The sequence below is a fragment of the Haematospirillum sp. H4485 genome (assembly GCF_012102745.1).
In the GTDB taxonomy this organism is placed as follows: domain Bacteria; phylum Pseudomonadota; class Alphaproteobacteria; order Rhodospirillales; family Rhodospirillaceae; genus Haematospirillum.
In genome coordinates this window covers 1-115343 of record NZ_JAAVSY010000005.1, presented here as the reverse complement: position 1 = coordinate 115343, position 115343 = coordinate 1, and the positions used below count along the sequence as shown (strand labels likewise).

Annotated in this window: 97 protein-coding genes, 2 tRNA genes, 1 other RNA gene and 2 pseudogenes (1 of these 102 running past the window's edge); 73 read left to right on the top strand and 29 right to left on the bottom strand. The window is 60.9% G+C overall.

The window, feature by feature from the left end:
• The 5 genes from HEQ61_RS05750 to panC form a co-directional block, all read left to right on the top strand.
• Window positions 1-771: the end of a heavy metal translocating P-type ATPase metal-binding domain-containing protein gene (locus tag HEQ61_RS05750; protein ID WP_168020326.1), read on the top strand. The gene continues 1644 nt to the left of window position 1, outside the view; only the last 771 of its 2415 coding nucleotides appear in the window; the start codon falls outside the window, past its left edge; the stop codon is at window positions 769-771.
• A 24-nt stretch (window positions 772-795) separates the two neighbouring features.
• The gene (gene ccoS, locus HEQ61_RS05745) at window positions 796-1008 is read left to right on the top strand and encodes a cbb3-type cytochrome oxidase assembly protein CcoS (protein ID WP_168020325.1); all 213 of its coding nucleotides are present in this window, start codon (window positions 796-798) and stop codon (window positions 1006-1008) included.
• Window positions 1008-1745, top strand: coding sequence for a Crp/Fnr family transcriptional regulator (locus HEQ61_RS05740; protein WP_168020324.1), 738 nt, complete (start codon window positions 1008-1010; stop codon window positions 1743-1745). The genes ccoS and HEQ61_RS05740 overlap by 1 nt, the downstream gene beginning before the upstream one ends.
• A gap of 140 nt (window positions 1746-1885) precedes the next feature.
• On the top strand, window positions 1886-2740 hold the full coding sequence (panB, locus tag HEQ61_RS05735) for a 3-methyl-2-oxobutanoate hydroxymethyltransferase (protein ID WP_168020323.1): 855 nt from the start codon (window positions 1886-1888) through the stop codon (window positions 2738-2740).
• Between the two features lie 23 nt (window positions 2741-2763).
• Window positions 2764-3615, top strand: a complete 852-nt coding sequence (panC, locus tag HEQ61_RS05730; RefSeq protein WP_245183149.1) for a pantoate--beta-alanine ligase — start codon at window positions 2764-2766, stop codon at window positions 3613-3615.
• Window positions 3616-3622: 7 nt separating this feature from the next.
• Here panC and HEQ61_RS05725 read toward each other — a convergent pair whose 3' ends face one another.
• From HEQ61_RS05725 to HEQ61_RS05715, 3 genes are all read right to left on the bottom strand, one after another.
• Window positions 3623-5629 (bottom strand): methyl-accepting chemotaxis protein, encoded by a 2007-nt coding sequence (locus tag HEQ61_RS05725; protein WP_168020321.1) that lies wholly within the window; start codon window positions 5627-5629, stop codon window positions 3623-3625.
• 113 nt (window positions 5630-5742) lie between these two features.
• On the bottom strand, window positions 5743-7104 hold the full coding sequence (locus HEQ61_RS05720) for a glutamate--cysteine ligase (RefSeq protein ID WP_168020365.1): 1362 nt from the start codon (window positions 7102-7104) through the stop codon (window positions 5743-5745).
• Between the two features lie 65 nt (window positions 7105-7169).
• Complete coding sequence (locus tag HEQ61_RS05715; protein ID WP_168020320.1) at window positions 7170-7931, bottom strand: 16S rRNA (uracil(1498)-N(3))-methyltransferase; 762 nt, start codon at window positions 7929-7931, stop codon at window positions 7170-7172.
• A gap of 121 nt (window positions 7932-8052) precedes the next feature.
• Between HEQ61_RS05715 and ubiA the strand changes: the two genes are divergently transcribed.
• The 3 genes from ubiA (at window position 8053) to HEQ61_RS05700 (ending at window position 13409) form a co-directional block, all read left to right on the top strand.
• The gene (ubiA, locus tag HEQ61_RS05710; protein WP_168020319.1) at window positions 8053-9003 is read left to right on the top strand and encodes a 4-hydroxybenzoate octaprenyltransferase; all 951 of its coding nucleotides are present in this window, start codon (window positions 8053-8055) and stop codon (window positions 9001-9003) included.
• A gap of 302 nt (window positions 9004-9305) precedes the next feature.
• Complete coding sequence (locus HEQ61_RS05705) at window positions 9306-11315, top strand: methyl-accepting chemotaxis protein (RefSeq protein WP_168020318.1); 2010 nt, start codon at window positions 9306-9308, stop codon at window positions 11313-11315.
• A gap of 87 nt (window positions 11316-11402) precedes the next feature.
• On the top strand, window positions 11403-13409 hold the full coding sequence (locus HEQ61_RS05700) for a methyl-accepting chemotaxis protein (protein WP_168020317.1): 2007 nt from the start codon (window positions 11403-11405) through the stop codon (window positions 13407-13409).
• A 62-nt stretch (window positions 13410-13471) separates the two neighbouring features.
• Here the strand turns inward: HEQ61_RS05700 and HEQ61_RS05695 are convergent, their stop codons facing one another.
• From HEQ61_RS05695 to HEQ61_RS05685, 3 genes are all read right to left on the bottom strand, one after another.
• A complete protein-coding gene (locus tag HEQ61_RS05695; RefSeq protein ID WP_168020316.1) occupies window positions 13472-14356 on the bottom strand; it encodes a prephenate/arogenate dehydrogenase family protein in 885 nt (294 codons plus the stop codon).
• 233 nt (window positions 14357-14589) lie between these two features.
• The gene (locus HEQ61_RS05690) at window positions 14590-15477 is read right to left on the bottom strand and encodes a chorismate mutase (protein WP_168020315.1); all 888 of its coding nucleotides are present in this window, start codon (window positions 15475-15477) and stop codon (window positions 14590-14592) included.
• Window positions 15478-15570: 93 nt separating this feature from the next.
• On the bottom strand, window positions 15571-16389 hold the full coding sequence (locus tag HEQ61_RS05685; RefSeq protein WP_168020314.1) for a class I SAM-dependent methyltransferase: 819 nt from the start codon (window positions 16387-16389) through the stop codon (window positions 15571-15573).
• A gap of 178 nt (window positions 16390-16567) precedes the next feature.
• Between HEQ61_RS05685 and gloB the strand changes: the two genes are divergently transcribed.
• The 11 genes from gloB to HEQ61_RS05630 all read left to right on the top strand — a co-directional run bounded on the left by gloB (window position 16568) and on the right by HEQ61_RS05630 (window position 30686).
• On the top strand, window positions 16568-17362 hold the full coding sequence (gene gloB, locus HEQ61_RS05680) for a hydroxyacylglutathione hydrolase (RefSeq protein ID WP_168020313.1): 795 nt from the start codon (window positions 16568-16570) through the stop codon (window positions 17360-17362).
• Window positions 17363-17472: 110 nt separating this feature from the next.
• Window positions 17473-18165, top strand: coding sequence for a trimeric intracellular cation channel family protein (locus HEQ61_RS05675; protein WP_168020312.1), 693 nt, complete (start codon window positions 17473-17475; stop codon window positions 18163-18165).
• A gap of 124 nt (window positions 18166-18289) precedes the next feature.
• Entirely contained in the window at window positions 18290-19249 is a 960-nt protein-coding gene (locus HEQ61_RS05670; protein WP_168020311.1) for a bifunctional riboflavin kinase/FAD synthetase, read from the top strand.
• A gap of 41 nt (window positions 19250-19290) precedes the next feature.
• A complete protein-coding gene (gene ileS / locus HEQ61_RS05665; protein ID WP_168020310.1) occupies window positions 19291-22101 on the top strand; it encodes an isoleucine--tRNA ligase in 2811 nt (936 codons plus the stop codon).
• On the top strand, window positions 22101-22598 hold the full coding sequence (gene lspA, locus HEQ61_RS05660) for a signal peptidase II (RefSeq protein ID WP_168020309.1): 498 nt from the start codon (window positions 22101-22103) through the stop codon (window positions 22596-22598). The genes ileS and lspA overlap by 1 nt, the downstream gene beginning before the upstream one ends.
• A 37-nt stretch (window positions 22599-22635) precedes the next feature.
• Complete coding sequence (locus HEQ61_RS05655) at window positions 22636-23193, top strand: DUF3035 domain-containing protein (protein WP_168020308.1); 558 nt, start codon at window positions 22636-22638, stop codon at window positions 23191-23193.
• 208 nt (window positions 23194-23401) lie between these two features.
• The gene (locus HEQ61_RS05650; RefSeq protein WP_168020307.1) at window positions 23402-24811 is read left to right on the top strand and encodes a M16 family metallopeptidase; all 1410 of its coding nucleotides are present in this window, start codon (window positions 23402-23404) and stop codon (window positions 24809-24811) included.
• The gene (locus HEQ61_RS05645) at window positions 24808-26187 is read left to right on the top strand and encodes a M16 family metallopeptidase (RefSeq protein WP_168020306.1); all 1380 of its coding nucleotides are present in this window, start codon (window positions 24808-24810) and stop codon (window positions 26185-26187) included. Before HEQ61_RS05650 ends, HEQ61_RS05645 begins: the two co-directional genes overlap by 4 nt.
• Before the next feature lie 135 nt (window positions 26188-26322).
• Window positions 26323-27969 (top strand): glucose-6-phosphate isomerase, encoded by a 1647-nt coding sequence (gene pgi, locus HEQ61_RS05640; protein ID WP_168020305.1) that lies wholly within the window; start codon window positions 26323-26325, stop codon window positions 27967-27969.
• The gene (mutL, locus tag HEQ61_RS05635; protein ID WP_168020304.1) at window positions 27966-29825 is read left to right on the top strand and encodes a DNA mismatch repair endonuclease MutL; all 1860 of its coding nucleotides are present in this window, start codon (window positions 27966-27968) and stop codon (window positions 29823-29825) included. The genes pgi and mutL overlap by 4 nt, the downstream gene beginning before the upstream one ends.
• Window positions 29826-29846: 21 nt before the next feature.
• Window positions 29847-30686, top strand: coding sequence for a hypothetical protein (locus tag HEQ61_RS05630; RefSeq protein WP_168020303.1), 840 nt, complete (start codon window positions 29847-29849; stop codon window positions 30684-30686).
• On the opposite strand, the gene HEQ61_RS05625 is transcribed toward HEQ61_RS05630, so the two are convergent.
• Window positions 30674-32164, bottom strand: coding sequence for a carboxypeptidase M32 (locus HEQ61_RS05625; protein WP_168020302.1), 1491 nt, complete (start codon window positions 32162-32164; stop codon window positions 30674-30676). The genes HEQ61_RS05630 and HEQ61_RS05625 overlap by 13 nt on opposite strands.
• A gap of 380 nt (window positions 32165-32544) precedes the next feature.
• Between HEQ61_RS05625 and HEQ61_RS05620 the strand changes: the two genes are divergently transcribed.
• On the top strand, window positions 32545-34329 hold the full coding sequence (locus tag HEQ61_RS05620; protein ID WP_168020301.1) for a bifunctional diguanylate cyclase/phosphodiesterase: 1785 nt from the start codon (window positions 32545-32547) through the stop codon (window positions 34327-34329).
• On the opposite strand, the gene HEQ61_RS05615 is transcribed toward HEQ61_RS05620, so the two are convergent.
• From HEQ61_RS05615 to HEQ61_RS05600, 4 genes are read right to left on the bottom strand one after another with little or no spacing between them, the layout of a single operon-like run.
• Entirely contained in the window at window positions 34283-36400 is a 2118-nt protein-coding gene (locus HEQ61_RS05615) for a hypothetical protein (RefSeq protein ID WP_168020300.1), read from the bottom strand. The genes HEQ61_RS05620 and HEQ61_RS05615 overlap by 47 nt on opposite strands.
• Window positions 36397-39126 carry a DUF4159 domain-containing protein gene (locus HEQ61_RS05610; RefSeq protein ID WP_168020298.1) on the bottom strand — a complete coding sequence of 910 codons (2730 nt, stop codon included), beginning with the start codon at window positions 39124-39126 and terminating at the stop codon, window positions 36397-36399. Before HEQ61_RS05610 ends, HEQ61_RS05615 begins: the two co-directional genes overlap by 4 nt.
• Complete coding sequence (locus tag HEQ61_RS05605) at window positions 39120-40025, bottom strand: DUF58 domain-containing protein (RefSeq protein ID WP_168020296.1); 906 nt, start codon at window positions 40023-40025, stop codon at window positions 39120-39122. Before HEQ61_RS05605 ends, HEQ61_RS05610 begins: the two co-directional genes overlap by 7 nt.
• A gap of 13 nt (window positions 40026-40038) precedes the next feature.
• Window positions 40039-41076 (bottom strand): AAA family ATPase, encoded by a 1038-nt coding sequence (locus tag HEQ61_RS05600; RefSeq protein ID WP_168020294.1) that lies wholly within the window; start codon window positions 41074-41076, stop codon window positions 40039-40041.
• A gap of 66 nt (window positions 41077-41142) precedes the next feature.
• Between HEQ61_RS05600 and HEQ61_RS05595 the strand changes: the two genes are divergently transcribed.
• The 4 genes from HEQ61_RS05595 to HEQ61_RS05580 are packed head-to-tail and all read left to right on the top strand — an operon-like array spanning window position 41143 to window position 43959.
• Window positions 41143-41718 carry a DUF1285 domain-containing protein gene (locus tag HEQ61_RS05595; protein ID WP_066134417.1) on the top strand — a complete coding sequence of 192 codons (576 nt, stop codon included), beginning with the start codon at window positions 41143-41145 and terminating at the stop codon, window positions 41716-41718.
• Window positions 41715-42347, top strand: coding sequence for a CoA pyrophosphatase (locus HEQ61_RS05590; protein WP_168020292.1), 633 nt, complete (start codon window positions 41715-41717; stop codon window positions 42345-42347). The genes HEQ61_RS05595 and HEQ61_RS05590 overlap by 4 nt, the downstream gene beginning before the upstream one ends.
• Window positions 42347-42631, top strand: coding sequence for a DUF6111 family protein (locus HEQ61_RS05585; protein WP_168020290.1), 285 nt, complete (start codon window positions 42347-42349; stop codon window positions 42629-42631). The genes HEQ61_RS05590 and HEQ61_RS05585 overlap by 1 nt, the downstream gene beginning before the upstream one ends.
• Window positions 42628-43959 (top strand): CCA tRNA nucleotidyltransferase, encoded by a 1332-nt coding sequence (locus HEQ61_RS05580; protein WP_168020288.1) that lies wholly within the window; start codon window positions 42628-42630, stop codon window positions 43957-43959. Before HEQ61_RS05585 ends, HEQ61_RS05580 begins: the two co-directional genes overlap by 4 nt.
• Window positions 43960-43990: 31 nt before the next feature.
• Here HEQ61_RS05580 and folD read toward each other — a convergent pair whose 3' ends face one another.
• From folD to HEQ61_RS05565, 3 genes are read right to left on the bottom strand one after another with little or no spacing between them, the layout of a single operon-like run.
• The gene (folD, locus tag HEQ61_RS05575) at window positions 43991-44872 is read right to left on the bottom strand and encodes a bifunctional methylenetetrahydrofolate dehydrogenase/methenyltetrahydrofolate cyclohydrolase FolD (RefSeq protein ID WP_168020286.1); all 882 of its coding nucleotides are present in this window, start codon (window positions 44870-44872) and stop codon (window positions 43991-43993) included.
• Complete coding sequence (locus HEQ61_RS05570; RefSeq protein WP_322099201.1) at window positions 44869-45207, bottom strand: DUF167 family protein; 339 nt, start codon at window positions 45205-45207, stop codon at window positions 44869-44871. The genes folD and HEQ61_RS05570 overlap by 4 nt, the downstream gene beginning before the upstream one ends.
• Entirely contained in the window at window positions 45194-45505 is a 312-nt protein-coding gene (locus tag HEQ61_RS05565; protein ID WP_168020285.1) for a YggT family protein, read from the bottom strand. Before HEQ61_RS05565 ends, HEQ61_RS05570 begins: the two co-directional genes overlap by 14 nt.
• A 167-nt stretch (window positions 45506-45672) precedes the next feature.
• Between HEQ61_RS05565 and HEQ61_RS05560 the strand changes: the two genes are divergently transcribed.
• A tRNA-Ala gene (locus HEQ61_RS05560) sits at window positions 45673-45748 on the top strand.
• Window positions 45749-45863: 115 nt separating this feature from the next.
• Here the strand turns inward: HEQ61_RS05560 and HEQ61_RS05555 are convergent.
• Window positions 45864-46697, bottom strand: coding sequence for a LysR family transcriptional regulator ArgP (locus HEQ61_RS05555; RefSeq protein ID WP_245183147.1), 834 nt, complete (start codon window positions 46695-46697; stop codon window positions 45864-45866).
• Between the two features lie 104 nt (window positions 46698-46801).
• Between HEQ61_RS05555 and HEQ61_RS05550 the strand changes: the two genes are divergently transcribed.
• From HEQ61_RS05550 to HEQ61_RS05520, 7 genes are all read left to right on the top strand, one after another.
• On the top strand, window positions 46802-47440 hold the full coding sequence (locus HEQ61_RS05550) for a LysE/ArgO family amino acid transporter (RefSeq protein WP_322099200.1): 639 nt from the start codon (window positions 46802-46804) through the stop codon (window positions 47438-47440).
• Window positions 47441-47642: 202 nt separating this feature from the next.
• Window positions 47643-48431 (top strand): hypothetical protein, encoded by a 789-nt coding sequence (locus HEQ61_RS05545; protein WP_168020284.1) that lies wholly within the window; start codon window positions 47643-47645, stop codon window positions 48429-48431.
• Between the two features lie 100 nt (window positions 48432-48531).
• Window positions 48532-49629 (top strand): DegT/DnrJ/EryC1/StrS family aminotransferase, encoded by a 1098-nt coding sequence (locus HEQ61_RS05540; RefSeq protein ID WP_322099205.1) that lies wholly within the window; start codon window positions 48532-48534, stop codon window positions 49627-49629.
• Window positions 49626-50636 carry a radical SAM/SPASM domain-containing protein gene (locus HEQ61_RS05535; protein WP_209315661.1) on the top strand — a complete coding sequence of 337 codons (1011 nt, stop codon included), beginning with the start codon at window positions 49626-49628 and terminating at the stop codon, window positions 50634-50636. The genes HEQ61_RS05540 and HEQ61_RS05535 overlap by 4 nt, the downstream gene beginning before the upstream one ends.
• Window positions 50633-51352 (top strand): class I SAM-dependent methyltransferase, encoded by a 720-nt coding sequence (locus HEQ61_RS05530; RefSeq protein WP_168020283.1) that lies wholly within the window; start codon window positions 50633-50635, stop codon window positions 51350-51352. The genes HEQ61_RS05535 and HEQ61_RS05530 overlap by 4 nt, the downstream gene beginning before the upstream one ends.
• 44 nt (window positions 51353-51396) lie before the next feature.
• Window positions 51397-52104: a WbqC family protein gene (locus HEQ61_RS05525; protein ID WP_168020282.1), complete on the top strand. Its 708-nt coding sequence runs from the start codon at window positions 51397-51399 to the stop codon at window positions 52102-52104.
• On the top strand, window positions 52101-53312 hold the full coding sequence (locus tag HEQ61_RS05520; protein WP_168020281.1) for a glycosyltransferase family 4 protein: 1212 nt from the start codon (window positions 52101-52103) through the stop codon (window positions 53310-53312). The genes HEQ61_RS05525 and HEQ61_RS05520 overlap by 4 nt, the downstream gene beginning before the upstream one ends.
• A gap of 135 nt (window positions 53313-53447) precedes the next feature.
• Here the strand turns inward: HEQ61_RS05520 and groL are convergent, their stop codons facing one another.
• The 5 genes from groL to HEQ61_RS05495 all read right to left on the bottom strand — a co-directional run bounded on the left by groL (window position 53448) and on the right by HEQ61_RS05495 (window position 58806).
• Window positions 53448-55094: a chaperonin GroEL gene (gene groL, locus HEQ61_RS05515; RefSeq protein ID WP_168020280.1), complete on the bottom strand. Its 1647-nt coding sequence runs from the start codon at window positions 55092-55094 to the stop codon at window positions 53448-53450.
• 57 nt (window positions 55095-55151) lie between these two features.
• Window positions 55152-55442 carry a co-chaperone GroES gene (gene groES, locus HEQ61_RS05510; RefSeq protein WP_066134482.1) on the bottom strand — a complete coding sequence of 97 codons (291 nt, stop codon included), beginning with the start codon at window positions 55440-55442 and terminating at the stop codon, window positions 55152-55154.
• A gap of 174 nt (window positions 55443-55616) precedes the next feature.
• Window positions 55617-56327 carry a TVP38/TMEM64 family protein gene (locus tag HEQ61_RS05505; RefSeq protein WP_168020279.1) on the bottom strand — a complete coding sequence of 237 codons (711 nt, stop codon included), beginning with the start codon at window positions 56325-56327 and terminating at the stop codon, window positions 55617-55619.
• Window positions 56328-56338: 11 nt separating this feature from the next.
• Window positions 56339-57091 (bottom strand): glycosyltransferase family 2 protein, encoded by a 753-nt coding sequence (locus HEQ61_RS05500; protein WP_168020359.1) that lies wholly within the window; start codon window positions 57089-57091, stop codon window positions 56339-56341.
• A 95-nt stretch (window positions 57092-57186) separates the two neighbouring features.
• Window positions 57187-58806, bottom strand: coding sequence for a lysine--tRNA ligase (locus HEQ61_RS05495; protein WP_168020278.1), 1620 nt, complete (start codon window positions 58804-58806; stop codon window positions 57187-57189).
• 200 nt (window positions 58807-59006) lie between these two features.
• Between HEQ61_RS05495 and HEQ61_RS05490 the strand changes: the two genes are divergently transcribed.
• The 5 genes from HEQ61_RS05490 (at window position 59007) to HEQ61_RS05470 (ending at window position 64971) form a co-directional block, all read left to right on the top strand.
• Window positions 59007-61268, top strand: coding sequence for a methyl-accepting chemotaxis protein (locus tag HEQ61_RS05490; RefSeq protein ID WP_168020277.1), 2262 nt, complete (start codon window positions 59007-59009; stop codon window positions 61266-61268).
• Between the two features lie 70 nt (window positions 61269-61338).
• A tRNA-Asn gene (locus HEQ61_RS05485) sits at window positions 61339-61413 on the top strand.
• A 290-nt stretch (window positions 61414-61703) separates the two neighbouring features.
• Window positions 61704-61922 carry a helix-turn-helix domain-containing protein gene (locus HEQ61_RS11235; RefSeq protein WP_168020275.1) on the top strand — a complete coding sequence of 73 codons (219 nt, stop codon included), beginning with the start codon at window positions 61704-61706 and terminating at the stop codon, window positions 61920-61922.
• A gap of 27 nt (window positions 61923-61949) precedes the next feature.
• On the top strand, window positions 61950-62090 hold the full coding sequence (locus HEQ61_RS05475; RefSeq protein WP_168020273.1) for a hypothetical protein: 141 nt from the start codon (window positions 61950-61952) through the stop codon (window positions 62088-62090).
• 61 nt (window positions 62091-62151) lie between these two features.
• Window positions 62152-64971, top strand: coding sequence for an ATP-dependent DNA helicase (locus tag HEQ61_RS05470; protein WP_415877250.1), 2820 nt, complete (start codon window positions 62152-62154; stop codon window positions 64969-64971).
• 23 nt (window positions 64972-64994) lie between these two features.
• Here the strand turns inward: HEQ61_RS05470 and HEQ61_RS05465 are convergent, their stop codons facing one another.
• Window positions 64995-65873, bottom strand: coding sequence for a branched-chain amino acid aminotransferase (locus HEQ61_RS05465; RefSeq protein ID WP_168020271.1), 879 nt, complete (start codon window positions 65871-65873; stop codon window positions 64995-64997).
• A 143-nt stretch (window positions 65874-66016) separates the two neighbouring features.
• On the bottom strand, window positions 66017-66652 hold the full coding sequence (locus tag HEQ61_RS05460; RefSeq protein ID WP_168020270.1) for a S24 family peptidase: 636 nt from the start codon (window positions 66650-66652) through the stop codon (window positions 66017-66019).
• A 117-nt stretch (window positions 66653-66769) separates the two neighbouring features.
• Here HEQ61_RS05460 and HEQ61_RS05455 point away from each other — a divergent pair, with 117 nt between their 5' ends.
• From HEQ61_RS05455 to HEQ61_RS05430, 6 genes are all read left to right on the top strand, one after another.
• Entirely contained in the window at window positions 66770-67135 is a 366-nt protein-coding gene (locus HEQ61_RS05455) for a hypothetical protein (protein WP_168020269.1), read from the top strand.
• Window positions 67135-67530 carry a hypothetical protein gene (locus HEQ61_RS05450; protein ID WP_168020268.1) on the top strand — a complete coding sequence of 132 codons (396 nt, stop codon included), beginning with the start codon at window positions 67135-67137 and terminating at the stop codon, window positions 67528-67530. The genes HEQ61_RS05455 and HEQ61_RS05450 overlap by 1 nt, the downstream gene beginning before the upstream one ends.
• Before the next feature lie 173 nt (window positions 67531-67703).
• Complete coding sequence (locus HEQ61_RS05445) at window positions 67704-68123, top strand: hypothetical protein (RefSeq protein WP_168020267.1); 420 nt, start codon at window positions 67704-67706, stop codon at window positions 68121-68123.
• Window positions 68124-68126: 3 nt separating this feature from the next.
• Window positions 68127-69698: a portal protein gene (locus HEQ61_RS05440; RefSeq protein ID WP_245183145.1), complete on the top strand. Its 1572-nt coding sequence runs from the start codon at window positions 68127-68129 to the stop codon at window positions 69696-69698.
• On the top strand, window positions 69695-70009 hold the full coding sequence (locus HEQ61_RS05435) for a hypothetical protein (RefSeq protein ID WP_209315660.1): 315 nt from the start codon (window positions 69695-69697) through the stop codon (window positions 70007-70009). The genes HEQ61_RS05440 and HEQ61_RS05435 overlap by 4 nt, the downstream gene beginning before the upstream one ends.
• Window positions 70010-70069: 60 nt before the next feature.
• Entirely contained in the window at window positions 70070-70744 is a 675-nt protein-coding gene (locus tag HEQ61_RS05430; RefSeq protein WP_168020266.1) for a capsid assembly protein, read from the top strand.
• Between the two features lie 12 nt (window positions 70745-70756).
• On the opposite strand, the gene HEQ61_RS05425 is transcribed toward HEQ61_RS05430, so the two are convergent.
• Window positions 70757-71449, bottom strand: a complete 693-nt coding sequence (locus tag HEQ61_RS05425; protein WP_168020265.1) for a chemotaxis protein — start codon at window positions 71447-71449, stop codon at window positions 70757-70759.
• A gap of 212 nt (window positions 71450-71661) precedes the next feature.
• On the opposite strand from HEQ61_RS05425, the gene HEQ61_RS05420 reads away from it, so the two are divergent.
• From HEQ61_RS05420 to HEQ61_RS05365, 12 genes are all read left to right on the top strand, one after another.
• Entirely contained in the window at window positions 71662-72483 is an 822-nt protein-coding gene (locus HEQ61_RS05420; protein WP_168020264.1) for a phage capsid protein, read from the top strand.
• 46 nt (window positions 72484-72529) lie between these two features.
• On the top strand, window positions 72530-72766 hold the full coding sequence (locus tag HEQ61_RS05415) for a hypothetical protein (protein WP_168020263.1): 237 nt from the start codon (window positions 72530-72532) through the stop codon (window positions 72764-72766).
• A 47-nt stretch (window positions 72767-72813) separates the two neighbouring features.
• A complete protein-coding gene (locus tag HEQ61_RS05410; RefSeq protein ID WP_168020262.1) occupies window positions 72814-73878 on the top strand; it encodes a DDE-type integrase/transposase/recombinase in 1065 nt (354 codons plus the stop codon).
• A 46-nt stretch (window positions 73879-73924) separates the two neighbouring features.
• Entirely contained in the window at window positions 73925-74494 is a 570-nt protein-coding gene (locus tag HEQ61_RS05405) for a hypothetical protein (protein WP_168020261.1), read from the top strand.
• Window positions 74491-76422: a hypothetical protein gene (locus tag HEQ61_RS05400; RefSeq protein ID WP_168020260.1), complete on the top strand. Its 1932-nt coding sequence runs from the start codon at window positions 74491-74493 to the stop codon at window positions 76420-76422. The genes HEQ61_RS05405 and HEQ61_RS05400 overlap by 4 nt, the downstream gene beginning before the upstream one ends.
• A gap of 45 nt (window positions 76423-76467) precedes the next feature.
• Window positions 76468-76944 (top strand): hypothetical protein, encoded by a 477-nt coding sequence (locus HEQ61_RS05395; RefSeq protein ID WP_168020259.1) that lies wholly within the window; start codon window positions 76468-76470, stop codon window positions 76942-76944.
• Window positions 76945-76983: 39 nt separating this feature from the next.
• On the top strand, window positions 76984-77268 hold the full coding sequence (locus tag HEQ61_RS05390) for a hypothetical protein (protein WP_168020258.1): 285 nt from the start codon (window positions 76984-76986) through the stop codon (window positions 77266-77268).
• 9 nt (window positions 77269-77277) lie between these two features.
• Window positions 77278-78156 carry a hypothetical protein gene (locus HEQ61_RS05385; RefSeq protein ID WP_168020257.1) on the top strand — a complete coding sequence of 293 codons (879 nt, stop codon included), beginning with the start codon at window positions 77278-77280 and terminating at the stop codon, window positions 78154-78156.
• Entirely contained in the window at window positions 78150-78782 is a 633-nt protein-coding gene (locus HEQ61_RS05380; protein ID WP_168020256.1) for a hypothetical protein, read from the top strand. Before HEQ61_RS05385 ends, HEQ61_RS05380 begins: the two co-directional genes overlap by 7 nt.
• Before the next feature lie 63 nt (window positions 78783-78845).
• Window positions 78846-79142 carry a hypothetical protein gene (locus HEQ61_RS05375; protein WP_168020255.1) on the top strand — a complete coding sequence of 99 codons (297 nt, stop codon included), beginning with the start codon at window positions 78846-78848 and terminating at the stop codon, window positions 79140-79142.
• Window positions 79130-79570 carry a cell wall hydrolase gene (locus HEQ61_RS05370; RefSeq protein WP_168020253.1) on the top strand — a complete coding sequence of 147 codons (441 nt, stop codon included), beginning with the start codon at window positions 79130-79132 and terminating at the stop codon, window positions 79568-79570. Before HEQ61_RS05375 ends, HEQ61_RS05370 begins: the two co-directional genes overlap by 13 nt.
• A 17-nt stretch (window positions 79571-79587) precedes the next feature.
• Window positions 79588-79770 (top strand): hypothetical protein, encoded by a 183-nt coding sequence (locus HEQ61_RS05365; protein ID WP_168020252.1) that lies wholly within the window; start codon window positions 79588-79590, stop codon window positions 79768-79770.
• Window positions 79771-79824: 54 nt separating this feature from the next.
• Here HEQ61_RS05365 and HEQ61_RS05360 read toward each other — a convergent pair whose 3' ends face one another.
• Window positions 79825-80793 carry a tRNA dihydrouridine synthase gene (locus tag HEQ61_RS05360; protein WP_168020251.1) on the bottom strand — a complete coding sequence of 323 codons (969 nt, stop codon included), beginning with the start codon at window positions 80791-80793 and terminating at the stop codon, window positions 79825-79827.
• A 264-nt stretch (window positions 80794-81057) separates the two neighbouring features.
• On the opposite strand from HEQ61_RS05360, the gene HEQ61_RS05355 reads away from it, so the two are divergent.
• A complete protein-coding gene (locus HEQ61_RS05355) occupies window positions 81058-81891 on the top strand; it encodes a 3-keto-5-aminohexanoate cleavage protein (RefSeq protein ID WP_168020250.1) in 834 nt (277 codons plus the stop codon).
• Window positions 81892-81906: 15 nt separating this feature from the next.
• On the opposite strand, the gene HEQ61_RS05350 is transcribed toward HEQ61_RS05355, so the two are convergent.
• Both HEQ61_RS05350 and HEQ61_RS05345 read right to left on the bottom strand, forming a co-directional pair.
• A complete protein-coding gene (locus HEQ61_RS05350; protein ID WP_168020249.1) occupies window positions 81907-82461 on the bottom strand; it encodes a dihydrofolate reductase in 555 nt (184 codons plus the stop codon).
• The gene (locus HEQ61_RS05345; protein WP_168020352.1) at window positions 82458-83264 is read right to left on the bottom strand and encodes a thymidylate synthase; all 807 of its coding nucleotides are present in this window, start codon (window positions 83262-83264) and stop codon (window positions 82458-82460) included. Before HEQ61_RS05345 ends, HEQ61_RS05350 begins: the two co-directional genes overlap by 4 nt.
• Before the next feature lie 90 nt (window positions 83265-83354).
• Here HEQ61_RS05345 and ssrA point away from each other — a divergent pair.
• The 6 genes from ssrA (at window position 83355) to HEQ61_RS05315 (ending at window position 87901) form a co-directional block, all read left to right on the top strand.
• Window positions 83355-83682, top strand: a transfer-messenger RNA (tmRNA) gene (gene ssrA, locus HEQ61_RS05340).
• 46 nt (window positions 83683-83728) lie between these two features.
• The gene (locus HEQ61_RS05335) at window positions 83729-84259 is read left to right on the top strand and encodes an SspB family protein (RefSeq protein WP_168020248.1); all 531 of its coding nucleotides are present in this window, start codon (window positions 83729-83731) and stop codon (window positions 84257-84259) included.
• A gap of 269 nt (window positions 84260-84528) precedes the next feature.
• Window positions 84529-86139 carry a fumarate hydratase gene (locus HEQ61_RS05330; RefSeq protein ID WP_168020247.1) on the top strand — a complete coding sequence of 537 codons (1611 nt, stop codon included), beginning with the start codon at window positions 84529-84531 and terminating at the stop codon, window positions 86137-86139.
• A gap of 57 nt (window positions 86140-86196) precedes the next feature.
• A complete protein-coding gene (locus tag HEQ61_RS05325; protein ID WP_168020246.1) occupies window positions 86197-86907 on the top strand; it encodes an alpha/beta family hydrolase in 711 nt (236 codons plus the stop codon).
• A 107-nt stretch (window positions 86908-87014) separates the two neighbouring features.
• Entirely contained in the window at window positions 87015-87338 is a 324-nt protein-coding gene (locus tag HEQ61_RS11230) for a ribbon-helix-helix domain-containing protein (RefSeq protein ID WP_168020245.1), read from the top strand.
• Window positions 87339-87433: 95 nt separating this feature from the next.
• Window positions 87434-87901, top strand: coding sequence for a DNA polymerase III subunit chi (locus HEQ61_RS05315; protein ID WP_168020244.1), 468 nt, complete (start codon window positions 87434-87436; stop codon window positions 87899-87901).
• 33 nt (window positions 87902-87934) lie between these two features.
• On the opposite strand, the gene HEQ61_RS05310 is transcribed toward HEQ61_RS05315, so the two are convergent.
• Window positions 87935-89869: an ABC-F family ATP-binding cassette domain-containing protein gene (locus tag HEQ61_RS05310; protein WP_168020243.1), complete on the bottom strand. Its 1935-nt coding sequence runs from the start codon at window positions 89867-89869 to the stop codon at window positions 87935-87937.
• 226 nt (window positions 89870-90095) lie between these two features.
• Here HEQ61_RS05310 and ndk point away from each other — a divergent pair, with 226 nt between their 5' ends.
• Together ndk and HEQ61_RS05300 are read left to right on the top strand one after the other, a co-directional pair.
• A complete protein-coding gene (gene ndk / locus HEQ61_RS05305; protein WP_066136653.1) occupies window positions 90096-90518 on the top strand; it encodes a nucleoside-diphosphate kinase in 423 nt (140 codons plus the stop codon).
• A gap of 201 nt (window positions 90519-90719) precedes the next feature.
• Window positions 90720-91922 carry a pyridoxal phosphate-dependent aminotransferase gene (locus HEQ61_RS05300; protein ID WP_168020241.1) on the top strand — a complete coding sequence of 401 codons (1203 nt, stop codon included), beginning with the start codon at window positions 90720-90722 and terminating at the stop codon, window positions 91920-91922.
• 52 nt (window positions 91923-91974) lie between these two features.
• Here the strand turns inward: HEQ61_RS05300 and HEQ61_RS05295 are convergent, their stop codons facing one another.
• Together HEQ61_RS05295 and HEQ61_RS05290 are read right to left on the bottom strand one after the other, a co-directional pair.
• Window positions 91975-92439, bottom strand: coding sequence for a hypothetical protein (locus tag HEQ61_RS05295; RefSeq protein WP_168020239.1), 465 nt, complete (start codon window positions 92437-92439; stop codon window positions 91975-91977).
• Window positions 92440-92480: 41 nt separating this feature from the next.
• Window positions 92481-93356, bottom strand: a complete 876-nt coding sequence (locus HEQ61_RS05290) for a universal stress protein (RefSeq protein WP_168020237.1) — start codon at window positions 93354-93356, stop codon at window positions 92481-92483.
• Window positions 93357-93827: 471 nt separating this feature from the next.
• On the opposite strand from HEQ61_RS05290, the gene HEQ61_RS05285 reads away from it, so the two are divergent.
• The 9 genes and pseudogenes from HEQ61_RS05285 to HEQ61_RS05250 form a co-directional block, all read left to right on the top strand.
• Entirely contained in the window at window positions 93828-98681 is a 4854-nt protein-coding gene (locus tag HEQ61_RS05285; RefSeq protein WP_168020235.1) for a beta-ketoacyl synthase N-terminal-like domain-containing protein, read from the top strand.
• Window positions 98682-98735: 54 nt separating this feature from the next.
• On the top strand, window positions 98736-99578 hold the full coding sequence (locus tag HEQ61_RS05280; protein ID WP_168020233.1) for a polyketide synthase dehydratase domain-containing protein: 843 nt from the start codon (window positions 98736-98738) through the stop codon (window positions 99576-99578).
• Between the two features lie 15 nt (window positions 99579-99593).
• Entirely contained in the window at window positions 99594-105224 is a 5631-nt protein-coding gene (locus HEQ61_RS05275; RefSeq protein ID WP_168020231.1) for an SDR family NAD(P)-dependent oxidoreductase, read from the top strand.
• A complete protein-coding gene (locus tag HEQ61_RS05270; RefSeq protein WP_322099204.1) occupies window positions 105172-106167 on the top strand; it encodes an ACP S-malonyltransferase in 996 nt (331 codons plus the stop codon). Before HEQ61_RS05275 ends, HEQ61_RS05270 begins: the two co-directional genes overlap by 53 nt.
• A gap of 16 nt (window positions 106168-106183) precedes the next feature.
• Window positions 106184-107602, top strand: a complete 1419-nt coding sequence (locus HEQ61_RS05265; RefSeq protein ID WP_168020229.1) for an FAD-dependent oxidoreductase — start codon at window positions 106184-106186, stop codon at window positions 107600-107602.
• Between the two features lie 12 nt (window positions 107603-107614).
• The gene (locus HEQ61_RS05260; protein WP_168020227.1) at window positions 107615-108169 is read left to right on the top strand and encodes an isochorismatase family protein; all 555 of its coding nucleotides are present in this window, start codon (window positions 107615-107617) and stop codon (window positions 108167-108169) included.
• Between the two features lie 17 nt (window positions 108170-108186).
• Window positions 108187-114600, top strand: a pseudogene (locus HEQ61_RS05255) (SDR family NAD(P)-dependent oxidoreductase); the annotation flags it as partial.
• A gap of 100 nt (window positions 114601-114700) precedes the next feature.
• Window positions 114701-114937: pseudogene (locus HEQ61_RS11585) on the top strand (ketoacyl-synthetase C-terminal extension domain-containing protein); the annotation flags it as partial.
• Between the two features lie 75 nt (window positions 114938-115012).
• Window positions 115013-115343, top strand: a 331-nt coding sequence (locus tag HEQ61_RS05250) for a hypothetical protein (RefSeq protein WP_168084760.1), incomplete at its 3' end; no start/stop codon positions are given.

Here is a 115343-nt window from a genome sequence, read left to right as displayed (position 1 = left end):
GCCAGCCGTCATTCCTTGGCCCGTGCCCTTGTGCGCCACTGCATGCGGCCTTTTGTGGACGGGGTGGAAGAAATCCCCGGTTCCGGGTTGCGCCGGCTGACCGCCGAGGGTGAGATCCGCATGGGCAGTGCTGTATTCTGTTATGCGCCTGCCGATCGTTCCCCCCATGGTGGACCTGAACTCTGGCTGTCATGTCCGGGGTCTGACCCGGTGTCCTTTCTGTTCACGGATGCGGTGCGTCCCGATGCGGTGGCCGTTGTTTCTGCCCTGCAGGAACAGGGAATGGCGATCGAGCTGTTGTCCGGCGACCGTGCGGAAGCGGTTGCCGTGGTTGCCGCGTCTCTGGGGATAACCCAATGGCAGTCCGGTTGCAGCCCGGCGGCCAAGGTTGCCCGTTTGCAGGAGCTGGCAGCTATGGGACGGCGCGTTATGATGGTTGGTGATGGCCTGAACGATGCCCCGGCATTGGCCGCCGCGGATGTGTCGTTGTCTCCGTCTTCGGCTGCCGATATCAGCCAGAATGCTGCGGATGTTGTCTTCCAGGGGGAACGACTGGAGCCAGTGGTCGAGATTTTGCGTGTTGCGCGTTTTGCTGATACCTTGGTACGCCAGAATTTCATGCTTGCATTTGCCTACAATGTGGTAACTATCCCGCTGGCCGTTGCCGGGTATGTAACACCCTTGGTTGCAGCCGTTGCCATGAGCTCGTCTTCGGTTGTGGTTATCGCCAATGCCCTTCGCCTGTCCCGTTGGCCGGGAAAGGGACGGTAGCGGTCCACAGGAAGGACAGGACCAATGAATTCCCTTTTGCTGTTGATCCCCGCTGCCCTGTTTCTTGGTTTGCTTGGGCTGGCCGCATTCCTGTGGTCGATGCGTTCCGGTCAGTTCGATGATCTGGACGGGGCGGCAAGCCGTATTCTCTTCGATGACGATGAGTCTGCGGATGCTCCTGAATCGCAGCATGACCGGCCCGTGCGGCCCGGCTCCAGTGGTCCGGAGTCCGTTTAATGCCCGTTTCTGCACTTGTTTCTGCTTTTGTGCCCGCCGGTTCGCGGATGGACTGTGCCTGTTGTGACCTGGATGAGCGTGCTTTTTGTGCCGGTTTGGCACAGACATCATCGGCTCTGCGGGCGATCCGGCACGACATGCGAATGGAGGCCCAGGCCACAGTCTTCCGTGAAGGCGACCCAACTGACCATATTTTCACGCTGGTCAGCGGGGCGGTCAAGTTGTCCAAGCTGATGATCGACGGGCGACGGCAGATTGTTGGCTTTCTCTTTCCCGGTGACTTTTTCGGTTTCGGTCACAACGGGTTGTACGGGTATACGGCGGAAACCCTGTCCCCCGTGACCTTGTGCCGGTTTTCCCTTCTGTCACTGGATACAGTCGTTGCCGGCTCGCGCGAGCTGGAGCGGCGTCTTCTGAATCGCATGATTGCAGAATTGTCTTTCGCCCAGGAGCAAATGCTGTTGTTGGGGCGCATGAGTGCCCGTGAGAAAGTGGCCCATTTTCTGCTGATGCTTTCCCGGCGCGCAACGCAGAGGGGGGACGTACCGTCGCCGTTGTCCGTCCCTATGAGCCGCCTGGATATTGCTGATTATCTGGGGCTGACCATTGAAACCGTCAGCCGGACCCTGACCGGGCTGAAGAAAGAGGGATTGATCGCTATCAATGGCAACACGCAGGTTGACCTCCTGGACATGCAAGCCCTGGAGCAAATCGCTGCGGGCGGGTGTTTGTGCTGATTGTGGCCCTTACGACAGCGGTTATCGGGGGGTTTTCGCTTTTCTCTTTTTCCCTGAACCGCTAGAACGGGCTTGTATCCCGGGCCGGGCATCTCATTTTGTTTCGGCCCGTTTTGTTTGCCCCTGTGATGGAGCCAAGGATGAGCGTCCAGGCTGATACCAAGCGTTTGCCCCCCCACGCTGTCATGGCCCGCAAGGGCGGAACCCCGTTGGTGTGCCTGACAGCCTATACGGCCCCGATGGCCCGATACCTGGACCCCCATGTCGATGTTTTGCTGGTGGGCGATTCTGTGGGTATGGTCCTGTATGGCATGGAAACCACCCTGCCGGTCTCGCTTGATATCATGATTGCCCATGGCCGCGCTGTTGCCGGTGCGGCACGCCGTGCCTGCGTGGTTGTGGATCTGCCCTTTGGAACCTATCAGGAAAGCCCGGAGCAGGCTTTCCGGACTGCGGCGCGTGTTCTGGCCGAGACCGGCGCGGCTGCTGTCAAGCTGGAGGGCGGGACCGAAATGGCACCGACTATCCGTTTCCTGGTTCAACGGGGCGTTCCGGTAATGGGGCACGTCGGGCTGACGCCGCAGTCCTGCAATACGCTTGGTGGCTTTCGCGCCCGGGGGCGTACCGGGGAAGAAGCCAGGCAAATCCAGGATGATGCCCTTGCCGTTGCCGAAGCGGGGGCGTTTTCTGTGGTGCTGGAGGCTGCGGTGGAACCACTGGCACGGACCATTGCGGGCCAGGTTCCGGTTCCTGTGATTGGCATCGGGGCTTCGGTGGCGTGTGATGGCCAGATTCTGGTTACCGAAGACATGCTGGGGCTGTTTGATACATTCACACCGCGTTTTGTCCGGCGTTATGCCGAGCTTGGGACCTTGCTTTCCGATGCTGTTGCCGGGTATGCCGCTGATGTTCGGGCGCGTGTCTTCCCGGGGCCTGAGCATTGCTTTGCCGTCGCCGGGAAGGCGCAAGATCATGATAGCAGTGGGCAGCAATGATAATGGACGGGACTGTGCAGGCCATGGTGAACATTGTGCATACTGTTGCCGACCTGCGTGCACAGGTGGCCGACTGGCGGGCTGACGGGTTACGGGTGGGGCTGGTCCCGACGATGGGTGCCCTGCATGCTGGCCACATGGAACTGGTTCGGCTGGCCCGGCGCAAGGCGGACCGGGTAGTCGTTTCGATCTTTGTCAATCCAACCCAGTTCGCCCCGGGAGAGGATTTGACCCGCTATCCCCGCCAGCCCGAGCAGGATTGTGTGCGGGTTGCCGATGCCGGCGGGCACGTTGTGTTCATGCCTTCTGTTGATGACATGTACCGCCCCGGTGCCTCCACTTTTGTCGAGGTATCGGGCGTGTCTTCCGGTCTGTGTGGCGACCGGCGGCCCGGGCATTTTCGCGGCGTGGCAACGGTGGTCACCAAGCTGTTGTTGCAGTGCCTGCCCGATGTCGCCGTGTTCGGAGAGAAGGATTTCCAGCAGCTGCAGGTTATCCGCCGCATGGTGACGGATCTGGATATCCCGGTCACGATCGAAGCCGCACCACTGGTGCGGGATGTTGATGGCCTGGCCCTGTCTTCACGCAATGCTTATCTTGGCCCGGCTGAACGCCAAACAGCGCCCCGTCTTTATGCGATTCTGTGTGAGACAGCCCGGTCTATCCGTGAAGGTGCCGATCCGGTACAGGCCTGTGAGGTTGCAGCAGGTCAGTTGGAGCAGGCGGGCTTTGGCCCGATTGATTACCTGGATGTGCGTGATGAACGCACCTTGCAGCCCCCGGATGGGGAGTCCGGTCCGTTCCTGCGTCTGTTTGCTGCTGTCTTTCTGGGAAAAACGCGCCTGATTGATACGGTGCGTGTGTGGGATGCCTGATCTGGTATCAGGCCCCGCCGGTATTGTCGCTGCGTACCGATGACAGGAACGCAGTGACTGTGCCCGACAGCGCGCGCATGTGCTCCACAAGCTCCGTGCAGTCCTGAAGAACGCGGTTGGCTGCCTCACCGGTGCTGTTGGTTGCATCGGTTACAGCCGTGATGGTGTTGCGTACTGTGGTTGTGCTGTGGGATGCCTGCTGGGTGTTGCGGGCAATTTCGTGGGTTGCGGCCCCTTGTTCCTCGATCGCTGCCGAGATAGCCGATGCGATCTCGCTCATCCGGCGGATAACGTCCGATATCGCCTGTATGGCTTTTGCGGCATCCCGGGTGGCCCCCTGGACCGAGCGGATCTGCTGGCCAATTTCTGCTGTGGCCCGTTCGGTCTGGTTGGCCAGTGTCTTGACCTCGTTGGCGACCACGGCAAACCCTTTGCCCATGTCCCCGGCCCGTGCGGCCTCGATAGTGGCATTCAGGGCCAGAAGGTTTGTTTTCTCTGATATCGCGCTGATCAGGCGCACAACCTCGCCAATGCGTTCGGTGCTGTCCAGCAGGCTGACAACCTGTTCATTGGCATGCTGGGCTTGCTCCACCGCCTGCGATGCAATGGTGGTGGAGCGGGCAACCTGCTGCCCGATTTCCCGGATGGATGTTGACAGCTCTTCGGCGGATGAAGCCACAATTTCCACATTGGTCGCTGTTTCCAGCGTTGTTTCACGTACAACCCCGGCCTGATGTGTGGCATCCCGTGCTGTGGCGGTCATTTCCTCTGCGGCCATATGCATGTTGCCGGCTGCATCCGAGATGGTTTGCACAACCGTTGCCACATTGCGTTCCAGGTCATCAGCCAGGGCCAGCATGGAGGCCCGGCGCCGGGCTTCGGCCTGCTGTGCGCTGGCGGCGCGTTCCTGGTTCAGCCGTTCCACCTCCCGGGCGTTGTCGCGAAAGATCTGCACGGCAGAAGCCATGTCACCAATTTCATCATGCCGGTCGATACCGGGAATCTCGATGTCCTTGTTGCCTTCGGCCAGAAGGCGCATGGTCCGTGTCATGGCCTGAATGGGATTGGCGATGCTGCGCCCGATCATGAACGAGGCCCCGATTCCAACGACAAGGCTGGCCAGGGTCAGGCCAGTGACAAAGACACTGGCACCGTTCAGGCTGTTTGTGATGGCTGCCTGCGTATCCTCCTGGATACGTTTTTCTTCCTGCAGGGACAGCTCCTTGATCCGTTCGGTGGTGGAGGTGATGGCCTCCCCGATTGTGTGAAGCTGCTCTTCCAGAACCAGAAGCTCGCTGACCACGCCGGACAGCTCGTTCAGGCTGTCTTGATATTGTTCATAGGGTTTATTCGCTGCGGTTCGTACCTCGGGGACGGCAGCCATGACTTCCTCGACCACGAACAGCTGTTCCCATGCGGTTCCAAAGCGTTCCACATTGCGTGTCAGGAGATAGTCATCCACAGCCTGCCGGGCCAGAAGGACGTGTTCGGCCATGCGGCCGGCAAGTTCGACGGTTGTGGTATCTCCACGGCGGGCAGCGCGGGTGCGGACATCCCGGGCCTGTTGGAGAATTTGCTCGGACAGGGGGGTCAGTGTGCCGGCGATCAGTGTTACCCGCCGCAGTACCAGATCGAGGGCAGGTGTCAGAACGGCACGATAGGCTTGCAGTGTTGTCGCAAGCTCATCCACAGCACCGGCTGCGGGGGTTTTCTCGGCCTGTATCCACAGCTCGGCCACCTTCTGGTCCAGGACACTGTTCTGGGACAGGATTTCGGCCCGGCCTTTCTCATCCGGATAGCGGGAGTAAGATGTGACCAGGTTGTCGAAGGCCATGATCTGGCGGTCCAGGGCCACGGCGGCCACCGCCTTGGTTGAGGCACCGGATATAATTGTAACGTGGCGCCCGACATCCTTGAACATCCACACTGATCCTGCGGCCACAACCATAAACAGGACCAGCACAACAGCAAACCCGACCATCAGTCGGGCATGGATTTTCAGGACGGCAGGCATTCCCACTCCCCCACGGCGACAGAACAGTGCCCCTGTCGCCGGACATCATAGCCCGTTTGGCCGGGGCTGTCCGCTATCCGTGTCGTTCTGTGGCCAGTGTGTCGGAAATGCCATCAACAGCCGCTGTCTTCAAACATCCAGCCCATGCCTGCCCCGGGATTCCGGGCATAACGCTCCAGCAGGCGTTCGGCCGGTGTTTGTCCGCTTTCGGCAATGGCAAGAAGGGGATCCAGGAAACCTGTCTCATCCTGTCCCTTCTGGTTCATGCGATTCCGTCGCTTCAACCCGTTGTGGGCGATATCCAGAACGATCCGTGCAACTTCTTGCAGGGACTGCCCACCAATCCGGGCCTTCAGAGCTTGGCGCGGGACATCGGCCAGAAGACGCCGCCGGTCCTCTGCGGTCCAGGGGCGTATCAGGTCCAGGGCAGCAGTCAGGCTGTCGCTGTCATACAGCAGGCCGGTCCAGAATGCGGGCAGGGCGCACAGACGTTCCCACGGGCCAACATCCGCACCGCGCATTTCGATGTACTTTTTCAGACGGACATCAGGAAAGGCTGTAGACATATGGTCTGCCCAGTCTGATTCCGTCGGATATTCTCCCGGCAAGGCCGGCAGGCGCCCGGCCATGAAGTCACGGAAGGATTGCCCCGACGCATCGATGTATTGGCCCTTGCGATAGACAAAATACATAGGCACATCAAGCAGGTAATCAGCCCAGCGTTCAAAACTGAAGCCGTCCTCGAACACCAGCTCCGGCATGCCGCAGCGATCGGGATCCGTGTCGGTCCATACATGCGCCCTCCAGCTCAGGAAGCCGTTGGGTTTTCCCTCGGTGAACGGGCTGTTGGCCCACAGGGCGGTGGCCAAAGGCTGCAGGGCGGTGGCAACCCGCATCTTGGCCACCATGTCGGCTTCGGAACCATGGTCCAGGTTGACCTGGACGGTGCAGGTTCTCAGCATCATGTCCAGACCCAGGGATCCCCGTTTGGGCATATAGGCCCGCATGATGCGATACCGGCCCTTTGGCATCCAGTGTACGTCATCCCTGCGGGCTGTCGGGTGGAAACCAAGAGCCAGCAGGCCTGCTCCCAACTCCGAGCATACGACCCGCATCTGTTGCCGGTGCGTGCCAATTTCCGCGCAGGTCTGGTGCAGGGTTTCCAGTTGGGCACCTGACAGCTCCAGCTGTCCGCCCGGTTCCAGGGAAATGGAGGCCCCGTCTGCACGGGTCATGGCAATGACATGCTCCCCCTCCCTGACCGGTTTCCATTCAAACCGTTCCAGTCCCTTCAGGATATCGCGGATTCCGCCGGGTTCATCATAGGACAGCGGCGCATGGGTATCCCGTCGGAAGGCGTGCTTTTCATGCTCGGTTCCGATCTTCCATTCATGTGCGGGGCGGCTTCCGCTTTCCAGATAGCGTACAAGATCATCCCGGCTCAACATGGGTGTAGGGGTGGCAGAATCAGACATAGGCATGAAAAACAGTCTCCGGAGTCCTCGAATGTAGCGGGCACTTTATCAGTGCAATCATGATATCAGTATGGTCGTATCAAGGGGTGGGACCAATCCCCGTTTATGGCTTGCCAGCAGGTCAGGCTGGCCATGGCGGCTGTTTCGGCCCGCAGGATGCGGGGGCCAAGGCTGACGGGGCGGACGAAGGGTGCCTGGTGCAGCAACTCTGTTTCCCGGGGGTCAAAGCCACCCTCGGGGCCGGTCAGAAAGGCCGCCGGCCCGGATGCCTCCCTTGCTAGGACTGTGGCAACAGGGTCCCCGCGTCCGGTTTCGTCGGCAACATACAGGGTCCGTGTGTGTTCCCATCCCGCCAGAAGAGACTCCAGCCGTTCCGGCATACGCATGTCGGGAACTGTACTGCGCTCGCATTGCTCGGCCGCTTCGATCGCGGTTGCCCGCAGACGCTCGACATTGACGCGCTGGCTGTTGGTGCGGCTGGTCAGGACGGGCCAAAGGACCGATGCACCCAGCTCTGTTGCTTTCTGGACAATCATGTCCGTTCCGTCTTTCTTGACCGGGGCAAACAGCAGCCAGACGTCCGGGATACCGGTGTCCGGCTGTGGGCGCAGGCAGGACAGGGCGCGTAATTCCACGCGCTGACGATCAAGGTGCACAATATCGGCCAGCCAGTCTCCGTCCTGCCCGTTGAACAGACACACCCGGTCCGCCGGGCGGGCCCGCAGGACCGACCCCAGATAACGGGCTTGTCCGGCATCAGCCAAGACAGGCGCATTCTCTGCCAGTCGGGCAGAAACAAACAGGCGGCACAGCACACGTGCGGACATGGGATCTCCGGTTGGAACAGGCGGGACATGTCATCCCGTGAAGGAAGACCATTCAGTGGCACGAACCGGGAAGATGCATCAAGCAATTGTTGTTCCGCTGTTTCATTGTTAAACAGGCACCATGAGCAATGCACGACATATGGCTGGCGATATGCCGGTCAACGGGTGGATAGACCGCGCGGTTCCGGTATCCCTGCGCCCGTTCCTGAAGCTGTTGCGGCTGGATCGTCCGGTTGGCAGCTGGCTTTTGCTGTTTCCCTGCTGGTGGTCCCTGGTCCTGGGGGCTGCTGCTGTGGATGTCCGCTTGCAGGACTGCATCCCTTCAGCACTGCTGTTCTGGGTGGGCGCCGTTTTGATGCGTGGGGCAGGGTGTGCGATCAACGATGTTCTTGACCGCGACATTGATCGCCTGGTGGAGCGCACCCGCTCCCGTCCCCTGGCGTCCGGTGCTGTTTCCGTGCGGGCTGCGTTGATCCTGATCGGACTGGTCATGCTGGCCGGCCTGTTGATTCTTGTGTCCTTCAACACGGCCACGATTCTTCTGGGTCTGGCGTCGGTGCCCATGTTTCTTGCCTACCCGCTGATGAAGCGCCTGACCATGTGGCCACAGGTATGGCTGGGCCTGACATTCAGCTGGGGTGCACTTCTCGGGTGGACTGCAGTGACCGGTGCCCCGGGGTGGCCCATGCTTGCCCTGTATGCTGGTGCCTTCTTCTGGGTTCTGGGGTATGACACAATCTACGCCCACCAGGACCGCGAGGAAGATCGCATGGTTGGAATCGGCTCCTCGGCGCTTGCGTTGGGGGAAAGAACAAAGCCGGCCGTTGCCGTGTTCTATGGTATGGCGCTGTTCCTTTTCACCCTGTCTGCCGCCTTTGCCGGGGTATCATGGCTGTTCTATCCTTGTCTTGTTCCGGCCCTGTGGCATGCGGCGCGTCAGGTTCATCAACTCGATATTGATGATCCGTCAGGTTGCTTGGTCGTGTTCCAGTCAAACCGGGAATTCGGGTGGCTTGTTCTGGGGGCTTGTCTTGCCGGCCATCTGTCTATCACAATTCCGGGATCAGGCTGAGTCACACACCGGGTCTTGCCGTTGCGGACATACGGGAGCCCCCTTTGCGGTCAATGCCCCGGCCCTGCAATCTTTTACAGCACAAACAGTAAGAACAGGTGGACACGACTGTTCCCTTCCGTATGTCCACGGGGTGGTGCCGGTGTTACGATCAGGGTCTGTGGTAGGGAATTGATACTATTCCGCCTTGTCCGGATCTGTGGTCTTCTTCCGGGGATGGCGTGGGCAAACTGGCTTTGCGGGCGTTTTTTTGCTTCCCGCTCTCTTTCGTGCGGGTGCCATGTCAGGACAGGAGAACAGGAATGCAGGCCGATCAGGATAGCAAACCCGTAGAGACGGGCGAGAATGCCCCGGTTGCTGCATCGGCCCCCAAGAGCATGATGAGCAAGATCCTGTCGATTGCCATCGGCACGGTTATTGCTGTGTTTGTGGTGTATTCCCTGTACAGCGATTTCTATCAGCGCTCGGCCATCCGCAAGGGTATAGACGCGGATTTGCATCACATGGGCGATATTGCGGCCGAGAATATCAGCAACTGGTTGAATGCCCGCCTGCTGCTGACCCGGTTGGCGGCCGATGGTATTGCCCGCACCGATGCCAGTCCTGCTGCTGTCAGCACCGAACTGGGCCGTGCAACGCTGATGGAAAGCTTCAATGCATCCTATCTGGGTGACATCCATGGAGTCTTTACCCAGCAGCCGCCGGCTACCGATTTGCCAGCCGGGTATGACCCGCGCAAGCGTCCTTGGTACAAACAGGCCGAGACAGAAAAGGGGCCTGTGATTACGCCCCCCTACAAATCAGCCACGACGCCGGATTTGAATATTACCATTGCTATTCCTGTTTATCAGAGCGGCTCTCTTGTGGGGGTTATTGGCAGTGACTTCCTGATTGGTGATCTCTCCAAAATGATCGGGGAAATTACCTTTGGCGGGATGGGGCGTGCGTTTCTGGTCGACAAGGCCGGCACCATCCTGATGCACCCCGATCCCGATGTGGTCACCAAGAAGATGGCCGATATCTATCCGGCCCAGACGCCTTCCATCACATCAGAGGTTGTGACGGCTTCCGATGGTCGTCATACGGAACTGATGACGTTTATCCCTGTTAGCGGCCTCCCCGGGGTGGAATGGTTCCTGGTGGTCAGCGTGGACGAGGACAAGGCCTTTGCCCAGCTGACGGATTTCCGGGTTTCGGCCCTGGTTGCCGCGCTGCTCGGCGCCCTTCTGATGATCGTGATCCTGCGCCAGACCTTGAACGTGCTGGTGGCCCACCCGGTTCTTGAAATGACCGGCGCGATGAAGGATCTGGCATCCGGGAACCTGGAAGTGCAAATCCCCGGCGACGGGCGTGATGACGAAATCGGCGCCATGGCCCACGCGGTTGCCGTGTTCCGCGACAACGCGCTGGAACGTCGCCGTCTGGAGGCCGAGCAGGCCGAAGCCCGCCGTGCTGCCGAAGCCCGTACCATCAAGGTCGACAAGCTGATCTCGGCCTTCAGCGGCGACATGAACACCGTGCTGGGCACGGTCACATCTGCCGCCACGGAGCTGGAAGCCACCGCCGGTGCCCTGTCGGGGACCGCCGACCGTTCCGCCCGCGACGCCACCACGGCTGCAGCGGCTACCGAAGAAGCGTCGGTCAACGTCCAGGGTGTAGCCCATGCCACCGAGGAACTGGCCGCTTCCATCAACGAAATCGCGTCCCGGGTTGAGAATTCACGCCTGATCGCCGAACGGGCCTCGGATTCCGCCCACCGGACAAACCAGACCGTGCAGTCCCTGGTCGAGGCCACCCAGAAGATCAGCCAGATTGTGAACCTGATCAACGACATCGCCAGCCAGACCAACCTGCTGGCCCTGAACGCCACCATCGAAGCCGCCCGCGCCGGTGAAGCCGGAAAAGGCTTTGCCGTGGTCGCCAACGAAGTGAAAAGTCTGGCCGGGCAAACCAGCCGGGCGACCGATGAAATCGGGTCCCAGATCCAGGCCATCCAGACCGTTTCCGATCATGTGGCCGCCGCCATTGCCGATATCGCCAAGGTGATCGAGGAAATCAACAACATCACCGGCGATATTTCCACCGCCATCGATCAGCAGGGCGCCGCAACACGCGAAATCGCCCGTAACGTCGCCGAAGCCGCTGCCGGCACAAACGAAGTCTCCCAAAGCGTCATCAACGTCACAAACGGGGCCCGCGAAACCGGAGACAACGCCAGCCAGGTCCTCGCCGCCGCCGGTGAACTCTCAAGACAATCCGAAATGCTCAAAAACCGAGTCGACGAATTCTTCCACAGCATACGGAATGTGTAGGGCCGACTCGGCAATGCCTTGCTTGTAAATTTGTACCGTATATGCGCCTGACGCCGGGGGGCAGTTGTTTTTAGGGGGAGCCAGTTCATGCAGGCCGATCAGGATACCAAACCCGTAGAGACGGGCGAGAATGCCCCGGTTGCATCGGCCCCCAAGAGCATGATGAGCAAGATCCTGTCAATTGCCATCGGCACGGTCATTGCAGTGTTCGTGGTGTATTCCCTGTACAGCGATTTCTATCAGCGCTCGGCCATCCGCAAGGGTATAGACGCGGATTTGCATCACATGGGCGATATTGCGGCCGAGAATATCAGCAACTGGTTGAATGCCCGCCTGCTGCTGACCCGGTTGGCGGCCGATGGTATTGCCCGCACCGATGCCAGTCCTGCTGCTGTCAGCACCGAACTGGGCCGTGCAACGCTGATGGAAAGCTTCAATGCATCCTATCTGGGTGACATCCATGGAGTCTTTACCCAGCAGCCGCCGGCTACCGATTTGCCAGCCGGGTATGACCCGCGCAAGCGTCCTTGGTACAAACAGGCCGAGACAGAAAAGGGGCCTGTGATTACGCCCCCCTACAAATCAGCCACGACGCCGGATTTGAATATTACCATTGCTATTCCTGTTTATCAGAGCGGCTCTCTTGTGGGGGTTATTGGCAGTGACTTCCTGATTGGTGATCTCTCCAAAATGATCGGGGAAATTACCTTTGGCGGGATGGGGCGTGCGTTTCTGGTCGACAAGGCCGGCACCATCCTGATGCACCCCGATCCCGATGTGGTCACCAAGAAGATGGCCGATATCTATCCGGCCCAGACGCCTTCCATCACATCAGAGGTTGTGACGGCTTCCGATGGTCGTCATACGGAACTGATGACGTTTATCCCTGTTAGCGGCCTCCCCGGGGTGGAATGGTTCCTGGTGGTCAGCGTGGACGAGGACAAGGCCTTTGCCCAGCTGACGGATTTCCGGGTTTCGGCCCTGGTTGCCGCGCTGCTCGGCGCCCTTCTGATGATCGTGATCCTGCGCCAGACCTTGAACGTGCTGGTGGCCCACCCGGTTCTTGAAATGACCGGCGCGATGAAGGATCTGGCATCCGGGAACCTGGAAGTGCAAATCCCCGGCGACGGGCGTGATGACGAAATCGGCGCCATGGCCCACGCGGTTGCCGTGTTCCGCGACAACGCGCTGGAACGTCGCCGTCTGGAGGCCGAGCAGGCCGAAGCCCGCCGTGCTGCCGAAGCCCGTACCATCAAGGTCGACAAGCTGATCTCGGCCTTCAGCGGCGACATGAACACCGTGCTGGGCACGGTCACATCTGCCGCCACGGAGCTGGAAGCCACCGCCGGTGCCCTGTCGGGGACCGCCGACCGTTCCGCCCGCGACGCCACCACGGCTGCAGCGGCTACCGAAGAAGCGTCGGTCAACGTCCAGGGTGTAGCCCATGCCACCGAGGAACTGGCCGCTTCCATCAACGAAATCGCGTCCCGGGTTGAGAATTCACGCCTGATCGCCGAACGGGCCTCGGATTCCGCCCACCGGACAAACCAGACCGTGCAGTCCCTGGTCGAGGCCACCCAGAAGATCAGCCAGATTGTGAACCTGATCAACGACATCGCCAGCCAGACCAACCTGCTGGCCCTGAACGCCACCATCGAAGCCGCCCGCGCCGGTGAAGCCGGAAAAGGCTTTGCCGTGGTCGCCAACGAAGTGAAAAGTCTGGCCGGGCAAACCAGCCGGGCGACCGATGAAATCGGGTCCCAGATCCAGGCCATCCAGACCGTTTCCGATCATGTGGCCGCCGCCATTGCCGATATCGCCAAGGTGATCGAGGAAATCAACAACATCACCGGCGATATTTCCACCGCCATCGATCAGCAGGGCGCCGCAACACGCGAAATCGCCCGTAACGTCGCCGAAGCCGCTGCCGGCACAAACGAAGTCTCCCAAAGCGTCATCAACGTCACAAACGGGGCCCGCGAAACCGGAGACAACGCCAGCCAGGTCCTCGCCGCCGCCGGTGAACTCTCAAGACAATCCGAAATGCTCAAAAACCGAGTCGACGAATTCTTCCACAGCATACGGAATGTGTAGTTGACCACATCCTGTATAGAGAAGCCCCCCGCGTTACCGTCGAGGGGCTTCTCTGCATTCTGTCATGCCTGCCGGGCGTCGATAATGCTGCGCCGTATCGCGCGCGTGCGCGTAAAAAGGCTGTGCAAGGTTTCACCATCGCCACGGCGGATTGCACGCTGCATGGCGGTCAGGTCTTCGGTAAAGCGTTGTAATGTTTCCAGGACAGCGGTTCGGTTCTCCAGGAAGATATCCCGCCACATGGTTGGGTCAGATGCGGCAATACGGGTGAAGTCACGAAAGCCGGATGCTGAATACTGGATTACTTCCCGCTTCAGATCATCCTGCAGGTCATCGGCCGTGCCCACAATGGTATAGGCAATCAGGTGGGGCAGGTGCGATGTAATGGCCAGCACCTGATCATGATGGTGCGCATCCATCACATCCACCCTTGATCCGATGGCTTCCCACAGTGTGCGTACTTTTTGTATTGCCTCTGGATCGGTTTCTGCCGGGGGGGTCAGGATACACCAGCGGTCCCGGAACAGCTCGGCAAAGCCGGCCTCTGGTCCGGAGTGCTCTGTTCCGGCAATGGGATGCCCGGGGACCAGATGCACACCGGCAGGCAGCTGAGGAGCAATGGCATTGACTATCCCCTGTTTGACGGAGCCAACATCACTGAGAATGCAGCCCGGCACCAGAGCAGGGACAAGGGTGCGCGCCAGTTCGCTCATGACACCGGCGGGGACAGCCAGCACAACCAGGTCCGCCCCTTCGGCGGCCTGAACAGCGGTATCGTGGATGCTGTCCACAATACCAAGCCGCAGGGCTGTTTCCATGCTGCCGTCGGGGGCAGAGAAGCAGGCGATATGCCCGGCAAGGGATTTGGCTTTGACAGCACGGGCAAGGGACGAGCCGATCAGGCCAATTCCGATCAGGCACAGGCGGGAGAACAGGGGCGATGGCATGGCAGGCAATGGCAATCCTTGGGAACAGAGCAACAGACAGTGGCACCGTAGCGCCTTCTTCTGGTTCCGGATACCGGTTCCTGCCCGGTATGGCAATGCCCGGAACCGTCGGCCAGAAGTTCAGCAGCGCTCCTTCAACAGAAGCTTGGCAGGAAGCAAGCGTTCCCACCCCCCTCGTACAGTCGAGCGTGGAGCTATTCCTTCGGTACGAGGGGGGCTGTCTTTAACACCCGTTACGCAAGATATCCGGGCGGGAAGGGGACGGCATAACCGCCCACAACGCGGAACTTGCGGACCTGTGAGAGGGTCAGCACACTTTGCAGGCGCAGGTCGTCGGCAAGAATGCAGCCTTCAAGTTCCACAAGATGGATGCGTGTATCCGGGCCCGCATCAATGGAATCAGGGACCTCCACCACGGTCAGCCCTACCTGTGCAACCAGTTCTCCCACGCCCGAGCGGCTCAGGCTGTCATCGGTTTCAAGAGTGACATACGTGCGGTCATCCCCCGTGTTTTCCTGGGGCAGGCGGCAGATGACCAGCCCTTCCAGTCCATCTCCGCGTCCGGTGCCCGGACCGGCAAAGGGAACGCGGGCAACAATGGACGGGGTATCCGGCTGATCGGACAGGAGATGAGGCCACCAGCGCTCCCGGTCATCGGGACCCGGCAGGGGCACAATGCCAACCACGGCATCACCGTCGGCAACCATGCGTACCACGCTGCCCGCACTTTGGGACGGGATGGTGCGGGTATATGTTCCATAGGAGTCACGCCCCAGCTCCAGATAACCTGAACCACGAACAGGCGTGAAAACGGCCATTGACAGGGAACCTTCCAGGGCAACCATGGCCGCGAACAGCTCCCGCCAGATGCGGACAATAACAGAGCGGCGGAATTTGGCACCTTCGGCTCTTTTGACCAGCCGCCGCAGGATTTGCATTTCCCGGCCCGGACGCAGGAAGATCCCGACGCTTTCACCGGCGGCACGCTTGACATCCCCGACGGTGGAGACAATACGGCTGCGTTCCAGCAGAAGATCGATAATCTGGTTGTCGATGGCGTCGATACGCTCGCGCAGTGCGCCCAGTGTTGGCAGGGCCAAGGTGGTGTTGCTCTCCGGCATGCCGTCAATTCCCTGGTTTGAATGTACAGTTGATGGTAGTAGCCGGATCCATTGCAGAAGGCAAAGAAAACATACGACAAACCTGCTTTTCCATCAACCGTGGCGCAAGGATCCTGCGCCGGAAAGGGAGCCTGTTTCCCCGGGCGTATGACCCGCATCACCATAGAACACACCGGATTTGCTACGCGGTCCTAGGTTAAGCCGGTCCGGTACCCCCAGGCCGACCCGCTGACCGGCGGCGTGTTCCTGGCGCGGGGTGGCGTAGATCTTTTTGCCGGCTTCGGCTACCAAGACCCCGGAGAACTGCGGGAACCAGTGTTCCCCTATATTCTCGACACCCTGCGCCCAAGCTGTCGGGATCCGCGACCCAACCGGAGGAAAGAACAGGGCAGGGGATGTGCCAAGGGTGGTGAACAGGGCATCGTCCAGCAGGCGGGACAATTGCCCCGCCGAGCAGGGGCGCCCTGCCCCGAACGGTGTTCGATCCATGCGGGCCCATATGCCTTGGCGGTTGGGTGTAATAACGGCGATCCGCCCGTTGTCGGCCATGACCCGCCACAGTTCCCGCATCAAGGCCCGATTCTGGTCGGTATGTTCGATTGCGTGGCAGACAATGACCCGGTCAAACAAGCAATCGGGAAAGGGCAGGCTGGTGTCTTCGGTCAGGGTGACACGGTTTCCCCCGTGTCCCGGCCATTCCATAACCCCCTGGGGGCCAGGCATGGCGGCAACAACCCGTTCGGCTTCATCCGCGAATGGCCCCAGGAGCGGCGTGGTAAAGCCCATGCCCAGAATCCGGCAGCCACGCACATCGGGCCACAGTTCCCGCAGGCGGCGGCGCAGCAGCATTCCCGCCACCTGTCCCAGGGGACTGGCGTAAAAGGTATGCAGATCTGCCACATCAAGGTACATGTGCACCCACCCACGCCCGGTTTACATCACGTGTTGTCCCGCGATTACAGGGTGAGTATAGCACAGACAGGCCGGTCCGTACCGCGTAAACGGTCCGGGGTATGCCAGCAGCAAAAAAGCCCTTGCTTTCGGGGAGATCAGGGGGATTCACTGGCGCCGCATCTAGGAGGCAGGAACGATGACACCAGAAGGTCTGCAGGCGGAAGAGTTGGAGATCGTGCGAATCCCTGTGCTTCAGGATAACTATGTATGGTTGCTTCATTGCCGGGCAACAGGAATGACAGCGGTTGTGGACCCTGCCGAGGCTGATCCTGTCCTGTCGGTATGTGCCCGGCACGGGTGGTCCTTGTCCCTGATTCTGGTCACCCACCATCACCATGACCATATCGGCGGAATACCGGCCCTGCGCCAGGCCACAGGGTGCAAGGTTGTCGCAAATCCCGCCGATTCCGGGAGGATTCCCGGTATTGACCTGGCCGTTACGGACGGGGATTCGGTATCCGTGGGCCAAGCCCGGGCACAGGTCATGGCCGTACCCGGGCATACCAGCGGGCATATTGCCTTTTATTTTGCCGGCGCGCGTGCCCTGTTCTGTGGCGATACCCTGTTTCTGCTGGGTTGCGGGCGGATGTTCGAGGGCACGCCGGAACAGTTCTGGTCATCCCTGGTGCGCCTGCGGGCCTTGCCGGATGAAACGCGGGTATACTGTGCGCACGAATATACGGCCATGAACCGGCGTTTTGCGGTGGCGGTAGACCCTGAGAACATGGCCCTGAAAGAGCGGGAGTCCGTGCTTGAGGCTTGTATGACCTATGGATGCCCGACGGTTCCCGGGGTATTGGGGCAGGAAAAGGCAACCAACCCCTTCCTGCGGGCCGATGTACCGGCCTTGGCCCGGGCTGTGGGGCTGGAGGCCGGTGCTGACCCTGTTGCGGTGTTTGCAGCGCTGCGTCAGCGCAAGGATACGTTCTGAAACGATTGCCGGAATACAACGGGTTCGTATAGTGTGCAGGTGCATTATGTCCGTGCCCCGTGGCCCGCAGCGGCGCCCGGCCCGCCGGAGACTGGGGAGAACACCGCACCATGTATTCGCACGCCGTACCCTATCCGGTCCGGGAGGCTGTCCTGCTCGATGCCCTTGGCATTGTGGATCTGGCCGCTGTTGCTGTCTTTGCCATTACCGGTGCCCTGGTTGCGGCACGGCGCGAAATGGATCTTCTGGGCTTTATCCTGGTGGGTACCGTGACCGGCATCGGCGGGGGGACCCTGCGCGACCTGGCCTTGGGTGTACAGCCGGTGTTCTGGGTCAGCAGCCCGGGGTATCTGGTCGTCTGTATTGTGGCTGCCGGCATGACCTACTGGATGGCCCGGTTCCTGGATTCCCGCTATAGCGCCCTGTTGTGGGCCGATGCTGTTGGTCTGGCCCTGTATTCCGTTATCGGGGCCTTCAAGGCCGAACTGTTCAATGCCGCGCCGGTGGTGTGCGTGACCATGGGCATGATGACGGCAGCCTTTGGCGGCCTGATGCGTGATATTATCTGCGGGGAACGGTCTCTTCTGTTCAATCCGGAGATCTATGCCACGGCCGCCCTGGCAGGGTCGGTAGCCTTTGTGGCATCTGCCGGGCTTGATATCCCGGTGGAAGCCCGTGCCCTTGCCGGGTTCTTTGTGGCCCTTGCCTTGCGGGCGGGGGCTATCCAGTATGGCTGGACCCTGCCCAAATACGTTCACCCCGAGCCTCCGCCCCGGTCGGGGGAGGGTGTGGACCATGGCTGATCACGGCTTTTTGCATACAGGATGCTGTGTCAGGGCAAGGCAACAGTTGCCATTGTGGCGCGGATGGAATACCTCTGGGCGGCGTTCCTGATGTCTCTGCTGCTGCCCGGATCCCGATGACCCCATGCGTCTGATACGCCACTGTCACGAAGTACCGCCGTCCCTGCGCGGCATGGTCATTGCCCTTGGCAACTTTGACGGTGTGCACAGGGGCCACCGTGCCGTGATCGGTGCGGCACTGGACCAAGCCCGTTCCATGGGCCGTGCGGCGGCCGTCATGACCTTTGATCCGCATCCGCGCCGTTATTTCCGGCCCGATCTGCCGCCCTTTGCCCTCAGTTCCCTGCGCCAGAAAGTACGCCTGATCGGGGAAACCGGGGTTGACCTTCTGTGCGTGTTGCGCTTTGGTCAGGCCCTGGCCGGATTGAAGGCGGAGGATTTTGTGGATACGGTCCTGGTGCGCGACCTGGGTGTATCCGGTGTTGTGGTGGGGGATGATTACGCCTTTGGCAAGGGGCGTGCGGGCGATGTCACCCTGCTGCGTACATTGGCGGCCAGTCGTGGTTTTTCCGTGACCAGTGTGGCCCCGGTCTGTATGCCCGACGGGACGATCTGCTCCTCTACCGCTGTGCGTGAGGCCCTGATGGCCGGTGATGTAGAGGGGGCAACCGCTTTCCTGGGGCGCCCGTGGGAGCTGGAGGGTCGGGTGTGTCGGGGGCAGGCCCGTGGCCGTGTCCTGGGTTTTCCGACCGCCAATGTCGATCCCGGTGCCCGCACCCGTCCGGCCCGGGGGGTGTATGCCGTGCGCGCGGGCCTTGACCACGACGGGGAAACCCGCTGGTATGACGGCGTTGCCAATTACGGGACCCGCCCGACCTTTGGCATGACCGATGATGTTCTGGAGGTTCACCTGCTGGATATGAACAGGGATCTGTACGGCCAGCGCCTGAGGGTGCAGCTCTTGGGGCGCATCCGTCCGGAGCAGGCTTTTTCCGGTCCCGATGCCCTGAAGGCCCGTATTGCCGCTGACATCGATGCCGCGCGAATTATTCTGGCCCGTGGTGCCGTAAACCACACCGCCTGACCCTGTTGCTGTACCCTGTTTGCCGAATACCGGATAAGACCATGACCGCCGATTACAAGAATTCTGTTTTCCTGCCCCGCACGTCCTTTCCCATGCGGGCAGGTCTGCCTGCCCAGGAACCCGGACACCTGGAACGCTGGAACCGGATGGGGCTGTATGCCCGCCAGCGTGAACAGGCCCGCGGGCGTCCCCTGTTCGTGCTGCATGATGGCCCTCCGTATGCCAACGGCCACCTGCACATCGGGCACGCCCTGAACAAGATCCTGAAGGATGTGGTGGTCCGCTCGCGGCAGATGATGGGCTTTGACGTGGACTATGTTCCGGGGTGGGACTGTCACGGCCTGCCGATTGAATGGAAAATCGAGGAAGAGTACCGCGCCCGTGGCCAGAACAAGGACGATGTGCCGGTGGTGGAGTTCCGGCGTGAGTGCCGCGCCTTTGCCGAACGCTGGATCGATATCCAGCGCGAGGAATTCCGCCGGCTGGGCATCGGCGGGGACTGGGACAGGCCCTATACCACCATGGCCTATGCGGCCGAGGCCCGCATTGTGGCCGAGCTGGGCAAATTCCTGCTGGATGGCAGCCTGTACCGCGGTGCCCGTCCGGTGCTGTGGTCGGTGGTCGAGAAGACCGCCCTGGCCGAGGCCGAGGTTGAATACAAGGACCACACCTCCACCACCATCTGGGTCCGCTTCCCGGTGGTGTCGGCCCGCGTGCCGGCCTTGCAGGGGGCGGATATTGTCATCTGGACGACAACCCCCTGGACTATCCCCGGCAACCGGGCGCTGGCCTGCGGGGCGGATCTGGAATACGGCGTGTACCGTGTGACATCCGTTACGGATGGTGCCCTGGTGTCGGTCGGGGACCGGCTGGTCCTGTCCACATCCCTGGCGTCTTCGGTGATGGAAACCGGCCATTTTGAGGCTGTCTGCGAGGCCAACCTGGGCGGGGCTGACCTTGATGGTGTGCTGTGCGCCCATCCGCTGCGGGGGCAGGGGTATGACTTTGACGTACCGGTGATGATTGGTGACTTTGTGACCGCCGATCAGGGAACCGGGATTGTGCACCAGGCTCCCGGCCATGGCGAAGACGATTTCTACCTGTGCCGGTCCAAGGGAATTCATCCGCCGGACATGGTTCTGGATGGCGGGACTTACGCCGATACCATTCCCCTGTTTGCGGGGCAGCATATCTACAAGATCGCGCCGGTGATGGTTGATGCCCTGACGGCTGCCGGCAAGCTGGTGGCGCATGGCAAGCTGGTGCATTCCTACCCCCATTCGTGGCGGTCCAAGGCACCGTTGATCTATCGCGCCACGTCGCAGTGGTTCATTTCCATGGACAAGACCGGCCTGCGTGACAAGGCTCTGGCTGCTGTTGATGCCACCCGCTTTGTGCCGGCCATGGGGCGCAACCGTCTGCGGTCGATGGTGGAACAGCGTCCGGATTGGTGCGTATCCCGCCAGCGCAGCTGGGGCAGCCCGGTCACGGTGTTTGTCAACCGCCATACAGGGGAGCCCCTGCGTGATCCGGCGGTGATGGACCGTATCGTTGCCGCCGTGGCCGAGCGTGGCGCCGATGCCTGGTTCGAGGACAACCCGCAGGATTTCCTGGGTGATGCCTATGACCTGAAAGACTATGAACAGGTGCGCGACGTGCTGGATGTCTGGTTTGATTCCGGCTGCACACATGCCTTTGTCCTGGAGGACCGGGATGGAAGCGCGTGGCCGGCAGACCTGTACCTGGAAGGGTCGGACCAGCATCGCGGCTGGTTCCAGTCATCCCTGCTGCAAAGTTGTGGAACCCGTGGCCGGGCGCCTTACAAGGCGGTGCTGACGCATGGCTTTACCCTGGACGGGCAGGGCCGCAAGATGTCGAAATCGATCGGCAATACGGTGGCGCCACAGGATGTGGTGAAGGAATACGGGGCCGATATCCTGCGTTTGTGGGTTGCGTCCACCGATTACATGAACGACCAGCGTCTGGGGTCGGAGATCCTGAAGCAGACGGCGGAAAGCTATCGCCGCCTGCGCAACACCCTGCGCTATATGCTGGGGGCGCTGGATGGCTTCTCTGCAGCCGAGGCCGTGACCGATGAAGCTTCCATGCCCGAGCTGGAGCGCTGGGTCCTGCATCGTCTGACCGAGATGGATGCAATCGTTCGCCGCTGCTGCGACGATTACGAATTCCAGACCCTGTTTGCCGAGCTGACAGCGTTTTGTACCAACGATCTGTCCGCGTTCTATTTTGATATCCGCAAGGATCTTCTGTACTGCGGCCATCCGCAGGATCCGGAGCGTCGGGCCTGTCGTACGGTGATTGACCGTTTGTTCAACACCCTGGTGCGCTGGATGGCGCCGGTCCTGTGCTTCACGGGCGAGGAAGCGTGGCTGTGCCGTCATCCGGGCGATGACAGTTCGGTCCACCTGACCGGGTTTGAGGCGGTGCCCGGACACTGGCGCGATGATGCCCTGGCCGCGCGCTGGGCTGCCGTGGCACGTGTTCGCCGCGTGGTTCTGGGGGCGCTGGAACAGGCCCGCAATGCCAAGGTCATCGGGGCGTCCCTGCAGGCCCATGCGGTGGTGTATGCACCGGCAGAGGTGCAGGATGGTATCCGTGCCTATCCAATGCACGATATTTGCATCACTTCGGCCCTGACCCTGTCATCCGATCCGGTTCCCGATGCGGCCTATACAGTGCCCGAGGTTCCGGGCGTGGGTGTGGTCATCGAAACAGCAACCGGGGAGAAGTGCCAGCGGTGCTGGAAGGTTCTGCCCGATGTTGGTTCCCACCCCCGTGAAGGGGTGTGCCAGCGTTGTGATGATGTTCTGGCCCGGACGGAACCCGCCTGATGCCTGAAACCCCGTCCCACGTCCCTTTTGCCCGGCCTGGCGCCTGGCGCTGGTTTGTGCTGGTGTCCCTGTGCCTGGTGCTGGATCAGGCCAGCAAGGCGTGGGTGGTGGCGTTCTCGGGCGGGCTTCCGATGTCGGTCGAGGTGCTGCCGTTCCTCAACCTTGTCATGGCCTGGAACCGCGGTGTCAGTTTCGGGCTTCTTGGCGACAGTGGCCTTGGGCCGTGGCCGCTTCTGGTCATGGCTGTCCTGCTGGCCGGGGTGCTGGGTGCATGGATGCTGCGGGCTTCCCATTGGCTTCTGGCCTGTGCGCTGGCGCTGATGACCGGTGGCGCCCTTGGCAACGCAATTGACCGCGTACGCTGGGGTGCTGTGGCTGATTTTTTGGACTTTCATGTTCTGGGCTGGCATTTTTGGGCGTTCAATCTTGCCGATACGTGGATTTCCGTCGGGGCGGCGCTGCTTGTTGCAGACAGCTTGTTTCGACGCGAAAGCTGACGTACAACCAGAAACGTAAAACCCGGAGGTTTAAGTGATGTTGCGTCGGCTTTCCCTGTCCCTTTGTATTGTGGCTCTTGCCGGCGGCGGTTTGTCCGGTTGTGGCAGCGAGACCCGTCGGGCTCTTGGCCTTGACAAACGGTCGCCCGATGAATTTGCCGTGGTGTCGCGCGCACCCCTGACCGTTCCGCCTGACTTCAGGCTGCGTCCGCCCGAACAGGGTGCCCCCCGTCCCCAGGAGATATCAACGTCGGACCAAGCCCGTGATGCTGTCTTTGGTGGTCGCGCCCAAGCACGCCGGGTTGCCACAACCCATGGGGAAGGCGCCTTGCTCAAGCTGGCGGGGGTGGACCAGTCTGTTCCCGGCATTCGTTCGATTGTAGACCGCGAGACATCGGTCTTTGCGCGTGAGGAGAAGACCTTTACCGATCGTCTGGTTTTCTGGCGCGACCCGGAACCAACCGGCACCATGGTTGATGCTGCGGCCGAAGCAAAGCGGCTGCGTCAGAACCAGGCGCTGGGCAAGGCGGTGACCGAGGGGGATACCCCGAAGATTGAACGGCGCCAGCGTGCTCTTCTGGAGGGGCTTCTCTAGGAGCCTCCGGTTCGGGGCCGTGTGGGGATTTTGTGTGCGGCGGCCGGTCTGTTCCGGTCGCCGCATTGCATATGGCCTGACCGGCAAAGGGAAAATCTGCGTATCTTGTGTTCCTGTGACATAGTTCTGCCGGAATGTGTTGTCTGATTCCATGTTCGCCAATCCGGTCGCACAGGGGCGGGGCGGCCAGAGTCAAGGAGTTGACCGTATGGTCCTGAGCAAACTGTTTTTAAAAAGCCTTGTTGTGGCGGCCGTGGCTGTTCTGGTCCTGCCAGCCGGGGGTGTTCAGGCACAAACAGCCCTGCAGACCCAGATCCAGGCATCCCGTATCGGGGTTGAGGCCCCGAAGGTCTATAACGCGTCTACTTTTACGCTGGACAATGGCCTGCAGGTGGTGGTGGTGGAAAATCACCGGATGCCGGTCGTGTCGCACATGGTGTGGTACAAGGTTGGTGCGGCCGATGAACCACCGGGTCAGTCCGGTCTGGCCCATCTTCTTGAACATATGATGTTCAAGGGGACAGAGACCCTGAAGCCCGGCGAATTTTCAGCGCTTGTTGCCCGCAATGGCGGCCGGGTAAATGCCTTTACCAGCTCTGACTATACGGCCTACTTCCAGAATATTGCGGTTGATCGCCTGCCTTTGGTCATGAAGCTGGAAGCGGACCGCATGCGCAATCTGGCCTTTGATGAAAAGGAATTCCTGACCGAACGGGATGTCGTGATCCAGGAACGCCTGATGCGTACAGAGAACGAGCCCGACGCCCAGCTGTATGAACGGGCATCCATGGCCCTGTGGGTCAATCACCCCTACCGCAACCCGATTGTTGGATGGATGGACGAGCTGTCGGCGCTGACGCGTCAGAATGCACTCGACTTTTACAAGAAGTGGTATGCGCCGGATAATGCGATCCTTGTGATCAGTGGTGATGTGACCGTGGATCAGGTGCGCAATCTGGCCGAGACCTATTACGGGTCCCTGTCCCGTGGGCCGGGCGTACAGCGCCTGCGCAACCGTCAAGCGCCTCCCGATGCTGTTGTGCGGGTTGATATGGCTCATCCCAATGTGACCCAGCTGCGCTGGGGGCGTCGGTACAGGGTGCCAAGCATCAATACGGCCCCGGCGCGCCAGGACACACTGGCCCTTTCGGTCCTGTCGGATATTCTGGGTGGCGGCCAGCTTGGCCGGCTGTACCGGGATCTGGTGATCAAGCGCAAGCTGGCCGTTGATGCTGGCGCATCCTATGATTCGTTGGCTGTGGATGATGGTGTGTTTGACATTTATGCCATGCCCCGTCCGGGTGTGTCCGTGGCCGAGCTGGAAAAGGCGGTTGATGAGGTCGTCCAGGGGCTGCTGCGCGATGGCCTGGCCGTGGCCGAGGTTGAAGACGTCAAGACCCGCATGCAGGCCGGGGCGATCTATGCCCGCGACAGCCTGCAAGGACCGGCCTATCGCATCGGCATGGCCTTGAGCGTCGGTGATACGCTGGAATCGGTGGAAACATGGCCTCAGCAAATCGCCGGGGTTGGTCGTGATGATGTGATGAAGGCTGCGCGCACCTGGCTGCGTGACCAGGCTGCCGTGACCGCTGTCCTGAAACCCGGAGGCAGGTCATGAGTGGTTATGCCGGTGTTTTGCACAAGGGAGCTTTTGTGATGGGAATTGTCCGTTCGCACGGTCTTGCCGGCTTGGTTCTTCTTTTCCTGCTGGCTGTGGCCGTTCCGGCACGGGCCTTTACCGTGCAACAGGTTGTCAGTCCCGGCGGGATATCTGCCTGGCTGGTCGAGGATCATACCCTGCCTGTTGTTTCTGTGGCCTTCGGGTTTGCGGGCGGCGCGGCAACCGATCCGGTCGGCAAGGAAGGTCGTGCCTACATGACCGCCGCCATGCTGGGGGAGGGAGCCGGCAAGCTCGACAGCCAGGCTTTCCGCAGGGTGCTGGAAACCCAGGCCATCAATCTGGGCTATGGCAGCAGCATGGACGCAACAACCGGCTTTCTGCTGACCACAACGGGAACGCTGGACGAGGCCTTTGACCTGTTGCGCCTGACGCTCACCGCGCCGCGCTTTGACAAAGCTCCCCTGGAGCGTCTGCGCCACGAGTACACGGCATCCCTGTCCCTGAAGCAGGAAGATCCCGGGGACGCTGCCGGGCGGACCATGACGGCCCTGCTGTTCGGTGATCATCCCTACGCCCGTCCCCTGGAAGGAACGCCGCAGTCCATCCGTTCCATGCGGGTGAAGGACTTGCGGGCCCATATGAAAAGCAGCATGACCCGCGACCGCCTGAAAATTGGCGTGGCCGGGGATCTGACCCCCTCGCAGCTGGGGACTTTGCTGGACCAGACCTTTGGATCTTTGCCGGCAACCGGAACGGCGCCGGCCATTTCCCCTGTTGTTCCAGCCCTGGACGGACGTGTCACGGTGGTGGACATGGATGTGCCCCAGTCTGTGGTCCTGTTCAACGATCAGGGTATTGATCCCCGCGATCCGGATATCTATGCCGCCATGCTGATGGATTATGTTCTGGGGGCAGGGTCCTTTGCGTCCCGCCTGATGAATGAAGTCCGCGAGAAACGTGGCCTGGTATACGGGATCAGCACGTCCTTGCGAGGGCTGGACAAGGCGTCTTTCCTGTCCGGGCATTTTGCCACATCGGGGGACAAGGTGGCCGAGGCCATGGACCTTGTGCGTGCGGAGTGGCGCAAGATGGCCGAGGATGGTGTGACCGAGGACGAGCTGGATGCAGCCAAGGCCAACCTGGCCGGCTCCTGGCCGCTGGGGATGACATCAACCGGCAACATTGCGAACCGCCTGTATGACTGGCAGGCCTATGATCGGTCGCCGGATTACTTCAATGTGCGCAATGCCCGCCTGCAGGCCGTGACCAGGGAGGATATCAAGCGTGTTGCCCGCCGGATCCTGGATGAAAAGCGTCTGACGTTTGTGATTGCCGGGCGTCCACAGGGGGTGGAGTCAACCCCCGCGCCCTGATACGTTTCCGGAACCGGACCTGCAGAAACAGCAGGTCCGGTTTCCGTTTTGCACCGGTGCGGCAGACAAGACAGGGCGGTTATTCCGGCGTATTATGCGCCCGCCATTCTGTTGTCCTGTTCTTCCGGAGCTGTCATGTCCGTTCTCCTCCAGACTGTTTCCCGCGATGCCCTTGGGGTGCATGCCGCAGCATGGGCCGACCTGCACCTGCGGTCGCTGTTCGATACAGATCCGGACCGGGCCGCCCGCTACAGCCTGGAGCTGGACGGTCTGTTGCTTGACTATTCACGGAACTACATCACCGACCAGACCCTGGGGCTGTTGTTCGACCTAGCGCGCGAACGCCGGCTGGAGGCAGCGCGTGACCAGATGTTTGACGGGGTTGCCATCAACCGGACTGAAAACCGTCCCGTCCTGCACACCGCCCTGCGCAATCGGGCATCGGTTCCGGTTCTGGTGGATGGTCAGGATGTGATGCCCGATGTCAACCGGGTCCTGGCCCGGATGAAGACGTTCGTGGGGGCCGTGCGTGACGGGATCTGGCGCGGGGCGACCGGCCTGCCGGTTGAAACTGTTGTCAACATCGGTATCGGCGGGTCCGATCTTGGCCCCCGGATGGTCACACGCGCCCTGTCCCCATGGCAGCGCGATGACCTGAGTGTGCATTTTGTATCCAATATCGATGCAACCGACCTGATGGGGGTCCTGAAGAGCTGTCGGCCGGAAACAACCCTGTTCATCGTGGCCTCCAAAACCTTCACGACGGAAGAAACGCTGACCAATGCCCACACGGCGCGGGCTTGGCTGGTATCTGTTCTGGGGGAAGCAGCGGTAGACCGCCACTTTGTGGCCGTGTCCACCAACACAGAGGCCGTTCGCGCCTTTGGCATCAACCCGGCCAACATGTTCGGGTTCTGGGACTGGGTTGGCGGGCGTTACTCCCTGTGGTCCGCCATTGGCCTGCCGGTGGCCCTGGCCATCGGGTTTGACCGTTTTGAACAGTTGCTGGACGGGGCAGCGGCCATGGACACCCACTTCCGGACCGCGCCACTGGAACGGAACATGCCGGTGATTCTCGGCCTTCTGGGGGTGTGGTATACAACATGGTTCGGAGCCCCGGCACACGCGGTGCTGCCCTATGACCAGTACCTTGAGCATCTGCCGTCGTACCTGCAGCAGCTGGACATGGAATCCAACGGCAAGACCGTTACGCTGGAGGGTATGCCGGTCGGGGGACACACCGGCCCCATTGTGTTCGGGCAGGCCGGAACCAACGGCCAGCACAGCTTCTATCAGTTGCTGCACCAGGGCAGCTGGCTGATCCCGTGCGACTTTATTGCGGCGGCCACATCGTACAATGCGGTTGGCGATCATCACCTCAGGCTGTTGAGCAATTTCTTCGCCCAGCCCGAGGCCTTGATGCGGGGCAAGACGGAAGAGGAGGTGCGCGCTGAACTCAGGGACAGCGGCCTGTCGGCCCCTGCCGTGGACAGTCTGGCGCCGCATCGCGTGTTTTCCGGCAACCGGCCCAGTAACTCGATCCTGCTGCGCAGCCTCGATCCCCGTACCCTGGGGATGCTGATCGCCCTTTATGAGCACAAGGTGTTTGTCCAGGGGGTGATGTGGCAGGTCAACAGCTTTGACCAGTGGGGGGTGGAGCTTGGCAAGCAGCTGGCCCGCGCCATTGTGCCGGAGCTGGTGGGACAGGAGCGTGTGGACAGCCACGATGCATCCACCAACGCCCTGATCAACCGCTACAAGGCTTGGCGCGTCCCGTCATGAGCATCCGCCTTCTGCCATCGGTCCTGGTCAACCGGATTGCAGCCGGCGAGGTGGTCGAGCGGCCGGCCTCTGCCGTCAAGGAACTGGTGGAGAACGCCATCGATGCCGGGGCGCGCCGGATTGATGTGACCATGACCGACGGCGGCCGGGCGGTGATTGCCGTGGTGGACGACGGGCGCGGCATGACGCCGGAGGAACTGCCCCTGGCGGTGGAGCGTCACGCCACATCCAAGCTGCCCGGCGATGATCTGCTGGACATTGCCTTCCTGGGCTTCCGGGGAGAGGCTCTGCCATCGGTTGGATCTGTGGCCCGCCTGACCCTGACCAGCCGTCCGCCGGGCCAGGACAGCGCTTGGTCGTTGACTGTTGATGGCGGATGCAAGGGCGAGCCGGTGCCCGCTGCCCATCCTCCCGGCACCCGGGTGGAGGTGCGCGACCTGTTTTATGCCACCCCGGCCCGGCTGAAGTTCCTGAAAGCACCCCGCACGGAATTCCTGCATGCCCAGGACGTGATCCAGCGTTTGGCCATGGCCCATCCCGGGATTGCGTTTTCCCTGACCGGCGACGGGCGCACGGTTCTGCGGCTGCATGCCGGGGCTGGCCTGGATCCAGAAGCTGACCGCCTCAAACGGCTGGCGGCGGTGTTGGGGCAGGATTTTGCCGACAACGCCCTGCCGGTGCAGGCGGTGCGGGAAGGGGTCCGCCTTGGCGGGTATGTCGGTCTGCCGACCTTCAATCGTGGCAATGCAACGTACCAGTATATGTTCGTCAACGGGCGCCCGGTGCGGGATCGTTTGTTGTCCGGCGCGGTGCGTGGCGCCTACCGGGATTTTCTGGCCCACGACCGGCACCCGGTCCTGGCCCTGTATCTGGATCTTCCGGCAGAGGAAGTGGACGTCAACGTCCATCCGGCCAAGGCCGAGGTGCGGTTCCGTGATCCGGCACTGGTGCGCGGGTTGATTGTCGGGGCCATCCGCCATGCCCTGAACGGGGCCGGTCACCGGGCTTCCACCACGGTGGCGGAGCAGGCCCTGGCCGCCATGACCCGGCCTTCGGCAGGGGGGCATCATCCGTCTTCTTTCCTGCCCGGGCGTTCGGTGGTGTCAGCCCGGGCGATGCATCCGGATCCTGCCTTGTCTGGCCTGGCCCTGGCGGCACAGGCTCCGGCAGCGCTGCCGGGTATGGCCGACAGTGTCGGGCTGCCGCACCTGGATGACAGGCCGTCGGCCCGGCCGGTTCCGGTATCCGACCCCGGCGATGCGACCGTGGCGGCATCCTGTCCGCTGGGCGTGGCACGGGGGCAGGTGCACAACACCTATATTGTTGCCCAGACCGCCGATGGCCTGGTGATTGTGGATCAGCATGCCGCCCATGAACGCCTGGTCTATGAACGCATGAAGCAGGTTCTGGACCGGGAAGGGGTTCGTCGCCAGATGCTGCTGATCCCCGAAGTGGTGGATCTGGACGAGGCATCGGCCACCCGCCTGTGTGCCCGGGCCGACGAACTGCGTGAGCTTGGCCTGGTGCTGGAACCCTTCGGGTCCGGCGCCGTGGTGGTGCGTGAAATCCCGGCACTGCTGGGGGATACGGATGTCCAGGGACTGGTGCGGGATCTGGCCGATGACTTGGCTGATCTGGGCGAGGCTCTGGCCCTGAAGGAGCGTCTGGCCCACGTGTGCGGGACCATGGCCTGCCACGGCAGTGTCCGGGCCGGGCGTGCCCTGCGGGCCGAGGAAATGAATGCCTTGCTGCGGCAGATGGAGCAGACCCCCCATTCCGGGCAATGCAACCATGGCCGCCCGACCTATGTGGAATTGAAACTGCGCGATATTGAAAAGCTGTTTGGCCGCCGCTAGGGGAAAAGGGGAGGAGGCCCGATGCTGCTGGAAGCCCTGCGTCATGCCCTGATCCGCTGTCCACCGCCGCTGAAGGCGATGGGCGTTCTGTATGACCTTCTGGCCCTGGAAAGCCGGTACCGTCGTTGCCGTGCCGCGTGGGAACCTCACCTGCAGCAGGCCCGCGACGGTATGCTGGATCTTCTGGGATCGCCGACCGGCGGAGGGTGTGTGGCCGTTCTGGGGTCGGGCCTGTTATTGGATATTCCGCTTGATGAACTGTGCCGGCGTTTTGACCGGGTTGTCCTGGTGGATTTATTCCACATGCCTGCCGTGCGGCGGCGCTGTGCCAGCCTGCCCGGAGTGGAGCTGGTCGAGACCGACCTGACCGGGGTGATGGCGCACTGGGGTGCCGTCCAGTCCGGACAGGAGCTGCCGGTTCCGGTTCCGGTGTTGCCGCAGGCTGATGCGGTCATCAGCGCCAATATTCTCAGCCAGCTGTCTTTTCGTCTGGCCGGGCATGCCTTTGCCACCGGATTGTGGACCCCCGATGCCCTGTCCCGTTGGGAATGTGCGCTGAAGCAGGCCCATGTCGATGCCCTGTCCCGGCATCAGGGTGGGCCTGCGATCCTGCTGACCGATCACACCCGTATCCTGCGTTCCGTTGTCAGCGGAGAGGATCTGACCCGCTCCCCCCTGCTGTCGGGCGTTATCTTGCCGGAGGCCGTGTGTCAACGCACATGGGCGTGGACCATCGCTCCGGCCCCGGAAGAAAGCCGTCGCCACGATGTGGTGCATCAGGTGTGCATCGGTCGTGTTGATGCTGCACCCCCGCCCCCTGTGCAGGACAGCGGGGTTGCAGCGTCTGTTCAGACCAGGTAACGCCGGGTCAGGTGGGCCTTGAACACGCCGCTATCCAGCGGTTTTCCGGTTGCCTGGACCAGCAGTTCGCGGGTGGACAGGCTGGATGCCTTCTCGTGCACGTTCGGGCGCAGCCAGGCCAGCAGTGGCGCAAAGTCCCCCTCCGCAAGGGAGCGGGGAATGTCCGGGTTGTGCAAAACGGCGGCAGCATAAAGCTGGGCGGCGGTCATGGCCCCCAGGGTATAGGTTGGGAAGTAACCGATCAGCCCGTCAAACCAGTGCACGTCCTGCATTACCCCGTGGCAGTGGTCGGGAACCGGAATGCCCAGAAGACGTTCGAACCCTTCGTTCCACGCGCCGGGCAGGTCGGCAACCTCCAGCGTGCCTTCTACCATCGCCCGCTCCAGGCGATAGCGCAGGATAACGTGCAGCGGATAGGTAACTTCATCCGCATTGACCCGGATATACCCGCGCCTGACCCGGATGGCGCGGCGGTGCTGGGCTTCGTCCGTCCAGTTGTCACCGTTGACGCCAAAGCGTTCACGCACCAGCGGGCCGAGGAAACTGAAAAAATCCCGCGATCGTCCGGCCTGCATTTCCATCAGCAGTGACTGGCTCTCGTGCACACTCATGCCACGGGCCAGCCCCACCGGCTGCCGCCGCCATGCTGCCGGCAGGCCCCGTTCATACAGACCATGCCCGGTTTCATGAATCACCCCCATCAGGGCGCTGGAATAGTCTCCGGTATCGTAACGGGTGGTAATGCGCACATCCCCCGGGGTTCCACCACAGAAGGGATGTGCCGATACGTCCAGCCGTCCGTGCCGGAAATCAAACCCCATGGCCTGCATGATCGTTCGTCCCAGCGTTTCCTGGGCTGTCCGGTCATAGGGGCCGGGCGGGATGTCCGCAACGTCTCCCTGATGATCCAGCACCGCATCCAGGAAGGGAGGCAGGAACGATTCAAGATCGGCAAACAGCGGGTCGATTGCGGCGCAGGACCCGCCGGGTTCAAACTGGTCAAGCAGCGCATCATAAACGGTGCAGCCCATTGCCTCGGCCTTGGCCTGTGCGCTGTGCCGGGTCAGGGCCACAACCTGTTCCAGCGCCGGGCGAACCGCTGCAAAATCAGACTTCGCCCGCGCCTGGCGCCAGATTCCCTCGCAGGATGAAACGGCACGGCTGGTGGCTTCGACCAGATCACCGGGGACCGCGGTGGCATGCGCCCGGGTCCGGCGCATTTCCCGCAGGTTTGCGGCCTGCCAAGGGTTCAGGTCAGCTTCTGCCGCCTGTTCGATCAGATCTCCCACATGCGGGGCCGTGATCATGTCGTGTGCCAGGGCGGCCAGGGTTGCCAGCTGTTCGCCACGGTCTGCCCCGCCCCCCTCGGGCATCATGACCGATGAATCCCAGTGCAGAAGCCCTTCGGCTTCCTGCAGGGCGGCAAGGCGGGCAAACTGTTTTTCCAGGGAATGATAGGCATCCATGGCCCGGGTCATCGTGGCGGGTATCCTGTTCGGCAAGGGTGGAAACATTCGTGTCCACAGGGTAGTCTGCTTCCCCCGTCTTGAGAACCCCACGCAGAATAAGGATATTATGCTATGTCTGCTCCCGGTGTTGCGGTTGTCCTGTCCGGTTATGGTGTGCGTGACGGGGTTGGAACCCACGAGCCGGTGCGGGCCTGAGAGACAGGGTGCGGTGGACAAAACATCTTGCATTTGTGGCGCGTTGCTGGTGAACTGCCTCTTCCGCGTATAGCTGTTGCATATTAACGCATAATGGTTGTGCTCTCCGGTCACCCCGGAACAGAAAAATAAAAAGGGATCTGTCTGTTTTGCTATCCAGTACCAGTGAACAGGTGATCAGGCAGGTGCAGGGCATGCGCGTGGCCCTGCTGCCGGTTGTCAGCTTGCACAGCGCGCGCTGTATCGGGTACGAGGCTGTCCTGGTTGATGGCAGCGACGACACAGGATCTGCACAAGGTCTCCAGCCGCTTTTCGTGCAGGCTGCTGCTGCCGGGGTTCTGTCCGATGTTACGGCCGAGGTATTCCGGTTGGCCCTGCATGCGTTTGTGCAGTGTCCCCGGTGGGAAGAAAACCAGCTTTTTGTCAGCATGGATGTGCGTGTACTGGGGTGTTCGGATCGTCTGGCTCCACAGCTGGGTGCGTTGATGGAATCCTGTGGGGTCGATCGCGGTCGTGTGGTTCTGGCACTGGAAGCCCATGGACCGGTTCGGGTTTGCGATGAGGCTATGGAAGGCCTGAATGCTCTGCGGGCTGTGGCCGGCCGGGTTGCCATCAGCCATTTCGGCACCGGGTCGTCCGGTCTCCTGCTTCTGTTCTTGGCCAATCCGGATTATATCCAGCTTGACCGTTTCTTTATTACAGGCGGCCTGAGCAGCAGCCGTCGCCGCATTTTCCTGGGGCACATGGTTAACCTGGCCCATCTTCTTGGGGTTCGAGTCATGGCCCGGGGTGTCGAGACCGAGCAGGAGTATCTGGCTTGCCGCGAGGCCGGTCTTGATTTGGTTCAGGGCCCCCTGTTCGGTGCGGAGTCCGATCGCTGTTGTCCTGATATGGAGCAGGTGCTTGCCCGTGCGCGGGATATCAACGCCCGTGACCGCCGGCGTGCGGAAACGGACCAGGATCTGGTCCAGGCCCGCATCACCCGTATTCCCCCTATCCCGGAAGATGCGCAGCTGGCCGATGTGCTGGAGCGGTTCCGTCTTGACAGCACCCACACGTTTTTCCCGGTTGTATCCTGCGACGGGGAACCGCTGGGCCTGGTGCGCGAACAGACGCTGAAGAATTATGTGTACGCGCCGTATGGCAAGGAGCTGTTGTCGAACAAGGGCTATGCCCGTCAACTGCGGGATTTTCTCTGGCCCTGTCCAGTAGCCGATATCCGGACCAGTGCGGAGAAGATCCTGGAGATTTTTTCGGCTGACGAGGATTCCGAGGGTATCATCATTACTGCCGACGGATGCTATGCCGGCTTTTTGTCTGCCCGTTCCCTGCTGCGGCTTCTGAATGAAAAGAACCTGGCCGTGGCGCGGGACCAGAATCCGCTGACCCGCTTGCCGGGCAATACGATGATCAACGCATACATGGCCCGGGTGATGGAGGACAGCCAGTCATCCTGGTGTATTGTTTACTTTGATTTTGATGGATTCAAGCCGTTCAACGACACCTATGGATTCCGGCAGGGGGACCGGGCGATTGTCCTGTTTGCCAATCTTCTGGTGCGCGATCTGCGTCGTGATGATGTGTTTATTGGCCACATCGGTGGTGATGATTTTGTTGCCGGGTTCCGCAACATCAGCCCTGAAATGGTCCTGGAGCGCGTGCGCGACCTGACCGCGTGTTTTCGTCGAGATGTTGAAAGTTTTTATGATCCGGATGCCCGCCGCAACGGCTACATTGTGGCTTCTGACAGAAACGGGACCCGGCAGTATTTTCCGCTTCTGTCCGCTTCGGCGGCGGTTGTGCACATTCCACAAGGGGCCGGGGGGCGTTGCTGTGATCATCTGGCCGAGACCATGGCCCGGCTGAAGTCGGAAGCCAAGGCTGCGCCAGACCGGATTGTTGTGGCCTGTCTGGGGGAACCGGTCCGCAGGGCTAGCGCCCCTCCCGCCACCATGCCAGAACCAGTGTTCCCAGAATAAGTATTGCGGCCACGCCAGCGGGTAGCAACGGTGTCGTGTGCACGCCGCTGCTGATGTGGGCTTCGTTGCGGCGCATGCCGATCCAGGACGGACCGCCATGGCGTCTTGCGTCGGGGTCGATGCTGCGCAGCTGTGGCACGCCGTCCTGTGCCAGCCAGATGATGCTGCCTCCGGCTGCCTGACTCAAGGGGGCCAGCATGCGGTCGGTGGTGATCAGGGAGGCACGCTCCGGGCTGGTGCCAGTTCCCGATGCGGTGACAATGCGGCGGCTTCCATCATCAACAGACCAGATTCCCGGCTTGGTTGCTTCTGTCTGCACCTGTTCCCGTCCCGGCGCGACCGTGTGCAAGGTGGCGGTGACCTGGTTTCCGTCCGGGTCGGTGATGGTAACTCCGTGCCGGTTTGCCGGCGGGTCGGACAGGCTGCGCCGGGTTATTGTCATGATGCCGGTATCGGCGGCGATGGCCGCATGCAGGGATTCTTCTTCCAGCGCGGGTTCGGCCAGCAGCCAGTTGACCAGCCGACGCAGCAGCTCGGCCTGTGGTCCGCCACCGTCCCAGCCCCGGGCCCACAGCCACAGGGTATCAGACAGAATGACTGCGCTGCGGCCTTTTTCGACACGTTCCAGAACCAGCAGGGGGGCTTCTCGCGGGGCCCGCATCAGGGTTGTTCCCCGGGTCGGGCTGGCTTCAACATATTGCAGCCAGGCCCCCCACGATGGAGCCTGGCCCTGCGTTCCGGAATCCGGCAGGCCGGCTGTAACCGGGTGGCGGAACCCGACCGGGTCCAGACCTGGTACAAAGCGCGAGCGCACCGTGCGCCCGGTTGGCTGGGCCGGAATAACGCTGGTCAGGGGTGACTCCGCCAGACTGCCGGCACCGGCGAATTCGGGACCGGCGGACAACAGCAAGGCCCCGCCATTGCGGACATAGGCCGACAGGCGTTCCAGAAACAGTCCCGGTACTAGGGATCGACGGGTGTAGCGATCAAAAATAACCAGATCGAAGTCGGCCAGCCGTTCCTCGAACAGCTCCCGGACCGGGAATGTGATCAGCGCCAGCTCGTGCAGGGGGGTGCCGTCGTCCTTGGCCGGGGGACGCAGGATGGTAAAGTGCACCAGGTCAATACCGGGGTCGGCCTTCAGCAGCCGGCGCCAGGCGCGTTCCCCGATTGCCGGCTCGCCCGAGACCAGCAGGATGCGGACACGATCGCGGATGCCGTTGATCGCCAGGGCGGTCCGGTTGTTGGTGGTGTCGGGTTCGCCTTCAAGGGGCGGAACAGACAGGCCGACAACGGTCTGTCCTGCATGGGTCAGCGGAATGGCAAGATCCTGTTTACGCCCGGGGATCACCATCCGCACCTGTGGCGGGTCGTTGTTGATGCGTACCGTCAGGGGAATGGGCGAGGACCGTTCTGCAACGCCGGTGTCGTATTCTGAAATGGTAATGCTGATGGTGGCTTCCCGTCCGATCAGGCCGAAGTCCGGGGCGGAGTCGATGTGGATCCGCCGGTCCTTCTCCCCCGGGGCCCCGGTCAGAAGGGTGTGAACCGGGGCCTTGATCCGGCTTGCCAGCGCCTGTACCGCGTCCGGGTCTGATGGCATGTCGTGCACCTGCCCGTCGGTTACCAGCACAACGGCGGCAACCGGCTGGCCGGCCAACCCGGCGACAGCTTGTTCCACCGCTCCCGTCAGCCGGGTTCCGTTCTGTCCCTGGCTGTTGACCATGACGGTGTGTGTCCGGACATGGGCATGCTGGCCGATCCGGGCCTGAAGCATTTCCACGGTGGAATCCCGCAGGGCAATGCGTTGCCCGTGCTGCATGCTGTCGCTGTCGTCCAGGACCAGCAGCACAATGTCATCCACCGGTTCCCGTGTTTCATGCACCAGGACCGGCCCGGCCAGAACAGCGCACACCACACAGGCCGGCAGAAGGCGCCATATCTCCCGGCGGCCCGATACGATCAGGCCGGGCAGGGTCAGGGCCAGCATGACCACAAACGCACCGCCGGTCAGCCACAGGGGCAGCAGCGGTTCCAGGGACAGGCTCGCCATGTCGTTGACCGGTATCATTGGGTCAACCTTTCCAGAATGGCCGGCAGATGCACCTGATCGGCCTTGTAGTCACCGGTCAGGGCGTACATCACCATGTTGATCCCGCTGCGCAGGGCCAGCTCCCGCCCGCGTTCGCCCGGAGGCACCATCGGCAGGACCGGGTGTCCCCGGCGATCGGAGGCCCATGCCCCGGCCCAGTCGGCACTGCTGGCGATAACCGGCGAAACCCCTTCGCCACGGGCGGCCTGTTCCCCGATCCACACATCGGCACCGGCAATGCGTCCGGGCAGGTTTGGCAACAGGTAAAAGCTGCGGGTCAGAACGTGGTCTTCGGGCATGCGCCGCAGGGGAGGCAGGTCCAGTGATGCCATCACTGTTCGCAGGGCGGCGGCGTTGTCAGGATGGCGTCCGTCCAGAACAAGCAGCCCGCCCCGTTCCAGATAGCGCGCGACACGGTCCCGCGTTTGTGTCGGAACCCCCACTGCACCGGGTCCGACCGGCCAGTAGATAAGGGGATAGAATTCCAGGGTATCGGTGTGCGGGTTGATCCGGCGTGGCTTGGCCAGCTCGGCCGAGGTGCGCAGGGCCAGCGCCCCGGTCAGACGTTGCAGTCCGGATTCAGTCAGGATGTCGATATCGACATCGCCGGTGGCAACCCAGGCCAGGCGTGTGTCCAGGGCATCGGTTATGTCGGGATTGTCGGCAGCGTCAGCCCGTGTTGCAGAGACAAGGGGAAGCAGGACCATCAAGGCCAGCATGGCCCCTGTCCGGCGCAAACCCTGCAACAGGCATGATCGCACGGCGGGCAGGGCATGAATCAGGCTGTCTGCCAGCAGCAGGGCCAGGGCCATGCCCAGCAGCAGCGGGCCAAGCCTGGATGCCATGCGGGTGGCTGCAGTGTCTCCGGCTATTTGTACGCGGATGCCATCTGGCCACCGGGTGCGTGCGTCCATCGCGGTTGTGCGGGTCGCCAGGGACAAGGCTTGCCGGTTGCCGGGGATGCCGTACCACCCGGGCGGATGCTCCGGCCCGACTGTGATGCGGGTTCCGGGTGTCTCGGTTGCGGCGGGAAGCGGCTTGACCCCCGCGCCCGGGGTGACAGGCTGCCCGTAACCATCCAGCACCTGCCACGGCGGCAGCGGTGTATCGCGGGATGCTGTTTCGGTGGTTCCGGCTCCCAGTCCTGCCAGACGATCCAGCAGGGCCGGGAACAGGCCGGACAAGGGCAGGGTGGTCCAGTCTGTGTTGGCCGATGTGTGGATCAACACAATCCATCCCGCCCCGGACCGCAGCCCGGTGATCAGGGGGGTTCCGTCACGCAGGCGGGCCCAGGTCCGGCTTTCCGTTTCCGGGCCGGGGTGGGCCATCAGCTGGGTGGAAACCGTAATGCCGTCCGGTACGGTCAACCCGGACAGGGGGCTGGTGCTGTCGAAGGGGGCCAGGGGCAACGGCTCCTGCCAGCTCAGCCCTTTGCCCATGAAGCGTCCCCCGGTGCGCAGCGAGACCGGCAACAGCGCCGTATCACCCCGTTCGGCCAGGGTCGTATCGGCAAACCGGATCAAAACCCCGCCCTGGTCCACCCATTGCGACAGGGGTTCCACTTCGCTGTCCGGAATGGTGCCACCCGGTATGACCACCGTTGACAGCCGCCGTGCCAGCAGTGTTGTCACCGACCCCGTATACACGGTCAGCGATCCGGCCAGCGCCCGTTCGGCATACCACGACCCTGACAGCAAAGGCAGGCTGTTGTCTCCCCGCGTGACCACACCGGCCGGCAGGCGTTGCCAGCGGTCGTCGGTCAGCTGGACTGCCCCGGCTCCAAGCGGGATCCCGCCGGGATCGGTGATGTCCAGGCGGGTGACAAGCGGGATCAGGTCCGGCTCCAGGTCCAGGGTGATGGTTGCTTCCGTTGTTCCGGCTGCTAGGGTCAGTGGCCGGGAAACCCGCACGGTGCCGTTCCGGTCCAGACCTCTGGCCACCAGGGTGCGTGGGGGCAGCTGTCCGTCATCCGGGCGTCGGGCGGTCAGCTCAATGCCCGTTGCGGTGCGTTCCGGCGGACGCAGCAGAACGGCGGTCCGTGTTGGCGGTGCCAGCAGAACGGCTACCGGACCGCGCTGCTGCAACAGCATGGCGGCTTCGTCCTGTTCCGGATGCTCCAGGCTATCACTCAGCCACAGGGTTTCCACCGTATCAGGAACCGTACCGGGGCGGTTCAGCCATGCTGCAAACGCCGCGTAGTCGGGATGATGGGGTGCCGGTGCCATCCGGCGCAGCCACGCCCGTGCATCGGCGGCAGAGCCAGGAGGGGACGCCGCCGGATACGATTCCCCCGGGCGCAGGGTGGTGGCCACAACCTGAACCGGACGCGACAGGGATGCGGCATCATCCAGAACGGTGTTCAGGGCACGGGTCCGGTCCTGCCATCCGGCTGCGGCGGCCCAGCCGGTATCAACCACAACCAACAGCGGCCGGCGGCTTTCTGCCGGCAGGCGTGCATCCATGACCGGGCCGGCCAGCCCGGCCAGGACCAGGGCCAGGATCAGCACCCGCAGCAGCAGGATCCATAACGGCGTGCGGGCCGGGGTAATGGTGCCCGGGTACATGTCGGCCAGCAGGCGCAGCGGCGGAAAGGTCATGTGCCGTTCCGGCGGCGGGGTGATGCGCAACAACCACCACACAGCCGGAAGGATGGCCAGCCCGGCCAGTATCCACGGGTTCAGGATGCTCAGGGTTCCTGTCAGCATGGCCCGCCTGTCATCCGGTGTGTTCCCAGCCTGCTGTGCAGGCCCAGCAGGACCGGCTCCAGCGAGCGGTCGGTATGGTGCAGGCTGAAGGTCCACCCGAACTGCATGGCAATGGTTTCCAGGTGGCGGCGGTGTGCTTCCAGACGGTGGCAGTAGGCCTCGCGGATATCCCGGACCCGGGATACCAGAAGGCCCGGTGTGCCCACCTGTCCGGGCTGGAAGAAGCGGATCTGCCCGTCAAAGGGCAGGTTTTCCTCGGCCGGGTCCAGAACCTGGACCAGATGACCGCGAATGCCGGCCCCGGTCCAGGTGCGCAGGGTGTGTTCTAGGGTGTCGGGCGGGTCTAGGAAATCGCCGACCAGGATCACCAGGCTGTGGCGCAACGTTCCCGGGTCCGGAGCGGGCAGGGCCCGTTCTGTTTCCGGTGCCGGTGTTTCCAGATGTGTTGCCATGCGGATCAGGGCCGGGCGTCCGCTGCCGGGGGGCATGCGCGGGGACAGAAGGGCAACCTGTTCCCCCGCCCAGAGTCCCAGACAGGCCAGGGTCAGGACCAGCAGCCGGGCATGGTCGCGCTTTTCCGGAAGATGGGGGGATGAATGCCAGGCCATCGACGGGCCATCGGCACACCAGAACCACAGGCTGCGTGCCGAGACCTGTTCCTGCTGGCGGATATGCAGGTTGTCCCGCCGGGCACTCTGGCGCCAGTCGATGGCCGAGGTGGTATCCCCGTTCTCCCAGGGGCGGAACTGCCAGAATGAATCTCCGTAGCCGGCGGTCCGTCGTCTGTGGTTGCCCCCGCGCAGGGTGGCGGCAGCCTGTTCGGCTTTCAGCAGCAGCGGAGGCAGGTTTGCCGCCAGTCCTTCCGCCCGGTGATACAGTGACAGTGCCCCTGGTTTCACGGTCTTCCCCCGTTCAGGCTGCGGCTGCCGGTGTTTCCAGATCCGCGACCAGGGCACGGACAACCGCGTCCACGGTGATGCCGTCGGCCCGTGCGGCAAAGGTCAGCGCCATGCGGTGCCGCAGGACCGGAGCAGCCAGGGCGGTCACGTCAGCTTCCGATGGTGCAAGCCGCCCGTCCAGCAGGGCGCGTGCCCGCACAGCCATGGTCAGCGCCTGGCTGGCCCGTGGCCCGGGTCCCCAGGCCACGGCGCGGCGGACCATGTCCAGATTGCTGCTTTCCGGTCGTCCGTTCCGCACCAGGGCCAGAATGGATTCCACCACCCGTGTTCCAACCGGCATTCTCCGCACCAGGTCCTGCGCGGCCATCAGGTCTTCGGCGGTCATGACCGGGTGCAGGTGTGTGGTGGTGGTGCCCGTGGTTGCGATCAGCATCTGGCGTTCGGCATCCAGGTCGGGGTACCCGACATCCACCTGCATCATGAAGCGGTCCAGCTGGGCTTCGGGCAGGGGATAGGTTCCTTCCTGCTCGATCGGGTTCTGTGTTGCCAGCACATGAAACGGAGCCGGCAACCGGTGGGTCTGCCCGGCAATGGACACTTCATGTTCCTGCATGGCCTGCAGCAGTGCGGACTGGGTGCGTGGCCCGGCGCGGTTGACCTCGTCGGCCATCAAAAGCTGTGTAAATACCGGCCCGGGTACAAAGCGGAACCAGCGGTGCCCTTCCGGTGCGGTGTCCAGGATTTCCGATCCCAGGATGTCGGCCGGCATCAGGTCGGGCGTAAACTGGATCCGCCGTGTTTCCAGGCCCAGAACCTGCCCCATGGCCTGTACCAGGCGGGTTTTGGCCAGCCCCGGTACCCCGACCAGCAGCACATGGCCCCCGGCCAGAAGTGTTACCAGGCTTTCATTGATCACCTGGTCCTGGCCAAAGATAACCGATGCCACGGCCCGGTGCGCGCGGGATACCAGCTCCATCAGCTGGTCCTGTCGTTCAGTGGACAGGGGCGGAGGGGTGACAGAACCGGGAAAGGACGAATTCGGGTTGTTCATAATGCCTTCTCCACGCTTTCCTGGTATAATCCGCCGTCCGGGCTGGACAACGAGGGGACAGGGCCCATGGGCCACCACGATCACGATGCTGAACCTGCCGATGCCGTACTGCGCAGTTTGGTGCCTGACAGCTGCGGTGATCTTGGTCTGTCGATCGACCGCAATGGCGACTGGTTTTATCTTGGCTCCCCCATTCGTCGTCCGGAACTGGTCCGCCTGTTTGCCTCGGTCCTGTCGCGCGATGCATCCGGTACTTACTGGCTTGTCACCCCGGCAGAGCGCGGCACCGTCAGCGTAGCCGATGTTCCCTTTGTTGCCGTGGACATGACCGTTGCCCATCCCGGCCCGGATCAGGTCATCAGCCTGCATACCAACGTCGATGACGTTGTGGTGCTTGATGATGCCCATCCCCTGCGTATGGCGCGCGACCGTGCGACAGGATGCCCCCTGCCTTATATCTACATCAGGAAAGGGCTGGAGGCACGCCTGAGCCGCCCGGTGTATTACCGTATGGTCGATCTGGCGCTGTGCGTGACTGTCGCGGCATCATCACAAAAAGCCGCTCCGGGCGGTGCCGGTCCCGATACGGTCGGGGTGTGGAGCTGCGGGTCTTTCTTTCCGCTGGGACAAACCGGACCATGATTTTTTCACGCGACCGGCTGGTCACCATGCTGGAGCAGGGGTACGGAACCGGTTTGTCTTCCGATGAGGATGCGGATCCTCTTGCTGGTGGTGATGCGCTGTGCCCGGCGGCGGTTCTGGTTCCGCTGGTGTGCCATCCGTCGGCCTGTACGATTCTGCTGACCCGCCGCACCGATCATCTGGACCATCACGCCGGGCAGATCGCCTTCCCCGGTGGAAGGCTGGAGGCCGGGGACAAGGATGCCGTGGACTGTGCCCTGCGTGAAACCGCCGAGGAAACCGGGCTGGACCGTCGCGGTGTTGATGTGGTTGGCCGTCTGGATGACTATCGCACCGTGACCGGATTCCGGGTGACGCCGGTGGTGGGTCTGCTTGCGCCGCCGCTTGGTCTGGATCCAGACCCGGGCGAGGTGGCGGAAGTGTTCGAGGTTCCGCTTGATTTTGTCCTGGATCCCCGCAATCACAGGCAGAATCAAACTGTTGTCAATGGACAGAGCCGCCTTTTTTATTCCCTGTCGTGGAATGACTATTATATATGGGGGGCAACGGCGGGCATGTTGGTCAACCTGTCACGCATTCTGAACGGTGGGGCCGTGGATCCAGGGTCGGGAAAAGGTGATAGTGTGTAATGATCCAGTTCGTGGTCACGGTTCTGTTGCCGTTTCTGGTGCCTCTGGTTGTCCTTGTGCTTTGGGTCCGGGTGCGGGCCCGCTGGGTGGAACGTCATGGCGGTGCGGTGCCGCCGCTTGAGAAGGGAGCCTGGTTTGTGGCCGTTCTGGCAGGTTTCATCCTGGTCATCCTGTCGCTGGTTGTTGTGGCCCTGATTGAGCCAGCCGGCCAGCCCGGTGATGCCTATACACCGCCAAAGCTGGTGGACGGGCGAATTGTCCCCGGCGGGTTCGGGGCGAAATGACCGCGTCCGCCCCGGAGGAACCCCGTCGGGTCTGGTCACGCCGGGAACGTCCTCCGTGGGGTCAGCTGGGTCCTGTTCCCTGGCTGTCGTGGCCGGAAACCAGGGCGGTTGTGGATGCCCTTCAGGCCGAAGGATCCACCGTGCGCTTTGTCGGCGGCTGTGTCCGTGATGCCCTGCTGGGGGTCATGCCGCGCGATATCGATCTGGCCACCCCCGATCCGCCCGATACGGTGATCCACCTGCTGGAACAAGCCGGCCTGCGCTGTATACCCACCGGTCTGCAACACGGTACCGTGACCGCCCGGGTGGGGGATCACAGTTTTGAAATCACCACCCTGCGGGAAGATGTGGAAACGGATGGCCGGCATGCCGTTGTGAAATGGTCGTCCTGCTGGATGGCCGATGCAGCCCGGCGTGATTTTACCATCAATGCCCTGTCGGCAACTCCGGACGGTGCGGTCTACGATTACTTTGACGGTCTTGAGCATCTGTCGCATGGCCGGGTGGTGTTTGTGGGCCGCCCGATGCAGCGTATTGCCGAAGACTGGCTGCGGATCCTGCGGTTTTTCCGCTTTTATGCGCGTTTTGGCCGCCCCCCGGCCAGCGCGGATGCCCTGTCGGCCTGCCAGGCACTGGCCCCTCATCTAAAGGAGCTGTCGGCCGAACGCATCCGTGATGAACTGATCGGTATCCTGGAAACGCCGGCTTGTCCGGATGTTCTGTTGCTGATGCGCGGGGCCCGGGTGCTGGAACAGGTTCTGCCCGAAGCCGGGGCATTCGGGCGGTTGCGTCAGCTGGTGTTCCTGGAAACACGGGGTCTGGTGATGGATGGCGTTGAACCCGATCCTGTGCGCCGGCTGGCTGCGGTTCTGCACACCGATCCACACGCCGCCATGCAGGTGGCCCGTCGTCTGCGCCTGTCATCGCATCAGATGCAACGCCTGTCCGTTTTGTCCGATATCACGCCTTGCCCCGACCCGGATGGGGGAGAACCCCTTCTTCTTCAAGCCCTTTTCAGTCTGGGGCGAAAGACGGTGGTGGACATGATCCTTCTGGTGTGGTCCTCTGAGCGCGACGGAGAGCACAGGCTGTGTCCCCGGCGCAGCGCTTTGTGGCAACGTGCCCTGGATCTGGCCCTGTCGCTGCCCGTTCCGTCATTCCCCCTGAAAGGCCGGGATCTTTTGGCCAATGGATACCGGTCCGGGCCACTTCTTGGCCAGGAGCTGGCGCGACTTCAGGGGGAGTGGCTTCACAGCGGGTGCCGGCTGGACCGTGCTGCCCTTCTGTCATCCCTGCGTCCCCCGTCGCCGGACCCCGAAGCAGGGTGAGGCCACCCCTTCGGCTTTGCGCCGGGTCGCTTCAGTCCTGGTTGTTGATGCGGGCGAACGCGGTCAGCGTGTTGCGCAACAGGCAGGCAATGGTCATCGGCCCGACCCCGCCGGGCACCGGGGTGATGGCCCCGGCAACGCGGGCTGCCTCGTCAAAGGCAACATCGCCGGTCAGGCGGGTCTTGCCGCCCTCTGCCGCAATGCGGTTGATCCCGACATCGATAACCGTGGCCCCGGGCTTGATCCAGTCGCCGCGGATCATGGCCGGACGCCCGACGGCTGCCACCAGAATATCGGCCTGGCGGCAGATGGCGGGCAGGTCACGGGTGCGGGAATGGGCCACGGTCACGGTGCAGCTTTCCTGCAGCAGCAGCTGGGCCATTGGCTTGCCGACAATGTTGGACCGCCCGACCACCACGGCCTGCAGACCGGTCATGTCCCCCAGAACATCGCGCAGCAGAAGCAGACAGCCGAGCGGGGTGCACGGCACCAGCCCCTTGCCGCCGGTGGCCAGCAGACCGGCGTTGACCGGGTGGAACCCGTCCACATCCTTGTCCGGGCGGATGGCGGCAATAACCCGGTCGGCATTGATATGCGCCGGCAGGGGAAGCTGGACCAGAATGCCGTGAATGGTCGGGTCATCGTTCAGGCGGGCGATTTCTTCCAGCAGGTCGGTTTCTGTCAGCGTGGCAGCAAAGCGGCGTTCCACCGATTTCATGCCGCATTCTGCGGTCTGGCGCGCCTTGTTGCGGACATAGACATCGCTGGCCGGATCATCGCCAACCATCAGGACCGCCAGCCCCGGCACGGTGCCAAGGCGGTCTTTCAGGCGGCCAACCTCGGTCGCGATGGACTGGCGCAGGGATGCGGCAAAGGCCTTGCCGTCGATCAAACGGGCAGAAGGATCAGTCATGGTGGCAATATCCCGGTAATGTGGGGGATCAGAATGGCAGGGTCGCCGGAAATCTGTACGGTCTTGCGGCGGTCCGTCGTGCCGGAAACAATGGAAAAGGTGCTTTTCGGCAGTTTCCACGCCTTGGCCAGCAGGGCAATCAGTGCCGTATTGGCCTTGCCGTTTTCTGGAACGGCGGTGACTGACACTTTCAGCACCGGCGTTCCGTCCGCTTCCAGGGCGCGGGACCGGATGGCATTGGCCCCGGCTTTCGGGGTCAGGCGCACCACCAGCCGGATTCCATCAGCCGTGGGCTTGAGCAAAAGAGAATAATCCGGGGCATCAGAACAGGGCACGGAGAACCAGCTCGTGCAGACCCGGGAGAACAGAGGCCCGGACCAGCATAATGGCGAAAAACAGAACCAGCGGCGACAGATCCAGGTTGCCCATGATCGGAAGGACCCGGCGGATCTGTTCCAGGACCGGTTCGGTCAGGCGGTGGACAATATCACTGATGGTCCGCACCGCGCCGTTGCTGTAGTTCAGGACATTGAACGCAAACAGCCAGCTGAGGATGACCGAAGCAATCACGATCCATTCATAAAAATTCAGGATCGCGTCCAGAACCTGAAAAAAACCACTGACAGCCTGCATGGAGTTGTTACCTGTCGGCCAAACCGTAAAACACGGCCTTACCCTAGCGGGATGCCCCCTGCGGTGCAAGGGAAACAGACACGGCCATCGGGCTGTCGGTGCAGGGCCAGAAACGGTCTTGACAGTCAAGGGGGTTCCGGGGATTATCCGCATCCCTTTTGCATGACGGGGCTGTAGCTCAGTTGGGAGAGCGCGTCGTTCGCAATGACGAGGCCAGCGGTTCGATCCCGCTCAGCTCCACCATAATATCCAAAGGCCCGGCCATAACAAGTCGGGCCTTTGTGCATGCAGGCCCTTAAAACCCTTTCAGGGTGGAAGCAGGGCCGTCCGTGCCGCGGCCATAATGTGGCGGGTCAGGTCATCCAGAACGGTGGGCCTGTTGCCAGTGCAGCGGTACATCCAGCGGGGTGTCGGGCACCAGCTCCACAAGGGAGCCTTCCTCAAGATGTTCGGCAATCAGCGCCTGTGGATGCAACCCCCAGCCCATGCCGGCCATGGCGGCGGTTGCAAAGGCCTGTGGCGAGGGTAGCGTGTGCCGGGGCAGATCAACGTTCCGGTGGCACAGGCGCCGGGCCCAGCGTGCTTGCAGCTCATCCTTGGTATTGAACACCAGGCTGGGGGCACGGGCTAGGCTTCCTGATCCCACACCATCGGCGAAATAATGCCGGATAAAGGCCGGGCTGGCGGCCGCGCGGTAGCGCATGGCTCCAAGGGGCTGGCTGTTGCATCCGGCAGCCGGCCGGGCAGAGGCAGTGACAGCGGCAAGAACCGATCCGTTGCGCAGCCATTCCATGGTGTGGTCCTGATCATCCACGGCAATATCCATCAGCACCGGGGCCTGTGCGGCAAAGGCCGCCAGGGGAGGAGCCAGCCAGGTCGCCAGACTGTCGGCATTGACCGCAACAGGCAATGCAACCCGGGTCACACCTTCGGGCGCCAAAGCTGGCAGCGTGTCCTGAAGATCCTGTTCCAGAAGACGCACCCGGTCCATGTGCTGGCACAGACGCCGGCCGGCATCGGTTGCCCGGCACGGCTGATCGCGGATCACCAGGGCACAGCCCACACGTTCCTCCAGCTGGCGGACGCGCTGCGAAATGGCCGATGGCGTGACGTGCAGGGTGCGTGCGGCCCGCTCGAAGCTTCCTTCCCTGATAACAGTTGCCATGACAGAAAGGGCGGCATAGTCCAGCATAAGATCAGTTTTCCTTAACTGGATAAAGAAAAGTGAGTTTGCCTTTATTTCCTGCGCCGGGCAAGGTCAGGCCGTCGTAACCTGATTTTGACAGAGAGTGTGTTGTGGGATTCCTTTCCTTTTCCATGCCGGCCTTTACCCAGGGGCTGGCCCTGAGCCTGGGGTTGATTGTCGCGATCGGGGCGCAAAATGCCTTTGTGTTGCGCCAGGGTCTCCGGCGCGAGCATATGGGCAGCGTGGTGCTGTTCTGTGCAACAGCCGATGCCGTGTTGATCACAGCCGGTGTGATGGGCATGGCCGAAGCCCTGGGGAATCGCCCCGCACTGGCGCATGCGCTGGCTTTGGCCGGTTCCGCCTTCTTGCTGGTCTATGGGTGGCAGGCCTTGCGCCGGGCCCGGCTGTCACAGGCCCTGAGGGCCGATACAGGCGGGGCCGGGCTGGGGCGGGGGGCTGCCTTGGCCCAGGCGGCTGCCTTTACGTTCCTCAACCCCCATGTGTACCTGGATACGGTGCTGCTGGTGGGAAGTATCGGCGCCCAGCATCCGTCGTCGTTGCAGATCTGGTTTATCGCCGGAGCCTGTGTGGCCAGCATGATCTGGTTTGTGTCACTGGGGTTCGGTGCGCGCTGGCTGGCCCCCTGGTTTGCCCGTCCTGTGGCCTGGCGTTTTCTGGATGCCTTTGTCGGGGTGACAATGCTGACCATCGCGGGTCTCTTGATCCATCGCGTTCTGACGGGGTTCTGAGGGTCTGCGCGTGCAAAAGAGCATTCTGTTCCTGCCTTGTGGGGACATTTGCTTCAGTCATGCAAGAGGTCGGATCGTAATGATTACATACTCTCTATTTGTATGTTATCTATTTAATTTGCTAAATCATTGCAATAAAAGGCTCTTTGTGCCATATATACTACGTGGGGTTTTTATTCTGGAATATTAAGGGGGAAATGGCGTGGGATTCATAAAAGCAAATATCATTCCTGTTCTTGAGGAGAGCAAAAGAAGGCCGTTCAAGGGAAGACTTCTTCTTCTCGGTCAGGGGGACATCTATTTTTCTGATGATGCCTATCGCCAGATGGCCCAAATGGTTGGGGTTGAGCTTGATGGCTCCGTTCAGCCTGCTCTTTCATACAAGCCGGACTTTGCGGAGAAAGGCTGTCTTGATACCCAGTCTGTGTTCCGGCGCCTTGGGTTTTCTGAAGTCATGGCGCTTGATTGTTCGGACTTTGAAGGGGCGGATATTCTTCATGACATGAATGCCCCGGATATTCCGGAGCAGTGGCGAGGACAATTCGATGTTGTCATGGACCACGGAACGCTGGAGCATATTTTTCACTTCCCCAACGCAATGCATGCTGTTTTCCAGTTCCTGAAGATTGGTGGAAGGGCCATTACAAGCTCGCCTGTCTCCGGTTTTTTTGATCACGGTTTTTATATGATGCAGCCTACCCTTTTCCGCGATTTCTATGCGGCCAATGCATGGGAGGTGAATGCAATAAAAGTTGTCCAGTTTACGTCGAACGAGTGGACGGATCCGTGCACGTTTGTCGACTATGAACCAGATCAGCTTGACCCATCCAGGTATGGAAAAATGGACGGGAATTTTTGCGCAACTTTTTGCGTCGCGACAAAAGGCGCGCAATCCACGGGCAAGGTTATTCCCCAGCAGGGGTGGTATGCAAGGCAAGCGGCCTGGAAACCCTGTTCAGCGGTGCATGCCTCCATGGCTGACCCGGTGTAGTGCCTGATTGTCCTGTTGCCGGGGAACGCCCTGATGAGAGACGCGTATCTTGCTTTTGGTACCCCTGATTTCACTGAAGCTGAAGTAGACGCTGTTGCCCGTGTCATGCGTTCCGGCTGGGTCGGCATGGGGCAGGAAGACCCTGGCATTCGAAAGCGAGCTGGGTGCATTCATCGGTGCGCCGGAGGTCGTGACCGTCAACTCGTGTACTTCTGCGCTTTTTCTTGCTCTTCTGGTTGAAGGGATCGGTCCGGGAGACGAAGTGATCGTTCCCAGCCTGACGTGGTGTGCCACAGCCAATGCGGCGCTCTATCTTGGTGCCACGCCGGTGTTTTGTGATGTTGATCCTTACAGCATGTGCGTGACGCCACAAACCGTTGCTGCAAAGGTGACGGGGCGAACCCGGGCGGTTGTTGTTGTGCACTATGGCGGTTACGCCGTTGATGTTGAGGCATTGAGGGCATCCCTGCCGGCGGATGTCATTCTTGTCGAGGATGCCGCCCATGCACTGGGTGCCATGTATGCTAACGGCAGGCCCGTGGGGGCGTCGGGCCATACGGTTTGCTTCAGCTTCTATGCCAATAAAAATGTGTCTACGGCCGAGGGTGGTGCCCTTGCGCTGTTTGACTCCGGGAAGGCGGAACGTCTGCGGTGCCTGCGTATGAACGGCCTGGAATCCCATGCCTGGTCACGATACATCCGACCGTCTGTGGCCTTTTCTGCCGATGTAACCGAGCTTGGTTACAAGGCAAACTTTACAGATCTTCAAGCCGCGATCGGGCGGGTGCAATTGAGCCGTCTGCCCGAAATGGCGCACGTCAGGCTGATAATTGCCGAACACTACAGGGAATGTCTGGATGCCTTGGGTATAGGGGTGACTTTTCAGCAGGGTGTCTTTGACAAGAGTCATGCCCGGCATTTGTTGGTCATCCGGTTTGATTCCGCCAAAACCACGATCCGGCGTGATGACTTGCTGCTGGCGCTGCGGGCCCGCAATATTGGTGCCAGCGTTCATTACAGACCACTGCACAGGCAACCCCTGTACAGTGCGCAGGGGGTTTCTTGCCTGCCCGTGACGGAATCACTGGCGGATGCAATCATGACCTTGCCGATCAGCGCCAGGATGACGCTGGCCGATGTCGATTACGTTGTGGAGAATCTGGCCTGTCTTCTCAATCATGAAAAGGTCCTGCAATGATTGCCTGTGCGCCGGAATCCACGCTTGTAGAGACCTATGATTTTGGTGGCCGCCTGTCAGCCCGGTTTCCCTCGCAGATCCTTATGGATATTACCGAGGTCTGTAATCTGGCCTGTACCCACTGTCCCCATCCGGCCTTTGCCAGGTCGGAGCATTACGCAGGGCGCCATCTGGATCCGGCATTGAACGAGAAGATGATCGAGGAAGTGCGCCAACACGGGCAGGGCCATACCCGTTACATCCGTTATGCAAGCAACGGCGAGCCTTTGGTACACCCCGATGGTTATAGCATGATCAAGGCTGCGGTGGATTATTCCGGTGTCTTTGTGACCTTGACCACCAATGGAAAGATCATGAACGAAAAGCGGACCCGTAACCTGCTGGAGGCAGGGGTACACCTGATCGATATCAGCATTGATGCATTTCGCCCCGAGACGTATGCCAAGATTCGTGTCAAGGGCAACCTTGAGGTGACGCGTGAAAACACGTTGCGCTTGATCCGGTGGGTAAGGGAAAGCGGGGCCAAAACCAAGGTGGTGGTCAGCTTTGTCGAGCAGCCGGAAAACACCGCCGAAGCCGCTGACTTCGAGCGCTACTGGAAAGATCAGGGTGCGCAGTACGTTGTCATGCGCCGTTTGCATTCCTGTTCCGGGGCTGTGGCTGATGTCGCAGATGCAAGTCGGGCTGCACAGGATACCAGTGTGCGTCGTCCCTGCTTGTATCCCTGGGAACGCATCACGGTCAATGCACGTGGTGATCTGGCCTTTTGCCCATCCGACTGGGTGCATGGGTCGTATGTTGCCGATTATCGCAACACCACCATTCATGAAGAATGGCAGGGTGCGTTTTACCGTCGCCTGCGCGAGGCGCATCAAACCAACGCCTACCACAATCACCCGTTCTGCGGGCAGTGTCCGGACTGGGCCGCAACCCGCTGGCCCCGCGAGGGACGGAGTTACGCCGATATGGTGGAGGATTTCATTCAGGATGAGAGTCCGGTGCCATGAGTCATGTGACCCAGCCCATTGCCAGTAGGATCGAGAGTGCTGTCCGCGATATTCCCGGGTGGTCGCCCCTTGATCAACTGCAGTGTCTTTTTACACTGGCCTTTTCCAGTGCCCATTTACAGGGTGATATTCTGGAATTGGGGTCATGGTGTGGTCGCTCTGCCATTGTTCTGGGTATGGCAGCGCAGGCAACGGGCAAGGTCAAGGTCCATTGCGTGGATTTATTCCCGGAAAAGAATGACTGGTTCCGCAATGCTGACGGTACGTATTCGTTTTCGGTTCAGCTGAACGGAGTCACGTTTGGTGCCTATCAGGACCAGACGGTATGGGAAGAACCCTTTCTGCGCGATATTGCGCCACTCTATGAACGCTGGCCGGGTACGCTTGAAGCTTTTAATGATTCTGTCCGGAAACATAACCTGGAGGGCTGTGTCATTCCCTACAGGGCCGACCTGGAATCCTTTGTCAGGAATGTGGCGCCCGATTTCTGTTTGAGCCTTGCCTTTATCGATGGAGATCACGGCTTTCATGCGGTGTGCAAGGATATAGAGACCGTAGAGCCGTTTTTGCTGTCCGGCGGCTGGATTTGCTTCGATGATGCGTTCTCGTCATATAATGGTGTAAATGACGCAATCAGGGATATGGTCATTCATAGCGGTAAATATGAAAGATTCCAGCAGATGACTAGGAAGCTATTTGTTGCGCAGAAGTTATAAGTATCTTCTCATTGTTAAATTTTATTAAAAATCTGAGGTGTGCGTTGAAGGTTGCTTCTGTACAATCCTCCTTTATTCCATGGCGCGGGTATTTTGATATTATTGCCAGCGTTGATCTGTTCGTTTTTCTTGATGATGTCCAGTATACAGTCCGTGACTGGAGAAGTCGCAACAAGATCAAGACATCCAAGGGGGCTGAGTGGCTTACGGTCCCTGTCGTGCATGAGAAACAGACGCAACGTATTTGTGACACTCGGATCCAGAATGCGGTGGCATGGCAAAAAAAACACCGTGGTACGTGGTCTTTTTCCTACCGTTCCGCGCCATATTTCGACGCTGCCATGGACGTACTGTCCGGGTTTGATGACGTACGGCACACAACCATCAGCCAGTTGAACATCTATCTGATCCGCAGGATCTGTGCGTATCTGGACATCAAGACCCCGATGATCCTGTCCAGTGAATTATCCCTGCAGGGGACCAAGACAGGTCGCCTTGTTGATATGATCAAGAAACTGGGGGCTACAATATACCTGAGCGGACCAAGCGCGGATGCCTACCTTGACAAGGGCGCGTTCCGGGACCACGGCATCCAGCTTGAATACAAGTCTTACGATTACGATCCCTATCCGCAGCTTTGGGGCGATTTTATCGGCGGGGTGACGGTGCTGGACCTGATTGCCAATTGCGGGCACCAAGCAAAGCATCTTGTGCGGAGCCGGACACCAAGCAGGATTATAGTCGCGAAATGAGAAAATCAAAGCTTTCCATCATTGTCTTTGGCAACGTCAACAACTATCCCTTGCTTTTGGTCCGTGGCCTTCGGGCATTGGGTCATGATGCCCGTCTGATTCTGAACCATAAAACTGCACACCACATGCCCGAAGCGCTGTTTCCGGAGTGGGCCAATGCCTATCCCGACTGGATTTATGATTGTTCTTACCTCACCGATCTGGATGTCGCTTATCAGACGCAAGCGCTGGATCATGCCATTTATCGCCTTACCAACAAGGTGGATCTGGCCATTCTGAATGATACAGGGCCGGCACTGGCCTGTTTCCTGAATGCACCGCATATTTCCCTGTTGACCGGGCATGATCTTGCCAGCCACGCCAATTTTGAGTCCTTGCACATACGAACGGGAACATGGCATCCAAAGCTCCGGCGCTCGCCGGAAGGGCGACGGTACGTATTGCGGTTCTCTGATTTTGTGGTTCGGCAGCGGGACGGCATTCTGGCGTCCGAAGTTATATGCTACTTCCAGCGTGGACTGATACCGTCCGGGGATCATATTCTTGATGACATCGGGGTTTCAGATGAACGACGCTTTATGGTGTACCTGTCCAATACCCTTGATCTCGAATATCAAAGCCTCCCGCACAATGAACGCCTGACCATCTTTTGTGGCAGCCGGATTGTTTACAGGCCAGATCAGCATCCGGGCTTCAGCCCTCTGGATTTCAAGGGGACGGATGTTCTGATCAAAGGGTTTGCGCAGTATGTCAAGGGTGGCGGGAAGGGATTGCTCCGCTTGCCCCGGAAAGGGCAGGATCAGGAGGCTGCTGCGGAACTGATTGCAGACCTGGGTATCGGAGCCAGTGTTGAGTGGCTGGATGAACTGCCCCTGTTTGCCTATTACAAGGAAGTGGCGGCGGCAGACCTGGTTTGTGATCAGTTCGGCACAGCCTTTCCGGGAATGGTGACAACAGACGCCTATGCCATGGGGCGCCCTGTTATGGCCAAGTTGCGTAATGAGATCTTTGCGCAGCATTTTCCGGAACCAATGCCTGGATTCGATGCCAGCACCCCCGAGCAGATCTGTCAGCATTTAACACTGTTGGACGAGAGACGGGATCTTCTGGAGGAGATGGGGCGCAAAAGCCGACGGTATGCCGAACAATTTCTGGCGCCCGAGGTCATGGCAGAACAGCTGCTGGCGCGATACGAGTCCTTTTTGTAGGGAAGGCAGGGGATGCCATGAGTGTAACGCTGGTCATGGTCTGACCGACAGGCTTCTGTCCCGAAATGGAAAAAGGCCGCACCCGAAGGTGCGACCTTTTCCTTTGGCATACCACAAGGGCAGGAAGAGAAAGGCTTAGAAGCCCATGTCACCCATACCGCCCATACCGCCCATGCCGCCGCCCATCGGGGCTTCCTTCTTTTCAGGAATTTCGGCAACCATGGCTTCGGTGGTGATCAGCAGGCCGGTGACCGAAGCGGCGTCCTGCAGGGCTGCACGCACAACCTTGGTCGGGTCGATGATGCCAGCCTTGATCATGTCCACGTATTCGCCGGTCTGGGCGTTGAAGCCGAAGTTGACGTCCTTCTGCTCCAGCAGCTTGCCGGCAACAACGGCACCGTCGGTACCGGCGTTTTCGGCAATCTGACGCACCGGAGCCTGCAGGGCGCGGCGAACGATTTCGATACCAACGTTCTGGTCTTCGTTCACACCCTTCAGGGATGCCAGGGCGCGGGTGGAGTACAGCAGGGCAACGCCACCGCCGGCAACCGTGCCTTCTTCCACTGCAGCGCGGGTGGCGTGCAGGGCATCGTCAACGCGGTCCTTGCGCTCTTTCACTTCCACTTCGGAACCACCGCCGACGCGGATCACGGCAACGCCGCCGGAAAGCTTGGCCAGACGTTCCTGCAGCTTTTCACGGTCGTAGTCCGAGGTGGTTTCCTCGATCTGCGCACGGATCTGCTTGCAGCGCTTTTCGATCTCGTCCTTGGAGCCTGCACCGTCAACGATGGTGGTTTCTTCCTTGGAGATGGTCACGCGCTTGGCGGTGCCCAGCATTTGCACGGTGACGTTTTCCAGCTTGATGCCGAGGTCTTCGGAAATCACCGTACCACCGGTCAGGGTGGCGATGTCTTCCAGCATGGCCTTGCGGCGGTCGCCGAAGCCCGGAGCCTTGACAGCAGCAACCTTCAGGCCGCCGCGCAGCTTGTTGACCACCAGGGTGGCCAAGGCTTCGCCTTCGATGTCTTCAGCCACGATCATCAGCGGCTTGCCGGACTGCACAACAGCTTCCAGAACCGGCAGCAGCGGCTGCAGGGTGGACAGCTTCTTTTCGTGCAGCAGGATCAGCGGGGATTCCAGCTCTGCCACCATCTTTTCGCCGTTGGTGACGAAGTACGGGGACAGGTAGCCACGGTCGAACTGCATGCCTTCAACCACGTCCAGTTCGGTGGTCAGGCCCTTGGCTTCCTCGACGGTAATCACGCCTTCCTTGCCGACCTTGTCCATGGCCTTGGCAATCATGTCACCGATTTCTTTTTCGCCGTTGGCGGAAATGGTGCCGACCTGGGCCACTTCTTCAGAGGTGGTGATCTTCTTGCTGCGGGTCTTGATGTCCTCGACGACAGCGTTGACAGCCAGGTCAATGCCGCGCTTCAGGTCCATCGGGTTCATGCCAGCGGCAACAGCCTTCACGCCTTCGCGGACGATGGACTGGGCCAGAACGGTTGCGGTGGTGGTGCCGTCACCGGCCAGATCGGCGGTCTTGGAAGCCACTTCGCGCAGCATCTGGGCGCCCATGTTCTCGAACTTGTCTTTCAGTTCGATTTCCTTGGCGACAGAAACGCCGTCCTTTGTGATGCGCGGAGCACCGAAGGACTTGTCGATGATGACGTTACGGCCCTTGGGACCCAGGGTGACTTTCACGGCATTGGCCATGATATCCACGCCGCGCAGCAGGCGGTCGCGGGCATCGGTAGAAAACTTAACGTCCTTGGCAGCCATTGTTTTTTATCCTCTAGGTAAAGATATGGTGAAAGGCGACAGGGAAAGAACGAAGCCTCAGGCTTCGATCACGCCCATGACGTCTGCTTCCTTCATGATCAGGAGATCTTCGCCTTCGATCTTCACTTCTGTGCCGGACCACTTGCCGAACAGCACCTTGTCGCCGGCCTTCAGGTCAAGGGCAACCAGCTTGCCGTCTTCGCCACGGGCACCGGGGCCAACAGCAATGATCTGGCCCTGCATCGGCTTTTCCTTGGCGGTGTCGGGGATGATGATCCCGCCGGCTGTCTTTTCTTCGGAGTCAACGCGCTTTACGACAACGCGGTCATGCAACGGACGAAATTTCATTGGGTTCCTCCAGAACGAGCATTTCCCAGTTGAACATCTCACCAGGTCAGGGGAGCTCGAGGTTTCTGTTGGCACTCCCCCCCGGAGAGTGCTGACAGAGGTAATACGGACCGCCTTTTCTGTCAAGGGGGGTGTTAGCGTCAGGGTTGTTATCGCGCGGGGACGAACAGCGTGTCACCGTAGCCGGTTTTTCAGCCGTTTGTACAGGCCGATTCCCAGAAGCCCGGATGCGATGAACAGGGCAACGGACAGCCCAACCTGGGTGGTTGCATCCACCTGTACCCCGGCGCCCAGAAGGGCGAAAACAACAGTTTGCGGAATGTAGCCGACCGCTGTTCCGCCCAGAAAGCGTGACGGAGCCAGCGCGGTGACGCCGGCGGCCAGGTTGGTCAGCAGGTTTGATCCCACGGGCAGGAGTCGCACCAGCAGGGTCATGGTGAACGGGTGGTGCCCCAGCAGGGCGTCGATGCGTTCGATCCGGCGGGCGAACAGGCGACGGATGGCGGAGCGCCCCAGAATCCGGGCATAGAAGAACGCCGTGGCGCAACCCATGGTCTGTGCCAGCAGGGCCAGCAGGCCCCCTTCGACAAACCCGAAGGCATAGCCGCCACCAAAGGCGACAATCTGGCGGGGGACCCCGATGGCGGCGACCACGGTGCCCACGGCAACAAACAGAAGCTCTCCGTTCAGGCCCTGTCCGACGATCTGATCATCCAGCCAGTGGGTGTCCAGGGCCTCGGTCAGCCCGAACTCCCGGGCACCAAAGCCAACGGCGGCAAGGGTTGCGATCATCACAAGCCCCTTGAACAGGGCTTTGAGCGGGTTGCTGCGCCGCAGGGTTTCCTCGGCGTCGTCGTGCAGCAGTGTTTCAGGAGACAGGGACATGGAACCCCGGCTCAGTCCTGCTGTTCAAGAACCGGGTTGCGGGCCCGGCGCTGCAACCACATTACGCCGACCAGGTCGAACAGGCTGACCCACAGCCGGTTCCACACACCGTATTTCGATACGCCCCGTTCGCGCGGGCGGTGGTTGACGGGAACGCTGACAACCTGTCCGCCTTCACGCAGGGTCAGCGCCGGCAGGTAGCGGTGCATGTGGTCAAAGCGCGGGAATTTCAGGAACAGGGACCGGGCAAACAGCTTCAGGCCACACCCGGTGTCGGGGGTTCCGTCGTTCAGCAGCCACGCCCGCACGCCGTTTCCAATGTGCGAGGACAGGCGGCGCAGTTCGTTGTCCTGCCGTTTTTGCCGGTGTCCGGCGATCAGCAGGCGCGCGGCATCCAAGCCGGTGCGTTTCTCTTCATCCCGCAGGCGGGTCAGCAAGGCGGGAATGTCGGCCGGGTCGTTCTGTCCATCGCCGTCCAGGGTGGCAATCCAGGTGCCACGTGCTGCCAGAACCCCTGTATAAATCGCCTGACTTTGCCCGCAGGCGATGCGGTGGCGCACGCAGCGCAGGGCCGGAAACCGGGCGCGGGCCTCGGCCAGGCGGTGCGGGGTGGCGTCGTTTGATCCGTCATCGACATAGACAATCTCGAACGGTACCACGCCATCCAGGGCGGCGGCGATTTCTTCGATCAGGGGCAGGATGTTGTCAGCTTCGTTGTGGACGGGCACAACAACAGACAGGTCCGGGCAGCTTGGTTCAGTCATCACACACGCGCAGGCCATACAAGGGATCAGCCGGTTGTACCGCCGGGGCCGCCCGGTGACCAGAGAAAAGTCCCGGGCGGCGTGCGGTTTCGGGGTCAGGCGTCCAGCTCTGCCGGTGCTTTCAGGTCTTCTCCGGCGATGGCGCGGTCCAGCAGGGCAATGGAGCGGTCCAGCCCGTACAGGGCAAAGAAGCTGCCCATGCGCGGCCCCTGTTCCTGACCCAGCAGGATTTCATACTGGGCCCGGAACCAGTCGCGCAGGCCGGGATAGGTTTCGCCGTGCTGTTTGCCGATGGCATAGACAATGTTCTGCAGGTCTTCCCCGGACGCATCGGCCGGTGCGGCTTTCAGCGCCTGGCGCAGGTCGGCCAGGGCGGTCTTGTCGGCACTGTTGGCGATGCGGTACTGCTTGGTCGGGCGGACAAAGTCGTTGTAGTAGACAATGGCGTAACGCACCAGCCGGTCCAGGAACGGCATTGTTTCCGGCGACGATCCCGGGGCGTAGTTGCGGATGTAATGCCACAGGACAGCCGGGTCATCGGTGTTGGCCACCCCGACCAGGTTCAGCAGGATGCCGAAGGTCAGCGGGGTTTTGTCGGTTCCCGGTTCCCCGTTGTGGATGTGCCAGGCCGGGTTGGTCAGGCGGGCGACCGGGTCCTGTTCCGCAAAGGCGGCGGCATGGGCCACATAGTCATCCACCGCGCGGGGGATCACATCGAAGTACAGGCGCTTGGCAGCCTTTGGCTTCTGGTACATGAACAGGGCCAGGGATTCTTCGGGGGCGTATTTCAGCCAGTCTTCCACCGACAGGCCGTTGCCCTTCGACTTGGAAATCTTTTGCCCGTTTTCGTCCAGGAACAGTTCATAGGACAGGTTCTTCGGCGGCGTGCTGCCCAGGATGCGGCAGATCTTTCCGGCCAGGTCCACCGAAGGGATCAGGTCCTTGCCCGACATTTCATAGTCCACGCCCAGTGCGTGCCAGCGCATGCCCCAGTCGGGCTTCCACTGCAGCTTGCACGCCCCGCCGGTGACCGGCACTTCCACCTTTTCCCCGGTCTGCGGGTCCTGATAGACGATGGTGCCGGCATCCACGTCGCGGTGGATGACCGGAACCTGCAAGACCACACCCGTGCGTGGGCACAGCGGCAGGAACGGGCTGTAGGTGGCCTGACGTTCGGCGCCCAGGGTGGGCAGCATGACGGCCATGATGGCATCATAGTGTTCCAGAACCCCGCGCAGGGCCCGGTCAAAGTGGCCGCCGGTGTACATCTCGGTGGCGGACTTGAACTCATAATCAAAGCCGAAGCTGTCCAGGAACCCGCGCAGGCGGGCATTGTTGTGGTGCCCGAAGCTTTCGTGGGTTCCGAACGGGTCGGGAATGCGGGTCAGCGGCTTGCCCAGGTGTTCGCGCACCCTGTCCTTGTTGGGGATGTTGTCCGGGACCTTGCGCAGGGCATCCATGTCGTCGGAAAAGGCGAACAGGCGGGTCGGGATGTCGGGCGCCAGGATTTCAAAGGCCCGGCGGACCCACGAGGTCCGTGCCACCTCGCCAAAGGTGCCGATGTGCGGCAGGCCAGAGGGGCCATAGCCGGTTTCAAACAGCACATAGCCCTTGTCCGGCACCTTGCCGTTCAGCCGTTTGTCCAGCAGGTCGCGGGCTTCCTGAAAGGGCCAGGCCGAGGACTCGCGGGCGGAATGGGCAAGAGAGTGTGACATGATGTGTCAGATCCGTTACGGGCTGTTGATGGACGAAAGGGTCTGTACGCAATGCGAATCGCCTGCATGCGTTGGTCTGCACCCTAGGGCCGCAGGGGTGATCCGTCAACGTACCTTGCGGCGTTCCGACCCCCTGCTGTACCGTGTGACTTTACCTTTGAGTGTTTTTCTGCCCGTCAAACGATCAAGGGGTGTTTCCCATGTCCTCGCTGCGTTTTTTGTCGGTCAAGCACCAGATTCACTTGGTTCTGGCTGTTTTTCTGGCCCCGGCCCTGGCTTCGGTTGCCCTTCTGGTCTGGCACGAGAACGAGGCCATCAGCTTCGCCCGCAAGGAAACGGTGGGGACGGCCTATATCACCCCGCTTCTGGACGCCCAGATTGCCACGGCCCGTTACATGGTGACCGCCACGAATCCGGATGCGGGAACCGTGGCCCGCGTTGCGGCGGGGCTGGAATCGGTGCGGGGGCAGGCCGATCTTCTGGACATGCGGGGCCCCCACGCGATTGTGGAGCGGCTGTGGACTGATTTTGCAGCGGTACCCGGCCCCGAGCGGGCGCGCGACATGATCGCGGGGCTGGAGTCTGCTGTTGCGCAGGCCGGGGATCATTCCAACCTGATCCTGGATCCGGAGCTGCCCAGCTATTACCTGATGGATTCCCTGGTCGTACGCTTGCCGAAGATGATTACCGGGGTGGCGGATATGGCCGGGTACGTGCTGGAGGCATCGGCATCCGGCGATACCTGGCTTGATATCATCCGTGCCAGCGCGGTGATGGGGGGGCACCTCTCGGCGCTGGAAAGCGGGTATGCCACGGTTATGGAGACGTCAGAGGATTCGGCTGTAGCCGCCATGATGCCGGCGCTGTCCACCCGTGTTTCCGGGGCGGTGGATACGGCGTTGGCCAGCGTTGGCCGTGGGCAGGGTGCTGTCTCCGGTCAGGAGCGCCAGGCGGTTCTGCTGGCCGCGCTGGATGCGTTCGAGGACATGCGCCGCCGGTCCTTGTGGGGCCTTGAGACCATCCTGAATGAACGGGTTCAGGGGTCGGTTGTCATCCTGTCCATCAGCCTGTTGATCCTGGCCCTTTTCTTCGGTGCGGCCTGGTATACGGCAAACCGCTATGCCGTGGAATCGCTGTCGGTTCCGCTGGTGACCCTGCGCCGGTCGATCCAGCGTCTTGCCGAAGGCGATGTGGAAACCCCGGTGCCGGATTTCTGGCGGCGGGACGAAATTGGTGCCATTGCCTCAGCCCTGAAGGTGTTGCGCCATACGGCAACCCGTGCCTTTGCCCTGGGGCAGATGCTGGAAGCGATGCCGGTCAATATTGTGACGGTCAGCCCCCAGGATGGGCGGATCAGCTGGATCAATGCCGCCACCCGCAATGCCCTGGAACAAATTGCACCATCCCTGAACGGATTGCCCCCGGGGACAGACAGTCTGGAGGGGCTTTCGGTCGACCTGTTCCACCCGCAGCCGGGCTGGCTGTCGGAACTGGTGGCTGATCCCGGTCAGCTGCCGTGGATGGGCGAGGTTCATCTGGGTAACGAGCGGGTGGCCCTGTCCGTGTTTCCGGTTCTGGACCATTACGGCCAGATGACAGCGGCCATGCTGACCTGGAGCATTGTAACCTCCAGCCGGCGGATGGCCGAGGTGTTCGAGACCAGCATGGACGGTGTGGTCGGGGATGCCGGTGTGGTGCAGGACGCCGCCCGCAAGCTGGATACCATTGCCTGCCGCGCAGCCAGTGGCATTGACATGGTCAATGGTGCGGTCAGCCAGGTTTCGGACTTTGTGACCAGCCTGGCCTGTTCGGCCGAGGATTTGTCCCGTTCCAGCGCCGATATGATCGAGCGTTTGTCCAGTGCCAATACCCTGACCATCAACGGCGTGGAAATGGCCGAGGACAGCATGCGTGCCGTGTCCGGTCTGTCGCGGGTGGCAAAGGAAATTGACGGCGTGGTGGACCTGATCACCGACATTGCGGAGCAGACCAACATTCTGGCCCTGAACGCCACGGTCGAGGCCGCCCGGGCCGGAGCCGCCGGCCGGGGGTTTGCCGTGGTTGCCAACGAGGTGAAAAAGCTGGCCCGCCAGACCGCCGCCGCCACCGAGGATGTGCGGGTGCGGGTTGCCGCCGTGGCAGATGTCAGCCAGGACGTGGCCAATGCCATGATCCGTGTCAGCCGCCTGATTTCCGGTGTCAACGGACTGGTTGGTGACCTGACGTCATCGATGGTTGACCAGTCCCGTGCCACGGGGGTGATTGCAGACAGGATCCAGCAGACATCCACCCGGATGATCCAGGCGGCCGAGGATCTGGACGCCCTGTCCGAAGCCGCGCAGGCCACGCGATCCGAAGCGGGGTCCTTGCTGGAGGTGTCCACCACCCTGTCGCAGCGATCCGGCCGGTTGAGTCGGGAGTGGTCGGGGTTCAGTGCGGGAGCCCTGCGGTTGGCGGTATAAGGCCGGGTGTGTGAAAACAGCCTTGCCATATGAGGGCGATACTGCTAAAAACCCCGCCTCGACAGCGCGTTCCGGCGTAGCTCAGCGGTAGAGCCCCCGACTGTTAATCGGGTTGCCGTAGGTTCGAATCCTACCGCCGGAGCCATCGAATTAAAAAGGCACCCCGTATTCTGCGCGGGGTGCTTTTTTCATGCCCGGTGCATCGGATGTATGCAGGTATCCTGCCTTGATGTCGGCATGTCGTCGATAAAACCAGATTATGCCGATCGCATAATGCCAGCCAGATCACAACGTGTTGTATTATATGTTCTTGTACGTTCTTTTTTGCGTACACCATAGCGTGTTTGTGGTAATCAGAACGTAGCGTCAGGGTTTGTTCCATGCCTTGGCAACAGGCTGTGTGTTTGTGTGCTGTGTCGTGTGCGGGGGGTGTTTGTGACGGTTGGTTTTGATTGTGGGGCGGCGGACCCTGTTGACAGCCATCTGGGGCAATCCCTGCGGCAGTTCCGCAAGTTGCGTTTGTTGACGTTGTGTTCCCTGGGGCAGGTTGCCGGGGTGTCGCCGCAGCAGATCCACAAATACGAACGTGCGGTGGACCGTATTCCGGCGTCCCGCCTGTTTCGTATCGGCTGTTGTCTGGATGTGCCGGTCTAGGCTTTCTTTGATGGTCTTGAAGGGTGCGTGGCCCCCGCCGACTATCCGCTGGATGGTGATCAGCTGCGCCTTCTGGCCTGGCTGTCCGTGCTGACGGCGGAGCAGAAAAAAGCCGTTTTCCGTCTTGTGCAGTCCCTGGCCGGCATGGGCCGTTCCGGGGGGGGATGATCGCCGCGCTTTCTGCGTGGTGCCGCGTGATGGGCAGGTGACGGATGTCTGCGGGCGCGTTATGGTCCCCTCCATGACGTGCGGACATCCTGATACGCTTGAGCTTTTGCTGCCCGATGCCCCGGTTCTTGTTGCCGGTGCGGTGTCGGCGGTTGTGTTGACGCCCGATGGGGAGATCCTGACCCTGGACCGGGCGGCGGCTGTCCGTTGGCTTGCGTCTTCGGCTCCCCCGTTGGTGTGCCATGCGCCGGCGGTGGCGGCACGCTTGGGCTGTGCGCCTTTTCCGGCCTGTGATGTTCTGGAACTGTACGCTTTCGTGCGGCCGGCGGTCTTTTGCCTGCCGACGGTGGCCGGGCTGGCAGCGGCCTGTCATATTGCCTTGCCCGCTGGGCCGGAGCAGGAAGCAACCACCCTGTCGGCGGTTGTGGTGGCCCTGCTGCGGGATCTGTCCACCTTGTCGCGCACGTCACGGCACCAGGCGCGTGCGCTGGCCTGGGGGTTGCTGCGGGCGGGGTGGCCGTGGGCCCGCTGTGTGTTGCATGCCCTTGGTGAAACCGGCGACCCGCCGCACAGCCGAGTGGTGGCTGCGGGATTCCGGGTGTGGGAAAGCCTGCCGGAGATTTCCGAGCATGCGCCCGAACCGCCGGCCTCCTGTGTGCCGGTCAGCCCGGCCGATGCCCGTGCCCGGTTGGCACAGATTCTGGGCGGCGCTGCCGAGGACCGGCCGCAGCAGGCGGATTTTGCCTCGGCGTGCTGCGAGGCGTTCGAGCCCCGTGATGCCGAGGGGGAACCTCGGTTCGTGCTGGCCGAGGCCGGAACCGGTGTGGGCAAGACCCTGGGCTATGTCGCTCCGGCCAGCCTGTGGGCCGAGAAGAATGGCGGTGCGGTATGGTTGTCCACCTATACCCGCAACTTGCAGCGCCAGCTGGAGGATGAACTGGCCCGCCTGTACCCCGACCCGCGCGAGAAGGCGCGCCATGTTGTGGTCCGCAAGGGGCGCGAGAATTACCTGTGTCTGTTGAATCTGGAGGAAGCCGCCGGTCGCCTGTCGGTCAACCCGGCCCGGGCGGTTGCCCTGGGGCTGGTGGCCCGCTGGGCTTTGGCAACCCGTGACGGGGCCATGATTGGCGGTGATTTTCCGGGATGGCTGGTGGATATTCTGGGGCGTTCCACCGTAGCGGGCCTGACCGACCGCCGGGGGGAGTGTGTCTTTACCGCCTGCCCGCATTACAACCGTTGTTTTGTCGAACGGTCGGTGCGCAAGGCCCGCCGGGCGCGCATTGTGGTGGCCAACCATGCCCTGGTGATGCGGATGCTGGGCAACGGCTCTGCCGCGTCGGGGGGTGATCCCGGGGGCGGGCTGCCGGTCCGTTATGTATTTGACGAAGGCCACCATGTGTTCGAGGCGGCCGATGGTGCCTTTTCGGCTCATCTGGGGGCGCTGGAAACAGCGGAACTGCGGCGCTGGATTCTGGGGGCGGAAGAGGGCACCCGGTCCCGTGCCCGTGGGCTGCAACGCCGTGCCGAAGAATGCGTGCAGGATGATCCCGCCGCACAGGATGCCCTGGATGCGATCCTGCACGGGGCCCGCTGTTTGCCCGGGCCGGGGTGGATGAACCGTCTGGGGTCGGACAGCCCGCATGGCCCGGCGGAGCGGTTTTTGCACCGGGTGCGGCAGCAGGTGTATGCCCGGTCGCAGGAAGGCGGGCACCCGTATTCCTTGGAAGCGGATGTCGAGCCGCCGGTCCCCGGTCTGGCTGCTGCTGCGGCAGAGCTGGAGCGTGCCCTGGAAACCCAGTCCCGTCCGGTCCAGGACCTGATGAAGGCGCTGGCCGTGCGCCTGGATGCCGATGCAGCAGAGCTGGACGCATCGGTGCGCTTGCGGATGGAGGGGTTGATCCGGTCTCTGGAGCGCCGGGTGTTGCGGCATCTGTCTGCCTGGCGTGCCATGCTGGACAGCCTGCAGACCCGGACGCCGGAGACATATGTGGACTGGTTTGCTGTGGAACGGCTGGACGGGCGTGATTTTGATGTCGGCATGCGCCGGCACTGGATCGACCCCACATTGCCTTTTGCCCAGGTTCTGCAGGATGCGGCCCATGGCGTGCTGGTGGCTTCGGCAACGCTGCGGGATGGATCCGGTGATCCGGCCGTGGACTGGAAGGCTGCCGAGGCCCGCATCGGTGCCGTGCATCTTTCGTTGCCGGCTGTGCGGGCGGCGGTGGCGTCTCCGTTTGACTATGCCGGCCAGACCCGGGTGCTGGTGGTGACCGATGTACGCCGTGACGACGCGGCGCGGGTGGCGGCGGCGTTCCGGTCGCTGTTCCTGGCGTCCGGCGGAGGTGGTCTGGGGCTGTTTACGGCGGTATCCCGGTTGCGCGCTGTGTACGAACGCATCATGCCGGCAATGGCCGAACATGCCATTCCGCTGTACGCCCAGCATGTGAGCGGAATGGATACGGCCACGCTGGTTGACCTGTTTCGTGCCGACGAACCTTCGTGCCTTTTGGGAACGGATGCGCTGCGCGATGGCATGGATGTGCCGGGGCGTGCCCTGCGTCTGGTGGTGTTTGACCGGGTTCCCTGGCCCCGCCCGGACATCCTGCACCGGGTGCGGCGCAAGGCCTTTGGCGGGCGTGACTGGGATGACCGCCTGACACGGCTGCGCTTGAAGCAGGCCTTTGGAAGGCTGGTACGACGGGCGGATGACCGGGGTGTTTTTGTCCTGCTGGATCCGCTGTTGCCATCGCGTTTGCACGGGGCGTTTCCACCGGGGACCGAAGTGCGCCGCCTGGGTCTGGCCGATGCGGTGCGCGAGGTATCGGACTTTCTGGGACCTGTCCCGGCCTGCCCCCCGCCAGCCTGCCCCCCGACCGCGTAGGGAAGGGCAGGCCGGGGTATCCCTCAGGCGGCGATGCTGGCGTGCCCGAAGGCAAAGTTCCTGTACAGCTGCTGCACCCACTGGGTTACGTGGCCGTGCGGCAGGGTACGCCCTTCGATCTGGATGCAGGGCGATACCTTGGAGAAGTTGCCGGTGGCAAAGATCTCGTCGGCCTGCATCAGGTCATCATAGGACAGCGTTGTTTCTTCCACCAGGGTGCCATCGGCCTGCAACAGGGCAATAACACGCTGTCGTGTCAACCCGTTCAGGAAGCTGCCGTTCGGAACCGGGGTGCGGATGATGCCATCCTTGACCAGAAACAGGTTGGCGGCGGCAAATTCCGCCACGTTCCCGTGGTTGTCGAGCATGACCGCCGTATCGAAGCCGCGCTGCTGCGCGTCGCTGAGGGCCCGGCTGACATTCGGGTACAGGCAGGCGGCCTTGGCCGCAGTGGGTGCGGCATCGGGTGTCGGCCGGCGAAAGGGAGACTGGGTGGCGCTGAAGCCCTGGCTTGCGGGCGGCATGGCGATTTCAAACAGGTGCAGGGCAAAGCGGGTCGAGCTGGCATCAGGGACCAGAAAGCCGTTGTCACACCAGAACAGGGGTTTGATGTACAGGGCCTTCTTTCCGCCGCTGCGGGTAATACCTTCCCGGGCCAAGGCTGCGATATCCGCCCCGCCGAGGGTCGGGTTCAGCCCCAGGATGCGGGCAGACTGAACAACCCGTTCACAGTGGGCTTCCAGGTCCGGAGCTACACCTTCGTAGTAGCGTGCCCCGTCGAAGGCCGTGCTTCCCATCCATACGGACTGGGTGCCCGGTCCCATGATCATGGGGTTGCCGGTGTGCCAGGTGCCATCAACGAAAACTATGGAAATGCCGGGTTGGGTTGATTGTGTTGACATAAGCGCGCTCGTATTCCTTGCAGTTTGTTTCGAGACAAACCTGTTTCCTCGGCTGTCAGCATACAGGTTGCGCTGTATTTCTGCCAATAAATATACCTTACCGTGTGAGCGGTGGTGTTCGTGTCGATTTTTCGGGGATGTCTTTATTGGCTGGCCCAGAGGATTCGCGCCGACCAGGCGATGTCTGTCTGGTCTATGGCTTGATCCGTGCTGCCGGCCCCGAAGGGCTGGACGATCATGCGGGTTGCTGTTGTTCTTGTCAGTTCACCAATGATCAAGGTCTTGTCTTTGGTGTAGATGACAACCCGATCGCCGCGCCTTGCAGTTGCGTTTGGGGAGAGGATCAGCCGGTCGCCGTCGCGATAGACCGGCAGGCAAGTGTCACCGTGAATTTCCAGCGCCCAGGCGTCCGCATCCCTGACATCAGGAAAGGCGATGGCGTCCTGGGTGCTGTCGGGGGTGTTTCCGGCAGCATCCAGCCCGTTGCGGGCCTGATTCTGGCTGACCAGGGGCAGGATGGATTGTGGGGGGGGGGATGGTTCCGCCATGGCTTCAGCGGCCTGCTGCAGGAAATGTTCCGGACGCGTATCAGTGGCCTGCAAGACCTTGGACAGGCTTTCTGTCGTTGGCCAGCGGGGTTTGCCGTCGCGGCCAAACCGTTTGGACGGGTTGAACGTGGTCGGGTCCAGGCCTGCTTTTTTTGCCAGTGCCGATGGGGACAGTCCGTGATCTTCGGCCAGGCGGTCAAGGGCTGTCCACAGGGCGTGATGGGTAAGCATGCGTTCTGCTCTCCAGTTATCGGGAACACACTGTGTAAGCTCGCCCTTGACGAGCAAGGATTATATTCCTAGACCATGGGGTGCTTCTTGATAGTGTCTTAACGTGGAGACGACCTGATGGCAACACGGCGAAAGGCGCCGCGCCCCCTGAGTATACGAGAAAGTTGTCCGTTCATGAGTGCGGAGGAGGCTTGGTTATGGTTCTGGCGGTGCCAGCTGGCCCGTGACGAGGGGGCGCGTTTTGTGGCGGATGCCGGTGACACGGCGCGGCCCTGTGATCCCGATGATGTGTACCGTGTGGCGGCCGGGTTGCGGCAACAGAATGTGCTGGGAGCCCGGCAGGCCATGGTTCTGGCCCGTTACGGGCGTGCTTTGGCTCCGCCGGATGCCCGCCTGGAGGAAGAGCGGCAGGCCGCCCGGTGGTGGGAGGAGGGGCTGACCCTTCTGGAAGAGCCATTGCGGCGCAAGGGGATTGTCGGGTGATGGCCGGGGAGTCTGATGCCGTTGTTGGCTTTTCCGGCGTAGCGGATGTGCCCTTTCTCAAGATATTGCGCCCGGGGTTCCGTCATTGCCTGATCGCGGTCTGTGATGCCGGCCGTGGGGGGTGGGTTGTGGTCAATCCCATGGCGCACTGTACCGAAGTGATCGTGATGCCTGTTGATCCGGTGTGCCCGGCCCCGGATGTGGCGCAGGTGATGGCGGCGGGGGGCTATCAGACGGTTGTTACGCGGCGGGGTGTGCCGCCGCACCGTTTGGCGCCGGTGCGTGTCTTTAGTTGCGTGGAGGCGGTGAAGCGCATTCTGGGGCGTCGCTGGCCCTGGGTTCTGACGCCTTGGCAGTTGTACCGGGCGCTGTTGAATGAGAAAAAAGACCTTTAATAGGAAAATATTCTTGACTTTTGGGGCGTCTCTCTGTATACCAATCCCTGTCAACGCCGGAGGTGTGTCCACCGTGCCGGATTGCTGACGGGGGAAACCCGCCTGTCGTTCCGGCAGGCGGGCTTTTGGCGTTGGCGTGTTGTGTTTCTGGATTGTGTGAACAGGGGGATTTGATGGCCAGTTTTACGCCGTCCACCAATGCAGCCATGATGCTGGCCATGCGCCGTTTTGGTCCGTCTCATGCCGGGTCGGCCTTGCTGTCATCGCGTATGTCCGGTTCATCCGGGCTGCGTGGTTTGCCAATGCCCGAGATCCGTATTGCTCCTGTTGTTTCCGCTCCACCACCACCTCCTCCCCCGGCTCCCGCTCCGACAGAGCCGGCAGGCGGGAGGAGTGTGCCATCCGCGCCTGTCGTATCCGCGCCGGCAAAGCCATCCCGGGAATCGGTTGAGGCGGCGCGTCCGCGCCCGGTCCGGCCCCGGTATTTGCCCCTGTTGTCCGGATACTGGACTGAAACCCTGTCCGGTACATCGCGGGACCGGGGGGATGGTAGTTCAACCCTGTCGGGTCGTCGTTCGCTGCTGGGGGAATAGGGCATGGGGCGTTCCCTGGATATTCGTTTCAAGATGGACCCGGAACCCGGGCATGGTGGTGCCGAGGGTCTTCTGGCCCGTTATCAGCGGGCGCTGGAGCGTCGCCGTCTGTGGGAGGCGCACTGGCAGGAATGTTATGAATTTGCCTTGCCCCAGCGGACCGGCCTGTTCGGGGCTCCGGTCGGGGGAAAGCGCACGGACCGTCTGTTTGACGGGACGGCGCCCGATGCCGTGGACCAGCTGGCCGCAAGCTTGCTGGCCGAGTTGACGCCGCCCTGGACCCGGTGGTTCGGTCTGGAGGGTGGCGTCGGGCTGGACGAGGTGGGGCGGGCGTCTCTGGCACCGCTGCTGGAAGATGTGGCCGAGACACTGCGTCTGCATTTCGACCGCTCGACCTTTGCGGTGGAGCTGCACCAGTGTTTCCTGGATCTGGTGACAATCGGTACGGCGGCCTTGCTGTTCGAGGAAGCCCCGCCGGGCGAGATCAGCGCCTTTCGTTTTTCGGCAATCCCGATGACGGAGCTGACCCTGGACGAAGGGCCTTCGGGGCGGCTGGATGTGGTGTATCGCCATGCCGCGATGCCGTTGTCCCATGTGCGGCACCGGTTCCCGGACGCCGATGTGCCGGATGTGCGCCCGGGGGGCGATGACAGCGGCGACCCGCTGGTAGAGGTTCTGGAAGCTTCCGAGCCTGTACCGAACGGGTACCGGTATACGGCGCTGTTGCTGCCATCGGGTTCGCATTGGTCCGGGGAGCGGACTGTTGTGCTGCGTGACGGAATGTTTCCGGCCTCGCCGTTTGTGTGTTTCCGCTGGCTGAAAGCACCGGGGGAGGCATACGGGCGGTCGCCGGTGATGAAGGCGCTGCCCGATATCAAGACGGCCAACAAGGTGGTGGAGCTGGTGCTGCGCAATGCATCGATTGCGGTGACCGGGATCTGGATGGCCGAGGATGACGGTGTGCTCAATCCGGCAAACATTTCGCTGTTGCCGGGATCGATCATTCCCAAGGCACCGGGATCCAGCGGGTTGACGCCGCTGGCCACCCCGGGGCGGTTTGATGTCAGCCAGCTGGTTTTGGATGACCTGCGGGCGCGGATCCGCCATGCGTTGCTGGCCGATCGTCTGGGGCAGGTCAACAGCCCGCGGATGACCGCGACCGAGGTTCTGGAGCGATCCACCCAGATGGCCCGTATCCTGGGCGCGACCTATGGGCGTTTGCAGACCGAACTGCTGACGCCGCTGGTCATGCGGGCGGTCTCGATCCTGCGGCGGCGCGGGGAAATACCGGATCTTCGGGTGGACGGGCGTCTGGTGGACCTGCGCTACAGCGCCCCGGTGGCCCGCCAGCAGGCCCGGGATGATGCCCGCAACGCGCTGATGTGGCTGGACAGCCTGCGGCGTCTGGGGCCGGAAGGCATGGCGGTGGTTGATCCGGCCGCAGCCGCACGTTGGCTGGGCCGGGCGCTGGGGGTGCCGGCGGATCTGCTGGCCTCACCGCTTCCGGTGCCGGTACGGCCGGTTCCGGATGGGGATTCCAGTCCAACGGATGCAGGTGAAGGAGACGGCACATGACGCAAGACGCCGGGCGCGATGCCTGGCTGTTTCCGGGGCCGGGGCACGGTGTTGTCCCCGACCCGGAGCAGGCAACCGGGCTGGCCACGGCGGCGGCGCGGTGCTTTGCCGGTGTGGACGGGCAGTGTGTGCTGGAGGCCTTGGTCGGGATGACCCTGCATCGGACAGCCGGGCCGGCGTTGCCGGATGCGGCGCTGCGTCACCTGGAAGGACAAAGGGCCTTGGTTGCCTGGTTGCTGGCCTTGATTGATCGCGGCGGCGGAGTGGTTCCGTTGTACCGGAAGACATGCAGTAACGAGAGGACGGAATGATCCATTTATCTGATACACCCAGTACCGCTGTTTCTGTCGGGGGGGGGTGCCCCTCCGGCTTTGGCGGCGGAACGTCCGGCTGTTTCCCGCAGCGGGGCGGCGGATGCCGAGCGTGAAGCCCTGGTGCAGGCGTGCCGGGAGCTGGAGGCCCGGTTGCAGGCCGGCAAAGGGGGTTCGGGGCCTGAATCCGGGTTTGACGGGCGCCGGGCCCTTGATCGTTTGCGCGGGGTGCCGGACAAGCCGGAGGATTATTGTATTACCTGCCATCACCCGTTGCTGGAGCCGGATTCTGATGTGAACGCCCGTCTGCACCGGTGTGGCTTTACGGCCGAGCAGGCGCAGCTGGTCTATGACCTGGCGCTTGAAAAAGTGATCCCGGTTCTGGAGCAGATGGCCGAAGTCTTTGAGGCGGAGTGCCAGAAGACGCGTCTGGTACAGCATTTCGGGGGGGAGGACCGCTGGCACGAGATTCAGCGTCAGGTTATGGCCTGGGGGCGGGCGAATCTGTCGGCGGATGTTCTGGAGACCCTGTCACGAACGGCAGAGGGGGTGATTGCCCTGCACCGGATGATGACCTCTCCGGAACCGGGGCTGGGCCGGTCTGGCGGGGCAGGTGTGGCGGCATCGGAAGACGATATCCGGAGTCTGATGCGTGATCCCCGCTATTGGCGCGACCGCGACCCGGCGTTGGTCCGCCGCGTGAGCGAGGGATTCCGGCGCCTGTATCCCGGATAGGGAGGTGGCTGGTCAGTTCCCCTTGCGGGCGTTGTTGAGGCGTTCCCCGGATTCCAGGACCTGTTTGACCGCCCGTTCGGAGTCGTCCACCATCGCCCGCAAATCGGCGATATAGCGTTTCATGGTGTTTGCAACGGTCCGGAATTCCGGTTCGTAGCGTCCGGCACCGGCGGCCTCGATGGCGATGTTGGTGGCAATACCGTTGGATTGCTCGGCGATACGCCGGATGGTCTGGGCGTGGACAGAAATCTGCTTGGCATGGTCGCTGATGGTGGAGATCGCGCTTTGTTCCTGATCTTCCCTTTCCCGGTCGGACAACTCGTGCACGGGAAGGGAACTGGCGTTTTCCTCACCACCTTCGCCGCCTGACGTGCCGTTGTTGGACGCAACCAGTTCTTCGGCCCGGGCCTGCAGGGTGTTCATGTCTTCCTGAACCCGGTTCAGCTGGCTGACCAGCTGCCGGGTGTACTGGGTCAGGGCCCGCACGGCCACGCCGGCGGTTCCGGCCCGGCCGGCGGCCAGTTCGGCATTCAGTGACAGAATCCGCATGTCTTCGGACAGTTCACGCAGTTTGACAAAGGCCTGCAGGGCGGTTTCGCACTGGGTGAACATTTCGCCGGCCCGGCCTTCAAGGCGGTGCTCGACAACAACCGGTGCGTCGGCCGGGATTTCTGCGGCTGCTTCTGTGGCTGCTTCTGTGGACACGTCGTTGCCTCGTCTGCCACGGGGTTGACTGGGGTCTGCGCGGCGCAATCCGGGACCGTTTCCGGGCGGATGTGGACGAACCAGGGCCACACCGTCCCAAGGATACGAGCCCCGGGCGACGGTGCAACACAAATGACGGTTTTCGGGTGTTTGTTTTTCCGCCGGGTCGTGTCCTGCTCCCCGTTGTCGTTTTTCAACCATAAGGAGCTTTTATGTCAGTCTCTGTCGACAAGTCTTTTATCAAGCATTTTCAGGCCGATGTGCATCTGGCCTATCAGCAGTACGGGTCCCGCCTGCGCCCGACGGTGCGCAGCAAGGGAGGAATAAGGGGGAGTTCGACCGTTTTCCAGAAGGTTGGCAAGGGCACGGCCTCGACCAAGGCGCGCCATGGCATGGTTCCGGTCATGAACATGGACCATACCCCGGTGGAATGTATCCTTCAGGATTATTATGCCGGGGATTGGGTGGACCGCCTGGACGAGCTGAAGACCAGCCTGGACGAGCGGGCCGTTCTGGTAAAGGCGGGGGCCGGTGCCCTGGGGCGCAAGACCGACGAGCTGATTCTGGCCGAGATGGCCAAGGCAACCGTGTCGGCGCTGGACGGTACAACCGGGATGACGCGGGAAAAGGCCCTGGCCGCTTTCGAGCAACTGGGCAATGCCGATGTGCCCGATGACGGCGAACGGTTTGTGATTGTCGGCTGGAAGCAATGGTCTGAACTTCTGAAGATTTCTGAATTTGCGCGTTCGGATTATATAGGACCCGACGCGTTGCCGTGGCAGGGTACCCAGGCCAAGCGGTGGTTGGGCAGTTTGTGGATGCCTCATACCGGTCTGCCCCTGTTTGAAGGAAAAGTGCGCAGCTGTTTCTGGTATCACCGTACGGCGGTCGGGCATGCTGTTGGCTCTGATGTGGTGACGGATATTTCCTGGCACGGCGACCGGGCTGCCCATTTTGTCAACAATATGATGAGTCAGGGTGCGGCCCTGATTGATACCCGGGGCATTGTTTCCATGCCATGCCTGGAAACATGAGGATTGCTGCCACGATTGCATGATTGCAGGACAAAGGAATGCCGCCATGGCTTTTGAACGTTGCAACCTGTCTGTTCTGTCGTATGCCAATGGATTTACCCAGTGGCATTACCGGACTAAAGATACCACCCTGGCAACCGGGTATTTCAACAGCGTGGCGGACATGCTGCGCAAGGGGGACCTGATGGTGGTCAACCTGGATGATGAAAACACCCGCACCGTGGCCCTGTACCGGGTCCAGGATGCGGGACGTTCAGGGGTGACTGTCACGGCCCTGTCCTGACAGCCGGTTCACGGTGATGTCTCCCCTATTACGCAGTGAGAGAAATAATGAATACAGTGTTTGACAGTTCCGGTGCGGGACCTGGCACAGGGTCTTCTGCCGGGGTGATGGATGTTGCCGATCTGGGGCGCATGTTGGCTGATGTGGCCGGTATCCGCCGCCGGAAATCAGGCGGGCGGGAGTGTTTCTCCCGCCTGGCCGAGCAGTTCCGCCAGAGTGGCTTTGACGGACTCCAGGACCATGCGGTGATGAGGGAGTCCCGTCGAGGGCGGCGGCGTTCGATCCCGGTGGCGGTGGTTGAACGTGTTGTAGCCATGGCCCTGGAGCATCCGGCGTGGGGGCAGGTCCGCCTGTACGCAGCCTTGGCCGATGAGGGCATGGCCCTGTCCGCCGCGTTGGTCCAGCGTGTTCTGGGGGACAATGGCCTGGGCGGTGCGGTGGATCGTTGGTTGGCCCTGGAACAGCAATGGGCTGCGGGTACGCTGGTCCTGAGCGCGGAACAGACCGCGTTTGTGGAACGCATGAACCCGTGCTTCCGCGAGTTGTCGCCGGTTTCAAAGGCCCCGGGCGAGGTTCTGGACGCGGACAGCTTCTTTGTCTTTTGTCCCGGACGCGGAAGTAAGGTGTACCTGCATGCCGTGGTGGACACCTTTTCGTCCTATGCTTTCGGGTTTCTGCATGACAGTCGTCGCCCGGAAGCCGCGACCGCAGTTCTGCACAATATGGCGCTGCCGTTCTTCCGCCGTCATGGCTGGCCTGTTCATGTCGTGCGAACTGATACCGGGCGGGAATTTGTCGGCGGGGCCAGGCACCTGTACCAGACGTATCTGGATCTGGCGGGGATCGGGCATCAGACAGTTGATTCCCTGCCATCCCGGCGCGGCAGTTTTGTCGAACGGTTTCGCGACACTGTGCGTGAGGAGTTCTTCCTGCCCCGGATCCGGGAGCGGCCTTTCGGGACGCTGGAAGCGGTGCAGGTCGCCTTTGCGGCATGGTTGAAGGATTACAACACCCGTCGCCCCGGGAAGGGCTGGCCGAATATGGGGCAGACCCCGCAGGCCGTTCTGGACGCGTTTTCCGGTACCGGGGATCCTGCCGGGCCGGGCGTCTGAAGCCTGTGCGGTTCGTTGTCTGTGGTGTTGGTGAAAGGAAGCAGGCATGGCCCTGGACAGGATTGATATCTGCAACCGCGCGCTGCTGATGATCGGCGCCCTGCCGGTTTCGTCGCTGGAAGATCCGACCCCGGTGGCCGAGGTGGCGCGCCATTTCTATGATATGGTCCGCGATGCCTTTCTGTCGGTGCATCCGTGGAATTTTGCCCTGACCACCGAAGTGGTGCCGGTCATGCCGTCTGTATCGTGTTCGGGGTATGCCTTTACGGCACCTTTGCCGGTGGCGTGTCTGCGGGTTTTGTCGGTCGGGCGTGTCGGACAGGACCGGGGGGTGGCGTACCGCATTGTGGGGCGTCAGGTGGAGTGTGACGCCTCGCCGGTTGTCCTGCATTACATTGCCGCCGTTCCGGAGAGTGTGTTTCCGGCTTTTTTTGTCAATGCCCTGGTCTTGCGCCTGGCGGCGGCGTTCTGTTTGCCCCTGACCGAAAGCGCGGGGCGGGCGGATCACCTGTGGCAGGCGGCGGAGCAGGAGTTCCGGCGGGCGCGGGCGGTTGATTCCAGCGAGGATACGCCAAAGCGTGTGGGCAGCAGCATTCTTCTGGATGTGCGGCGATGAGCGGGCATGGTCATGTCAAGTCCAACTTCACGGCCGGGGAGCTGGCCCCCGATCTGCTGGGGCGGGTGGACCTGCGCCTGTGGGACAATGGTGCGGCGTGTTTGCGCAATGTTCTGGTGCGTCCGACCGGGGGCATAACTCGCCGTCCCGGTTTGCGGTGGCTGGCTGTTGCGTCGGGTCCGGGTCGTCTTCTGTCCTTTGAGTTCAACACGGCGCTGGTCTTTGTGCTGGTGTCGACCGACCGGAAGATGACCGTGTTCAGGCCGCTGCCATCGGGGCAGGAGGTCCAGTATATCCAGGCGCTGGAAACCCCGTGGACGCTGGAGCATCTGGCCGCGATCAACTGGAGCCAGAGCAGCGACACCCTGCTGGTGGTTCATCCGCTGGTGCCGCCGCACAAGATTGTCTGCCATGCAGAGGATTCCTGGTCGGTGACGCCGTGGGTCTTTGAAACCGGGCAGGGAGGTGTTCCCAAGGTACCGTTTGCCCGGTTTGCACCGCTTGACGTTGCCTTGCGCACGGATGGCGGTGTGACCGGAGAGGTGCACCTGCATGCCGACAAGCCGTTCTTTACCCCGGCGCATGTTGGCGGGTGGATCCGTTTGCGCGGGGTGCCGGTGAAATTGCTGTCCCGGGTGACAGCGCAAAAAATGAAGGCGCGGGTCGAGGGAACCCTGCCTGCGGCCGCATACAGCACCGACTGGGTGGAAGCAGTTTTTTCCGAAGCACGGGGGTGGCCGGTTTCGGTCACGTTTCACCAGAACCGTCTGGTGATCGGGGGGTCGCGGGATTTGCCGCATCACTTGTGGCTGTCGCGGGTGGGGGATTTTTTCAACTTTGACCCCGGGCAGGGGCTGGATGACGATGCGTTGCACATGCCGATCCTGTCGGATCAGGTCAACGCCATCCGCCATGTGTTCCCGGGCCGCCACCTGCAGGTGTTTACCACCGGGGCAGAGTGGATGGTGCTGGGGGAACCCCTGAGCCCGGCCAGTATCCTGGTTCGTCGGCAGACCGGGATCGGCAGCCTGGCATCCCGCTCCATTCCGCCCTGTGATGTGGACGGAGCCACGGTCTTTGTGGCTGCCGGCGGGCGGGAGCTGCGGGCCTTCCTGTTTTCCGACAGCGAGCAGGCCTATCAGGCCCAGGATCTGTCGCTGATGGCTTCGCACCGGGTGGAGGACCCAGTGGACATGGATTATGACCCGCGCTGGCGTCTGCTGCATATGGTGATGGGTGCGGGGACCATGGCAACTGTCACCAACTATCGCCGCGAGCAGATCACCGCCTGGAGTGTCCAGGAAACCGACGGGGACATTTTGTCGGTGCGGGTCTGTGGCGGGTTGACCTGTCTTCTGGTCCGTCGTGGTGCGGTGGTGTGTCTGGAGTGTCTGGACGAGACCGCCTTTACCGACTGTGCCCAGAAAAGGGAAACCCGCAGGGCGGTGGCATCGCTGGGCGGGCTGGTGGCGCTGGACAACAAGCAGGTGTATGTGGCGGGTGCGGATCAGGGCTTTGTGCTGGCGACCGTGCGCCGGGGGTGGGTTCATCTGTCGCATCCCCTGCGGTCGCCCGATGTCGGCCTGCCGTTTGCCCATGTTGTGGAGCCGTTGCCGCCCGCTGTTGCAGGGGCAGGCGGAGGCGTATACGGGCGCAGCATCCGCCTGATCCGGGCTTCGTTCCGGGTTCTGGGGACAGGGCATCTGGTTGTGGATACCGGTTCCGGCCCGGTGCCGGTTGATTTCTGTGCTGCTGTGCCACTGTCCTTTCGCGGGGATGCAGAGGACGACAAGGCGGTGTGCGAGGTTGCCGTGCGGGCGCTGGGCTGGCGGACCGGGCATCCCCGGCCATTGTGGCGTATCGAGCAGGATACGCCGGCACCCTGCACCATTCTTTCGGTTCTGACCGATCTTCGTTCCGCCGGCTGAGAAGCCGGTTTTTTTTATGATCCTGATTGCAGTGAGGAGAAAGTCGTGGCCGGTTTCCATGCTATAGAACCTTTTATCCGTGCCCGGGGCGGGTCTTCGTTCGGGGATGCGCCACGCCGCAGGGCGCGGGACAGCGAGGTACCGCGTACAGTGCCCGTGGTTTCGCGGCCCGAACCGGATTTTGCTGCCCCTGATCCAGAGGAGACTTCTCGCCGGGAGATGATTGCATTGCGGCAGCAGGATGATGTACTGCGCCAGCAGCGCAAGTTGGACCGCGAGATGGCAACGCGTCGGGCCCGTGCTGCCCTGTCGCCCGGCGGGATGGAGTCTACATCGTTCCAGGCCCTGACCGACAGCCTGTCCGAGGATGCCAATCGTGCCATTGAACGCTCTGACAGGCAGGCTGCTGTCCAGTCCCGCATTGTACGGGAAGTCGCGCAAAAGCAGCGGGAGATGGATGCCCTGCTCAAGAGATCTCACGCCAGTAATGTGTTTGATGACACTGTGATTGCCCGCGACTGAATTCTTCATCCGGGTGGTATTCTGTGGGGGCAGATATCCGTGAAAGCACAAAGATATGAAAGACGGTTTCATCGTTACACGGGGGACGGCATAACCGGGACCTATCCGTTTCATTTCCGGATTTTTACGCCGGATGACCTGCAGGTGTGGCTCGATGGTGCGGTGTGCCGCGAGGGGTATTACGTCACCGGCCTGGGGCGGGAAAACGGGGGCAGCATTTCCTTTGTCGTGCCGCCGGCCCAGGGTAGTGTGATCGTTCTGAAGCGTCATTTGCTGATTGCCCGCAAGGCCGAGATCATGGCCCGTGGCCAGGTATCAGGCTAGGCGCTGCGTATGGAGCTGGACCACCATCTGGTGTTGATGCAGCAGCTTGAAGAACAGATAGACCGGTCGGTTGTGCTGCCGGTTGATGTGGAGGCTCCGGTGCGTCCGGTTCTGCCTGTCCCGCAGCCGGGGCAGATCATCGGGTGGTCGGAGGACGGGCGGCGCCTGGTCAATGGACCGGACAGTTTTGTTCGTCTGGTGCGGGCCGTGGAGGAGCTGCGGGCTGGTTCGCCGCCGGACACGGTCCTGCCAAAAGTGGCATCTGTGGCCACCGGCAGTACGGGGGCGTTGACACCCGGTGGTGCGGCAAAGGACGAGGACAGCTGGAAGACAGCGGATCTGGTCGGGGGGCAGGCGTCTTGGCTGTCTGATGAATCGGTCTGGGCACAGCGGGTGTTGCAGCGGGTGCACGACCGCCTGTATGGCAGTGTGGCATCGGCTTCGGTCCAGGGCAGCCAGCTGTCGGCATCGGAGCGGTTCGGGCCTCTGGTGCCGTCGGTGTATATGCGGGCGGTGCCCGACCGGGTGCCCTATCTGCTGAAGGTGCAGCAGGACTATTCGGCAACCCGGGTTGACCGGACTGGCCGTGTTGTTGCTGCCACGGCTGATACCGTGCGTGATGATTTCAGTCCTGACGGGCAGACCTATCTGGGCTGGCATGTCGAGGGGCCGGCCAAAAACCTGTTGGGTACGGACACGGCAAACCTTTTGTCGCAGTCCACGGCAACCCGCATCAAGATCTTTGACGGCACGGCACCGGCTACGGCCCGGGTTCTGGAGGCATCGGCGGCGGATGGGATACTGCTGACAAGCCGCCTGGAAGCCAGTGCGCCGTGTGTGTTCAGCCTGTGGATCGAGCGGGTGAAGGGAACGGGGAGAGTTTGCTGACGATTGGCGGGGTGCGGATGGTTTCGGTGGCCTGTTGCTGGGATCCGGCCTTTGGTGCCGGGTCTGATGGCCGGCGGGACGGCAGTGTGGTGGCGGCCCTGTTCTGCGACGGGGACGGAACGTACTGGCTGCACCGGATCTGCTGGCTGCCGGCAGCACCGGCGGGGAGCCGGGATGATGTGGCAACCTGGCAGTGCCGTCATGTGGCAGCGTTTGTGCGTGACCTGCACCTGCCGGCCATCCGGGTGGAGATCAACGGGCTGGGGCGGTTCCTGCCGTCCCTGCTGCGCAAGGTTCTGGCCGACGACAATCTGCCGGTGGCGGTTCTGGAATACACCAGCCACCGTTCAAAGGCAGAACGTATTCTGGAGGCGCTGGACGCACCGCTGGCCGCCGGTCGTCTGAAAGCGCATCGCAGCGTGTTGCAGACCCCCTTCCTCACCGAGCTGCGGGACTGGCGGCCCGATGGGCGTGGTCACGACGATGGCCTGGATGCCGTGGCCGCATGTCTGCTGGCTGAGCCGGTCCGGTTGCGTCGCCATGGTGTGTCTGGCCCTGCCGGTCCGTCTCCGGTCTGGCAGCGCGGGGGGGCTGCCTGGACGGCCTGCACCGATTTTTCTGTCTGAAGAGTATGGGCGCACAGGGTTCCGTGCGTTCTGACCAATCTATTTTCCCGAGGAGAAAGAAGCATGTCCATACCCTGGACGGTGGATCTGATGTGGTGGGTAACAGCTGTGGAGCTGCTGGCGCTGGGTGGGCTGCTCTGGTTGTTGTGGCGGACACGCCAAGACACGGACACGCGAACAGGAGCCGTGCGGGAGGCCTTGGCTGACTACAAGCTGGAGGTTGCCCGCACCCATGTCTCGATGGCCACCCTGAAGGATGTGGAAAACCGCCTGCGGGCGCATCTGGAGCGTATCGAGCTGAAGCTGGATGCGGTTCAGGTCCGGTCCTTGGGGCGGGGGGCGGCACCGTGGAGCGGGTAACGCTGTCACCAGCTTCCGGTAAGCCGGTCGATATTCTGGCCCGTACCCTGTGGGGGGAAGCCAGGGGGGAAAGTGTGCGAGGAAAGGAAGCGGTGGCGGCGGTGGTGGTGAACCGGGTCCGCCATGCCCGGGCCGGGCGGGCGGTGTGGTGGGGGCGGACCATCCCGGATGTTTGTCTGAAGCCGGACCAGTTTTCCTGTTGGTCCAGCCTGTCCGGGGGATGTCCGGATGCCATGGTCGCTGTGCCCGGCGATCCGTGCCTAGCTGTCTGTGTGCGCATTGCACGGCGGGCGGTGGCTGGCGTTCTGGAGGATCCGACCGGTGGTGCCACCTGTTATCACGCCCGTTCGGTGCATCCGCGCTGGGCGTGGTCCCGCGTTCCGTCGGCGGAAATTGGCGGACATATTTTTTATACAATCGTGGAGTAAGGGTTTTGGACTGGATCATGGAAAATCTTGGTAGCCTGTGGCACCTGGTCAGCTCGGTGGTGACGGTGGCCTCGGCCGTGGCAGCGCTGACGCCGGGTCTGGATGATGACCGCCGGGTTGGTGCCCTGCGGCGCCTAGTGGATCTTCTGGCGCTGAATGTTGGCCCGGCCCGGTCTGACCGTCACCACGGTCCGGGTTGAAGTCTTTTGCCCCCGCTTCCTGTTGTCCGGGAAGCGGGGGGTTCTTTTTGCGTTTCAGGGGGCGGATTGCGCCGGTTCCCTGTCTTCCAGCAGGGCCCGGATGGTGGTGATGTCCCGTTCCGGCCGGATCCGGTCGAACAGGGGTTTGGCCTGGTGCCAGTCGTGGCCGGCGTGACGGGCGATAAAGGTCAGCCATTGCTTCAGGCGCCCGCCACGGATAGCTGGTGTGCAGCCATCCTGTGATGCCAGCAGGCTGTCATAGTGCAGCAGCAGGGCGCAGACCCGTTCCCACGGCCACGGCGGGGCCCCGGTTTTCAGGCGCAGGGCCAGATCCGGACGGGCAATGGCCCCGCGCCCCAGCATGGCGGCCTCGCACCCTGAAACCCGGGCGCACTCCCGCCAGTCTTGTGGGGTCCAGATTTCACCGTTGGCAATGACCGGAATATCAAGAGCCCGGCGGATACCGTCCAGAAGGGGCCAGCGAGCCGGCGGGCGATAGCCGTCAGCCCCGGTCCGGGCGTGCACGACCAGCTCGTTGGCACCGCCGTCGCGGGCGGCCAGGGCGATCTCCAGGTGCTGGCCGGTGTCCTCGTAACCCAGGCGGACCTTGGCCGTGACCGGGATGTGGTCCGGAACGGCTTTTCGGGTGGCGGCGACAATGGCGGCGATGCGGTCGGGCGTACGCAGCAGGCTGGCCCCGGCGGCGCGGCGGTTGACGGTTTTCGACGGGCAGCCAAAGTTCAGGTCAATGCCCGGCGCCCCAAGGCTGGCCACAAAGGCGGCATTGTCGGCTGTTACGGCCGGTTCCGGTCCCATGATCTGGACATAGACCGGGGTGCCGGAGTCGGTTCTGCCCCCGGTCAGGAGCTCCGGGCACAGGTGGTACCAGACATGAGGTGGCAACAAGCCGCAGGAGACCCGGACAAATTCGCACACGGCCCGCTCAAAGGCCCCGGTTGCGGTCAGAAGGCGGCGTGCCGGCGGATCGGTCAGCCCTTCCATGGGGGCAAGAATCAGGCGCATGCAAGGGAACCATATCCGGGAAGCGGGAAGGCTGCTCTGTAGCGAAACCGGTGGCCCGGGTCAATGGTCCGGTTCCGCCACAAGGCATGTATGCATCCGGTTGAGCTTGACGTGGCGTTGTCCTTGGGCGACAACAAACGTTCTGGCATGGCCTGCTGTTTGCTTCAGGACAGGGGGACAGCCAGATCCTGATGACGATACCGGGGGCGCTGGTTGGCGCGTATGTGCCTGTGGCGTGGTATATCCGGGGACTATGGGGTTTTCATGAGTCGTCCTGTTGTTGTGTGTTGTGCCATTACCGGGTCACGCCCGCGCAAGGCGGATAACCCGGCGGTGCCGGTTGCCCCGGCCGAGCAGGTGGAAAGTGCGCAGGACGCGTTTGAGTCCGGCGCCACGCTGCTGCACCTGCATGTGCGCGATGACAACGAGAACCCGAGTTTTGATCCCGACCGTTTCGCCACGGTGATGGAGGGTGTGGCCCGTTATTGTCCGGGGATGGTGGTGGAACTGTCGACCGGCGGCGTGGATGGCGATCCATCCCAGCGGCTGGCGATGCTGCCCTTGCGCCCGGAAATGGTGGCGCTGGCCCCGGGGTCTTTCAACATGCCCGGCGGCGTCTATCTCAACCCGCCCGGTGTGGTGCACGAGCTGGGGCAGGCCGTGGTGCGTATGGGGATCAAGCCGACCCTGGAGCTGTTTGACCTGTCGATGCTTTACGCCACGGCGGCCTTGATCGGGCAGGGGCTTTTGCCTGAACGTCCGCACTTTCACCTTGTTCTGGGGGGGCAGGCTGCCCTGCCGGCCAGGCGTCAGGTGCTGGATTTCATGGTGGCGGAAATCCGGGACCTGTTCCCGGACGCCTCGTGGATGGCATCCGGGCTTGGGTCGCATCAGGATCTGGTGATGGACTGGGCCTTGTCCCTAGGCGGGCACATCCGTACCGGTCTGGAAGACAATATCCGCCTGACCCGCCATATCCTGGCTGAAAGCAATGGCCAGTTGGTGCGGCGGGCGGTGGCACGCTGTATGGATTATGGTTGCCGCCCGGCCAGCGTGGCGGAAACCCGCCAGATGCTGGGATTGCCGGAATATGCGTGAAACCGGGACGAAGGCTCAGCCGTTCTGGTCCGGTCGCCGTATTTCCAGGATCCGGAAGGTGTGGGTCCGGGTGCCATCGGGTGCCGGTGCTCCCTCCCGGCAGCTGGTTTCGTGCCAGAGTGCCGGGTCCAGCGCGGGAAAGAAGGTATCGCCCTGTGGGTCCATATGGACATCGGTCCTGTAGACCCGGTCGGCACGATCCAGGGTCCGCGCATAGAGTTCTGCCCCCCCGATAATCATGATTTCCCCGCTTTCCTGTCCCAGTGGATCGCGGGCGGCAAGGTCGATGGCTTGATCCAGAGAGCCTGCGGTCAGAATGCCGTTGGCTGTCCAGGACGGATTGCGGGTCAGGACGATGTTGGTCCGTCCGGGCAGGGGGCGGCCCAGGGACAGGAAGGTTTTGCGCCCCATCAGAACCGGTTTTCCCATGGTCATGCGGCGGAAATACTGCAGGTCATCGGACAGTTTCCACGGCAGGGTGTTGTTGTGGCCGATCACCCCGTTACGGGCGACGGCAACAATCAGCGAGACCAGGGGGCGTGCTGTGGCCGGTGTACTGGTTTTTGTCATACTGCAACCGGAGCCTTGATGTGGGGATGGGCGTTGTAACCTTCCAGGGTGAAATCTTCGTACCGGAACTTGAACAGGTTGGTCACGGCCGGGTTGAGAGTCATCCGTGGCAGGGCCATCGGCTTGCGGGTCAGCTGTTCGCGGGCCTGATCCAGATGGTTGAGGTACAGGTGCGCATCCCCCAGGGTGTGGATAAACTCCCCGGGCTGGAGGCCGGTGACCTGCGCCATCATCAGGGTCAGCAGGGCATAGGAGGCGATATTGAACGGCACCCCGAGAAAAATGTCGGCAGAGCGCTGGTACAGCTGGCAGGACAGGCGGCCTTCCGCCACGTGGAACTGGAACAGGCAGTGGCACGGGGGAAGGGCCATGGAGTCCACCTGCGCCGGATTCCAGGCCGACACGATGTGGCGCCGCGAATCCGGGTTGGTGCGCAGGCTGTCCACCACGGTGCGGATCTGGTCCAGGGTCCGGTCCGGGCTGTCGGGCGTCGGGGCCGGCCACGACCGCCACTGCGCCCCATAGACCGGGCCGAGGTTGCCGTTTTCATCAGCCCATTCATCCCAGATGGAAACGCCGTGTTCCTTCAGCCAGGCGATGTTGGTATCCCCGCGCAGGAACCACAGCAGCTCGTAGGCAATGGACTTCAGGTGCAGTTTCTTGGTGGTGAGAAGGGGGAATCCGTCTTCCAGGTCAAAGCGCATCTGGTGCCCGAACAGGGACAGGGTGCCTGTTCCGGTGCGGTCGGCCTTGCGGTGGCCGGTTTCCAGAACCAGCCGCATCAGGTCGTGGTACTGTTGCATGGGAATTGTGGCCTCGGTGTTGCGAAGGATGACAGGGTCTATAAAGCGTATTCTGCCTTTGTGGCGCAAGGGCAGAATCTCTGTGCGGTTTCGCTTGCATGCACAGGGCAAGACCCTATAGTCTTGCACTTGCCGGGCTTGCCCGGCTATGGCGCTAAACCCTTTGCGGAATAGGCGTAGCGGACCCGGGGGCGGTACCCGGCGTCTCCACCATCACTCCTCCCTGCCGGGCAGGGTGGATCTGTGGGGACGAAACAGGATCGACGCGCGTAGTAAAGGCCTAGGCTGTGCCCGGTATAGTATCCGCCGTTATCGGGCTGAACTCTACAAGTGCCAACGACAACGTTGAACTTGCCGCTGCCGCTTAATTGCCGGTAAGCGCGGTCCGGGGGGCACCGGGCAACAGAAGCCCCCCACTTTGGTTACCTGACGGGGCCGGATCTGCAGTGCCGGGAGTTGACAGTTTGAGCGAGATCCACATTTCCTACGAAGACCTGGTTGAGCAGGCATTGCGCACGGTGTTGCGCGATGTGCTGAGGGGCGCGCGCGACCAGGGCTTGCCCGGCGGGCATCATTTTTACATTACGTTCCAGACTGATGCCGACGGGGTTGTGATGTCTTCCCGTTTGCGGGCGCGCTATCCGGAAGAAATGACCATTGTCCTGCAGCACCAGTTCTGGAACCTGACGGTTGATGACGTGATGTTTTCCGTTGACCTGTCGTTTTCCGGACAAACGGAGCATTTGCGGGTGCCGTTTGCGGCTGTGACCGCCTTTGCCGATCCGTATGCCCGTTTTGGCCTGCAGTTTCGTGGCGGGCTTGATGTGGATGTGGACATGGAGGATGACGGGAGCGAGGACGACGGGTACGACGATCCGGAATACGGCGATGGCGAGCCTGTTGCCCGGAATACGGATGATGCCCCGGGCGATGACTCCACCGGCCCTTCGGATGGCAGCAATGTTGTGGCTCTGGACGCCTTTCGCCGCAAATAGGCGTGGTTCCTGCATTTTATGACTGTGTACGGGCACCTCTGGCAGGTGCCCGTTTTCTGTGTGGCCATGCCGGGGGGATGGTCCTGTTGTATCAGGGAGGCCGGGTCCGGGCGGGCTGGCAGGTCCAGGGGGGTGCCTGATCCGGTTTTCGCCGGGTCCTTGTCTGGACGGGCCGGACGTTTCGATCTATACCCGGCCAACGGGAGAGTTCTGCCCGCGCCCTGCCGCAACCAGCCGGGCCGGGCCGCTTGTTATGCAGGGAAACCACCATGATTGATGCCGCTTTTGCCGAAATCTTCCCCTTGGGAGAGGATACAACCCCTTGGCGTCGTCTGGACGGCGATTATGTCCGGACCGAGTCCTTTGCCGGGCAGGAGATGGTGGTGGTTGACCCACAGGCATTGGTTCAGCTTTCGGCCGAGGCAATCCGCGATATTTCCCACCTGTTGCGCCCCGGGCACCTGGCCCAGCTGCGGGCGATTGTTGACGACAGCGAGGCATCGGCCAACGACCGCTTTGTCGCGCTGGAGTTGCTGAAGAATGCCAATATTGCCGCCGGCGGGATTCTGCCGATGTGCCAGGACACCGGCACGGCGATTGTCATGGGCAAGAAGGGGCAGCGGATCTGGACCGGGGTTGATGATGCCCTGTATCTGTCGCAGGGCATTGCCGATGCCTATACCCGCCTGAATTTGCGGTATTCACAGCTGACGCCGCTGTCGATGTTCGAGGAGTCGAACACCGGCAACAACCTGCCGGCCCAGATTGACCTGTATGCAACCGAAGGGGCGGCCTACAAATTCATGGTTATGGCCAAAGGGGGCGGATCGGCGAACAAGACATTCCTGTTCCAGGAAACCAAGGCGCTGCTCAACCCGGACAGCCTGCGCAAGTTTGTGTCGGAGTCCGTGATCAAGCTGGGGACCTCGGCCTGTCCGCCCTATCACCTCGCACTGGTCATAGGTGGCACATCGGCGGAGATGACCCTGAAAACGGTCAAGCTGGCATCAGCCCGGTATCTGGATGGTTTGCCGACATCGGGCGGCAAGTTCGGCCAGGCATTCCGCGATATCGAGATGGAGCAGCAGGTGCTGGAGATTACTCGCACGCTGGGGATCGGGGCCCAGTTCGGCGGCAAGTACTTCTGCCATGACGTGCGGGTGATCCGCTTGCCGCGCCACGGTGCCAGCTGCCCGGTCGGGCTGGGTGTATCGTGTTCGGCCGACCGGCAGATGCTGGGCAAGATCACCCGTGACGGTGTGTTTCTGGAAGCGCTGGAGACCGACCCGGCCCGTTATATGCCCGACGTGCGCGAGGACAAGCTGTCTGGCGAAGTGGTGCAGATCAACCTGAACCAGCCGATGGAGCAGATCCGCGCCACCCTGTCGCGCTACCCGATCAAGACCCGCGTCAGCCTGACCGGAACCATGGTGGTGGCGCGTGATATTGCCCATGCCAAGCTGAAGGAACGCCTGGATGCCGGCAAGGGGTTGCCGGACTACATCAAGAACCATCCGGTGTACTATGCCGGTCCTTCCAAGACGCCGGACGGGTATGCCTCCGGGTCGTTCGGTCCGACAACAGCCGGGCGCATGGATGCGTATGTGGACCTGTTCCAGTCCCATGGCGGCTCCATGGTCATGCTGGCCAAGGGCAACCGCAGCGCGGCGGTCAAGGAAGCCTGCAAGAAGCATGGCGGCTTTTATCTGGGATCCATCGGCGGTGCGGCGGCCCAGCTGGCGGTGCAGTCCATCCGCAAGGTGGAGGTTCTGGAGTATCCCGAGCTGGGCATGGAAGCCGTGTGGAAGATCGAGGTGGAAAACTTCCCGGCCTTTATCATTGTTGATGACAAGGGCAATGACTTTTTCCGCCAGCTTTGAGGGAGGTTCCGGCGTCATGTCGGGTGCAGGCAGGCTTTTCCGCAAGGTGGCGCTGGCATGATGGTTTCGTCTGCCGGGGCCATGGCGACGGCGCGGGGGTGGATGTTCGATGGCCCGGATGGTCCTTCTGGTGTGCCGCTGTCGGTTCCGCTCCTGATTCTGGCGCACGGTGCCGGTGCTCCCATGGACAGCCCCTTCATGAAGGCCATGGCCCGGTTGGTGTCGGAAGCAGGGGTGGCCGTGCTGCGGTTCGAGTTTCCCTATATGGCGGCACGCCGTGCGGGGCATGGGGGGCGGCGGCCTCCGGACCGGGAGCCAGCTCTGTTGCAGGCATGGACAGAGACTGTGATGCAGGCGCGGGCCTTGTTTCGTCCACCCTGTCTGGCAATCGGGGGTAAATCGATGGGTGGGCGCATGGCGGTTATGATCGCAGCCGAGGTCGGAGCTGATGGTGTGGTGGCCCTGGGCTATCCCTTTCATCCGGCCCGGAAGCCGGGACGGGTGGAAAAGCGATGTGCGCCGCTGGAAAACCTTTCAGTCCCGGGGTTGATTGTTCAAGGCACACGGGATCCTCTGGGGGGCAGGGCGTTGGTTGATACGTTGCGGTTGCCATCAAGCCTGGACATTCTCTGGATGTGTGACGGTGATCATGACCTTTGCCCCAGGGTATCGTCTGGTTACCGGGCAGAAGAACACCTGTGTCGGGCTGCCGGGGCTGTGGCAGATTTTGTTGCCGGGCTGCCGGGTAATGGTATCTATTTACCGTAGAACAGGATGTTCACATGTTTACGTATCTGTTGCCCCTGTGGAAAATGAATGTATAAATAGGATACTGGCGGGGCCGGTATGGTCCAGCCCCGAAGAGGGAGGCAGTCATGACCGGGCCCCAGAGTATTCCGGCCAATGCGCCCGCTGTTCCGCCCGAGCGGAATGGTGGTGGCAGTACGGTTATCAAGCGCAGTGTCCGTATTGCCGGACATCCTACATCGGTATCGCTGGAAGATGTGTTCTGGGACGCACTGCGTTCTATTGCTGCAGCCCGCGGCCTGAGTATCAATGCCATGGTTTCGGAAATTGATTCTGCCCGCAGTCATAACGCGGGCGGCAATTTGTCCAGTGCGGTCAGGGTGTATATCCTTGAATGGTTCCGGCGCCGGGCTGTTGTATCCCCTCCCGCGCCGGATACATCTGCATCCTGATGGTCTTGCCTTGTGGGCCGGGGTGCGTGTTTTTCTTGCCTGTGGCCCGCCGGGGCGGCACTGTTCCCTGATCTGTGTGACCCTGTTGGTGTGTAATGGCCCGTATTGATTTTTATCACCTGCAACGATCCCGTCTGGAAGAGGTTCTGCCGCGCCTGCTGACCCGTGTCCTGCAGACCGGAGAAAGGGCTTTGGTGGTGGCAGGTTCAGAGGAGCGGGTGGAAGATCTGGTGCAGGCTTTGTGGAATGACCGCGACGGATGGCTGCCGCATGGATCCCGCCGGGACGGATACGCCGAAGAGCAGCCGGTGTGGCTGACCGAGGATCCGCAGGACAATGCCAACGGGGCCGGTTACCTGTTTTTGTGTGATGGCAGTGACAGTACCCTGGTCGAGGGCATGGAGCGGGTGTTTGACCTGTTCAACGGGCTGGACGAGGCTTCGGTTGCCCAGGCACGGGAACGCTGGCGCCAGCGACGGGAAGAGGGGCACGCGCTGCGGTACTGGCAGCAATCCGCCGACGGGCGCTGGGTGGAAAAGGCCAGCGCCAACGCCGGGGCGTGAACAACCACTGAAAGGGTATGGTGCCTTGGTGCGCTAGGCCTGCTCGCGAGCGCTGGCTTCCTCCAGTTCCTCCACGGCCTTCAGCCACCGGTCCTCAGCCATTTGAAGGTCGCGGCCAACAGCCCCCAGTTCCATGCGCAGGGCGGCCACCGTGTCATCCGGTCCGCTGTACAGGGCCGGGTCGGCCAGCTTTGCTTCCAGATCATCCCGGCGGGCATTCAGGCGCGTGACCTGCTGCTCGCACCGTTCCACACGCTGGCGCAAGGGGGCCAGGCGGGCGCGGATCTGCGCGGCCAGGCGCCGGTCCTCGCGGCGGTTGGTTGCTGTGCCTGTCCGGGCTGTGCCCGCATCGTCATTCCCGGCCTTGCCGGTGGTGGACCGACGGTCATCCCGGGCACGGTCCAGCAGCCATTGCCGGTAATCCGCCATGTCGCCGTCAAAGGGTTGTACCTGGCCATCGGCCACCAGCCACAGGCGGTCGGCGCAGGCCTCGACCAAGTGGGTGTCGTGGGCGATCAGCACCACGGCCCCGCCAAAGGCGTTAAGGGCCGACATCAGGGAATCACGGGTATCAATGTCCAGGTGGTTGGTGGGTTCATCCAGCACGATCAGGTGCGGTTGTTCCCGGCACATCAGCGCGATCAGCAGGCGGGCCTTTTCGCCGCCGGACAATTTGGCCACCCGTGTTGTGGCATGGTCAACGCCAAACCCGAACCGGCCAAGGAAGGCGCGGACCCGGCTTTCCGGCGGGGCAGAGCCGCCTTTTGGGGTCATGGCGCGGCTCATGTGGCCAAGCGGGGTATCCTCGGGATTCAGTTCATCGGTCTGGTGCTGGGCGAAATAGCCGATGCGCAGTTTTGAAGACCGCTGCACGGTGCCTGACATAGGGTCCAGTCGTCCGGTCAGCAGTTTTGCCAGGGTGGATTTTCCGTTCCCGTTGGCCCCGAGCAGCGCAATACGATCGTCCATGTCCAGGCGCAGGGAGATGTCGCGCAGAACGGTCTTTCCGCCATAGCCGACGCTGGCGTCATTGATGGCGATCATGGGTGGGGGCAGGGGTTCCGGGTCGGGGAAGTCCAGCACAATGGTGCGTTCTTCGACCACACTGACCGGCAGATCCATTTTCTCCAGCATTTTCATGCGGCTCTGGGCCTGGCGGGCCTTGCTGGCCTTGGCGCGGAAGCGGGCGATGAACCCTTCCATCTTCTTGCGCTGTTCCAGAAGTTTGGCGTTTCCCTTGACCTGCAGGTCCAGTTTCTCGCGCCGTGTCTTCTCGAACGTGTCGTAATTGCCGCCGTAGCTGGTCAGGGTCCGGTTTTCCAGGTGCAGGATCCGGTTTGGCACCTGGTTCAGCAGGTCGCGGTCATGCGAGATAACCACCAGGGTGCCGGGCCACTGGGCCAGATAGCCCTGCAACCAAAGCGTGGCTTCCAGATCCAGGTGGTTGGTCGGCTCGTCCAGCAGCAGCAGGTCGGGGCGGGAGAACAGGACGGCAGCCAGGGCCACGCGCATGCGCCAGCCGCCGGAATAGTCCTGCACCGGGCGTTCATGGTCGGTGGCGGGAAAGCCAAGCCCGGACAAAATGCGTGCAGCCCGCGCCGGGGCGCTGTGGGCATCGATGGCATTCAGGCGTTCGTGGATATCGGCCAGCTCCCCGGGCGGGGGATCCTGTTCCAGGCGTTGCAGCAGGGCCGAGCGTTCGGTGTCGGCAGCCAGCACGGTATCGATCAGCGATCCGGTGCTTTCCGAGGCTTCCTGGCGCAGATAGCCGATCCTGGCCCGGGAGCGGGTGCGGATTTCACCCCCGTCGGGGGCAAGGTCGCCGGTGATCAGCTTGATCAGGGTGGATTTGCCGGTGCCGTTGCGGCCAACCAAGCCAACCCGGGCCCCGGCAGGGATGTGGGCCGAGGCGCCGTCCAGAAGGACGCGGCCGCCAAGGCGAAACAGGACGGAATTCAGGTGCAGCATGGGCGTTCGTCTAGCATACATCCGGAGTGGATGCAAAATGGTCGTTGTGTGCCGGTGCAAAACAGTTGGTTGTCAGGGCAGTGCTTTGCAGGTATAACCCCCGGCGAAAGTTTTGTGCCTGCCTTCCGGATCCCGGGGCGGGCGCTGTTCGTCTTCCTTATGCCTGTCGGGCGGGGATGTTCCCCTTTCCGAAAGGGCCCCGTGCATTTCAAGGAACATGCTGATCATGACTGTTGAACGTACCCTGTCCATTATCAAGCCCGATGCCACCCGTCGCAACCTGACCGGCAAGATCAATGCCCGGTTCGAGGATTCCGGTCTGCGTATTGTTGCCCAGAAGCGTCTGCGTCTGACCCGTGACCAGGCCGAAGGTTTTTATGCCGTGCACCGCGAGCGGTCCTTCTTCCCGGATCTGGTGTCCTTCATGATGTCCGGCCCGGTGGTGGTTCAGGTTCTGGAAGGTGAAAACGCCGTCCTGAAAAACCGCGAGATCATGGGCGCCACCAACCCGGCCAATGCTGACCCCGGCACCATTCGGGCTGATTTTGCCGAGTCGATCGAGGCCAACTCGGTCCACGGTTCCGACAGCCCGGAAAATGCCGCCGCCGAGATTGCCTTCTTCTTCTCCCAGTCGGAGATTGTCGGCTGATCCTGCGTACGGATTGATGACGCTGAAAAGGCAGGTTCCATCGGGGGGGCCTGCCTTTTTTACATGTCACCGCTGTGGATCAGGCAAGCGTGAGCGGTTGCGCCCGTGTCCCGTGTTGGATAGGGTGCAGCCTGCGCGGTGTTCCGACCGTGCTGTTGTCACTGCCCCCGTTCCGGGGTGCTTTATCCACAGAGGCCCACCATGTCCATTCTTGCCAGCCGCCTGTCTGCCATCAAACCTTCCCCGACCATTGCCGTGACCCAGAAAGCCGCCGACCTGAAGGCGGCCGGGCGTGATGTGATTGGTCTTGGTGCCGGAGAGCCGGACTTTGACACCCCGGATCATGTCAAGGCGGCAGCAAAGGCAGCCATGGACCGTGGCGAGACCAAGTACACCCCGGTTGCCGGTACACTGGTCCTGCGCAAGGCGATTGTGGAGAAGTTCCACCGCGAAAATGGGCTGACCTATACGCCGGACCAGATCACGGTGGGGTGTGGTGGCAAGCAGGTCATCTACAACGCCATCATGGCGACCGTGGATGCCGGTGACGAAGTGATTATTCCGGCCCCGTACTGGGTATCCTATCCGGATATTACCCTTCTGGCCGGTGGAACTCCGGTCTTTGTGGCCTGTGGCGAGGCCGATGGCTTCAAGCTGACACCGGCGGCACTTGAAAAGGCCATTACCCCGAAAACAAAATGGCTGATCCTCAACAGCCCCAGCAACCCGACCGGGGCGGCTTATTCCGCCGCCGACCTGCGCGCCTTGGCCGATGTTCTGCTGAAGCATCCGCACGTGTGGGTGATGACCGACGACATGTACGAGCATCTGGTTTACGACGGCTTCCGCTTTGCCACCATTGCCCAGGTTGAACCAAAGCTGATCGACCGTACGCTGACCATGAACGGTGTGTCCAAGTCCTTTGCCATGACCGGCTGGCGGGTTGGCTATGCCGGTGGGCCGCTGCCGCTGATCAAGGCGATCAACATGGTGCAGTCCCAGAGCAGCACGCATACCAGCTCCATTTCCCAGGCTGCTGCTGCTGCTGCGCTGTCGCAGCCGATGGATTTCTTCCCGGCCTGGCGCGAGGCTTTCCGTGCCCGTCGGGATCTGGTGGTCCGGATGCTGAACGCGGCAAGGGGGTTGACCTGCCTGACCCCCGAAGGGGCGTTTTATGTGTACCCGTCCTGCGCCGGGGTAATGGGCAAGAAGGCTCCGTCCGGGCGTACCATTTCCAGCGACAGTGATTTCGTCACCGAACTTCTGGAAGCCGAGGGTGTGGCCGCCGTGCAGGGCGAGGCGTTTGGCCTGTCTCCGTACTTCCGCATTTCGTATGCCACATCGGAACAGGTCCTGACCGAAGCCTGCACCCGGATCCAGCGTTTCTGCGCCAGCCTGTCCTGAACAGGTATTCTGTCGGCCGGCACCGCGATCCGGGGTGCCTGGCTGACGGCTGTCAGGAGCGGGGTACCTTGGGGATCCAGACGGTTTGGTAGTCGACCATGGGTTCCCGGCGTCCCCGCAGCCATGGGTTCAGGGCAAGGATGACATCAGGGTTTGTGCCTTCGCGCCGGGCGAAGCTTTCCACCGTGTCGCCGTGGCGGGCCATGCCGCGCAGGACCGGGAAGTCTGCCATGCCCCTGACCTCGGTCGGGGCATAGGTGGTGTCAAGCCGCTGGTTCAGGTTGGCATTATAGTCCGCCAGTTCATGGACCCGGGCTTCCAGTTCCGCAACCTGCTGTTCCAGCTCCATGACGCGTGCGCCGGCTTCAATATTGCGGGCGATCATTGCGTCCTGGGCTGCTTTTTGTTCACGCAACGCATCCCGCAGGAACAGGGCGCTTGCCGTTGATCCCAGGACAAGACAGGTCACAAGGGCGATCCACACGGTTTTCAGCATGCGTGACGGTCGCGGAGTCATAACACGTCTGTATCCTGGGGCTTTTCCTGCGTACCGTGCGCTCAATGACACAGCAGCAGGGGCATGGTGGTATGATCCAGGACATGGCGTGTGACGCCGCCCAGGATCAATTGGCGTAGTCGGGAGTGGGTAAAGGCGCCCATGACCAGAAGGTCGGCCTGTTCCTGGCTGGCAGCTTCCAGCAGGGCACCGCCGACGGCATTGCCGGTCAGCCCGGTGGGTTTGATCTGGCGGGTCTTGATGGCAAGCCCATGCCAGCCAAGCCAATGTTCCAGGTCCCGTGTTGCGGCATCGGCATGGCCTTCATCGGCAACCAGCACGGTGATGGTTTCGGCCTTCAGCAGGAAAGGCAGCGAGGCATGGATGGCCCGCACCGCTTCCGGGCTGTTGTTCCAGGCAATGACGACAGATTTTCCCAGTTGACGCACCGGAGTACGCGGGGCAACCAACAAGGGGCGCACGCTGTCCATCAGCACGGCGTTCAGGGTTGCCTCCAGCCACGGGTCTTCTTCTCCGGTCGGGCGCCCGGCAATGACCAGATCGCACAAACGCCCCAGACGTGTTGCGATGCTGTCTTCGGACCCTGTTTCCTCGCGGAAGGAGATCGAAACAGACGACGGTCCCGGTGGTTCTTCGACAATGGGAAGGCTGTAGCGGGTTACAAGGCTGTCAAACAGGGCATGCACCCGGTTGGACTGTTCGCGGCCACGGGTTTCACACAGGCGGATCATTTCATCAACCATGGCCCCGGACATGGCTTCACCCACCAAGGGGACAGCCTGTGCCGGGTCAGGGCGCACGTGGAGAACCTGGACGTGGGCGGCAAAATCCCTTGCAACAAGCAGCGCTGTTTCAAGTGTTGAAATGCCGCCCTCGGTATCTGGAACAACCGCTTGCAGGATGCGTAAACTGGACATCTATACAGGCTCCCTTCGTAGCGGGAGAGGTGTGCGCGTGGCTGCCTCCTCTCCTATGGTATGCAGGGGAGTATGAACCAGTTCCCGGTTCCAGAAAAGCCCAAGAGACAAGCGGGGGTAGAGAATGATGCCGTATGATCCGGATGAAAGGTGTGCACATTTTCTGTGTGCGTGAATGTCATGGTGTTGTGCAGGCTCCGGGGTGGCAGAAAACAGTTCCGGACAGGATATGGCGTCATGATTTCACTTTATAGTGTATTTTTATTAATTATCTACTTGAAGTAGTCATCTTGTTTGTCGTAACAAGATCGGAACTCAAGTCTTTAATGTCTTTATGGTTGAAGTGAACCGCAAGAGGTGGAGAGTCAGGCGTCTTGGCTGTTCATTGCCACCGGGGGGCGGGAGGCTGGGGGGGAGGACTGACCGGGTCTGTACTGCCTGTATGACAGGATATCGGTGCGTGGGGGCTAAATGACATTGCGCAAGGCAACCAGTTACGAACAGTTTCAGTGGATGCGCCATAAAATTAACCCTGATGATCCGGGTCTTACATTAAGGTACAGGTTTGCCATAGATGGAGCCATTGACTTTCAGCGCCTTGACTCCTCGCTGAGAGAGGTTGTCGCAAGCAGGTTCGGGTGTCTGCTGGGTTATTTTTTCGAGAGAGATGGCGAGCTTTTTGTCGGCTGCAACAGTTTGCAGGGCACGGTTGTGGAGCGTGTTACCGATGTTTCGGAGTGGGATCATGTGGAACCTGTTGATCCGTCAGGCGACAAGCTGTTCCGGTTTGCCTGCTTTGTTGACAATGAAAAAGTCACGGCCCTGCAGCTTGAGTTCAGCCATATGGTCTTTGACGGTGCGTGCTACCGGCCATTTTTGGATGCATTTTCGGAGTCCCTGGAGCATCCGGAGTCTGCGTGTGATGCCGTTGGGCAGAAGGTAGCTGCAGGGTTTCTCGCTGTTGCCGAGGTACCGGTCGGGCAGGAATCTGTTGATTACTGGACCGCCCGCCTGAAAGGCGCGCGTCTGTTCCGGGCGCTGCCATTCTGCTACAGAATACCGAAAGAGAGAGGGGTGTATCTTTCTGTCAAGCGGACGCTTGGGCAAGACTTTCTTGTTTCCGTCAGCAAGACGCTTGCGCGTATGGACACGACACTGTTTCAGTTTCTTGTTGCTGTTACAGGTGCTGTGGTCAGGCTGTATTCAACAGCTGAAGAAGATGACGATGGCCGTGTCACCATGTCTCACACGGTGAATTGCCGAAATGAACAGCAGGCATTTGGTTGTTATACGAATCTTGTTCCCTTGTTTCTTGTCGTTGATCCCGCCCGGTCGGGAAGCAGCCTGATTGCGCATGTCAAAGAGGCACGGCAGGATGTGCGCAAGCATCAGTACGTGCCTGTGCAGCACCTGATTCAGTGGGCGGACGCCGAAGCCAATCGTCATGGTCGATTGTTCAATTTAGTGGTCAATTGTTCTGATGGGCTTATGCCTTATGCAACGCCGGATTTGGCGGGATGCCATATGGTTCTGACCAAACGCCCGGATACAGGAGGCCAGAATGACGTGGCCATCAACTACAGTTTTGATGGCCAACAGCTCTTTTTGTCGTTTGATTCATCGTCCCGCTTCCTGTCCGGAGAAACACTGAGGGCCTTGGCGGATAATTTTGTCAGGGTCGCGGCTTTTATTGCCACTTCACCGGAGCGTCCTCTGCATGAATGCGCGGTTACGAAGCCTTTGACGCCGGTTATCCGCGGCGATCGTGATGATGCTGCGCCACATGTACGTGTTCTGGAAAGGTTTCTGACTGAATCGGGCTTGCGCCCCGATGAACCGGCTGTCAGTGACGGGCAGGCAGGGCTGCTGACCTATCGGCAGCTCCATGCCGCTGTTGGGCATTTGTACCGCGACATTGTCACGCATGCGGATATCCCACCGGGTGCGGCTGTCGGCATCTTTCTGGAGCGTACGGTTGCCTTGCCGGCAGCGTGCCTTGGTGTCATGGCATCGCAGCGCACTTTTGTGCCCATGGACCCGCTGTTGCCCGATGAACGGCTTGTTTCCATGCTTGATGTATCCAATATCGGTATCATGTTGGTTGACAGCTGCACGTGCGCCAGGGCGGCGACCTTGTTTCCCGGCGTGCCCGTTGTTGATGTCCCGGCCTGTCTTGAGGCTGCCATGACGCAGCCTGGTGCCGGTGGTGGCCTTGAACAGGCACTGATGCTGGATGCACAACCTGATGCAACCGCATATGTGATGTTTACGTCGGGGTCCACCGGCAAGCCCAAGGGCGTAGCGATCAGTGAACGCAACCTGGCGAACTTTCTTGCTTCAATGCGGGTGTCGCCGGGTTTCCGGGCCGGGGAACGCATGCTGGCCCTGACGCCGGTCAGCTTTGATATTTCCATACTGGAGCTGTTGCTGCCTCTTGTATGTGGAGGCAGCCTGCATGTTGTATCCGATCAGGTTCGGATGAGTGCCGATCTGCTGGGGGATGTGCTGAACCAGGGTCAAGTGGATGTGGTGCAGGCTACGCCATCAACGTGGCGCATGCTGCAGCAGGCGGGCTGGCATGCTTCGGGCGAACTGAGGATTCTGTGCGGTGGCGAAGCGCTGGACAGGGATCTGGCTCAATACCTTCTGGAGCAGACAGGCCACTTATACAACATGTACGGGCCGACCGAGGCAACGATCTGGGCTGGTTGCTGCAGGGTGACAGAGGCTGGGCGGGTTTCCTTGGGGCATCCGGTGCTCAACAGTGCGTACTACGTTCTGGATTCCGGGGGTAACTCTGTGGTGCCCGGGATGAGGGGTGAATTGATGATTGCCGGCGAGTGTGTTGGCAAAGGGTATTTGAATGCACCGTCCGAGCCGGCCTTTGTCATGTTACCAGATGGTGTCCGTGGTTATAAAACCGGTGATATTGTCCATTACCTGTCGCACCGGAACATAGAGTATGTCGGGCGCCTGGACAGTCAGTGCAAGGTGAACGGCTATCGGGTTGATACCGGCGAGGTCAGTCAGTGCATCAAGGCGTTTGCTTCGGATGTTACGGTTTTCACCGTTGTCAGGAACAAACCGGAACCGCACCTGTGTTGCTTTGTGCAGGTTCCGGATGCGGGTGGATTTGATACAGAACAGGCTTTGCAATGGTGCCGGCAAACATTGCCGTATTATATGGTGCCCAAGGCGATTCATTGTCTGGCCACTGTTCCATTGACGGCCAATGGTAAGGCGGATGTCAAACGGCTGGGCGAGGCCCCTGTCGAGGCGTTGCCCCTTGTTGTGCCGTCTCCGCCTGTTTCCCGGTCGCGGTCTTGGGTTCGTCCGCAGGAGAAGGGGATACAGCAGGAGATCCGTGATATTCTGCGGGAGAGTCTGGGCGTTTCTGCTTCCGACCCGGACCAACCCCTGGGATGGCTGGGCCTGAATTCGATCAGTTATAACCTGCTGTCTGCTGCGATCCAGAAGCGTTTCAACATTGTGTTTCGCAGTTACGAATTTTACCAGTTCAACACCATCAACGAGGTGGCGGAAGCCATTTGCCAACGCCAGTCACCGGATCAGGCCGTCCGGACGGAAAAAGCCGGTGTTGTCCATCATCCTGACGGGACGGCAGATGCCAGACTGGCGATTGTTGGCATGGCGGCCACCTTGCCGGGCGGGGATGATGTGGCAACATTCTGGCGTGCCCTTCTGGACCGCAAGGACTGTATTGCTGTTGCGCCGGCGGACCGGGCCATCCGGGACTGTCGTGCGGGTTTCATTTCTTCGGTCAGGGGTTTTGACGCACGCTTTTTCTCCATCTCGCCTCTGGAGGCATCCAGAATGGATCCACGTCAACGTCTGTTGTTGCAGGCTGCGTGGAAAGCGCTGGAGGATGCGGGCTATGCACCGTCCCGTCTGTCCGGCGGTCGGATTGGCTGTTATATGGCGGCTGCGGGTGGGGATTACGCGCTGTTGCAGGCCCGTGACAACGAAGAGCAGACGCCGTATTCCCTGTCAGGTCATTCGCTGAGCATGCTGGCCAATCGTTTGTCTGTTTTTTTCGACTGGAACGGTCCTTCGTTTACCTTGGACACAGCATGTTCCGGGGCGTTGACCGCGCTTGTGAAAGCGTGTCGTGACCTGCAGTCCCGTGTTTGTGATGCGGCCATGGTCGGTGGCATAAACCTGATTCTGGACGCGCAGGTCAATCAAGGGCTGGAGGCAGGGCGTTTCATGTCCCCGGACAGCCGTTGTGCCACGTTTGACGAGCGGGCCAATGGTTATGTAAGGGGAGAGGGGTACGGCTGTTTTTTCGTAAAAAGATTACGGGATGCGCAGGCAGACGGTGATCTTGTCCATGCTGTGATCGAGAATGTGGCGGAAAACCATGGCGGCAGGGCCAATTCACTGACATCCCCCAACCCCAATGCGCAATATCGCCTCCTGCTGGATGCCTATACGCCGGACTTGGCGCGGCGGGTCAGCTACATTGAAACCCATGGCACAGGGACCCGTCTGGGTGATCCTGTGGAGGTGGCGGCCCTGAAACGTGCGTTTCAGGAACGAGTTGATCCGGGTTCTGCACAAAAAATTTGGCTTGGTGCGGTCAAGTCAAATATCGGACACCTGGAGCCGGCGGCTGGCGTTGCGTCCATGGTGAAGGTTATCAAGGCCTTTGAGCATGGGCACTTGCCCGCCAATTTGCATTTTCAGCGGCTCAATCCCGAGATTGACCTGTCATCGTCGCCTTTCAGGGTCTTGGCGGACAGCGTTTCCTGGCAGGGTGAGGAACCGCTGACTGCGGGCGTCAGTTCTTTCGGTTTCGGGGGGACCAATGCCCATGTTGTCCTGTCTGCGCCATTCCGGCAGGACCGTCGTTCCGTGATCCGGTACGACAGGTATCTGATACCGGTTTCTGCCCGTACCGGGGCTTCTCTTATGGGAAATATGGCGGCACTGGAAGACTTTGTCGCAGGGCATTGTGCCGTGCTGGCAGAGTGTGGACTGGCTGACCTGGCCTTTGCCCTGAGTTGTGGGCGCGAGCATTTCGAGCACAGGCAAGCTTGGTTGGTGAGTGGGGTGGACGACTTGCTGCTACAGCTTCGTTCCCGCTGTTCCGGTGTGCATGTGCCGCAGTACAGGCAGATCGTTGCCGATGTTGTTGATCCCGGTGAACTGGATGATCCGGAGATGCTGGAGCACACAAGAGTCCGTTATCTGGAGGGCTGCTCCATTGACTGGTGGCGTCTGTACGAGGGTTCCGATGTCGTCAAAATGAGATTGCCAACGTACCGGTTTGACGAGCGTGCGTATTGGTACGCCAGGGACTGAACGGACCGAATTGGCGCTGTCAGGGACAGCACCGGGGGGATAGAGGGGCTGGTGATGAGACCATGTAGTGAGGTCAGGGACTCTTTTTTTGATATGGAAGGATGCTGGCGTCTTCTGGATGACGGTAGAGGGTACCGCGTCACGTTACGCGATGATCATCCTTACTTCTCGCACCATCGCGTGCGTGGCTGGAAAGTCCTGCCTGGCGTGGTGTATCTGGAACTGGCTTTGGGAGCGGTTGCCAGGCAAAAACCGGATTTTCATCCCGGTTTTCTTGATGAAGTGGTCTGGTTGCGTCCCGTTCTTGCTGGTGCGCCGGAGACGGAGATAGACATCCGGTTGTTGCCGGCAGGCCCCGGACGCATAGACTTTCGTATCGAGCACGGGCATGAGGTCTGCGGGAGTGGTGTCCTGAATGTGGCGGCTGTGTCCACATGCACAGATCATCTGGCGACACCATTGTCTGTGCGCAACCAGATTGATGAACAGACCGGGGACCACTTTCCGGGAAGTGCGGTTTACGCTGCATTTGCCGATATGGGAATCGTCTATGGGCCTTGTTTCCGGCGCATCAGTTATGTGCAGCGCCAATCCAACAAGGCGTTGTCCTGGCTTGGCAACCATGATGGCATTTTTCTGGGATGGGCCGGTTTGCTGGACTGCGCATTCCAGGCGGGTATGGCGATCTCCATCGGTGAGCGCAGGGAAAGCCTGATGCCCTATTCCCTGGGGAGGCTGATATTGCATCAGGCATTGCCTGATCATGCGTTGGACAGAGCCTTTGTGCTGACGGAGAAACTGTCGCCGTTTCGTACCAATCTTACGGTCTTTGATGAAGCGTATACCCCTTTGCTGTCTGTTTTTGACCTGGGCGTCAAGCCATCGCATCTACAATGAAGGAGTATGAGGTCCATGAAGTTTCCCGGAGTTCCTCAGGCAGCTGTTGATTCGCTGGTGTTTTCCCCTGAGTGGACGAGTCTGCCCCTGGCTGCTGCGTCCGGGATGGATGTACCCCGCATTCTTGTTGTTCCGCCTTCGCAGTCATCACTGTACCGGGATCTTGTCGATCGTTTCCCCCGTACCGAAGTCTGTCTTCTGAACCGGCAGTCTATTGATGATCTGGCGCGGGCTGTCGATGGCCATGTATCCCCGAATTTATGCTTTGTCACCTGTACGCCTTGGCGTGCGGCTGTGCCGGACGAGGACATCCGGGCCTTCTTCCATCTGATCAAGGCGCTGTCTGACAAGCCTGTGGTCACGTTGGATGTATTCACAGACAAGGCGGTTGCCAGCCCGTTGTTCGAGAGTGTCACTCATCCGGTGGACGGGGTTTATGTCGGTTTGGTGCAAACCTTGGCCAGGGAGCGCCCGGAGTGGACCGTGCGCAGTTTCTCGCTACAGAAGCTGACACCGGATACCCTCTGGAAGATGCTGCGTGTGCCACTTCCAACCTTGCCCGGTGTGCCGGTATGCATTGCCCACGGCCGGTACGGCGAGCCTGTGATGAAACCTGTGACCCTGAGCCCATGGCCTGAGCGGTCTGCTTTCCGGCAACAGGGAACCTATGTCATTCTTGGTGGTGCCGGTGGCTTGGGGAGCATGCTGGCGGAGTATCTGGCAGCTCGCTATCAGGCAAAACTTGTTCTTCTCGGGCGTCGTGCGGAGGCGCGCAATCTGCTGGCGCGGTTGCGTGACCTGGGGGCTTCCGGGGCGGCTTATCATTCTGTCGATCTTGGTGACCGTGCATCGTTGCAGGCTGTTATGGACCAGTATGCTGTCATTCACGGCGTGGTGCATTCTGCTTTGGTGCTGGAAGATGCGTCGCTGGCAGCCATGTCGGAAGAGACCCTGTTCAACGTGTTGCGACCCAAGGTACACGGGGCATACAACCTGGCACGTGTATTGAAGGGCAGGGCGCTGGATTTCTGCCTGTTTTTCTCGTCCATACAATCCTACATCGCCAACCCCGGTCAGGGGAACTACACCGCAGCCTGTGTGGCCAAGGATGCTTTCGCAGATGTGTTGCACAATGGATTGATGATCAACAGCAAGGTTATCAATTGGGGATATTGGGGTTCTGTGGGTGTGGTGGCCACCGAACGATACCGGGAACGTATGAGGAAGTTGCAGATTGGTTCCATTGAAGCGGATGAGGGGCTTGCCATCATCGAGCGCTTTCTGGTGACGGATTGCAGGCAGATTACTGTTGTGAAGGCATCTGATGCAGCATTGGAACGTTTGCGTATCACGCCTCATCCCTCTATGCAGACACCTGCCGTGAACGGGGCTGCCTTGATTCCACCTTACAGTGCGGACGATGCGTTGGTAGTGCGCAACAAGGCGATGTCTGCCGCACTGCAGGACTATGCGCGCTGGAGCTTGAGCCAGGTTCGCATGCCGGAACGTGTAGAGCCAAAGTTTGACAAGCTGGTGGCGGCGCTTGGAAGCATCAGTGCCGATGCTGTGTCGTGTTGCGCGGATGCTATACGGCGCTATCCAGAGCTTGAAGGACATGTTCGGCTGCTGGACCAGTGCATACAGAATTTGCCTGCTGTTTTGCGCGGTGACATTGACCCACTTGGCGTTCTTTTCCCCGATGGTTGCTTTGATCTGGTCGAGCCTGTGTATCGCGGCAATCCGATTGCAGATTACTTTAATAAGGTTGTTGCCAGAATTGTGTCCAACTATCAGAAGGCACGTGTCGGGCGTCCTTTACGCATTATCGAGATCGGTGCAGGTACTGGCAGCACAACCCGGTTTGTCTTGCCGGAGCTGGTGCCGGGCCATGTCAGCTATACCTTTACAGACCTGTCGTTTGCATTCTTGAACAAGGCCAGGAAACAGTTTTCTGCGTATCCCTTTGTGGAATACAAGATCTGCGACATCGAAAAACCACCTGTATTCGGGGATGTTTTTGATGTTGTCATTGCCGCCAACGCCATACATGCCACCACGAACCTGCCGGAAAGCCTGCGCCAGGTTCGTGCTCTGTTAAGCGATGACGGCATATTTGTACTGAACGAGATTACGTCCTGCCAGGATTACGCGACACTGACCTTTGGCCTTACGGATGGCTGGTGGTTGAGCCAGGACCTGTACCGTATTCCTGACAGTCCCTTGTTGTCCGGAGACAGCTGGCGGCGTCTGATCCTGGAAGCCGGATTTCAGGACGTGGATGCCCATGGCGGTGAAGACCAGCAGGTGCTTGTGGGGTTTGCGGGAACCGTTGTGCAACAGGGTGCGCCGTGCCGTCTGGAAGATCCGCAGACGCCGTCCTTCCGCCCCGAAGTGCTTCAGGCCGGTGTGGTCGCGGCGGGTTCTGCACCGCAGGAGAAGCGTGCCAGCCTGGTGTCCATAGAAGACTTTTTGCGCCAGACCATTGCCGACGTGTTGCAGTTCGATCCCGGCGAGATCGAGTGTGACATGCCCTTCAGCGAGATGGGCATTGACTCTCTCATTTCCATGGAGCTCCTGAAGCCGATCAAGGCGAGAACAGGATATCTGCCTGCCACGATCCTGTTTGAGTATCCCACAGTCCGGCAACTTGCGCAGCATGTGCTGGAGTCAGGGCTGGCTTGGCACGAAGTGGATAGGGACGAGGCACTAGGTCTTGTCCCGGCCGGGGAGTACGCCGCACCGTCATCACCGGGCCGTGGCAGTTTGATGGAAATCATGCGTCAGGTCCGTGCTGTCATTGCAGATACCATGATGATGGCACCGGAGGAAATTGATGCGGAAACGCCGTTTTATGAGTATGGCGTTGACTCCATTATTTCACTGGAATTGCTTCGCCTGCTGAAGGAGCGATTTGGCTATCTGCCGGCAACAGTCCTGTTTGAATATCCGTGTCTGCGGTTGCTGTCAGAGTATCTGGCAACGTTGTCATCTGCTTCCGGTACGGGATCCGGGGGCGCACCCATGCCGGTTCTCGATACCGGTTCAGACGAAGGTGACGATGGGGCTGACGGGCAGGGGCGGTGCCTGTGGTCAGCTTCCGGTGATTCGCAGATGCCGTCGTGGCGTCGTGGTGATATCGCCATTATCGGTATGGCCGCCCGATTGCCAAAGGCGCAGGACGTGGCGCATTTCTGGGACAATCTGCGCAATGGTCGTGACTGTACGGATGTGATTCCGGCAGAGCGCTGGAATCAGGACGGGTTCCTTGCTGACGTCCCCCGGAATGGTCGTGGCAGTTATACCAATCGCGGTGCCTTCATCGACGACGTGGACGCATTCGATCACGTTTTCTTTAATCTGATGCCCAATGAAGCGGCCAGGATGGATCCGCAGGAGCGAATCCTGATGGAGCAGATCTATCGTGCAGTGCTGGATGCAGGGTATTCCCGCAGGCAGTGGGCGGGTAGCGACACAGCTGTATTCGTTGGTGTCATGAACGGTGATTATGCCTGGCACACGCCGGCGCATGCAACGACAGCACCTGCGACGTCGCTGTTCTGGTCCATGGCTAATCGCGCCTCCTATTCTTTTGACTGGCGTGGTCCAAGCATGGCGGTGGATACGGCTTGTTCGGCGTCGCTGACAGCCCTGCACCTTGCCTGCCAGTCATTGAGAAGCGGGGATTGTGACCAGGCGGTGGTGGGAGGAGTGAATCTTGTCACGCACCCCCGTCATTATGAGTTGCTGTGCGGCTTGCATATGCTTTCCAGAAGTGGTCGGTGCAAGCCTTTTGGTGCCAATGCGGATGGTTTTGTCGATGGCGAGGGCGTGGTGTGCCTGGTGGTGAAGCGGGCAGAGGACGCCATGCGTGACAATGACCGGATTTATGCCTTTATCAAGGGATCGGCTATCAACGCCGGCGGTCGCTCCAACGGGTACACGGCACCGAACCCGGATGCACAGGCGGCGTTGATTGACAAGGCCCTGCGGGCAGCTGGTGTTTCTGCCCGGGATCTTGGTTATGTGGAGGCACACGGTACCGGTACGGAACTGGGTGACCCTGTTGAACTGCGTGCGTTGAGTAGGGGTTATGCCGAGGCAGCGTGCCAGAGTATTCGTCTGGGGTCGGTCAAGTCAAATGTGGGGCATCTGGAATCGGCTGCTGGCCTTTGTGGTGTATTGAAAGCGGTTTTGCAGATGTATCACGGCGAGTGGGTTCCCTCGCTGCATGCGGAGCAAACCAATCCCCATCTGGACTTTACCCGTACCCCGTTTTTGCTGAACAGGGACCGGGGTGCGTGGGATCCAGATGTACCGCGCATGTCTGCAGTCAGTTCATTCGGCGCAGGCGGTGGCAATGCCCATGTCGTGATCCAGGGGGTGCCCCGGGCGCCGGTGCCGATGGTAACGGGACAGGATGTGTATGTTATTCCACTGTCCCATCACTGCAGCGCGGGATTGCAACAAACGCTGGACTGTTTGCATGAGTGGCTGTCCCACCGGCAGGTAGACATGTATGCGTTGGCCTGCACGCTGGCGTGTGCGCGTGATCACAACCGGTTCCGTCGTGCATTGGTATGTCATGACCAGGCCGGGCTGATCCAGCAGTTGGGGCAGGATCTGCAAATATCTTCGGCCTTGCCGCGGGAAGAGGTTTCGGGGCAGCCGCCGCAACAGCTGACCGGTGACAATGCCGGGTATGTTGCGGCACTGTACGAGGCCGGACAGGATCTACCCTGGGACGAGTTCTATCCACAGCGGTGTTTGGTGCCGGTTCCGGAATATGTGTTCATCCGTCATCGCCACTGGATTGATTCTGTTGAGTCCGGCTTCAAGGGTTTCCGTTCCTTGATACAGGCTCATCGTATCAATGGTCAGGTCATGGCGCCGGCCGCCTGGACCCTGTCGAACCTGTGCGGACGTCTTGATGGTGGTGGTTTTGCCGACATTATGTGGCAAGACAGGATTACCGATCCACAGCTGGTGGACATGGTTGAAGAGGGAGACCGTACGTTCTTTGTCGGACGGGACGGGTATACCCGGTATTGCAGTGCAGAGCGCACCCGGAATGAGGAGGCTCCTGCGAACATTGCGGCTGTCCTTGCGCGTACGGGTATGGAAAATACCCTGGAAGCGGTATGCGGTGGTTCCCGTTTATCCCGGGCAGAGATCTATGCGGGGTTCAGGCAGCGTGGCTATGACTATGGGGCTCCCCTGCAGGGCATTCGCTGGGCGCAGGTCAGTCCGGGTTTGGTCCGGGCCTTTTTACAGGTTGACCATGACTGGGGGCAGCTGGTGTCACCTGCGCTGCTGGATGCTGGTCTGCAGCTGGCGATTCTGGTTCCGGTGGATGCGGGACGTGACGGAACAGCGGTCTTTATGCCCTGTCATCTTGGCCGTTTGGTGGTGAAACGTTTGCCGGACAATGAAGCCGTGTACGGCTATTGCCTGGAACGTACGATGGGGCAGGCCAGCAAGGCCAGGCGTTTTGATTTCTATTTTACAGATATGCGGGGAGAGGTGCTGATCATGCTGGAAGATATGATGTCCGTGGTCGTGCGTCCGAACGCAGGAGAAGGGGCTGGTGATACGCATGCTGGACCTGCAAGGCCGGAATCCCGGTTCGAGATCTTTGATCTTGGTTGACGCAGGAGCCCGGGGGTCCGGGTGCCACCTGATGAACTATGGCAATGGAAGTGCTGGAACAATGGAAATCGTAATGTTTCCCGGCCAGGGATCGCAGCATCCAGGCATGGGGAGAGATATGTTCGACCGTTACCCGACGCAGTGCCGTGCTGCAGAAGATATTCTGGGCTATTCGATTTCCGACCTGTGCCTGGAAGACCGTGATGGACGCCTGAACCAGACAGTGTATACCCAGCCGGCGCTTTATTTTGTGTGCTGTCTGGCTTACCTGGATTACCTGGAGCGGGCTGGCCGCCATTTTGATGATCCCTTTGATGGCTGTTTGACGGGGCACAGTCTGGGGCTGTTTCCAGCGTTGTTTGCAGCGGGGGTTTTTGACCTTCTGACAGGGCTTGGCATTGTTGCCAAACGTGGGGAGCTGATGCAGGCGATTGGTGGGGGCGGTATGCTGGCGGTGTTGGGGGATCATACCGACACCGTGCGGGAGACGTTGGTCCAGCTGGACTGCTTCGATGTGGATGTTGCCAATGACAATGCGCCGGGACAGGTGGTGTTGAGCGGCAGGGAAGAGCGTATGCAGCAGCTTGCCCCCTTGTTGGAACAGCACGGGTACCGCTGCGTGCCATTGTCGGTCAGTGGTGCATTTCATTCCCGTTACATGGAGCCTTGTCGAGAGCAATTTACAGAGTTCCTGCTTGGGCTTGATCTCAACCCACCACAGAAAACCGTGATCTCGAGCACCAGTGGCGAGGTTATCGGTGGCGAGCACCTCATTGAAGACATGGCGTTCCAGCTGGTGAAGCCAGTGCGCTGGTCGCGGACCATCCAGCATCTGTTGCGGCGTTATCCGCAGGCGCATTTTGTCGAGCTGGGTCCGGGGCGGGTTCTTGCCAACCTGCATGCAAAAATTTCAGGTGCAGTTGCCACGCAGGCAACGGCTTGATGCATGGAGGTAAAAAATGAAAACACATAATATTGCCGTGATTGGCGGTGGCGGCGCGGGTGCGGTGGCGGCATGGATGCTGGGCAAAAGCAACAAGGTTACGTTGTTTGAAGCCAGCGATTATCTGGGTGGTCATGCTTACAGTTATCCTGTCGAGACAGAGGCGGGAACCCGGTATGTCGATATGGGCGTGGAGTATTTCAACGAGCGCCTTTCTCCGAATGTGTGTGCGCTTCTGGAGCATTTCGGTATCGAAAGCTATGTGGCGCCGTTGACCATGCATGTGGAGTTTCCCGGAGAAGGACGGTTCTGGAACAATATGACCGGGAAGGGCGACCTGGCTGCGGAACTGCGGCAGGAGTTTGACCAGTTCCATCTTGATATGGCAGCCGTGCTGAGTTCGGGGGATGAACGCTACAAGAAAATGAGCATCGGTCAGTATCTGGACGAAAGAGGGTACTCGGACGCATTCCGGTATCAGGCGCTGGTGCCTCTGATGACAGTTTACTCCGGCTGTAATGCTCCTTCGCTGGACTATACGCTGATGTATGTCGCCATCTCCTTTAACATGAATCTGCTTTCGTTCTTTTCACCGGGTTATTGGCGTAAGGCCAAGGGCGGCATGAGTGCTTACTTGAAGTGCATTGCCCACGAACTGGGAGACCGGATAAAACTGGGGACGCAGGTGGATCGTGTCATTCCTTCCCCGGCGGGTGTAACGGTGGAGTTCAACGGCAAAAGCCGGTGTTTTGACCACGTGATATTTGCTACCCATGCTGATACAACCCTGTCCATGCTGGTGACAACGGATCGGTTGTATCAGGACATTCTTGGTGGGTTCGAGCATGTTCCTGTCAAGAGTTACCTGCACCATGACGGGCACTGGGTCAGCCCGCAGGGCGATGGGCACTATTGCCAGTTCCGAATGCCCGATGCCTTCGGTAGCGGATCTCTGAAAACACAATACGGAACGCTCACACGTGTCAACAACGTCCTGCCTCCGTACCAGGGCGTGGACAAGCCGCTGCTGGTAACCTTTGATCCCAAAGCTGCGATCAAGCCGGAATACATCGTTTGCAAGAAGGCATGGAAGCTGCCCAAGCTCAGGCCGGCCGACTTCCGCCGCAAGACCCGTATCAGGGAGATACAGGGCGTCAACAATCTGTGGTTCTGCGGAACAGATACCAGTCTGACAGGACACGAAGGTGCCATTGTGTCGGCCATGGTGGTCGCAGATCGACTGGGGGCGGCCTATCCATACCGCAATAACACCTTGGCCTGCGTGCAGTTCAAGGTTGTCAAGGACATTATGGGTGTCAATACGCCGGGCGAGACAGTCGTGTCCTGGATGGGTGATGCAATCTTCCGTGTTGCGAGGACCTTGTCCCTGCACAAGGAGCAATCCCACAAATTTATCAAGGACCTGATCGTCTAGGGGAGCCGGGCCATGTTGTTGCAAAAAGAGAAGGCGTCTGTGGTCATTTTCAATATGCAGCTGGATTTGATTCCCTTGCTGCAGAATGGCACCCAGTTGTTGAATGACTGCTGCTGGTTGGCAGATATGTGTTGTGACCTGCAGGTACCAACCCGGATTATCGAGCACAAGAAACTTGGCAAACTGTCGCGGTCCCTGACCGAGGTGGCGGGCAAGGCGGATTATCTGGAGAAAACCCACTTTGATTTCATGGAGGAGCCGGTTGCAGCAACGGCTGTGGAGGCTGCCGGGCAGGATCACTATGTGCTGGCCGGAGCGGAAACCCACGTCTGCATCCTGCAATCCGCGTTCCGTCTGCAAGCGCAAGGGAAAAAGGTGTTTCTTCTGGCTGATACATGTTCCGCGCGGTCCCGAACCGATCACGAGGCGGCGCTGCAGCGCCTTGGGCGGAGTGGTATCGAGCTGATTACCCGGGAAATGTTCTTTTTCGAACTGATCCGGCATTCCGAGTACCCCAATTACCTGAATCTGGCGATGAAATATCTGGATGGTCGCTACATTCGTTGACCGCTTTTGAACGGCGTATGTCCCGGTGCGGGAAGACCGGGATTCCGAGGCATGATGGGAGTGGTGTACGAATGGAAATGTTGAGACGGGAAGAGTTGCAGGTTGCCATGCCCCCCGGCAGCGATATTGAGGTTGGGCGTGTGCTGGTGGCAACAGACAGTGCTGAGGCAGCAGAAGCGGCATACGCCATGGGGGCAGCGGTTCTGCGCCTGGACCAGATGTCGGACAAGGCGGATATGCAGGCGGTGCTGGAACGTGTCGGTGTTGGCCGGGATATTGTTGCAGTGATGTCCGGTCGTGATCGGCCGATGGCATCATTGAACCGGGAAAGCTGGATGTCCTGCAGCCGTTACAGCCTTGAGTTCCTGCGCTGGATATTCGCGCAGAACCTCGCCGTCCATATCGTGTCGTTTCATACACAACAGGACGTTCTGTCCGCCCTGTTCGAGGGACTGGCGCGTTCGGCCTGCCTGGAAATGCCGCGCTGTGTCCTTACTTCGGTGCGGATTCCTTCAGGCCCCCTCGGTGCAGGGTTGCCGGATTGTCTTTCTGCCGCACTTTCCTTGCCGGGGAAACGTTTGAGGTTTGGGGAGGAGGGACTGTTCAGGGAGTTATGGGTTGCCGCTGGGCCGGGTACCGATGGGGCAATGCCGTTGCATGACGGTGACACGGTTGTGCTGATTGGCGGTGCGGGGGGCGTCGGGCGGGAACTGATCCGCGTTTTGCAATCGGCCTGTCGCCTCAATGTGGTCGTGCTGGGTCGCAAGGTGCCGGATGCTGCGTTGATACAGATGCTGAAGGTATGTGGTGCGAGATGCTATCTGCGCGTTGATGCCACGGACCATGGTGCTCTGGATTCAGCCTTCGTGCATATCCAGAAAGAATTTGGCCCAATCAAGGCGGTATTTAATCTGGCGGGGATACTTGATGACTGTCTTTTTCACAATCTGAACGTGGAGCGCCTGCACCGGACGCTGTTTGCCAAGGTCGAGGTGGCCCTGAACCTTGCGGCTTTGCAGCAGTCTTATCAACCCCGTTATGTGGTTAATTTCAGCTCTCTTACAGCAACTGTCGGCAATGTTGGACAGTGCGCATACGGGGCCGCCAACGAATTCGTCGAACGGGCATCGGAGCAGTTCCCGAACTGGTATAGCTTTGCCTGGGGGTTGTGGCGTTCGCAGGGGATGCAGATGCCCTTGGACGGGTCTGGTCTGATTCCGATGGATCCGCAGACAGCCTGCCGACGCATGCTGTCTGCCCTGGTGGCGGAAGAACGTCATCTGGTGATCTATGATGGCGAGGTAGATAGTCTGGCGGTACTGCGTGGTGATGTGGCTGTGCCGGAACGGGGAAGCGAGCCTGATGGTGTTGCCTGTGTACCACTGGTTGATATGGATCGCGGGAAACTGGTGGAACGGACGCGTCGTTGGCTCAAGGGTATCGTGTGTCGTCACAGTGGACTGAAAACGCTGAAGGACGACGAAAACATGCTGGACAGGGGACTTGACAGTGTTGCCAGCATTCAGATCAGTACGGACGTTGCGGCACAACTGTCGTCCCGAGGTACGTTCAAGCTCAGTCGTGCCATTTTGTTCGAGTGCCCTACGATTGCACAACTGGCAGATTATGTGTTGGAGCGGGCGGGTTCACAGTTGCACGCCTGCTTGCCGGATGCAGATGGTGTAACGGCAGAACCGGCATCGGGCCGGCAACATACCGGGCAATCCTGGATGAATGTGCTTCATGCTGCGCCTGCTACCGATATTGACGCGATTGACCGCAGCCGGACGCGGGATAAAGATCCCGCACGGGAAGCAGAGGCAGATCTTGCGGCGGCTGTTTATCGGGATGATGACATCGCAATTGTCGGCATGGCGGGTGAATTTCCCAATGGTGCGACCATTGATGCATTTTGGCGTTCACTGGCTGATGGCAAAGATGCCATACGTGTTATTCCACGGGAGCGCTGGGATTGGCGGCAGGATTATTCAGCCTCGGTCGGGCAGGCTGGGACGGCTTATGGTCGTCACGGTGGTTTTATAGAGGGGTTTGCTGAATTCGATCCTGCGTTTTTCAACATTGCGCCGGTGGATGCTGAAGTGATTGATCCCCAGGAAAGGCGTTTCCTGCACGTCAGTTACCATGCACTGGAAGATGCGGGTTACTTCATATCCCCGGGGCGGGACGTTGGTGTATTTGTTGCTGCCATGTTTGGCCATTACCAGGATCTGGATGCTCCTGGACGCGTGGTTGACAGTTCATTTGCCGCCATTGCCAACCGTGTCTCTTATGCGTTTGACCTGCAAGGCCCCAGCCTGGCAATTGACACCATGTGTTCGGGGTCCCTGACTGCCCTGCATATGGCGTGTAACAGTTTGCGTCTTGGTGAGTGCCGCATGGCTCTTGCCGGTGGGGTGAACATCATGGCACATCCCGGCAAATACAGGCTTTTGTCCCAAGGCCGGTTTTTAAGTCCCAGTGGCCGCTGTCATGCCTTTGGTGTGGACGCCGATGGCTATGTTCCCGGCGAGGGTGTTGCGGTGGTGGTGCTGAAATCCGTCGCTGATGCTATTCGTGATCAGGATATTCCCTACGCCATTATACGTGCCACAGCGATTAACTCCGGTGGAAGGACCAGCAGCTTTACGGTTCCGTCTGTACGGGCACAACAGCATGTTATTCAGGAGGCATTGCGTAAATCTGGCGTGGAACCGGCCTGTGTCAATTATGTAGAGGCGCATGGTACCGGTACCGGGCTTGGTGATCCCATTGAATTGCAGGCATTACAGGGTGCGTACGGGGAAGGCAAGGAGGTCCCCTGTTATCTTGGTTCAGTGAAAAGCAACATCGGACACCTGGAATCTGCTGCGGCAATGGCGGGACTGTTCAAGGTCGTTCAACAGTTTTCTCATGGGCAGCTTGCCCCCACCCTGCATTGTACCATCGAGAATCCTTACCTGGATATTGAGCAAACCCGATTTCGGCTTGTGCGGGAAAAGCAACCTTGGCCTCTGGTGGGTGGGGTTACGCGTTTTGCCGGCCTCAGCTCTTTTGGAGCGGGTGGATCCAACGGCCATGCCATTCTCCAGCAGTATCTTCCGGGGGGGGCAACTGTAACAGCTCCGATGCAGGCAGAGTATCTGATTGTGTTGTCGGCTCCCAACCGCAGTGGACTACGGCGGGTCAAGCAACAGCTTGCGGCATATTTGCGCACCCGTGATCATGTTTGTTTATACAGTCTGAGTTATACGCTGTGTTGCGCCAGGCAACATCATGTCGAGCGGGAATGCCATGTGGTTGGGTCTGTACCGGCATTGATCGACAGGTTGGAGCGTGGCCATGCGTCTATGGACGATATTCCAGCGGGCACCATGTTTGCGCCTTTTATGCGTGCCTATCTCCAGGGGGATGCCACCGATTTTACGGACTGCTTTCCTGTCAAATCGCTGCTTCGGGGTCTGCCCGGTTATCCTTTTGCCCGTGATGTTTACTGGGCGCCGACGCTGAAGGCAGACCCTCGTCCGACGCCGGTCATACCTGCAGCGCACGATCACGCGTCACTGCCTTCCGTTCTGTTGGCTCCGTTATGGCAGCGCCATGCCGTGCCGACCTCGTTACGACGTGTGACATCGGTGGTTGTTCTGGCCTCACCGGAGCAGTCCTTGCCCCATATGATCGGCAATGTGAAGGTTCTGCGTATCAATCCGGGTGCGATGTTATGTTTTGGTCACAATGAAGTGACGTTGCGCCCAGACAATCCGGAAGACCTGGCCCGGGCTCTGGATTACATCACGCAGGAGCAACATCAGGAGGAGATTCACTGGATAAATTTCAATGTTGCCTGGAGTGATGCAAAGGCACTGCATTTGGCGAAGGCACTGCAGGCCTGCTTGCGTCCGTGTGTCATATTGAATGTCAACGATCCTGTACAGTCTCCGGAGAACATTGCCATGGGCGGTGTTTTCAGGGTTCTGGCGCTGGAAAATACAGATATTTGTTACAGACAGGTCCAGTTGGCGAAGCCTGCGTCGGATCTTGACATGGAAGACTGGCGTTGGCTGTTGACCGAGCTTGCCGGGGCGGGTGAAGATTCCAGGGAGGTTGAATACAGGGAAGGGGAGCGCCGGGAGCGGGCGCTGCATCCTGTCGAACTGACCCGTGGTGTGCGTCTGCGCCAGGGGGGTGTGTATTTGATCAGTGGCGGCATGGGGATGATCGGCAGGGAAATCGCCTGTCGTCTTTACGCGGATTACAATGCCAGGGTGGTGTTGGTCGGGCGTTCTTCCCTGTCGCAGGAGCGTGAGGCCTGGCTGGAGCAATGGCCCGGAGGCGCGGTGTCCTATCAGCAGGCTGATATTGCTGACCCTATTCAGGCGCAGCGTGTGGTAACGGGTGTTTTGCAAGAATTTGGCTGCCTGAATGGCGTTATACAGTCTGCTGGTGTGTTAAGGGATACCCAGGTCCAGAACAAGTCGTTGGCCGACTTTTCTGCGGTCATGTCGGCGAAGGTGGAAGGAACCCGGCAACTGGACCGTTGTACAGCTCATCTGGATCTGGATTTCTTCTGTCTGTTTTCTTCCATGTCCAGCATCATGGGGAACGTAGGACAGTGCGACTATGTAGCGGCCAACCGTTTTCTTGATGCGTTTGCAGCAGAGCGTAACCGGAAGGTCAGGCAGGGGGCGCGCAAGGGGCATACGTTGTCCATCAACTGGCCTCTCTGGATCGATGATCAGGACAGCGAGAACCGGATGGAGCAGTATCAAGCCCTGGCGGACTATCTGCGTCGTCATTACGGGTTTGTTCCGCTGACGCTGTCCCGGGGGGCGGAGCTTTTCATCACCTGGATCAATGGCGTTCCCGATCACCACGATCAGGTCATGGGGCTGGTGGGTGACCACAATAAAATACGCAGGCATTTTGCATTATCCCCGGTGGATTTGTCGGATGATCCACCCGTAGTTCATGATCCCGGTCATACCCACGGCCATGACCGCGTTGCAGCCTCAGGGGTACAGCTGCAGGAAGGACTGATCCATCTGGTCAAGGCCCTGACGCAGCTTCCGGAAGAGGATATCGGCATTGACCGGAGCTGGGGTGACCTTGGCCTGAATTCCGTCATGATACAGACCTTGGCGCAGGGTACAGGCAAGATCTTTGGTGTTCAGGTCCCTCCCAATGCCTTGTTTACTTATGGCAACATCCACTGTCTGGCCGAGTATTTGCATCAACAGGGTGCGGTTCCGGTGGTTTCCGGCGATTCCGTACAGCCTGTTCCAGACCGCGCCTCGCCATCGATTGTCCAGAAGGCGACACACATGGAACGTGTGCCTGCAACGCTTGTTTCTATACGGGACAGCCGATCCCCTGCAGAGGGACGCTTTGCCATTGTCGGTATGAGCGGCATTATGCCGGGTGCTGCGGATCTGGATTCCTTTTGGGATCTTCTGATAGAGAACCGCAGTGCAATCCGGCGTGTGGAGCGTTGGGGTGATACTCCTTGTCATGCAGGAACCATTGATAGAATCACGCATTTTGATGCCCGTTTTTTTGGTCTGTCTGCCCGTGAGGCGATGTTGATGGATCCGCAACACCGCCTTTTCCTGCAGACCAGCTACAATGCCCTGGCCGATGCCGGCTATAAGCCTGCCGCCCTGAGTCGCGTCGGTGTGTTTGCAGGTGTTCAGTTCAATGACTATCAGACGTTGCTGCAGTCCTGGGGGCAAAGTTCCCACCCTTATGCGGCAACCGGAAATGCTCATGCGATGCTGGCCAACCGGGTATCGTACCTGTTTGATTTCAATGGCCCCAGCCAGACCATTGATACGGCGTGTTCCAGTGCATTGGTGGCAGTCAATCGCGGGGTGATGGCCTTGCAGGGGAACGAATGTGACATGGCGTTGGTGGGGGCGGTGAGCCTGCTGATTGATCCGGCTGTCAGCGATGCCGCGCAAAGCATGGGGGTTCTGTCTCCGGACTGGCGTTGTGCCACCTTTGATGAAAGCGCCAATGGTTACGTGCGGGCGGAAGGCGTGGGGTGTGTAGTGATCAAGCGTCTGGCTGACGCACAAAGAGACGCTGACAGCATTTACGGTGTGATCGAGGCGTCAGCGGAAAACCACGGTGGTCGTGCGAATTCGTTGACAGCGCCGAACCCACAGGCGCAGGCCGTGTTGTTGCAAACGGCCTATACCCCGGAGCTGGCTGATCGGGTCAGCTACATCGAGACGCACGGTACCGGTACCCAACTTGGGGACCCTATTGAAATTGATGCCCTGCACCAGGCGTTCCATTCCCTGGCCCCGAACAGGGCCGAGGGCAGCATCGCGCTGGGTGCAGTGAAATCCAATATTGGCCATCTGGAGCCTGCCGCTGGAATGGCATCCCTGTTGAAGGTCCTGCTTTGTCTAAAGCATCGTCAATTGCCTGCGAACATTCATTTCAGCCGGCTCAATCCAATGATCCATCTTGATGATGGTCCTTTTTACGTGTTGAGCGCGGAATCGCGACTGGGAGACATCTGCTCCAAGAGTGGCGGGCATCAGTTCATTCGGTTTTGGTGGTTCCAACGCCCATGTCATTATATCCGAAGAGCCGAAAGAATCTGTGGCCCCACGCGTGAAAAGGCCTTGCTGGCTGGTAACGTTGAGCGCGCGTACTCCTTATTCTCTGGAAGGGATGCGTGTACGGCTTCTGGACTGCCTTCAAGACTCCGGTCATGAGCTGGCGGATATTGCTTTTACCCTGAACACCGGGCGTGAAGCCTTTCCTTGTCGCCTGAGCTGGATTGCTACCTCCGTCGAGGATCTCGTAACCCGCATACGCGCTACAGATCCAGACAGCATGGCCAAGTGTGCCGGTAAATCATCTTCCTGGGTACCTGATCCAGCTCAAAACGAATGGGGGGAAGTTATGCAGGAGGCCCTGAAGCAATATCAGCGGGGTGCCTTGATTGACTGGACGCCTTTATTCAAGGGCAGCGGTTGTCGCCGTTTGCACTTGCCGGGCTACGTTTTTGACACGAAGCCTTATTGGTTTGAACAGGCGTGTGAGCTTGATCGCTACATGGCTTTGAATTTTGATTGCTATTTGGCGTTTCCGATGACGAGGGCCTGTCCTGCGGCATCGACGACATCTTCAGTGATCATGGCGAGTTCATTGATGCGGATGATAC

Coding starts and splice junctions, on each gene's coding strand:
- HEQ61_RS05500 (WP_168020359.1), bottom strand. CDS start 57,091: ATGACTGAACCAAGCTGCCCGGACCTGTCTGTTGTTGTGCCCGTCCAC.
- HEQ61_RS05455 (WP_168020269.1), top strand. CDS start 66,770: ATGGCAACACGGCGAAAGGCGCCGCGCCCCCTGAGTATACGAGAAAGT.
- HEQ61_RS05410 (WP_168020262.1), top strand. CDS start 72,814: ATGAATACAGTGTTTGACAGTTCCGGTGCGGGACCTGGCACAGGGTCT.
- HEQ61_RS05695 (WP_168020316.1), bottom strand. CDS start 14,356: ATGCCATCGCCCCTGTTCTCCCGCCTGTGCCTGATCGGAATTGGCCTG.
- HEQ61_RS05675 (WP_168020312.1), top strand. CDS start 17,473: ATGTATTCGCACGCCGTACCCTATCCGGTCCGGGAGGCTGTCCTGCTC.
- HEQ61_RS05715 (WP_168020320.1), bottom strand. CDS start 7,931: ATGTCCGCACGTGTGCTGTGCCGCCTGTTTGTTTCTGCCCGACTGGCA.
- folD (WP_168020286.1), bottom strand. CDS start 44,872: ATGACTGATCCTTCTGCCCGTTTGATCGACGGCAAGGCCTTTGCCGCA.
- HEQ61_RS05600 (WP_168020294.1), bottom strand. CDS start 41,076: ATGAACAACCCGAATTCGTCCTTTCCCGGTTCTGTCACCCCTCCGCCC.
- HEQ61_RS05290 (WP_168020237.1), bottom strand. CDS start 93,356: ATGTCCAGTTTACGCATCCTGCAAGCGGTTGTTCCAGATACCGAGGGC.
- HEQ61_RS05610 (WP_168020298.1), bottom strand. CDS start 39,126: ATGCTGACAGGAACCCTGAGCATCCTGAACCCGTGGATACTGGCCGGG.
- HEQ61_RS05365 (WP_168020252.1), top strand. CDS start 79,588: ATGGAAAATCTTGGTAGCCTGTGGCACCTGGTCAGCTCGGTGGTGACG.
- HEQ61_RS05360 (WP_168020251.1), bottom strand. CDS start 80,793: ATGCGCCTGATTCTTGCCCCCATGGAAGGGCTGACCGATCCGCCGGCA.
- HEQ61_RS05555 (WP_245183147.1), bottom strand. CDS start 46,697: ATGCTGGACTATGCCGCCCTTTCTGTCATGGCAACTGTTATCAGGGAA.
- HEQ61_RS05690 (WP_168020315.1), bottom strand. CDS start 15,477: ATGCCGGAGAGCAACACCACCTTGGCCCTGCCAACACTGGGCGCACTG.
- HEQ61_RS05315 (WP_168020244.1), top strand. CDS start 87,434: ATGGCCCGTATTGATTTTTATCACCTGCAACGATCCCGTCTGGAAGAG.
- ccoS (WP_168020325.1), top strand. CDS start 796: ATGAATTCCCTTTTGCTGTTGATCCCCGCTGCCCTGTTTCTTGGTTTG.
- HEQ61_RS05420 (WP_168020264.1), top strand. CDS start 71,662: ATGTCAGTCTCTGTCGACAAGTCTTTTATCAAGCATTTTCAGGCCGAT.
- HEQ61_RS05330 (WP_168020247.1), top strand. CDS start 84,529: ATGATTGATGCCGCTTTTGCCGAAATCTTCCCCTTGGGAGAGGATACA.
- HEQ61_RS05490 (WP_168020277.1), top strand. CDS start 59,007: ATGTCCTCGCTGCGTTTTTTGTCGGTCAAGCACCAGATTCACTTGGTT.
- HEQ61_RS05565 (WP_168020285.1), bottom strand. CDS start 45,505: ATGCAGGCTGTCAGTGGTTTTTTTCAGGTTCTGGACGCGATCCTGAAT.
- gloB (WP_168020313.1), top strand. CDS start 16,568: ATGACACCAGAAGGTCTGCAGGCGGAAGAGTTGGAGATCGTGCGAATC.
- HEQ61_RS05700 (WP_168020317.1), top strand. CDS start 11,403: ATGCAGGCCGATCAGGATACCAAACCCGTAGAGACGGGCGAGAATGCC.
- HEQ61_RS05265 (WP_168020229.1), top strand. CDS start 106,184: ATGAAAACACATAATATTGCCGTGATTGGCGGTGGCGGCGCGGGTGCG.
- HEQ61_RS05275 (WP_168020231.1), top strand. CDS start 99,594: ATGAAGTTTCCCGGAGTTCCTCAGGCAGCTGTTGATTCGCTGGTGTTT.
- HEQ61_RS05645 (WP_168020306.1), top strand. CDS start 24,808: ATGAGTGGTTATGCCGGTGTTTTGCACAAGGGAGCTTTTGTGATGGGA.
- groL (WP_168020280.1), bottom strand. CDS start 55,094: ATGGCTGCCAAGGACGTTAAGTTTTCTACCGATGCCCGCGACCGCCTG.
- lspA (WP_168020309.1), top strand. CDS start 22,101: ATGCCTGAAACCCCGTCCCACGTCCCTTTTGCCCGGCCTGGCGCCTGG.
- HEQ61_RS05415 (WP_168020263.1), top strand. CDS start 72,530: ATGGCTTTTGAACGTTGCAACCTGTCTGTTCTGTCGTATGCCAATGGA.
- HEQ61_RS05260 (WP_168020227.1), top strand. CDS start 107,615: ATGTTGTTGCAAAAAGAGAAGGCGTCTGTGGTCATTTTCAATATGCAG.
- HEQ61_RS05535 (WP_209315661.1), top strand. CDS start 49,626: ATGATTGCCTGTGCGCCGGAATCCACGCTTGTAGAGACCTATGATTTT.
- HEQ61_RS11230 (WP_168020245.1), top strand. CDS start 87,015: ATGACCGGGCCCCAGAGTATTCCGGCCAATGCGCCCGCTGTTCCGCCC.
- HEQ61_RS05385 (WP_168020257.1), top strand. CDS start 77,278: ATGGAGCTGGACCACCATCTGGTGTTGATGCAGCAGCTTGAAGAACAG.
- HEQ61_RS05440 (WP_245183145.1), top strand. CDS start 68,127: ATGGGGCGTTCCCTGGATATTCGTTTCAAGATGGACCCGGAACCCGGG.
- HEQ61_RS05590 (WP_168020292.1), top strand. CDS start 41,715: ATGATTTTTTCACGCGACCGGCTGGTCACCATGCTGGAGCAGGGGTAC.
- HEQ61_RS05615 (WP_168020300.1), bottom strand. CDS start 36,400: ATGATACCGGTCAACGACATGGCGAGCCTGTCCCTGGAACCGCTGCTG.
- HEQ61_RS05650 (WP_168020307.1), top strand. CDS start 23,402: ATGGTCCTGAGCAAACTGTTTTTAAAAAGCCTTGTTGTGGCGGCCGTG.
- HEQ61_RS05740 (WP_168020324.1), top strand. CDS start 1,008: ATGCCCGTTTCTGCACTTGTTTCTGCTTTTGTGCCCGCCGGTTCGCGG.
- ndk (WP_066136653.1), top strand. CDS start 90,096: ATGACTGTTGAACGTACCCTGTCCATTATCAAGCCCGATGCCACCCGT.
- HEQ61_RS05505 (WP_168020279.1), bottom strand. CDS start 56,327: ATGTCCCTGTCTCCTGAAACACTGCTGCACGACGACGCCGAGGAAACC.
- pgi (WP_168020305.1), top strand. CDS start 26,323: ATGTCCGTTCTCCTCCAGACTGTTTCCCGCGATGCCCTTGGGGTGCAT.
- mutL (WP_168020304.1), top strand. CDS start 27,966: ATGAGCATCCGCCTTCTGCCATCGGTCCTGGTCAACCGGATTGCAGCC.
- HEQ61_RS05595 (WP_066134417.1), top strand. CDS start 41,143: ATGGGCCACCACGATCACGATGCTGAACCTGCCGATGCCGTACTGCGC.
- HEQ61_RS05725 (WP_168020321.1), bottom strand. CDS start 5,629: ATGCCTGCCGTCCTGAAAATCCATGCCCGACTGATGGTCGGGTTTGCT.
- HEQ61_RS05670 (WP_168020311.1), top strand. CDS start 18,290: ATGCGTCTGATACGCCACTGTCACGAAGTACCGCCGTCCCTGCGCGGC.
- HEQ61_RS05295 (WP_168020239.1), bottom strand. CDS start 92,439: ATGACTCCGCGACCGTCACGCATGCTGAAAACCGTGTGGATCGCCCTT.
- HEQ61_RS05495 (WP_168020278.1), bottom strand. CDS start 58,806: ATGTCACACTCTCTTGCCCATTCCGCCCGCGAGTCCTCGGCCTGGCCC.
- HEQ61_RS05720 (WP_168020365.1), bottom strand. CDS start 7,104: ATGTCTGATTCTGCCACCCCTACACCCATGTTGAGCCGGGATGATCTT.
- ileS (WP_168020310.1), top strand. CDS start 19,291: ATGACCGCCGATTACAAGAATTCTGTTTTCCTGCCCCGCACGTCCTTT.
- groES (WP_066134482.1), bottom strand. CDS start 55,442: ATGAAATTTCGTCCGTTGCATGACCGCGTTGTCGTAAAGCGCGTTGAC.
- ubiA (WP_168020319.1), top strand. CDS start 8,053: ATGAGCAATGCACGACATATGGCTGGCGATATGCCGGTCAACGGGTGG.
- HEQ61_RS05435 (WP_209315660.1), top strand. CDS start 69,695: ATGACGCAAGACGCCGGGCGCGATGCCTGGCTGTTTCCGGGGCCGGGG.
- HEQ61_RS05310 (WP_168020243.1), bottom strand. CDS start 89,869: ATGCTGCACCTGAATTCCGTCCTGTTTCGCCTTGGCGGCCGCGTCCTT.
- HEQ61_RS05400 (WP_168020260.1), top strand. CDS start 74,491: ATGAGCGGGCATGGTCATGTCAAGTCCAACTTCACGGCCGGGGAGCTG.
- HEQ61_RS05685 (WP_168020314.1), bottom strand. CDS start 16,389: ATGTACCTTGATGTGGCAGATCTGCATACCTTTTACGCCAGTCCCCTG.
- HEQ61_RS05530 (WP_168020283.1), top strand. CDS start 50,633: ATGAGTCATGTGACCCAGCCCATTGCCAGTAGGATCGAGAGTGCTGTC.
- HEQ61_RS05285 (WP_168020235.1), top strand. CDS start 93,828: ATGACATTGCGCAAGGCAACCAGTTACGAACAGTTTCAGTGGATGCGC.
- HEQ61_RS05630 (WP_168020303.1), top strand. CDS start 29,847: ATGCTGCTGGAAGCCCTGCGTCATGCCCTGATCCGCTGTCCACCGCCG.
- panC (WP_245183149.1), top strand. CDS start 2,764: ATGGTGAACATTGTGCATACTGTTGCCGACCTGCGTGCACAGGTGGCC.
- HEQ61_RS05350 (WP_168020249.1), bottom strand. CDS start 82,461: ATGACAAAAACCAGTACACCGGCCACAGCACGCCCCCTGGTCTCGCTG.
- HEQ61_RS05520 (WP_168020281.1), top strand. CDS start 52,101: ATGAGAAAATCAAAGCTTTCCATCATTGTCTTTGGCAACGTCAACAAC.
- HEQ61_RS05345 (WP_168020352.1), bottom strand. CDS start 83,264: ATGCAACAGTACCACGACCTGATGCGGCTGGTTCTGGAAACCGGCCAC.
- HEQ61_RS05355 (WP_168020250.1), top strand. CDS start 81,058: ATGAGTCGTCCTGTTGTTGTGTGTTGTGCCATTACCGGGTCACGCCCG.
- HEQ61_RS05470 (WP_415877250.1), top strand. CDS start 62,152: ATGGTCCCCTCCATGACGTGCGGACATCCTGATACGCTTGAGCTTTTG.
- HEQ61_RS05270 (WP_322099204.1), top strand. CDS start 105,172: ATGCTGGACCTGCAAGGCCGGAATCCCGGTTCGAGATCTTTGATCTTG.
- panB (WP_168020323.1), top strand. CDS start 1,886: ATGAGCGTCCAGGCTGATACCAAGCGTTTGCCCCCCCACGCTGTCATG.
- HEQ61_RS05625 (WP_168020302.1), bottom strand. CDS start 32,164: ATGACCCGGGCCATGGATGCCTATCATTCCCTGGAAAAACAGTTTGCC.
- HEQ61_RS05705 (WP_168020318.1), top strand. CDS start 9,306: ATGCAGGCCGATCAGGATAGCAAACCCGTAGAGACGGGCGAGAATGCC.
- HEQ61_RS05445 (WP_168020267.1), top strand. CDS start 67,704: ATGGCCAGTTTTACGCCGTCCACCAATGCAGCCATGATGCTGGCCATG.
- HEQ61_RS05280 (WP_168020233.1), top strand. CDS start 98,736: ATGAGACCATGTAGTGAGGTCAGGGACTCTTTTTTTGATATGGAAGGA.
- HEQ61_RS05620 (WP_168020301.1), top strand. CDS start 32,545: ATGCGCGTGGCCCTGCTGCCGGTTGTCAGCTTGCACAGCGCGCGCTGT.
- HEQ61_RS05325 (WP_168020246.1), top strand. CDS start 86,197: ATGATGGTTTCGTCTGCCGGGGCCATGGCGACGGCGCGGGGGTGGATG.
- HEQ61_RS05300 (WP_168020241.1), top strand. CDS start 90,720: ATGTCCATTCTTGCCAGCCGCCTGTCTGCCATCAAACCTTCCCCGACC.
- HEQ61_RS05405 (WP_168020261.1), top strand. CDS start 73,925: ATGGCCCTGGACAGGATTGATATCTGCAACCGCGCGCTGCTGATGATC.
- HEQ61_RS05585 (WP_168020290.1), top strand. CDS start 42,347: ATGATCCAGTTCGTGGTCACGGTTCTGTTGCCGTTTCTGGTGCCTCTG.
- HEQ61_RS05580 (WP_168020288.1), top strand. CDS start 42,628: ATGACCGCGTCCGCCCCGGAGGAACCCCGTCGGGTCTGGTCACGCCGG.
- HEQ61_RS05465 (WP_168020271.1), bottom strand. CDS start 65,873: ATGTCAACACAATCAACCCAACCCGGCATTTCCATAGTTTTCGTTGAT.
- HEQ61_RS05375 (WP_168020255.1), top strand. CDS start 78,846: ATGTCCATACCCTGGACGGTGGATCTGATGTGGTGGGTAACAGCTGTG.
- HEQ61_RS05655 (WP_168020308.1), top strand. CDS start 22,636: ATGTTGCGTCGGCTTTCCCTGTCCCTTTGTATTGTGGCTCTTGCCGGC.
- HEQ61_RS05460 (WP_168020270.1), bottom strand. CDS start 66,652: ATGCTTACCCATCACGCCCTGTGGACAGCCCTTGACCGCCTGGCCGAA.
- HEQ61_RS05450 (WP_168020268.1), top strand. CDS start 67,135: ATGGCCGGGGAGTCTGATGCCGTTGTTGGCTTTTCCGGCGTAGCGGAT.